Raw genomic sequence first — 115,343 nt, forward strand, 5'->3', positions numbered from 1 at the left:
ATCAAACGAGGGTGCCGGCATCCCGTAGCCCGCGATCGCGCTGTGATCAAGCCGACACACCAGCGCGTCCGATTCTCGTCGAATCACACTTTCGATCATCCGGGATCTGATCTCCGTGATCGTGTTGTTCGCACCGCTGCGCTCTGTTACGTTCAGCGTCGTGGTCGCCCACGGGTCGACCCCCAGAATCATCCCGCCAGGCACTTTTGCCAAGCTCGCCATCCCTTCTGTACACAGATGTGGATAACTGTGTGGACAACTCAGCTCGGTCAGCCGGTGGCGTCATCCGGCCCGCGGATCGCTGGTAGTTTTCCCGGGCAGGAGGCTTCCAAGTGACTTCAGACCGCGACACATTCGGTGAGGTGTGGCAACAGGTCGTCGCCGAACTCAACGACGACGAGGCCGCACGCGACCACGAACCCCTGACCAGGCAACAAAAGGCCTGGCTGTCGCTGGTCCGACCCCTCACGCTGGCCGAGGGCTTTGCGCTGCTCACCGTGCCGACGCCGCTGGTACAGGAACAGATCGAGCGCAATCTGCGCGACACCATCCGCTCGGCGCTCAGTAAACACCTCGGTCAGCCGGTGGACCTCGGTGTGCGCATCGCCACGCCGCCCGCGGAAGAACCGGTCGCCGAGCCCATCCCCGCAGTGCTTCCCGCCGACGACGGCCTGAGCGCGGCACTGACTACCGGCGTCCCCACACCGGCACCCGGCGCGCCGTTCCGCGGACCCGGCCCCGTCGATCCGGCGTCGGAGCGCCCACGACCGGACACCGGTGACTGGACCGCCTACTTCGCCGAGCGGCCCACCACCGCTCCCGCGGTGCCCAGCGCGAATCTCAATCCCAAGTACACCTTCGACACCTTCGTCATCGGTGCGTCGAACCGCTTCGCGCACGCGTCGGCAGTGGCGGTGTCCGAGGCGCCGGCGCGGGCCTACAACCCGTTGTTCATCTGGGGCGAGTCGGGGCTGGGCAAGACCCACCTACTGCACGCTGCCGGGCACTACGCGCAGCGCCTGTTCCCCGGGATGCGCGTCAAGTACGTCTCCACCGAAGAGTTCACCAACGACTTCATCAACTCGCTGCGCGACGACCGTCGTGTCGCCTTCAAGCGCCGCTACCGCGACGTCGACGTCCTGCTCGTCGACGACATCCAGTTCCTGATGGGCAAAGAGGGCATCCAGGAAGAGTTCTTCCACACCTTCAACACGCTGCACAACGCCAGCAAACAGATCGTCATCTCCTCCGATCGCCCGCCCAAACAGCTTGCGACACTTGAAGATCGGCTGCGGACCCGGTTCGAGTGGGGTCTGATCACCGACGTCCAGCCGCCCGATCTCGAGACGCGGATCGCGATCCTGCGCAAGAAGGCGCAGATGGACAACATCGCGGTTCCCGACGACGTGCTCGAGCTGATCGCGTCCAAGATCGAACGCAACATCCGTGAGCTCGAAGGTGCGCTGATCCGGGTGACCGCCTTCGCCTCGCTCAACAACGCCGAACTCGACAAGTCCCTCGCCGATGTGGTCCTGCAGGCGCTGCTGCCCAATTCCGGGACGCTGGAGATCAGCGCGGCGAGCATCCTGGCGATCACGGCCGAGTACTTCGACATCTCGGTGGAGGAGTTGCGCGGGCCCGGCAAGACCCGGTCGATCGCGCAGGCCCGGCAGATCTCGATGTACCTGTGCCGTGAGCTCACCGATCTGTCGCTGCCCAAGATCGGCGAGACCTTTGATCGTGACCACACCACCGTCATGTACGCCGAGCGCAAGATCCGCAAGGAGATGGCCGAGCGGCGCAAGGTCTACGACCACGTCCAGGAACTCACCGCGCGCATCAAGCAACGCGCCGTCCGCTGACGGCTGGGCGTCCACCGCCCGAACCTGGACATCCCGACGCCGCCACGTGGACGGTCCACCCGCCGGCGCCACCACGTACAGATCTCGACGCGGCCGCCTGGACCCCTAGAGAGCACAACTCTCAACCATCACCGCACGGTTGCGGACTCCCCATCGTGTCCCCGGCCGAATGTCAGAGCACCGAGATACCCTCGGAACTGTTCATCACCAGCTGTGGATGGTTCTTGGGATAACGGCCGGTAACTTGTGTACGCGAGGTGGACGGACCACCAACAATGTTGCGACTGCTCACAACCGGAGCTCGTCGTGCACCGTCGTTCCACCGGACATCCACACCGCCACACCCGCTTCGACTGCGTGAATAGGACGGTTGTCCACAGATTCCACAACTCCTACTACTGAGATGGATCCCTCTCTATAGAACTTCTCTTTAAGAAGCTCCTGTGCACAGTGCCTCCCGTCGGGGCCGATCATCGGCCACACCACCCTGATCGCAAAGCCCCGTGTCTTGGCCCCAACGCCCCACCGGCGAGCGGTGTCGTTCTACAGTGGGGATCCCCGAACGAGAGAAGGGCTGTTCCCCAGCATGAAGTTCCGTGTCGCGCGTGACGAGTTCGCAGATTCCGTTGCCTGGGTCGCCCGCAGCCTGCCTTCTCGACCGCCGGTTCCGGTGCTCGGTTGTGTGGTCCTGGGCGCCGACGACGGCCTGACGATCTCGGGTTTCGACTACGAGGTCTCCGCCCAGGAGTCCATCGCCGCCGAGATCGCCGAGCCCGGTCAGGTGCTGGTGTCCGGGCGGCTGCTGGCCGACATCACCAAAGCGCTCCCCAACAAACCCGTCGACGTGACCCTCGACGGCGCACGGGTCGCCATCGCCTGCGGTAGCGCGAAGTTCTCGCTCCCGACGATGCCGGTGGAGGATTACCCGCAGCTGCCCGATGTGCCGGCTATCAGCGGCACCATCCCCACCCAGCTCTTCGCCGAGGCCATCTCGCAGGTCGCGATCGCCGCCGGCCGCGATGACACGCTGCCGATGCTGACCGGTGTGCGGGTGGAGATCGAGGGCAGCACCGTGGTGCTCGCCGCGACCGACCGGTTCCGTCTCGCCGTTCGCGAATTGCAGTGGGAGCCCACGGATCCGGACACCAGCGGAGCTGTTCTGGTCCCCGCCAAGACCTTGTCGGAGAGCGCGAAGACCGCGGGTGCGGAGGGCACCGGTGTGGTGTCGCTCGCCTTCGGCAACGGTTCGGCGATCGGCAACGACGGGATCCTGGGCATTCTGGGGGAGACAAAGCGCACCACCACGCGGCTGCTCGACGCGGAGTTCCCGAAGTTCCGTCAGCTGTTGCCGGCCAGCCATACCGCGATCGCCACCATCGACAGTGCTCCGCTGATCGAGGCCATCAAGCGTGTCGCGCTGGTCGCTGAACGCGGTGCGCAGGTCCGTCTGGAATTCGGTGAGGGATCGGTGCTCCTGACCGCCGGCGGCGACGAGGCCGGTAAGGCCGAGGAAGAACTGCCGGTGCAGTTCGCCGGTGAGGCTCTCACCATCGCGTTCAACCCGGGCTATCTGCTCGACGGCTTGTCGGCGATCAACGCCGATACCGTCGACTTCGGATTCACCACCCCCAGCCGGCCCGCGGTCCTGCGGCCGTCGAGTGGTGAGCAGCCCGCGGCTGACGAGTCGGGTGCCTTCGCGGCCCCGGAGAGTGCGTTCACCTACCTGCTCATGCCCGTTCGTCTGCCGGGCTGATCCCCGCGGCGTCCGCGCTGATCTGCTGTGTTCGTACGTGAACTGCACCTTCGTGACTTCCGGTCGTGGCGGACTGCCGATCTCGAGCTCGCCGCGGAACCCACCGTCTTCACCGGTCGCAACGGATTCGGCAAGACCAACATCCTCGAGGCCCTGCAGTATCTCGCCACGCTGCGATCCCACCGCGTTTCCACCGACGCGCCTCTGGTCCATTCCGGTGCGACCTCGGCACTGGTCACCGCGACCGTGGAGAACAGCGGTCGCGAGCTGACCGCCCAGCTGCGGATCAACGCCGAAGGCGCCAACAAGGCGTCGATCAATAACGGACCGCCGCGTCGGGCACGCGAGGTAATCGGGATCCTGCGCACGGTGTTGTTTGCACCGGAGGACCTGTCGCTGGTGCGCGGGGATCCGACGGATCGGCGCCGCTTCATCGACGAGCTCGTCGCCCAGCGTGGCCCGCTGCATGTGGCCGCGCGCAGCGATTATGACCGTGTCCTGCGGCAACGAGCCGCGTTGCTGAAGACCGCGGGTGCGGCCATGCGACGCGGCGGTGGCGACGCGGCGTCGGTGATCAGCACGCTCGATGTGTGGGATGCCCAACTCGCCGAGCACGGCGCCGCGGTCACCGCGGCCCGCGTCGATGTGCTCAACGAGCTGCGCCCGCATGTCACCGAGGCCTACGCCTCGATCGCACCTCATTCGCGTCCGACCGATCTGGCGTATCTGCCGGCGGCTGGACCCGACGTACTGCCGCCCGCCGGTGCGAGGGCCGATGTCGCGGCGATCGGTGAGACGCTGCTGGCGCAACTGGCGCAGGTGCGCACCAAAGAGATCGAGCGCGGGGTCTGTCTGGTGGGTCCGCACCGCGACGACGTCGGCATCATCCTCGGCGACGACATCGCGAAAGGCTTTGCCTCCCATGGTGAATCGTGGTCGCTGGCGCTTGCGCTGCGGCTCGGTTCGGTGGCCCTGACCCGGGCCGAGGGGGTGGAGCCGGTGATCATGCTCGACGATGTCTTCGCCGAACTCGACGCCACGCGGCGTCGTAAACTGGCGACGTTCACCAGCGACGCCGAGCAGCTTCTCGTCACCGCTGCCGTCGCCGAGGACATTCCCGACGAGATCGGCGGCCGGCGGATCGGGGTGGAGGTGCTCGACGACGCCGACGGTCGTCGGTCGGTGCTCACCCCGGCTGCTGCGGACACCGAAGGGACCTAGATCCGATGAGTCAGCTCCGATGAGTACCGACCCGACCGGCACACCCGGCACACCGGACGAACTCGGCGGATACGAGCGGGCCCGGCGAGCCCTGGAAGAGGCTCGTGCCGCCGCGCGGGCGGCCGGGAAGTCGGTGGGGCACGGCCGGGCGTCACCGGTGCGTCGTCCAGCGAGCGGTAACAAGAAGCGTCGACGCTGGTCCGGTGCCGGTCCCGACTCGCGGGATCCGCAGCCGCTGGGACGTCTCGCCGGTGGCGTCGCCCGCGAACGCGGCTGGCAGGCCAAGATCGGCGAGGGCACCCTCTTCGGTATGTGGGATCAGATCGTGGGCGCCGACATCGCCGCGCATGCGCAGCCGATCTCGTTGCGCGACAAAGTCCTACACGTCCAGGCCGAGTCCACGGCGTGGGCGACCCAGTTGCGCTATGTGCAGGCTCAGATCATCGCGAAGATCGCCGCTGCCCTCGGGGACGGCATGGTGACGTCGTTGCGGATCACCGGACCCAAGGGCCCGTCCTGGCGCAAGGGCGAGCGTCATGTGCGCGGTCGGGGCCCGCGCGACACCTATGGCTGAGGGGCGCTAGCAGAAACCCACCCACAAAGCCAGACGGTAGCGGCGCAGAACGCGATTTCATCCCCAGCCCATCATCGGACCGGGTTCTGTCCGAAAAAATCCATCTGTGAGCGCGTCAGCGGCCCCGGATGACGGTTCCTGGTCAAGTAAGGCAGTACACTGGAGCTGTTGTCCCGACAGGGGTGGATTCACGACCCATCGCGCCTGACGCGTCCCGGAGCCCAACGGCTTGCGACGGAACGTCTGTGCTCTCGATCGATGGTAGTGGCCCACGCATGTCGACGTAGCGATGGCGCACGGTCCCCGCGCGCCTTGCCCGAGCAGAACAGGAGCGGACGCACCTCGTGGCCGACAGTAAAGACACCGCTGGTTCCAAGAGCAAGAGCAAGAAGTCCGGTGAGTACAGCGCCGATTCGATCAGCATCCTCGAGGGTCTCGAAGCCGTCCGCAAGCGGCCCGGTATGTACATCGGATCCACCGGCGAACGTGGCTTACACCATCTGATCTGGGAGGTCGTCGACAACTCGGTCGACGAGGCGATGGCCGGCTACGCCTCCAAGGTGGAGGTGACGCTGCTCGAGGACGGTGGTGTGGAGGTAGTCGACGACGGTCGTGGCATCCCCACCGACATGCACGCCACGGGCAGTCCCACCGTCGAGGTGGTCATGACCCAGCTGCACGCGGGCGGCAAATTCGATTCCGACGCCTACGCCGTCTCCGGCGGTCTGCACGGCGTGGGTATCTCCGTGGTCAACGCGCTGTCCACCAAGGTCGAGCTCGAGATCAACTACGGCGGCTTCCACTGGGAGCAGACCTACGATCACGCGAAGCCGCAGCCCCTGGAGAAGGGTGACGCGACTCGCAAGACCGGCACCCTGGTGCGTTTCTGGCCGGACCCGGAGATCTTCGAGACCACCGTCTTCAGCGCCGAGACGGTCGCGCGGCGTCTGCAGGAGATGGCCTTCCTCAACAAGGGCCTCACCATCACCCTCACCGACAAGCGGCCCCGCGCCGTCGAGGCCCCGCCCGGCGACGCCAACGGCGATGAGAGCGTCGCCGACGCTGCCGAGACGGTGAAGACCGAGGAAGAGAAGAAGGCCGACGCCAAGCCCAAGACCCGCACCTATCACTACCCCGACGGGCTGGTCGACTACATCAAGCACCTCAATCGCACCAAGCAGCCGATCCACAACTCCGTCATCGGTTTCACGGCCAAGGGCACCGGCCACGAGGTGGAGATCGCGATGCAGTGGAACGCCGGCTACTCGGAGTCGGTGCACACCTTTGCCAACACCATCAACACCCACGAGGGTGGCACCCACGAAGAGGGTTTCCGCGCCGCGCTCACCAGCACGGTCAACAAGTATGCGCTGGACAAGAAGCTGCTGAAGGAGAAGGACGGCAAGCTCACCGGCGACGACATCCGCGAGGGGCTGGCCGCGGTCATCTCGGTCAAGGTCGGCGATCCGCAGTTCGAGGGTCAGACCAAGACCAAGCTGGGCAACACCGAGGTCAAGGGCTTCGTCCAGAAGACCTGCAACGAGCACCTGGCGCACTGGTTCGAGTCCAACCCGGCCGAGGCCAAGATCATCATCAAGAAGGCCGTGGACTCTTCGCAGGCGCGCCTCGCCGCTCGTAAGGCACGAGAGTTGGTGCGGCGCAAGACCGCAACCGACATCGGCGGTCTGCCCGGCAAGCTAGCGGACTGCCGCAGCAACGACCCGTCCAAGTGCGAGGTCTACATCGTGGAGGGTGACTCCGCCGGCGGCAGTGCGAAATCCGGCCGCGACTCGATGTATCAGGCGATTCTTCCGTTGCGCGGCAAGATCATCAACGTCGAGAAGGCCCGCATCGACCGCGTCCTGAAGAACGCCGAGGTGCAGTCCATCATCACCGCCTTCGGCACCGGCATCCACGACGAGTTCGACATCGCCAAGCTCCGCTATCACAAGATCGTGCTGATGGCCGACGCCGACGTTGACGGACAACACATCTCGACGTTGCTGCTGACGCTGCTGTTCCGGTTCATGCGACCGCTCATCGAACATGGCCACGTCTATCTAGCGCAGCCGCCGCTGTACAAACTCAAGTGGCAGAAGCGCGAACCCGAGTTTGCCTACTCCGACCGGGAACGCGACGGCCTGCTCGAGGCGGGTCGCACGGCTGGCTGGAAGATCAACACCGACGACGGTATCCAGCGGTACAAGGGTCTCGGCGAGATGAACGCCAAGGAGCTGTGGGAGACCACCATGGATCCGGAGGTTCGCGTGCTGCGGCAGGTGACCCTCGACGACGCCGCTGCGGCCGACGAACTGTTCTCCATCCTGATGGGTGAGGACGTTGCCGCCCGCCGCAGCTTCATCGCCCGTAACGCGAAAGATGTTCGCTTCCTTGATGTCTGAGTTCGCGCATCGACCACAAACGTTGTCCCCGAAGGGTATTGACACCAAATGACTGACACCACACTCCCACCCGCTGGGGGAGAAGGAGACCGCGTCGAGCCGGTCGACCTCGGCCAGGAGATGCAGAAGTCCTACATCGACTACGCGATGAGCGTGATCGTGGGCCGCGCCCTGCCGGAGGTGCGCGACGGCCTCAAGCCGGTGCACCGCCGCCTGCTCTACGCGTCCTACGACGCCGGCTTCCGGCCCGACCGCAGCTACGTCAAATCGGCGAAACCCGTTGCGGAGACGATGGGTAACTATCACCCGCACGGCGACACCGCCATCTACGACGCCCTGGTGCGTCTGGCCCAGCCGTGGTCGATGCGCTATCCGCTGATCGACGGACAGGGCAACTTCGGCTCCCGGGGTAACGACGGCGCCGCCGCCATGCGCTACACCGAGGCCCGCCTCACCCCGCTCGCCATGGAGATGCTGCGCGATATCGACGAGGAGACAGTCGATTTCACGCCCAACTACGACGGTAAGACCAACGAGCCGACGGTATTGCCGGCGCGCATCCCCAACCTGCTGATCAACGGATCCGGCGGCATCGCCGTCGGCATGGCCACCAACATCCCGCCGCACAACCTGCGCGAGGTCGCCGACGCCGTAATCTGGGCGCTCGAGCACCCCGACGCCGACGACGAGACCACTCTCGCGGCGTGTATGGAAGCCATCAAGGGACCCGACTTTCCCACGGCTGCACTGATTGTCGGCAGCCAGGGCATCCGGGACGCCTACACGACCGGCCGCGGCAGCATCCGCATGCGCTCGGTGGTCGACATCGAGGAGAACAAGGGCACCACGACCCTCGTCGTCACCGAACTGCCGTACCAGGTGAACCCGGACAACCTGATCCAGTCGATCGCCGAACAGGTCAACGAGGGAAAACTCAAGGGCATCAGCCGAATCGAGGATCAGTCCTCGGATCGCGTCGGCATGCGCATCGTCGTTACCCTGCGTCGCGACGCGGTCGCCAAGGTGGTGCTGAACAACCTCTACAAGCACAGCCAGCTGCAGACCAGCTTCGGCGCCAACATGCTGTCCATCGTCGATGGTGTGCCGCGCACCCTGCGTCTCGATCAGATGATCCGGTACTACGTGGCGCACCAGATCGACGTCATCGTGCGCCGCACCCGCTACCGGTTGCGCAAGGCCGAGGAACGCGCGCACATCTTGCGCGGTCTGGTGAAAGCCCTTGACGCCCTTGACGAAGTGATCGCGTTGATCCGTGCGTCGGCCAACACCGAGGCCGCCCGCACCGGGTTGATGGATCTACTCGAGATCGACGAGATCCAGGCCGACGCGATCCTGGCCATGCAACTGCGGCGCCTGTCGGCATTGGAGCGGCAGAAGATCGTCGACGAACTCGCCGAGATCGAACGCGAGATCGCCGACCTGCAGGACATCCTCGCCAAGCCGGAGCGCCAGCGCGCCATCGTGCGGGACGAACTGAAGGTGGTCGTCGACAAGTACGGAGACGATCGTCGGACCAAGATCATCGCCGCCGACGGTGACGTCACCGACGAGGATCTCATCGCCCGCGAGGACGTGGTCGTCACCATCACCGAGACCGGATATGCCAAGCGCACCAAGACCGATCTGTATCGCAGCCAGCGGCGCGGCGGTAAGGGTGTGCAGGGCGCCGGTCTCAAGCAGGACGACATCGTCAAGCACTTCTTCGTCAGTTCCACCCACGACTGGATTCTGTTCTTCACCACCAAGGGACGCGTGTACCGCGCGAAGGCGTATGAACTGCCGGAGGCCAACCGCACGGCTCGCGGGCAGCACGTGGCCAACCTGCTGGCCTTCCAGCCGGAGGAGCGCATCGCGCAGGTCATCCAGCTGAAGTCGTATCAGGATGCGCCGTATCTCGTGCTCGCCACCCGCAACGGGTTGGTGAAGAAGTCCAAGCTCGAGGACTTCGACTCCAACCGGTCCGGCGGGATCGCCGCGATCAACCTGCGCGGTGAGGACGAGCTCGTCGGTGCCCAACTCTGCAGCGCCGACGACGATCTGCTGCTCGTGTCGCAGAAGGGACAGTCGATCCGCTTCCACGCCGACGACGAGGCGCTGCGCCCGATGGGCCGGCAGACCTCGGGTGTGCAGGGTATGCGGTTCAACGCCGACGACACCCTGCTCAGCCTCAACGTCGTCCGCGAGGGCACGTATCTGCTGGTCGCGACGTCGGGTGGCTACGCCAAGCGCACCGGGATGGACGACTACCCGGTCCAGGGACGCGGCGGCAAGGGCGTGCTCACCATCGCGCACGACCGTCGACGCGGCGAACTGATCGGCGCGCTCATCGTCGACGACGACTCCGAGCTGTACGCCATCACCTCCGGTGGCGGTGTCATCCGGACCGCCGCCAAGCAGGTGCGCAAGGCGGGACGCCAGACCAAGGGGGTGCGCCTGATGAACATCGATGAGGGCACCACCGTGATCGCCATCGCTCGCAATGCCGACGAACCGGACGACGCAGGCGAATAGGAACACAGCCCACAGGGGAGACGTCGCAGAATGATCTGCGGCGTCTCTTCTGCGCTGAACCCAAGTGGGAAACGCGACCGCGCCGCGGGGTGTCGGGGCTGTGACCCCGACTACCGTTAGGCTGAAATGAACGTGCTGCCGACAAGTCGGTGACGAGTAGTGGACGGCGAACGAGGGAATTGCCTGTGAGCACACCGAAGGACCGCGACAAGGATCAGGCCGGTTCGGCAACCGGAGGTCAGACGGGCGTCAACACGTCCGGAACCGGTCCCGGTACGGGTACCCCGGCCGGCGGGCTGGTCCCGCCGTGGCAGCGAGGTCAGACCGAGCAGATGACCACGCGTGATCAGTCGGATCCCGGTGCCACCGCGCCCATCGAGAAGACCGGACGGGACACCGTCCCCGGCACTCGTCCGGATCGTGGCGGCCCGCCGCAGTCGGATCGTGGCGGCCCGCCGCAGTCAGAACGTGGCGGCCCGCCGCCGCGGGGAATCGTGAGCAGCGGCACCGCCGCCGCCAGCATCAGCGGCCAGCAGGCGCCGGTCACCAACCTCGAGAACCCGCTGCGCGGCCGGACCGCGACCGCCACCGAGGAACCCGAGCGGTTCGTCGAATCACCCACGAGCACGATTGAGCGCGATCAGCTCGCCGGCCAGAAACTGCCCGACCTCGACGCGATCCACCACACCGAGGCCAAGCGGGCCGCGGCCGCCGAGGCGACCACCAAGCCGAGCGCGCGGTCGGCGCCCACCCAGGTTCGTGCCAACACCCCGCTGCGCGCAGCCATCCAGATCCGCCGCATCGACCCCTGGGCGACCTTCAAGATCACCGCGGTCCTTGCCGTCATCGGCTTCATCATCTGGATGATCGCCATCGCCGTCCTCTACCTCGTGCTCGACGGAATGGGCGTCAGGGAGCAGGTGAACACCTCCTTCGCCACCGTCGCCACCGCCGACGGATCCTCGGCCCAGAGCGACGACATCTTCTCGGCGACCACCGTCTTCGGGGCGGCGGCGCTTCTCGGTGCGATCAATGCGATTCTCATCACCGCGCTCGCGACGATCGGCTCCTACATCTACAACATCTGTGCCGATCTGATTGGTGGCGCAGAGGTCACACTCGCCGATCTCGACTGACCGTGTGACCAGTCGTTTTGCTTGTTGAGCGTCGAGTCGGGTAATCTCACACCTCGGTTCACGGGCCTATAGCTCAGGCGGTTAGAGCGCTTCGCTGATAACGAAGAGGTCGGAGGTTCAAGTCCTCCTAGGCCCACTGCGAGAGACCGAATCATCCTTGGTGATCGTCCGATTCGCACCCGCCAGCCACTCGGTCGGCACGGGGCCTTAGCTCAGTTGGTAGAGCGCCGCCTTTGCAAGGCGGATGTCAGGAGTTCGAATCTCCTAGGCTCCACCATTGCTTCGCATCATCGTCAGGCCGACGCATCGCCGCTGGCCTCGCACCACATCGCCGCTGTGTCCTGGCGCGTGAACCTCCGTTGCCTGTGGAGTGATCGAGATCACGAACCCGTTTGCCGATGTGAATCCGCCCTCTCCCCTGCGGTAGCGTGCCGTCTGAATAGGCGAACGACGGTTCGCGGATAGTTGCAGTAGTTGTCGGGGGACGTCACAAGTGTTCGGCGGGGGAATGTCGCGTGCGGGTGTGGACGGCGATCCACTCACCGTGCCGTTGGGCCCCGGCGGAATGGGTACTTACACAGCTGGTGCCGACCGATGAGCGACCGACAGCACTCGTCGTGGTTCGACGACATCGCCCCACTGCCGGCCGGAGATCGATCACCTGGTCATGCGCTGGCCGATCATCTGAAGAGGACACGGCTCGCGACCGAGGCCGGTTCCGACCTGACCGCCTTCGCGGACTCGGCCCGCCCGGCCCGCGCCGACAATCGGGCACTCCAGGAGTGGGAGACGCTCTTCGAGCCGCCGCCGCGCCCTCGGGGACCGTCGGGACGTTTCCATCAGGTCCGGCGGATCTGGGACCATCATCGCCTCGGCGTCCTTGGTTCCGCCGCGGCAGTCGTCGTGGTGGTGGTTTCGGTGCTGCTGGTCGCCGCACTGACCGGAGACGACAGCGACCCGGCGCCGGCCGTGGCAGCAGCCTCGTCGTCGACAACCCCGGGCGGAGACCAGGTGAGCGCCCACCCGCTCCGCGACTGTCCCTCGCGAACCAGGGGTTCGGTCACCACCGGTAACGATCCGGGCGATCAACGGTCCGGCCCGGGTGTCATCAATGTCAGCGGTCATGTAATTCCCCAGGTTGGTGGGGTTGTCCGTCACGTAATTCCTCACCTGTCCGTCACGTAATTCCCACGCTGGGGCGTGTCGGGCGGGGTTGGGGTGCTGCTACAGGTTCGCTCCTTGCAGGGCCCCCTTCCCGGGCCCCTGGAAGGGGCCTGAGGTGGCACGGAGGACGTTGACGATGACCCAGCTGTTGGAGTTGTTTCGGCATTGGTATGCCGGACGCTCGCAGGTGCAGATTTCCCAGGCGTTGGGCCTGGATCGCAAGACCATCCGCAAGTATCTCGCGTCGGCGCTGGCGGCGGGAATGAGCCCGGGCACCGGGGACAAGTTCGACGAGTCGGTGTGGCGGGAGTTGATCGGCGGCTGGTTCCCCGAAGTTGTCGATCCCTCGACGCGGGCGGTGACGTGGCCGCCGATCGCCAAGCATCATAAGTGGATCAGCGGCCAGCTCGATGCCACGGTGACGGTGGCCACGATCGCGCAACGTCTGCGCGACGACCACGGGGTTGATGTGTCGGAATCGTCGGTACGCCGTTATGTGACAGCACATTTCGCTGACAAGATCAACGAGAAACGCGCAACCCCACCACGACCCCCGGTACCTGCAGGCGAGGAAGCCCAAGTCGATTACGGCAAGCTCGGGATGTGGACCAACCCTGAGACCGGGAAGCGGGTGTCGGTGTGGGCGTTCGCGATCATCCTGTCGTGCTCGCGGTGGTTGTTTGTGCAGCCGGTCCTCAAGATGGACCAAACATCTTGGTGCGCTTCGCATGTGGATGCGTTCGAGTTTTTCGGCGGCGTGCCCGAGCGAATCGTTTGTGACAACCTCAAGACCGGGGTCAGCAAGCCTGATCTCTACGATCCGCAGATCAACCGGGCCTACGCCGAACTCGCCTCGTTCTACGAGGTGCTGATCGATCCGGCGCGCGCGTTCACTCCGAAAGACAAACCGCGCATCGAGCGCCCGATGCCCTACATTCGGGACTCGTTCTTCACGGGCCGCGAGTTCACCAGCCTGCCGCAGATGCAACAGGCCGCCCTCGACTGGTGTCTGAACGTGTACGGCCGCCACGCCCACCGCGGGATCGATGGGGTGCCGCCCGCCGAACTGTTCGCGCAGATCGAACGGGATGTGTTGACTCCGTTGCCGCCCAGACGATTTGAACGTGTCACCTACCACGTGGGCAAGGTCGCCCCCGACTGTCATGTCAAGGCGGGCACAGCGTTGTACTCGGTGCCGTGGCGGCTGATCGGCTCACACGTGCGGGTCCGCACGTGCGGGGATATGGTCCAGGTCTTCGCCGACGACCAGGTCGTGGCAACCCACGTACTGCACCTGAGCGGACGAGCAACCAACCTCGAGCACTATCCGCCGCACAAGGTCGCCTACCACTCCCGCCCGGTGGCGTGGTGCCGCAAGCAGGCCGAAGAGATCGGCGAGCACGCGGTCGCAGTCGTCGCTGAACTCTCCGAGGTCAATGCGATCCACCGCCTGCGCGCGATCCAGTCCATCGTCGGCTTGCGCACCAAGTATCCCGATGACCGCATCAACGCCGCCTGCGCCCGCGCGATCGCCGTCGGCGATGTCGGGCCACGCACCATCAAAGGCATCCTGATCGCCGGTACCGAATACGACGACACCATCACCACACCGCCGGTAGCGCCGACACCACCGGCATTTCTGGCTCTCCTGACCGATCCGTGGGTCATGACCGGCCGGGGAGGACTGGTCGGTGGCCGCCGAGGTTGAGCATGGCCAAGGCGATGAGAGCCTCGGGAGACCTGAATCCGAAGGCAACGCGGGTGATCAGCCGGATCTTGGTGTTGACCGACTCGATGCGACCGTTGGACAGACCGTGCTCGATCGCTGCGAGGATCGAGGCCTGGTGTTTGACGATGCGACGCTGCAGCTCCACGAAGGCGGGAATCCGGCAGCGCCGCGCCCACCGGATCCAGACCTCGAGCGCCTCCGCGGCCTCGGCGTGGGGCAGCTGGAAGACCAGTCGCAGGCCTTCTTTGAGCAGGTAGGCACGGTGCAGCCGCGGGTCGGTCTTGGCGACCCAGGCCAGCTTGGCCTGCTGCCTGACCGTGAGGTTCTCGGGGTTCTTCCACAGCGCGTAGCGGGCATGCTTCAACGCCTTCGCGTGTCCCGATGCGCGGCCGGCACGGCGCTGGGTGGCCGCTCCGCGGGCCTGGTTCCAGGCAGCTCGGCGGACCTCGTCGAGGGCGTCGGTGGCCCACCGGACGACGTGGAAGGGGTCGGCGCAGCGGACCGCGTGGGGGCAGTGGTCGGCGACCACAGTGCTGATCCAGTCCGCACCGTCGGCGGAGACGTGGGTGATCTGGCTGCACCGCTCCTCACCGAGGGCGTCGAAGAAGCCCTCGAGGGTGGCCTTGTCCCGGCCGGGGGCGGCCCAGACCAGCCGACCGGTGTCGTGGTCGACGACCACGGTCAGGTAGCGGTGGCCGCGCTTGTAGGAGATCTCATCGATCCCGATCCGGCGTAGGTCGGCGAACCGGTCATGCAGCTTCTCGACGTCGGCCCAGACCCGGGTGATGATCGCCCCCACGGTGCGCCAGGCGATCCGCATCAACTCGGTGACCGCGCTCTTGGAGCACTGGGTGGCCAGCCAGGCGACCTGCTCATCGAACCCGGTGGTGTGTCCGGCGCCATGCCGGGCCCAGGGCACCGCGCGGACCGTGGGCCCGTGCTCGCGGCAGTTGACCCGCGGTGCGTCGGCCTCGAGATGGACCTGGATGGTGCCCAGGTCCAGCGCCCGCCACCGACGACGTCCCTCGCCACGGTCGTACCAAGGAGACCGTCGCTGACATCGTCCGCAGCGAGCTCCCGCACGTCGCGTGTGCCGAACGCAGGCCACCAGAGTCTGCTCGTCCTCGTCGAACTCGATGTCCTCCACGACTGTCTTCTCGACCCCCAACAGGGCTCGCCATAAGGTGGCGTTCTGCACGCCGTTCTCCGCTCACTGGTTCCTGGTCCTAGACAGCTCAGAAACCTAGACAGGGAACGGCGTGCTCACGTTTCAGGCGCGCTCAACCACCCACGGATGCGTCAGGAGAGCCGCATTTCTGCGTGGCCCGCACGCCTTCGCCGACGACCTCGACACGGCAGCCGGCCAGTAGACCTCACACCCAATCCCATTAACTACCAGCTTATTCCACTAAGGACGTTCTGATGACCATTCATGATCCCAGCCTGCGAGCCGCGTTGAAAACGTTGAAGTTGACCGGCATGCTCGACACCCTCGACGCCCGGCTGGCCCAAACCCGCGCCGGCGAACTGGGTCACCTGGAGTTCCTGCAGGTGTTGTGCGAAGACGAGATCGCCCGCCGTGAGTCCGCAGCCCTGGCGCGGCGCGTGCGCCGGGCCCGCTTCGAACAATCAGCAACCTTGCAACCTTCGACGACTTCGACTTCACCGCCAACCCGAAACTGCCCGCCGCGATGCTGCGTGACCTCGCCGCCCTGCGCTGGCTCGACGCCGGCGAATCAGTCATCCTCTACGGACCCGTCGGAGTCGGCAAAACCCATGTGGCACAAGCACTCGGCCACCAAGTCGCGTTACGCGGACACGACATCCGATTCGTCAAATGCGCCCGCATGCCCGCCGACCTCGCCGGCGGCCACGCCGATCGCACCATCGGGCAACGCATGCGCGAATACACCCGCCCCGCCGTCCTGATCATCGACGACTTCGCCATGCGCGAACACACCACCACCGGCTCCGACGACCTCTACGACCTCGTCTCCGACCGCGCCATCGCAGCCAAACCCGTCATCCTCACCAGCAACCGCGCACCCAAAGACTGGTACCCCCTGTTCCCCAACCCCGTCGTCGCCGAATCACTACTCGACCGACTCATCAACACCAGCCACCAGATCCTCATGGACGGCCCGTCCTACCGACCACGCAAACGCCCCGGACGAACACCGAAAACCACCTAACCCACAACCCCAGCTACCCTCAACCCAGCACACCCGAACATGGGGAAATCCGTGACGGACACCCCTGGGGAATTACGTGACCGTCGACACGTCAAGGCGTTCAACAATGCCTACTACGTCACCCGATCCGCACATGCGGCGCGGGCGGTTGCGCTGTCGTCCGCTGTCCAGCCCGAGCCGGTGCTGCAGAGCTACATCGACTGCGTTCGCCCGGGTTCGTGGCACTGTCTCGAGATCATCGGCCTGGGTGCCGGAATCTACCGCGTCCGGCTGAGTGTCTATCCGCCCACCGGCAACGTTCCGATCGTCTATCCGCAGATCATCCGGATCGCGACCCTCGAGGGGAAGTCGTGGATCGCATCCATCTCGAAGGACGAGTGATGAGCTTGTCCGCCACCATTTGTCGTCCCTGCTCCACCACAGAGCGACGGGGAGGGGAGAAGAATGAATAACGACACCAGGCGGGGAAAGCACCGACGGAATATCGAGGCGCGACACCACCTCCGGTCGTCGGTCACCGCGGCCGCATTGGCCGCGACGATCGCAACAGGCGTGGGAGCCGGTGTGGCACAGGGTGTTCCCGAGCAAGGCGGCACCACCCCGAATAACGTCCCGGAACAAGGCGGGACCATGTCCGGCGACGCACCACAGCAGACGGTCCCGATCGTCGAGCCGGGACCGGGTTCGATTCCCGGTCCACCGCGTGAGGCGCCCTACCAGCCCTACACCGCTCCGGATTCGACGAACTATGAGGACGCGTACTCGCCGATGCCGCAAGAGCGTTTGACGGCTCCGCGTCCGGTGCGTCCGGTCCGTCCGATCGCGCCGCCGCCAAAGAAGATTCGTATCGGCAACTTCGTCAGTGACATTCCGCAGGGGATGAGCATCCGGGACGTCAACTCGATCAACGCGTGGTCGGCCTACGGCGAGTCGAAGATCGCCCAGGGGCTGATCTCGATGGGTGTGCCCGAGGACGAGGCGAGCCGGCAGGCTGCCGCGACGATCATCGGCGTCATGATGGGCGGGACAGCCGGTGCGGTGACCGCCGGTGTTCCGGCAGCGGTCGTCGGCGGTGTCGGCGGTGCCGTGGTCGGGGCAGGTGTGGGAGCTGTGATCGGTTACTCGCTCGGTGGCGTCAACGTCGGCCCTGGAGCTCTGATTGGTGCCGGAGTCGGTGCCGTTGCGGGCGCGGCCGTCTTGGGCATCCCCGCCGCGGTCGTCGGTGCTGTGACAGGCGGCACGATCGGTGGCCTCATCGCCTACACCCTCGGTGCCGGCGATCCCGGTGCGGACGCCCGCGAACCGTGGCAGCAGGACCGTCCCGGTGCGCCTCGAACGGCGCCACTTCCGAACCCCCAGGGCAACCAGTTCGAGTTGCGACTCTCACCCGACGAGGCCCGTCAGGTAGGGCTGCCCGCCGTCGACTATGTGGTCACCACACGCGGTGATGTCCGCGGGCAGGTGGCCGGTCTGCGCTTCGGGTGGTCGGCTGAACAGGCTCGCGCGCCCTATCGGGTACTCGGTGCCCAGGCCGAACGCGTGGCGCGGGATCTGACCAAACAGGGTGCAGCGCAACTCAAGTCAACTATTCCGGGTGTCGACATCGCCTGGCCCCAGGAGGAGGAGACCCGATGATTCGACGTTTCGGAATCGCAATCGTGATGGCGGTTGCGGCCACCATGCTCGTCGGGACGTCCGCAGCATCTGCGGAGCCGCAACTACTACGCGTCGCGCTCTACGGTGAGAACATCGCCACCGGTGGTGATCACGCGTATTGTCGTGGTGCCTACGGCGTCCGGATGGTCTCGCCCGTAGGTAAGCGCGGAGTCGTGCGGATGACCTTGCTGTCGCACGGATTTCGCGGTGATGGTGCGGCCTGGAAACGCGATCCCCATTGTCGTTTCCTGGCGATAGTCTCCTACACCAGTTCGCGAACTCTCTTCTCCGAGAATGTGATACCGGTGTCGTTCAGTTCCCGGCCAGGTGAGCGCGTGGTGCGGGATCTTGCGATCGGATCCGGTCCGGCGAAGATCGAGGTCGGAACCTACGCACGCAATAGCCGCGTCCGCCTCCTGCAGTCGTATCCGCTGGTCTTCTGGACCGTGATCCCGTGATCCAATGACGTCCGATGATAGCTGGGCCGCATCGCGAGTTCACCCTCCACGAAGAGACGAGCAGACCGTCGTGGTCTGCGGAACCGCCGGTGGCGTAGGCACTTCTGTCATCGCTGCTCTCCTCGCCGATCGTCGAGCGGCGACGACACTCGGTGAGTCGTCCTGGTGGATCGACGCCGCCGGCAACGACGGCGACCTCGAGCTCCGGACGCGGGCATCGGGTGATCCGGACCTGCTGCGAACCGAGTTCGGTACCGGTCTCTATCTGGCGCGCGAGGAGGACACCATCTCCGAAAGTGTCGCCTACGCGTGGAGTCGCGATGCGGTGCCGGTGGTCGATGTCGGGGCGCGGGCTATGTCGGTCCTTCCCGATCTCGCCGAAGGTCCGTTGGCGGAGTTGATGATTCCGGTCATGGTGATGAGTCCGCGCCCCGATCTGTTGAACCGCGCCAAGGTGTTCCTGGATCAGTGGCAACGAGCCGGCGTATTGCGGCGGACGATCATCGTGATCAATCCGCAGGTACCCGACGTCGACGATCACGCACTGCGCGAACCGCTCGTTACCGCTGTCAGCGGGCAGGTGGCCGGCGTCGTCGCCTTCGAGTACGACCCCGTCCTGGGGTCGGGCAGGGCTCTGGATCGATCTGCCCAACCGGTTCTCTCGCCTTCCACGGTGGCTGCGGTGACCGAGCTCATCGCAGCAACCTCAAGTAGTAACTGACAGGATGAGAAGCTGCTGCCACCCCGGGTGATCACTGGGGGTGAGCTCTACCAGAACGAACGGAGAAGGATCTCAATGTCGCGCCGATCGGACATCAAGGTGATGTCGAGTGTTGGTGTTGTGTGTGGTGAGCGCGGTCGCGCGGTTGTCTGCGGCGCCGGCGCACGCGGATCGTGGAGTGCCCTCGGTCCCGAACACGCCCTACGGGACGAGCTTCGGTACCTTCGGAAACCATGATTTTTGCCGTGGCGCCGTGCATTTCGGTCTCAGCGCGCCGGCAAACAAGCCTGGCTTCGTGCGGGTCACGCTCACGTCGTCCGGGTTCACCGGTCAAGGAGCGGGCTGGAAACGGAATTCCCTGTGCGGTGTCTTACTCCTCGAATCCTATATGGGCAGTGCAGGTTTCCGCGAAACCCCGATACGCGCGTCCTTCGGTCCGCGTCGCGGCGAGCGGGTGTCCCGTCTGATCTACACCGGATCGGGGCCTCTGAACATCGGTGTCGCACCGTACGCCCTGAACTCGGCTGTCCGCACCCCGCAGGGGCAGGGCGTGGGCAATTTCGCAATCGTTCCGTAGATCTCGGTGTTCGTCCGGTGAAACGCCCCGGTTGTCAACTGCCGCTACGGATCCACCAGAAAACACACAACCCGACGACGACGACGAACACGTAGAAGAAGCCGACCACCAATGCCGCCACGGCGTAGGGGTCGCCCTCTTCGCGATTGCGTGCAATGTCGGCCCGGGCCTTGAAGGCCAACCCGATGCCGATGATCGAGGTGATACCGAGGACAGACAGGACCAACGCCCAGATCGCCATCCGATTGACGCGTCGTCGAGGTTCGACGGTTGCCGACGGAGTAGCACTACGACGGTCCGGGGTGCGGCGTGCCGCAGCTTCGGTCGGGCGCACGGGTTCCTCCACAGCGTCATCGGTCCGGGAAGGGTCATCGCTTTGGGAACGGTCGTCGAGCGCAAAGGTCGAGTCGTCGGTGTCGACCGCCGAATAAGCCAGGGCCGGTTCGTCTCGTCGTGCCTCGCGGTTTTGGCCGGACTGCTTCGACGGTGACGGGACGATCGGCGCGAGTTCGTCGTCCTCGAAGTACGGATCGGGTCGGGCACCGGCGTCGCCGGCGACTGCCGGGCTACCGCCCGAGGCCGGACGTGGCCGCGTCGGAGCAGCACCCGCCGGCGGCGGGGGCCCGGACGGACGGGGGCCCGGCTGGGGTCCACCACGTCCCGGGGCCGGACGCTGCCCGGATGGTGGCGGCGGGGCACCCGGCGGGGGAGCACTGGGCCCGGGCGGAACCTGCCCCGACGGTCCCGGCGGGACTGGCCGGGGAGTCTGACCGGTCGTGCGCGGACCGATGGGACCAGGCGGACCGGGACGCGACCGCGGAGGCACCGGACCGCCGGACGGACCTGGACCGCCAGTAGGTGCGGGACGGGGCGTGGGTCCGGTGACCCGAGGGCCCGGGGGTGGCCCGGGTGGGACCGCACCGGGCGCCGGTGGTCGCGGCGTGACCGGATGGCCACCCGTGCTGCGACGGGGGTCGTTCACTGGTGCGCGGTCGGGCGCGGAGCCGGGGCCGTCGGACGGGCGCGACGGGGTGCTCAATGGCGCGCGTGGCGGCCGTTCCCACGGGGCTGGACCACTGCTGGGCGTCGGACCCGGTGCCGCCGCGGCGTCACGCAGATCGTCGACGTCACCCGGGGTCGGGGGCCGATGCGGGGGGCGCTCGTCGTCGGAGGTCACTGTTTCAAATTACCTGGGGTCTTGAGGTCGGCCGGTACGCAGTGACCAAGTCGCCCGCGTCGTGCGACCGGCGGCGGTCAGGAGCTCTGGGTTTCGGGGTCGGCGGCGGACAGCTGCTCGACGCGCGGCACCGTGGCCGAAACGGGCGGCGGTTCGCGGCGGGATCGCTGGACCAGCAGCGCGGCGATGCCCGTGGACAGACCGACCACGACGGCACCGACCACGGCGATCAGATACTTCTTGGGCATGCCGACAAGACTGCCAGCCGTCGCGATGTGACGCCAACGGGCCCCGGGCGTGCACTCCGACCACCGCTTTCGGATCGGATGGTTGGATGGAGGGATGACTACACAGAACACAACCGCGACCATCCACACCAACCGCGGCGACATCAAAGTGGATCTCTTTCCGAATCACGCACCGAAGACCGTCGCGAACTTCGTCGGCCTCGCCGACGGCAGCAAGGACTACAGCAAGCCCAACGCGTCCGGCGGCAACTCGGGCCCCTTCTTCGACGGCTCGGTGTTCCACCGCGTGATCGAGGGATTCATGATCCAGGGCGGCGACCCCACCGGCACCGGAACCGGCGGACCCGGTTACCAGTTCGAGGACGAGTTCCACCCGGAGCTGCAGTTCGACCGTCCGTACCTGCTGGCCATGGCCAACGCGGGACCCGGTACCAACGGTTCGCAGTTCTTCATCACCGTCGGCCCGACCCCGCACCTCAACCGCCGCCACACCATCTTCGGTGAGGTGACCGACCCGGCGTCGCAGCAGGTCGTCGACGCGATCGCCACCACCTCCACCGATCGCCGTGATCGTCCGCTCGATGAGGTCGTCATCGAGAAGATCGAAATCGCCTGACCAGGATCCCTCAGATAGATGACGATGCCTCCGTACACGCCGCCTCAGGCGGCTGTGTGCTACCGCCACCCCGACCGCCCGACCGGTCTGTCCTGCAGCCGGTGCGGGCGGTCGGCGTGTCCCGAATGCCTGCGTCCGGCCGCGGTCGGGCAGCACTGCGTGGACTGCCTGCGCAATGACGGCATCCAGCAGTCGACGGCCACCACTCCTCGACGCCGGTGGTCGTCGGCGGTCGCGGGCGACACCCCGTACGTCACCTACGCGCTGATCGTCATCAACCTCATCGTCTTCGGGCTGTGCGTCGCCGAGGCCGGCATCACCAACCCCGGCAACGCCGCGCTCATGTCCGATGGCTCGCTCGTGAAAGGCATTGTCGGAGAAGGGGAATACTGGCGCCTGCTGACCGCGGGCTTCCTCCACTTCTCGGTGATGCACGTCGCGGTCAACATGATCTCGCTCTACATCATCGGGCGCGATCTCGAACGCGCTCTCGGGACCTACCGCTACCTCGCGGTGTACCTCATTTCGCTGCTCGGTGGCAGCGCCGCGGTGATGTTGTTCGAAGCCGACAACGTCCAGACCGCCGGGGCATCCGGCGCGATCTACGGCCTGATTGGCGCCATGCTCGTCATCGTGCTCAAGGCGCGCGTGCCGGCCACACCGGTGCTGGTGATCATCGGCTTCAACGTGGTGCTGTCGGTGTCCCTGCCGGGGATCTCGCTGATGGCACACCTGGGCGGACTCGCCTTCGGCGTTGCGGCCACCGCCGCCATCGTCTACCTGCCCGGGCTCGTCCTACCGCGAGCCCGGCTCGACGCGGCGTCGGCGAACCGGGTCGCCTGGGCCGCCCTGGTGACCCTGCTGGTGGTGGCGCTCGGGCTCGGCGTCGGAGCGGGAATGCTCTACGACGGGCCGACGATCCTGCGCTGAGCGGTCGGCCGATCAGGCCAACGGTCGCGCGTCCTCGACGTCGAAGCCGGCCCGTCGCAGTTCGTCGGCGACGCCCAGCAGGTCCGCACCCAGATCCCAGCGACTGAAGACGACCAGCTTGGTGTCCTCGCGTGGGCCGGATCCGGCGTGCGCGACAGGTGCCTCCGGCAGGAGGTCGAACTCGAGTTGGCCCACGCGGCGACCCACCCGGCGCAGTGAGAGCAGCCGGATACGGTCGATCTCCTCCGGCGCGTAGGTGCGGGTGCCGCCGATCGTGCGGATGACCAGGCGCGGGGGAGTGGCGTCGTCGATCGCCAGGCGCGGGCGGATGATCAGCGCATACCCGCCGAAGGCGATCAACAGGACGCCGGCCACACCCATCATCAGCAGACCCACGGCGTCGGGCGCGGCCAGAACGGCGGCGCCGAGCAGGATCAGCCCGCCCGCACACAGCGCGAATGCGGCGGCCCGGGGCGTCGCCCAGGAGCGGTCAACAGAGTTATCCACAGGAGTTACTCACAGTGGGGATGACTTACACACATGTAATTTCCACAGTGTGGACAAGTCGGGACGCGTCGTTGGTGCAGGTCAGCGCCACTTCATCGTCATCAGCAGACCGGCGACCATCAGCGAGAAGCCGATCAGGAAGTTCCAGGCGTTGAGATTGGCCATCCAGTGCAGCGCCTGTCCTTCGTCGCCGAAGGTGCTGGGGGTGGCGGCCAGGTAATAGACGACGAGCCACGCGAGCCCGAGCAGCATGAGACCCAGCATGACGCCCACGTAGATCGTGCTGGACGGCCCGGCCTTGACCTTGACCGGAGTCCGGCTGGCCGGGTTGATGGTGTAGTCGGTCTTCTTCCGGACTTTTGACTTCGGCATGACTTCCTCTGTAGACGCACAAACACTCACCTCTACGGTATCTCACCTGGTCGCTGCCGCGAGATACCGCTCTGAGCTCACCGGAACCCGGGAATCAAGCCGGTCGATAATCGATGCGGAACCGCGCCGTGCTCGGCGGTAGCCTGTCGGGGTGCAGCGCATCCTCGTGATCGACAACTACGACAGCTTCGTCTACAACCTGGTCCAGTATCTGGGGCAGCTCGGCGTCGAGGCCGTGGTGTGGCGCAACGACGATCCGCACGTCACCGGTGATCAGCTCGCCACCGTGATCGACGACTTCGACGGGGTGCTGCTCAGCCCGGGACCCGGGACCCCGCAGCGCGCGGGTGTGACGATGCCGATGGTGGGTATCGCCGCCGAACGTGAGAAGCCGCTGCTCGGTGTGTGCCTGGGACACCAGGCGATCGGCGCCGCCTTCGGCGCCACCGTGGACCGTGCTCCGGAACTGCTGCACGGCAAGACCTCTCAGGTCATCCACTCCGACGTCGGCGTGTTGGCCGGTTTGCCGAGTCCGTTCACCGCGACGCGCTATCACTCGCTGACGGTGCTGCCGGAGACCATCCCCGACGAACTCGTGGTCACCGGCCGAACCGACAGCGGCATCGTGATGGCGATGGCGCACCGCGAGCTACCCATCCACGGCGTGCAGTTCCACCCGGAGAGCGTGCTCACCCAGGGCGGGCACCGCATGCTGGCCAACTGGCTCGCCGTCTGCGGCATCGACGTTCCCGAGGAGCGAGTCGCGGCCCTCGAGGCCGAGATGGCCTCGGCCGTCGGCTGAGGCGACAGCTCAGTTCGGCAGCAGGCTCGGCTGCCCGACGACGATCGAGATCGCGCCGTCCTTGCGGACCTTGCTCCCCGGCGCCGGGTCCTGATCGACGACCTTCCCGCCGTCCGGGCTGACGAGTGGGACGTTGCGCGGTGATTGGGTGAGGGTGGTGCCCTGCCATCCGCGGCGCGACAGAGCCGCCGACGCCTGTGCCGGCGTCTGACCGTCGAGGTTGGGCATCACGAACATGTTGCCCCGGGAGACGGACACCTGGACGACGCTGCCCTCGTCGACCTCCTGCCCGGCGTTCGGTGAGGAGCTGACGATCTGCCCGGCGGGCAGATCGGAATCGACCTGGACGACGGCCATCCGGAGCTGGATCTGTTCGAGGTAGATCCGCGCCTGCTCCTGCGTCTGGCCGACGAGGTTGGGCACGGTCACCACCTTGGGTCCGTTGCCGATGCGGAGTTCGACGACGCCGCTGACCGGGACCTCCATGCCGATCATCGGCGCGGTCTCGACGACCTTGTCCTTGAGCTCGGCCGTCGAATCCACGCGCACCGCTTTAACATTGGTGAAGCCGAGCCGGTTCAGCGACGCCACCGCCTCGTCTTGGGTCTGCCCGCGGACATCGGGGATCTTCTCGCGCGGCGGACCCGACGAGATGTAGAGCGTCACCTCCGACCCTTCGGCGGCCAGTACGTTGTCGCCGCCCGGTGCGGTGTGGGTGGCATGCCCGGCGTCGATCGTCGTACTCGGTTCGTCGAGGATCTTGACCTGGAAACCCGCCTTGGTCAGGGCCGCTTGGGCGTCCTGGGCGGACAAGCCGGCGACGTCGGGGACCGCGACCTGACGTGCCGAGTCCGAACTCCACGGCGCCCAGAACACGAACAGCACCGCCAACAGCAGCAGGACGGCGGCAACGGCCCCGAACATCAGCTTTCGGGAGCGACGACGAGGCGGCTCGGCGTCGCCGTCCTCGCGGCGATGCGTGCCGCCGGTGTCGGCGCGCATGGCCTTGCGGGGGCCGGTGTCGATGAACTCGGTGCGTTCCTCGTCGGACAGCAGCAGTGGCGCCGACGGTTTACCGCCGGCCAGCACCTTGATGAGATCGGCACGCAGATCGGCCGCCGACTGGTAGCGGTTGTCCTTGTTCTTGCTCATCGCCTTGAGCACCACCGAGTCCAGCTCCCGCGGGATCTCGGGTTTCACATGCGACGGCCACGGCGGATCCTCGTGGACATGCTGATGGGCCACGGCCACCGGCGAATCCCCGGTGAACGGCGGCTCGCCGGTGAGCAGCTCGAACAGCACGCAGCCCATCGAGTAGATGTCGCTGCGCGGATCGACCTTGATCCCACGGGCCTGTTCGGGCGACAGGTACTGCGCGGTGCCCATCACCGCCGACGTCTGGGTCATGGTCGCGCTGGTGTCACTCATCGCGCGGGCGATGCCGAAGTCCATCACCTTGACCGCACCGGACTTGTCGATCATCACGTTCGCCGGCTTCATGTCGCGATGCACGATGCCGTTGCGGTGTGAGAAGTCCATCGCCGCGGCCACATCGGCCATCCACGTCATGGCCTGACGCGGCGCGACCGGACCGTTGGCGCGCAGGATGTCGCGCAGCGTCTCGCCTTCGACGTACTCCATCACGATGAACGGCAGCGGACCCTCGTCGGTCTCGGCCTCGCCGGTGTCGAAGACCTGCACGATCGTCGGATGATTCAGCTTTGCCGCATTCTGTGCCTCACGGCGGAACCGCAGATAGAAGGAGGGATCGCGGGCGAGGTCGGCGCGCAGCACCTTGACCGCCACGTCCCGGTGCAGCAGCAGGTCACGCGCGTAGTGCACCTCGGACATGCCGCCGAAGCCCAGCGTTTCACCGAGCTCGTACCGATCGGAGAGGTGATGCGGCGTCGACATCATGGCAGTGAGGGGATCGTGAACCAGGGCGATGCGGTGGTCGCCCCGGTGTCGGTGGTCTCGGGTACCTCGCTGGTCGGCGGGGTGGTGGTCGTCGTGGTCGGCTCCTCGGACGTCGTCGTGGTCGTGGTCCGCGTCCGGGTGGGAGTCGGGGTGTCCTGGGTGTTCTCCTGGGTGGGCTCGACCGTGGTGGTCTGGGTCTCGGTGACCGTGGTCGGTGTCGACGGTGCCGGTGTCGACGGATCGTCGGTCCCGTTGGTGAGCAACCAGAATGCGACCAGCCCGATGGCACCGGCGAGCAGCGCGGCAGCGACGCCGGCCAGCACCTTCTGCCCCGTGGTCCAGCTGTTGTCGGGCTGGGCAGGTACCGGAGCCGAGGCGCGGGATGTGGGTGGGCGCCCGGTGGCCGCGGCAGTCGATGTGGTCCGGCCCAGCGCGGCACCGGCGGCCGCACCGGCAGCGACCCCGGCCGCCGCCGCGGTCCCCGGGCGCGGTGGCCGACGACCGGCCCGCACCGCGGCCACCGCGTCGGCGAACTCGCCGCCGTTGGCGTAGCGCTGCCGCGGATCCTTGGCCATGGTGATCTCGATGAGTTCCCGCACACCGGATGGCAGATTGCCGGGCAGCGGCGGCGGGGTCTCCCGGATGTGCTTCATCGCGACGGTGATCGCGCCGTCCCCGAGGAACGGGCGGCGCCCGGTCAGCGACTCGTAGCCGACGACGCCGAGCGAGTACACGTCGGACGCGGCGGTCGCCTCGTCGCCGGTGGCCTGCTCGGGCGAGATGTACTGGGCGGTGCCCATCACCATGCCGGTCTGGGTGACGGGGGCGGAGTCGACGGCCTTGGCGATACCGAAATCGGTGATCTTCACCTGCCCGGCGGGGGTGATGAGGATGTTGCCGGGCTTCACGTCGCGGTGCACCAGACCCTGGCTGTGCGCGGCCTGCAGGGCACGCCCGGTCTGTTCGAGCATGTCGAGGGTGTTGGTCAGCGACAACCGGCCCAGCCGGGAGATCACCGAGTTCAGCGGTTCGCCGTCGACGAGTTCCATCACCAGGTAGGCCAGCGGTTCGCCACCGAGACGATCGGGCGTCTCGCCGTAGTCGAAGACGTTCGCGATGCCTGGATTGTTCAGCTTCGCGGTGGTCTGCGCCTCCGCGCGGAACCGGGCGATGAACTCGGGATCGTTGGTGTACTCGGCCTTGAGGACCTTCACGGCCACCCGGCGGTTGAGCCGGGTGTCGAGGGCCTCCCACACCTGGCCCATGCCGCCCGTCGCGATCAGACGCATCAGGCGGTAGCGATCGGCGATGGTCATGCCGTTCTGCAACGTCATCGGCCGCCACCTCCCACTACCGCGTTGATCACTTCCCGCCCGATCGGTGCGAGATCCGCGCCCACCGACTTCACGCCATTCCTACCGTTCTCGACGACCACCGCAAGTGCCACCTGGGCGTTGGTCGACGGGCCGAACGCGATGTACCAGGTCACCGGCGTCGCATTCGGGTCGTCGAGTTCGGCGGTGCCCGTCTTCGACGCCACCGACACCGCACCTCCGCTGCCCCGGGTCTCCTGCTCGGACAACACCATCATCCGGGTCAGCGTCGACGCCTGGTCGGCACTGATCGGCTGGTTGACCGTGGTCGGCTGGGTGGTGTTGAGCGTGCGCAGATCTGCCGCCTGCAGTTTATCCACCAGGTACGGACGCATCCGCACCCCACCGTTGGCGACGGTCGCCGCGATCACGGCGTTCTGCAGCGGGGTCAGTCGCACGTCACGCTGCCCGATGGCCGACTGCGCCAGCACGTCCGCCGAGCGGATGGAGCCGACGGTGGACTCGGTGACGCTCATCGGGATGTCGGGGCCGGGCTGGTCGATCCCGAACTGTCGGGCGGTGTCGGTGAACACTGTGGTCGCATCTTTCATCTTCGTGGTCACCAGGTCGGCGAACGCGGTATTGCACGAGAACTTGAACGCGGTTTCCAGCGTCACGGTTCCCCCGGACGATCCCGGGCAGGTCTCCCCGTCGTAGTTCTCCAGCGTCTGGCTGGTGCCGGGCAGCACGATCGACGGCGCCGCGGTGAGCCGCACGTCGGTGGTGACGTCGTCGCGCAACGCCGATGCCGAGGTGATCACCTTGAAGGTCGAGCCGGGAGGGTACAGCTGGTTGATGGCGTGATTGAGCGTCGGCTGCCGGGGGTCCCCGGTGAGCCGGTTCCAACTCTGGATCTGTGCGTCGGAATCGTGGCTGGCGAGCAGGTTGGGGTCGTAGCTCGGGGTCGAGACCATCGCCAGGATCTTGCCGGTGTTGGGTTGCAGGGCCACCAGCGAACCGCGGCACGGACCGTCGCACGGTCCGTTGCGCAGCGCGTTGTAGGCGAGCTGCTGGATCCGGGGGTCGATGGTGGTGACCACGTTGCCGCCACGCGGGTCACGCCCGGACAGCATGTCCATGAACCGCTGGCCGAAGAGGCGGTCGTCGGAGCCGTTGAGGATGCCGTTCTCGGCGTCCTCGATCTGGCTGTTGCCGTAGATGAACGAGAAATAGCCGGTGATCGGCGCGAAGGCCAGTGCGGTCTCGCGCGGGTATTCGCGCTGGAACTTCAGCCGGCCGGTGGTGGGTACCGACCGCGCGATGACGGTGCCGCCGGCGGTGATGAGCCCGCGCTGACGGGAGAACTCGTCGATGAGGATGCGGTCGTTGCGGCTGTCGGTGCGCAGGGCGTCGGCCTTGAAGACCTGGACGTAGGTGGCGTTGGCCAGCAACGCGAGGATCATCACGATGACGGCCACCGACACTCGGCGGATGGGTTTGTTCATGGCTTCGACACCGCCTGTGTCGGAAGTGATTCCACCGGTTTGGGAGCCGGCCGGCGTTTGGCCGGGTCCGGTTCGCGCGCAGCGTCGGAGATGCGGACCAGCAGCGCCAGCAGGATGTAGTTCGCCAGCAGCGACGACCCGCCGTAGGACATGAACGGTGTCGTCAGGCCGGTCAGCGGGATCAGTTTGGTGACACCGCCGACGACGACGAAGACCTGCATCGCGATGGTGAACGCGAGGCCGGTGGCCAGCAGTTTCCCGAAGCTGTCGCGCACGGCCACACCCGTCCGCAGCCCACGCATGACGAGCACCAGGTACAGCAGCAGGATCGCGGTGAGGCCGGCCAGGCCCAGTTCTTCACCGATGGTCGCGATGATGAAGTCGGTGTTGGCGAACGGCACCGAGTTGGGTCGTCCCGACCCGAGGCCGGTACCGAGCAGTCCACCGGTCGCCAGGCCGAACAGGCTCTGCCCGATTTGATAGCCCGAACCGTAGAAGTCGGCGAACGGGTCCTGCCAGATGGCCACACGCACCTGCAGATGACTGAACAGCGAGTACGCCAGCACCGCGCCCAGCGCGAACAGTGTCAGACCCAGCACCAGCCAGCTCACCCGCTCGGTGGCGACGTAGACCATCGTCAGCATCGTCGAGAAGATCAGCAGTGAGGTACCGAGGTCGGATTCGAAGGCGAGGACACCGATCGCGATCACCCACGCCGCCAGCAGCGGGCCGAGGTCGCGGGCCCGCGGGAAATCCATACCCAGGAAGTGGCGGCCGGCGGTGGTGAACAGGTCGCGTTTGGACACCAGGAACGCCGCAGTGAAGATGATGATCGCGATCTTGGAGAACTCACCGGGCTGGATGTTGAAGAACGGGGTGCGAATCCAGATCTTGGAGCCGTTGATCGTGGACAGGCTCGCCGGCAGGATCGCCGGGATCGCGAGGAAGACCAGACCGCCGAGGCCCAGCGTGTAGGCGTAGCGCGACAACGTGCGGTGATCGCGCACCACGATCAGCACCGCCGAGAACGCGATGATCCCGAGGAACGCCCACAGCAGCTGCTGGTCGGCGTTGCTGGTCTGTTCGGTCGGATTGGGGGAGTCGTTGCTCGCGGTCCCCAGGTCGAGCCGGTGGATGAGCACCAGGCCGAGTCCGTTGAGGACCGCCACCACCGGCAGCAGGATCGGGTCGGCGTGTGGGGCATAGCGCCGGATGACGAAATGTGCGGCGCCGAACAGCAGCACGTAGGCGCCGACGTACTTCAGGATCGCCAGTGTGATCGGCTGATCCTGCGCGGCCTGCACCATCAGCAGTGCGACCGTCACCAGCCCGATGGCGAAGACGAGCAGCAGCAACTCGGTGTTGCGGCCGGTCTGCTCGTTCGGTTGCCGCGGGGGTGCGTGCGAAGCGGGCGTGGGCTGGCTCATTTCTGCCGGCAGTCCACGTCGGCCGGTAGGATGCTCGTCTCCGGAGCCCCGCTCGTCTCCGGAGCCCCGCTCGTCGGCGGTGCCGGGTACTCCGTGGTGCTGGTGTCACCGTTCTCCGGGGTGGCCGGGCCCGGTCGCGGACCGGGGGTGGGCGCCTGACGCGGGGTGAGCGTGCCCGTGGTGCCGGTGCTCGGGATGCCGTCGGTACGGGGTGAGGGACCCTGCGGCGGGGTCGGCTCGGTTGCGCGGCACGGCGGGAGCAGCTGGATGCGGTTGATGCTGTTCTGTACCTCTTGCAGGCTCAGGTTCTTGATGCTGTGGCCGTTGATCGACGCCACCCCGGCCTGCTGGAGGTCACCGATCCGCAGGGGACGCTGGCAGACGTTGTTCGACGAGGTGAACTCGATCTTTCCTTCCTGCCAGCTGGTGATGCACACCTTCTCGGCCGGACGGCTCATGGTGCGGAAGAGGAACTCGTCCGGTGAGCCCTGGTTGATCACGACGTTTCCCTCGTCGGCCGACGCGTAGTAGTTGCTGTAGACCACCGCGCGGAACACGAAGAATCCCACCACCAGTGCGATCACCACGAGCGCGGCAACCGCCAGCGAGAGCCAGCGTCGCAGATGGCTGCGTTTGCGTGCCGGTGCCGGCTCGTCGAGGACGCTGGGTCGCTGCGGGTCCGACGGCGGCGGACGCAGGGCCGCGGCACGACCGGCGGCCGTCGTCGGATTCGGGGTGTAGGCGTCCTCGTTGCCACCGGCGGCACCGCCGACGATGGGCCGCGACTCGCCGTACTCGGTGTCGATGACGTCACCGATGACGACGGTGACGTTGTCGGGGCCGCCGCCGCGCAGAGCGAGTTCGATGAGGCGGTCGGCGCATTCGCGCGGGTCGGGGAAGGAGCCGAGCGTCTCGGCGAGGGTCTCCTCGGTGACGACGTCGGACAGGCCGTCGCTGCACAGCAGGTAGCGGTCGCCCGCGCGGGCCTCGCGCACGGTCAGGGTGGGTTCCACCTCGGTGCCGGTGAGTGCGCGCATGATGAGGGATCGCTGCGGGTGGGTGTGCGCCTGCTCGGCCGTGATCCGGCCCTCGTCGACGAGGGTCTGCACAAAGGTGTCGTCGCGGGTGATCTGGCTGATCTGCCCGTCGCGGTACATGTAGCCGCGGGAATCGCCGATGTGACACAAGCCGATTCGGTTGCCCGCGAACAGGATTGCGGTCAGCGTGGTGCCCATGCCCTCGAGTTCGGGGGAGCGTTCCACCTGCGCGGCGATCGCCTCGTTGCCGGCGCGCGTGGCCCGCTCGAGGGCGCCGAGAAGGTCACCGCCGGGTTCGTCGGCGTCGAGAGAGCTGAGTGCTTCGATGACGAGCTGGCTGGCCACCTCGCCCGCGGCGTGACCACCCATACCGTCGGCGAGGGCGAGCAGACGCGCACCGGCGTACGCCGAATCCTCGTTGTTGGAGCGGACGAGGCCGCGGTCGCTTCGCGTGAAGTAGCGCAGGACAAGGGTCACGGGCGCAACTCGATCACGGTCTTGCCGATGCGGATCGGCGTGCTGATCGGGACTTTGACCGGGGTGGTGACCTTGGTCCGGTCCAGGTAGGTGCCGTTGGTGGAGCCGAGGTCCTCGACGTACCAGTCGTCGCCGCGTCGCGAGAGCCGGGCGTGACGTTCGGAGGCGTAGTCGTCGGTGAGGACGAGGGTGGAGTCGTCGGCGCGGCCGAGCAACACGGGTTGATTGCCGAGGCTGATGCGGGTGTTGGCCAGCGCGCCGTGGGTGACCACCAGATAGCGGGCCGATCCGCGGGCGGCGGGACTGCGTCGACGCTTCTCACCGCCGGAATAGCGCGGAATCCGCAGACCACCGGCGGCGGCGATGTCCGAACGCAGTGTGCGGATGACCGCGAATACGAAAAGCCACAGCAGCAGGAGGAACCCGATACGGGTCAGCTGCAGCACCAAGCCCTGCATCTCGCGTTCACCTCCAGCGCCGTCACGTCTGCACAGTCCATTCGCTCTCCCGCCCCAGGCGCCAGTCGAATCAGCGGACCCGACTGCATCTTATGGGCAGAAGCCTCGATCTCCGTCATTCGGATATGACAGTTCAGTATCAACCGTGACCGCAGCGCGATGTGGCACTTCGGTCACGGTTGCTGTGACGGGCGCTTACTGGAAGCGGACGGTGATGTCGGAGTGGCCGACGCGGATGCGGTCACCGTCGGCGAGTTCCCAGCTGTTGACCTGGACGTCGTTGACGGTGGTGCCGTTGGTGGAGTTGAGGTCGGTCAGCATGGCGGTGTTGCCGTCCCAGCGGATCTCCACGTGCCGGCGGGAGACGCCGGTATCGGGCAGACGGAACTGCGCGTCCTGGCCGCGACCGATGACGTTGGAGCCCTCGTGCAGCTGGAAGGTGCGGTTGCTGCCGTCTTCGAGGAGCAGGGTGATCGACGACGGGGCGTAGCCGGCCGGCGCGCGCCCGTAAGCGGGATCCTGCTGCTGGTAGTCGTAGCCGGGCTGCTGACCGTAGGCCGGCTGCTGTCCGTAGCCCTGGTCGTATCCCTGCTGGCCGTAGCCGGGCTGCTGGCCGTACTGGTCATAGCCGGGTTGCTGTCCGTAACCCTGGTCATAACCCTGTTGGCCGTAGCCCTGGTCGTATCCCTGTTGGCCGTAGCCCGGCTGCTGTCCGTAGCCCTGGTCGTAACCGCCCTGCTGGTAGTCGTAACCCTGCTGGCCGTAGCCGGCGGGCTGACCCTGGTCGTATCCCTGCTGTCCGTAGCCGGGCTGCTGTCCGTAACCCTGGTCGTAGCCGGGCTGCTGCTGGCCGTAGCCCTGCTGGTCATAGCCTTGCTGGTCGTAGCCCTGCTGGCCGTACTGGTCGTAGCCGCCCTGCTGGTACTCGCCCTGCTGGTAGTCCCCCTGTTGGTAGTCATAGCCACCCTGCTGGCCGTACGCGGGATCGGCGCCCCTGCGCTGGTCGTATCCGGGGTTCTGCGTCATGTCTGGGGCTCCTACTGGTAGTGGGGCATTCTCTTGTGGTCTGGGTCCGGGCCCGCGGGGGGCGCCGGGCGCGGCGGCCGCGACCGGACGCGGCTCTGCGTCCGGATTGACCGTGCCGCGCGCACGGAAGATTCCCGTGTGCAACGACGACGATTGATCGAACTCTACGACGACCTTGCCGTATGTCTGCCACCCATTGTCTTTGATGAAGTTTTCCAAATGCTTGGAGAACGTCTTGCGATTCAGCTCATATTCGGCCGCGATCTGGTCATGATCGGTCGGACTGAACAACAGGGAGTAGCTGTTGGCGGCGAGGATGGTCCCGTCGCCGAGGTCTCGAAGAGATTCCTCAGCTTCCCGTTGCAGCCCGTTCTCGATCTCCTGCGGGGCCACCTGACCACCGAAAACGCGCGCAAAACCGTCATCGACAGCGCCCTCTAGTTTGCGCTCGATCCGTTGCAGGATCCCCACCCTCGACCTCCTTTCGCGGCTATTGAGCGTGTCGCCGTGCATCTGGCCTTGATTGATGATAGCGACATACGCAAAAGATCGTGCCATCAAGACAACTGGTGCACCGTGTGTAACATTCGCAACACCATCTTCGCCAACTCACCATCTCAACGCACGACGTGCAGAGATGTGTTCCGGATGCGCGTTGTCCCTCATTGCTGGTTGAGCCGGGTCGGCGAGGAACGATCCGCCCCGCGTCCCACTGTTGGTTGAGCCGGGACGGCGAGGAACGAGCCGCCCCGCGTCCCACTGTTGGTTGAGCCGGGACGGCGAGGAACGAGCCGCCCCGCGTCGAAACCACACGCAACCACACACCCAACCCGCCCCCTCCGGCTCGGCGCGAACGAGCCGAATCAAACGAGTTTGGATCCCGACCAACCCGACTGTTATCGTTCTCGGGTCCGTTGGTCCACCCAGACCGACGAACATGCCCGCCGAGCAATCGGCGGCCACGGGCGAGTGGCGGAATGGCAGACGCGCTGGCTTCAGGTGCCAGTGTCCTTCGGGACGTGGGGGTTCAAGTCCCCCTTCGCCCACCACGGAGCAGTTCAGCTCAAAGTGGTACATCAGGTCAGGTTGCGGAATCGTAGCCTGACCTTTGGTTTTGTCGCGGGCGGCTCGATGGCTCGCCAAAACCTTTGATTGTGGGGACATTGGGTTGACGTGTCCCGTGCAGCGCGTATGCGGGCTATGACTATGTACCGACGTACTCCGGGGATCACGCCTTCCTATCCGGTTTCTCGATGTGGGTATCGATCAAGAACCCGGCAATTGCAAACCCCGCGTTGACCGCGAGCTTCGCATGCCGCGGTGCAGGGCCAACGGAGCGTTTGCCACGACCATGAGCATCGCTGAGGGCATTTCGCATTCCGGCGAGGCCGCTGACGACTGTTGCAGCGCCGCTGAGAATTTGCTTGATGATTTGTTCGGAGTGCTGGTCAGGCGAGACCTCCATCGCCGATGCCGCAACCTTGTAGAGCTTCGCGAGGTCCCAGGAGTTTTCGTAAGCAACTGACCGTTCGTCGCAGATGTGCTTGCAGACACTTTCCAACGTTGTGCGAGTAGCGGTGATCGCGCCGTCTGGGTCGGACGTCACCTTGCCCAGCGCCGCCGTCCACGACTTTGTGACTGCCTGCCAGTCCTCCAGCTTTTCCAAGCCTTGGCTGGCTGCTTTGGCACCTGGGGTCCCATCGGCTAATAGGAGCGAACGGAGCTTCTCGATCTCCTCGTCTGGAGGCATTCCGTACCTACTGCCACCGTCGTAGCTGCAGAGCTCGAGCAGAAAGGTCTTCTGCTGCTGCAACGGCATTGACTTGAGGCCAGCTTGGAAGATCTGCCACCGTGACATGGCTCCACCACCCCAGCCCTGGTACGGGCCAAGCGCATCGGTGTACTCGGCAAAGATCTCGTGGATCTCGGGGCCGCTGAATCCTGTCTCGCGCGCGAACATATCGGTGGCTAGCTTCATGACGCGGTAGGGCAGGTCGTTCGTCTTCGAGGACACGTACTCATTGTTGGCTATGAATCACTGGATCGCGTGAAGCTCCATCGAGTCAGTACCGCCGGCGGGTGCCAGGACTTCCCCCATTCCGTCGGCCGACGCCGATAAGGTTTCTGACCGGGCGGCACGATGGCAGCCCGTAGGTGAGCCGGAGGAGTACAGCTGTGCGTTTGAGCGCCGACAAGACCGTGAAGTGGACTGCAGCGTCCGCGCCCGACGGGGTTGCTCCTGAGAAGGTCTATTTCGGCCCGGACCCGCACCACCTCGGAGGCTTCCAGGTTGCTGTCGCGCGTGCTGCCTCGGCGCCGTCCCGCCAAGTGCTTCGAGAACTCTTTAACGCGCGCAAGGGCAAGACGCAGGTCCAGCTCATCATCGCAATACTCCACGACGAGACCGCTTACATGTTTGGCCCTGACCCTCAGGCGCAGGCCGTTGAACTCCCGATCGAACAGGCTCAGCGTCAGCTTCAGTCCGTGCTTGCCGAACCTGACGTGCTGGCCGCGACGGAGCGATACGCAGCCTTCCGGAAGGCGAACGACACTACGGGTGTCGTGGGCTTTACCAATAGCGGTCTGTTTGCGACGCACCACATTACGAGCAATGTCCCGAAGCGATCCGACTGGGAGGCTCTCGGCAAGAACGCCGCGCCACTGCTCAGCAAGCGGGGTAGGCAGCTTGTCGAGGCTCTTGGGTTCGGCACGTCACCAGGGCCAAACGGAACGATGCTGCTTTCGACGGGTGGCCACCCGCCTCGCGCGGTTGCAGTTCTACTTGACGACTCCGAGCACTTTGACACTAAGACCCAGCGCTTCCAGCTTTCGCCGGTGGCGTTTGGCCTGGCGGTCGCGTCGAGGCAGGAGGTTCCGTGGCTCGTCGTGCTTCGGAAGGATCAGATCAGGCTGTACCCGGGCCGCGACGGTGTCGGCGTTGGATCCAAGGGCCAGGCCGACACGTTCTTCGAGGTCGACTTGTCGACCATCGATTCCGAGTTCGCTGCCCTGCTTCCCCTGGTGTTTTCTGCGGATGCACTCGTCGCCGATGGCACAGCAGATGGACTGCTGCGCGACAGTGCCCGTTACGCGACAGAGTTGGGCGCGCGCCTTCGGGAGCGAATTTACGACGAGATTGTTCCTCCTCTGGCGGTCGAAGTCGCACACCGTCTTGCGAAGAACGCAGGTGTGAAACTCGATGCTGATGGACTCGCGCTCGCCTACCGTGTCACCCTTCATATTCTCTTTCGACTGATCTTCCAGGCATATGCCGAGGACCGTGGCCTTCTGCCGTCTGGCCGAAACGAGGGCTTCGACGCAAACAGCCTCAAGACAAACGCCCGACGATTACTCGACGCGGATACTAGCGACTTCGGAGATTCATCCACTATCTGGTTCGACCTCGTGCAGGTGTGGAACGCGATCGATCACGGTAACCCGCAGTGGCAGATTCCCGCATATAACGGAGGGCTTTTCTCCACGGACCCGGACCGATCGCCCGAAGGCGCACTTATAAAGCGAATCGAGCTGCCGGATAATGTGCTCGGCCCAGCGCTCAAGAGTCTTCTCATTGACATTAACGAGGACGGAGTACTCGGCGCTGTCGACTTCCGCTCGCTGAGCGTTCGCGAGTTCGGCACTATCTACGAGGGCCTCCTGGAGAGTTCGCTCTCTCTTGCCGAGGAGAACCTCACGGTTGACAAGAATGGAGCGTGGGTACCGGCGAAGCGTGGTGATGAGGTGTGGGCGCGCTCCGGGGAGGTCTACTTCCACACAGCGTCTGGAGAGCGAAAAGCGACCGGTTCCTACTTCACGCCAAAGATAGTCGTGGATCACCTCATAGAGCGGTCGATTGTCCCCGCACTCGGTGTCCATCTACAGAAGATTGCCGATCACCTAAACAACGGTGATGCATCCGCCGCTGCACGTGACTTCTTCGATTTCCGCGCGGCAGACCTCGCGATGGGCTCTGGGCACTTCCTAGTCGCGGCCGTCGACAAGATCGAAGCGCTCATGCGCACTTTCCTTACGGACCATGCAGTTCCAGGCGTTGTCGAGGAGCTGTTAAGGCTCGCGGAGGTCGCACGGAACGCTCTCGGCACCGACGATGTCGCCAAGAGCGAGGTCGACGAGGTGGGCCTTCTGCGTCGGCAAGTCGCGCGCCGCTGCGTCTATGGCCTCGACATCAATCCGATGGCGGTCGAATTGGCTCGCCTCGCCCTGTGGATTCACACGTTCGTGCCCGGCCTCCCTATGAGCAACCTCGACCATGGGTTGGTGAACGCCAATAGCCTTACTGGTATCGGCACAATCGACGAGGCACTCGATGCTCTGCAGCCCGGCCGTAAACCGGGTGAGATCAGCCTCTTCGATGAAATTCTCACCGATCAATTGGCGTCCTCGAAGACCCTGCTTATCGATGTTGCAAGCGCCAGCGAGGCGAACAAGGCAGAGGTGCAAGAGGGCGCGCGGATGCTTGCTAGAGCGCGTGCGTCTGCAGCTACCGCAAACAAGATCTTTGACGCTGCTGTTGCTGCACGGATCGGTTGGATCCAGCCTGGACTAATTGTGGACAAACCGTCCTTGCAATCAGTCCTTGAGCGCCCCGAGACAGCGAAAGCCGCGGAGCAACTCAACCCAGCTCACATGCCGTACCTCTTTCCAGAGGTCTTTCTGCGTGATCGGCCCGGGTTTGATGTAATCCTTGGCAACCCTCCCTGGGAGACCGTCAAGGTCGAGGAACAGAAGTGGTGGGGCCTCAGGATGCCGGGGCTGCGTTCACTGCCGCAGAAGCAGAAACGAGCCGGACTCGTTGCCTTCCAGAAGGCGCGACCGGACCTCGTTGACGAATATGAGGCTGAACGACAGACAGTTGACGCCTACGCCACCGTGCTGCGGACAGGCCCATTTGTTCTTGGGAGCGGGGACATCGACCTTTACCAGGCGTTCGCTTGGCGAAACTGGCAACTACTGCGGCACGCGGGACGAAGTGCGGTCGTGCTCCCAAGAACAGCGCTGTCGGGATCGCCCCTTGAACACTGGCGGCGACTCGTGTTGACCAAAGGCTCCTTCACCGACGTGTGCTTTATCTCGAATACTGGCCGCTGGGCCTTCGACATGGAGCCGCGCTACACGATTGGGCTGACCGTTGTGGAAAAAGGCGGCGACCGATTTGTGCGCTGGTCTGGCCCATTTTCGAGCGAGCAAGAGTTCCGGAACGGTGCGGATACTGTTGCGTCAGTTCCGTGCAATGAGTTTTCCTCTTGGTCGGACTCGGTTTCGTTCCCGTTAATACCCGATGCGAAGTCGGCCAGCATCTTCCGGCAGATGAAGCAGAGCCCGCGATTCGATGATGCCCGTCCGGGCTGGGAGTTTCGTCTCACCAACGAGTTACATTCGACCAACAACCGCGCACTCTATGATTTTGATCTGTCAAAGGGTGCGGGTAAGACACCCGTACTTGCTGGCTCGTCCTTCAATTTGTGGATGCCTGACGCTGGCGACCCGTATGCGTACAGTGTCACTTCGAAGCTGCGTGCGCACCTGAAAAAGAAGCTCGCGGCGCAACTTCGGCAACGCAGGTCCGCGTACTTCGGGATGACTTTCGGCGCGAAAGACCTTCCGATGGATCACGCCAGGATCGTCTTCAGAAAAATCGCGCGTCCAAGTGACAGCCGTACCTCAATCGCATGCCTCATTCCACCAAGGAACTCGATCACCGAGGCTGGGCAGATTGTTGTGACCGTTCAAGGTGATCCGAAGGCGGAGGCATACTTGCTCGGCGTTCTCAGCAGCATTCCATTCGACTGGGCGGCCAGACGGTGGGTCGAGCTTAATTTCAACTTCTACCTGATGAATCCGATGCCCGTGCCCAGATACTCACCCGGTACTCCGCTGACGAAGCGCATGGTAGAGGTCGCTGGAAAGCTCGCCGCCGCTGACGAGCGTTACGCCGACTGGGCGGCCGCGGTTGGCGTTCGGGTCAGCTCAGTGAAATCGGCCGCGGAGAAAGAAAGCTTGATTGCCGAACTCGATGCGCTGGTGAGTCTGCTGTACGGCCTTGAGGAGGATCAGGTCGAGCACATGTTTGCAACTTTCCACCGTGGTTGGAACTACGAGGCCCGGCTCGACGCGGTCATTACTCACTATCGAGAGTGGAAAGGTAAGGCATGACGCAACTGCCCGACTTTGCGACCAATCACGCATCGACCGAAGCGGGACTCACGGTTGCTGACAAAGTCAATGAACTGTTCTGTCTGCTGCGTGAGAACAAGGTGACTGCTCCACCGATTGCTATCGCGACGGCCTACGTCAACCCAGCTGGTTTCGCGCTTCTTGCTGACGAGTTGGAACTAGCACCGCGAGTTCGGTTGTTGCTCGGTGCTGAACCCGAGGAGGAATCGGTCCGAGCGATCACCTCGGGTGACTCCGATCAGGACGCACGACGAGACGCGGCAATCGAACACCACCAGGCCTGGCTGGAAGCGGAGCGGGACACAATGGGCTTTGCTCGTATTCCTACGGCCGAGGCGAAGCGGATGGTCGAGTGGCTGAAAAGCATGGACGTCGAACAAAATCCAAGAGTCGAGGTCCGTCGCTACTCGGGTGGCTTCCTCCACGGGAAGACCTACCTCGTCGAGGACAACGCAACGCAGGCGGCGATCGCGGGGTCGTCGAACATGACCTACGCCGGCCTCGCCCGAAATGCCGAGTTGAATCTCGGCACGGGTGGTGGGACGGGCGCGGCGGGAAAGGTGCGTGAGTGGTTCGAGCACTACTGGTCACAGAGCGACTCGTATGACCTTGCAGAGCTGTATGGCCGTCTGTGGGATCCTCATACGCCGTGGGCGATCTATCTTCGCATGCTTTGGGAACTGTACGGCGAGCATCTCGATTCCGACGAGAACCCTGAACCTCACACGCGCCTTGAGCTGACGCGCTTTCAGGCGGATGGGGTGGTGCGTATGGAGCGCCTTCTCGACGAGCACGGCGGTGTCCTGGTCGCCGATGAGGTGGGATTGGGCAAGACCTACCTTGCCGGCGAGGTCATCTACCGAACGGCAAACATCAATCGGCAACGGGTGCTCATCGTCGCGCCGGCCGCGCTGAAATCGTCGATGTGGGAACCATTCTTGGAATCCTACGACTTCAGCCGCTGGGTGAAGGTTTACTCCTACGAGGAGGTACGCAACCGCCTCGACCCCGACAGGGGACCAGTTGATGCGTTCCTCCAAGAGGTCGCAGACTATTCACTCGTCGTCATCGACGAGGCACACAACCTGCGCAACTCCGGAGCACAGCGTTCAGGTGCCGTGGATCGAGTCATCACGGCCGGCGGGTCCAAACGCGTTGTGCTGCTTACTGCTACGCCGGTCAATAACTCGCTCACCGATCTTGAAACTCTGGTGAAGTACTTCATCCGCGACGACGCCCGCTTTGCGGCGCTGGGAATACCGAGCATCCGCGAGTACATCAAGCAGGCGCAGGCCATGGACCCCGCCAATCTGACACCCGAGCATCTGTTTGACCTGATGGATCAGGTTGCCGTGCGGCGCACCCGAAAGTTCGTCAAGGAGCACTACGCCAACGAGCTGATCCGGGGCGCGGATGGGAAGCTGACAACTCTGAAGTTCCCGCAGCCCAAGGTTCGCCGTATCGACTACGACCTCAACGATGACGGCCTGGCGCTCATTGACGCGATGGTCTACGCGCTCGACGACCCGACCGATCCACACGCCTCACGCGCGTGGGAAGAACGCAGTCGCGATCCGCAGCGGCTGATGCTCGCGCGCTATCTCTCCAGCATGTACACGGTCGACCACGACTTGCAGGAATACCAGATCACAAACGCAGGCCTGCTTCGGTCTGGTCTCCTCAAGCGACTGGAGTCCAGTCCACAGGCGCTCCACGCCTCTCTGGAAAACATGATCGCCTCCCACGAGAGCTTCCTGGAGGCGCTCGGAAAGGGCTTCGTTCTCAAAGGCGAAGCGCTGAGTGAATGGGTCTCCTCCGACTCTGACGACCTCGACGCCTTCGTGGCCGAATTCGACAACGACGAACAGATCGAATCGGTCGACGGCTACCACCTCACCGAACTTCAGGGTGACGTCGAGTCCGACATCGCTCTGCTGTGTGAACTGCGAGATCTCGCCCACCTTGTGATCGAAGGTGTCGAGCCCAAGGTTGAGCAACTCGTCGAGGAACTGACGACGATTGCGGCCGACGCGCAGCGCGTCGACCCGCGCGGTCTCTCGCATGCCGACCGCAGGAAAGTCATCGTCTTCTCGGCCTTCACCGACACGATCATCCCCATCCACGACGCCGTCGTGGAAGCAATCCAATCAGCGCCCGCAGGATCTCCGCTGGCCGACTACCGGGCTCGCATCGCCCCGCCAATCATGGGCTCCTACGCCAAAACCCACGAACGCGGAGCAACCGGCGGCGTCGACCAAGGAGGCCGAGCGTCAACCATCGCCGGCTTCGCACCCGCGACGGCTGGACCTCGAAACGCGAAGGGCGAGCCAGCGGCGAAGGACGAGTTCGACATCCTCTTCACCACCGATGTGCTCTCCGAGGGCGTGAACCTCCAACAAGCCGGGCAGATGATCAACTACGACCTGCCATGGAACCCCATGCGCATCGTGCAGCGACACGGCCGTGTCGACCGCATCGGCTCCAAACACGACTACGTCCACCTCGGGCTCTTCTTCCCGGCCGAACGCCTCGACGCCCTGCTGGACCTAGAGGCACGTCTGGAAGCAAAGCTAGCGCTAGCCGATGCGGCAGTCGGGGCAGGGAACGTACTGCCGGGCCGCGGACCAGGACACGAAGTGAATCTCACCGACGACCAAGTCACCGACGAGTTCGAGAAGCTGCTCGACGCCGGTGGATCGAGTGCCTCACTCTCCGGCGAGGAGTACCGTCGGCGACTGTCCAGTGCGTTCAACATGGACCCGCTGCTGAAAGCCGACATCCTCGGTCTCCCTTACGGTTCGGGAAGCGGATTCGTGAACCCAGTGGTGAACGGCAACGGCTACGTCTTCTGTATCAAGATCGGAAAGAGCCCGAAGCCCTGGTTCAGATACGTGCCGGTCGACGACGACTGGTCGCTCCGCCACAACGAAGACGGCCACCCACTGATCTCTTCGGACACCCTGCTGTCCCTCCGCGTCGCCGATCCACAGAACGCCAGCGCTGATCGATGGCTCCCTGACGAGGTCTACGACCACGCCTTCGACGCGTGGGAGGTCGCCCGCGACAGCGTCTACAACGTCTGGCAGGAGCTAACCGACCCGAACGCGTTCCAACCCGACCTGCCACTGTCCTTCCGGGACGCATACGCACTCGTGTTCAAGAGAGGTGGATACCTGGGCAGGGACGCTCAAATCGCGCTCGCCAATCGCCTACGCAGCGTCCCCTCCGCCAAAGTGTCGCGTCAGGTCCGCGGGGCAATCAACCAAGGTCGCACTGACGAGGAACGCATCAAGCTCATCACCGAGGTGCTCGACGAGGCCGGAATCAGCGCACCACCGCCACGCGAACCCCTCCCCGATGTCGAGAAGCACGAAGTCCGCCTCGTGACCTGGCTCGCCGTGAAAGGCACGCGGGCACTTGAGGAGACAGCACAGTGACCTTCGATCCACGCCACTCCGTCGATCAAAGTCTGCACCACCTCGCGCAGCGACTCGACCCGATCATCGGCACCAAGTTGGCGCCCAGCCTCGGCGGCCTTCCATGGCCGACAGTCCTGAGTGAGCTCGACAAGATGAAGGGCAAACCACCCAAGTCTTACTCTGCAGCCGACCTGCAATCGCAACTCAGAATGATCACAGAACGCCTCGGCAAACTCGGGTTCCCGTTCGATGACTACACACGCGTGGTCACCACTCTCGGCAACGAACTGCGGATTGTCCGAAACCGGTGGGCACACCATGATGACCTGACGACATTGGATGCCTGGCGCGCAAGTGATTTCGCGGTACGACTCCTCGAGCACTTCGGCGACGACCAGGGTGCCGCTGATGCGCGAAAGCTGCGTGACGAAGCCTTCGACGCCTTGGTGGAGGCGAAAGTCATCGCTGAGCACGTCGCACCGACGCTAACGCAACCGTACACCGAGGCGGCGGAGCCCGGTGCCGAAGCTGAGCCGGACTCGGACGTCGTTCGCCCAGACCCTTTCGTGTTGAAGCGCTCCGACTCTGCGAACACCCCAACCATCGGCTCCGGACGGTCGGAGTTCGAACCGTGGACAGTCGTCGTGGTCGGTGATGTCGATGTCCTCGACGCCTTGCCGAAAAAGGTCGCCAAGGAACAGGTCCGTGCTGTCGCAACCGAGATCGCGGAGTTCGAAGGCCCGATACACATCAATCGGCTCGCCCAGCTCACAGCTGCATCCTTTGGAGTCCAACGGCTTTGGCCGGCGCGCGAGAAGAAGCTGGTCTACCAGATCAAGCAGACCGAGCTGGTCATCGATGGCGACAAGTGTGTCTGGCCAACCGATCTCGATCCAGCAACATGGACAGAGTTCCGGCCCAACGACAGCACTGTCGACCGCCCCTTCACTGAGATCAGCCCAGCTGAGATTGCCAACGCAATGCGCTTGCTTCGAGCCGACAACCCGGGGATCAGCGACGCCGACCTCGACGCTGCGACCCTCCGAACCTTTGGACGTAAGCGCAAGACGAAGCAGTTCGCTGCACAACTTGAACGGGCGCGACATCTCGTTGATCAGTACCTGACTTTTATCAATTAGTGCGTAGGTTCTCGGATGGCCTGGAGTGCTTCGTTGAGGTCGTCGGGGATGGGGTCGGCGGCGGTGATGGTGTGCTCGCCGGCTTGGACGGTGATGGTGCGGTAGCGGCGGGCTGTGGTGACGAACTTCTTGATCGACCAGCCGGTGCGGGCTTCGATGATGCGGGTGACGGCGAGGGCGGCGAACACGACTGCGAGGTGTGCGCGGATCGAGTCCTCTTTGCGATGGAAGATCGGGCGCGCGGCCAGGTCGGATTTCGACATCCGGAAGCTCTTTTCGATCCGCCACAGCTCATGGTAGGTGCCGATCACGAAATCGCTTGTGGGCGAGTCGATATTGGTGGCATACGCCTTCCATCCGGCCAGAGTTCGGGCTTTGGTCTCCAAGTCGCGGTTCACGCTCTTGGCCGCGCCCTTGAGTGTGACGAACCGGTTGCGTTTGATTTGACCGGGACCTTGCCCTCGACTGCCTTCTGCGCCTTGGCGATCTGCTCGTCGATACCGCGCAGTGACCGGCGCGCCCGGTCGGCCTTGTACTGGTAGTAGACCACCTGGTTACGGCGGTGGCGCGTCTTGGATGTCGCCGGCCACGGCTGGGTCAACACCGCCCGTCGGGTATCTCACGACCGGGATTGTCGTTGTGCCACTTACTGATCACGTACGGCACGGTCGGGATCTTCTCACCGAGGATGAACGACGGGCCGGCTTCTTCGATCGCTGCTTTATTGTCCGCGGAGATCATGCCGGCATCCGCGACGACAGTCACGTTGGTGAGCCGGTGGGCGGTCATGAACGCCCGCAACGTCGGCATCAGCGTCAACGTTTCTGCTTTATTGCCCTCGAAAGCCTCCACCATCAGCGGAAACCCGGACGCATCGGTCAACAACCCGACAGTGATCTGTGGTTCAAGGCGGCGTTCTTTGGAGAATCCGGGCTCGCGGAAGCCGTCGGCCTTGTCGGTCTCGAAGTAGAGCGTTGTCACGTCGTACAACACGAGGGTGGCCGAGTCCAGGCCGGCATACGCCGCGCACGCCGCAGCCAGTTTCTGCCGCCACACCGGCTCAGCAAACATCGGCAGCCGCCGGTTGAGCGTGGGATACGACATCGGCGTCAGCCCGGCCTCGGTGAGCACGCGTAGCGAGTCGAGCTTGCTGGTCGGCTCCAGGATTCGGGCGATCACCAACTCCTCAAACACCTGGTCAGAGCCGGTAGCGCGGGCGAAACCGAGTTCGCGATACACCCCCGACAGCGCCTCGCACAGGTGCGCCATCTTCGACGACGTGATCGGCAACGGCCCACCCGACACCCCGGCCGACCCGAATCCCAGATCCAGCTCACCCTGATCGCCAAGGATGCGCTGAGCCGCAACAGCTTTCAATGCCTCGATCGCAGCCTTGTCGTGCGCCGAACCCAGATGCTCAATCGAGCGTGACCCACGTCGCGAGGAATGCACGATCTGGACCGCCGTCGCTCCCGACGCCGTCTTCACCGTCCGCACATACGCCACACCCGTAGCCTACGAACGCCGAATTAGTGCGCAAATCCCAGCCCACACCAACCCATCAACCCAGGTCAGCGCGATCCCGACCACTAATGTCCGATTCGGTGATAAAAGTCAGGACGACACGGAAGACGAATTGGGGCCGCCGCAACACCCACGGTCGGGCAGTTCATCGCAGCATCACTCAGACGGCAGGCCACGCGGGCGACACCGCGAACATCTACCGCCAACTCCGCTGGAACTGCCATACGCCATGTCAGATCGTTGGGCTGACATGCCCATCTTTTTCGCTGCGGCCGTCGGGATCTCCAACGCGAACGGCGGCGTGACACAGGGCCGCAAGAACTGAAACGATGCGATGAATCGGAAAATCATCCGGTCCGGCTTGATGCCCGGGATACCGCGAGCATCAGCATGTAGTGCCACACGGTCCCGGAACGTTGCCTTTTGACCGCGCACCGTGCCTCCCGTTCTTACTCCAGATCGAGTCCGAGGTACGAAGAGGTACGTACCCGGAACGTACCTCGTAACCGGATGAACGGTTTAGTGTCGTCTGACGGTAAGCGGCGGAGAGATATCGGCTGGACAACAAGGCAGGACCCGGCGATGACCGCCGGGCCCCGCCTTTCTGGGACGCACGTCTACCGTGTCGGGCCAACTACAAGGCGAGGTCGGCGTCAAGAACACCGAATGAAACCTCCGCCGCGTGTGCTATCGATCGATGACTGTGGTCCAGTCTGGGTCCTCGGTGTTTACACCGGGTTGTTCGATTCCGCCCAGTGACCAGCAAGCGATGTCCGGGTGGTGAGGGTTCTTCAGCTTGTTCGGAATGTAGACGTAGAAGTACGGGTCATCCCCAGGCGCTAGACGCAATTTGAAGCCCTCGGCGGTACCACTGTTCAGAGCCTCACGGGCTTCTTCGGCGTTGATCGCCCGTGCTTTGGGGTGGTGGACAGCGATGGTGCCCAGAGGAAGCTCCCGTTCACCGAGTTCGAGGTGAAAGTCTTTGACGAAGTACGTGACGGGGCCGCCGGCGTCGAGGATTCGCTCGAGTTCAGGTGATGTTGTGCCGGTGAGAATTACGGTTCCGGTCGCGACAAGTGGCGAGGCAATTAGATACCCATCGATCATGCAGCGCGCCACGCGAAGGTTGACACGATCCCAAGTCGATACCTCGGCAGGTAGCGCGAAGTAGCTGGAGCAGTATGGTTGGACGGCCTCCAGGTCGACTGCGATACCGACGATCGCGCCAAGCTCGTCGATGTTGTTGAACTCGAGTCGATCCAGGCCGAGTATGCCAGCGCGCTGTCCCTCCAGGTAGAACTCGCACGTGGACGTGGAGTGAAGGTTGACGAGCAGATCGACTAGCTGAATTACCTGGCGTGGCTGGATGTTTCGCATGTTATAAGTCATGTGAAGCGCTCCGGTGTCGCCGGCTTTGTCTGGTTGGTCGATCTCGATGACGGCGTGATCGTAGAACTCGATCGTGATCGCCCAGCCCTGTGTTCCGTGGTTGACGTAGGTCACTGTGCCCTCGTGGGCTGATTGCAGCGCGCCGTTCTCATCCACGAAGCGCAACTCGGCTGCCCTCCCTTCAGCGTTCGGCAGCGATTCGGTAGTGATACGTAGTTCGCCGGTGGCGTCGTGAGTCGCGAAAGCCGCTGGGCCAGTGATGGACACGTTTGACAGCGCTTCGGGTGGGAGCACAATCGTTCCACCAGAACCGTACTGGATTGACCGCTCGAACTGCCGACGCAGTTCGGCATGTTCGGGACCGAACCGTGTCGCGAAACTCAGCGAGATCGGACTGTCCCGCCAAGCGTTTGGCGTCTTGGGGTAGGCCGACAGCTCGACCATGCCGCCGACCCGTGCAAAGTTCACGCCCCAATGCAAGTCCATGGCATCGCCGCGACCTCCCAGAGCCGCGATTCGCTCTGTGAGAGAGCGTGTCCCGCCGGCAAGTGACTCGGTCTCTTTGCCATACAAGAGGATGTCGTTCTTGAGTTGATCGGTGGCTAGGTACTGGTGCACATCGGGGTACTGAGCGATCAGATCGTCGAGTTCCAGGCGGTCGGCAATTCTTACGCGAGGAGTGTCGTCGCGTTCGAGTGACTGGACGTACTTGCGTTCTCCTGGTGTGAGTTTGGTCGGAACGACGAGGATCCACTCGAACGGCAACGGACTGAGCTTGCACGCGCGGTCAAACGACTTCTTGATCTGCTTCTGTCTAGATGTCTTTCTATCCCCGCTGAAGCCATCGGCGAAGTACTTGATCTGATAGACACGGCGGCGATCACCTTGTGCAACATCGATGTCCACTCCTTGATCGCCGCCTCGACCGTCGGGACTAACGACTTCAGCGATTCCTGACCACTGACGCCTGACGAGCGCTTCTACAATCCGTTCGAACTCGTCCTTGCCAAGTCCGGGCCAATCGACAGGTGTCAACGGACGGCCCCTCCTGCTTGCTCGCCAGCCGGTCGGTTTGGCTCACCGCCATACCTGGTGAGATGCCAACTCGCATGCGCGCGTTGTTGACGTAGCTCGGTAGCGGCAGTGCTCCATGTCGAGACCTCCAACAGAGCCGCTTCGATGAACTCAAGTTCCCGGATCAGGGCGACGCGATTCGCGGAATATGCTGTGGCACAGGCTTTTGAACAGAAGAGCGGCCGTCTTCCCTTGTTCTTGATGGGATACGAACACGGATTTGTGCATCCCGGATTCAGGCAGATGGCAACCGGTGGATAGAGAGTCCGGTGAGACAGGAGATCGTCGACCGATTTCGGGGTCGTCAGCGAGCGGATACTCATGGTGCGTTGGTCTACCAGGACGCACCGACAGGACGGCACGCCAAAGGCGGACCATCCTCCTCAAACAATGTGGGCTTCGACGTATGCACCAATCTTAGGCGGTGATTAGGGCATGCACTGAGCGGTTGACCTGCGACACGCCGACAGATGGCAGCGGTGCAAATGAGGGAGTCTCTCGTACTGTTCGTGGTGTGCCCGCTCATCGAGGGCGGAGGCAAGCGCTGCTACGAACAGCGCCCGCCCCCTTACGGGCACCCGAACGGCTAGGGAAGGGGCCCGTCGTGGCTCATGGTAGTGCCTGTTGGTTGCGCTCCCGTCGTGTGACGGTGTTGCAGCAGGCCGACGTGTGGTGCCGCCCCCACTCGGGTCTACCACCACCAATGTGAGTGCTGTGCTGCGGTGGAAACGCTGCGGGACAGCGTTGCAAAATCTCGGCGTGCGTCGCCGGGAGTGCCGTGGGAGGGCCGGAATAGGCCCCGACCCCCCACGGGCGGCAGATGCCGCGTCCAAAACTCACAAGTTCTCAGCTAGCTAGGAGATTCTGGCATGTTCATTTCACCGTGCCCGCGGCACGAAATCAAGCGCACCCGCCTCATGTTTTGGGGGTGTTGGTGATGGCACGCGGCAAGGGTGGCCCGACGCCGCAACCCCAGCCGAACGATCGCGGCGGCAAGCGCGCCACAGATCGTAGAGTTCGCCACGACAAATCCGAAGTTGTTGTCGGAACAATCTCCACCGATGGTCTCGATGTAGATCGTCTGAATCGGTTGCGCGGCATGGGTATTAAGGTGCGACAAGCTACTGTCGGGGAGTCGGTGCGGGAGGCCGCGGCGCGCGTGCAGGCATCAGTCCCGTTTCGCTCGGAGATCGTCGACCGGGACGCGTTCGGCGCAATCGTGCACCTGTTGGTCGCCTACTACCACGACACTGGCCGGGTCGATCCGCTGCGGGCACTGCGCCGCAGCAACGTCGACGCGTACTTGATGTCACGCAACCGACCTGCCCGCCGGACCCTGCGATACCTGCTCTACACCGCTGGCCGCGTCTGGTACCCGCATGAGTACCCACCGGCATTCACTTTGGACGCTCCGCGCCAGATACGCACCGCGCCGGCCACCGACGAGGAGATCGACGCGCTGTACCGCGTCGCATTGACCCTCGGTGAGAAGTGGGAGCCGGCGCTGACGGTGCTCGTGGACCTCATGTACGGGGTTGGTGCCCGCCCAGAGGAGCTCAAGCATCTGCGGCGCGAGCACATTCGGGTAGAGCGGCATCACGGGGAGCGGTGGGTGGTGGTCACCTTGCAAACCGGCTCTTCCTGATTGACGGTGCGTGGAACAGGTTCTTGCGACCACAAGATGTAGGGGTGAGCAAGATCGCGGGGTGATGGGCGGTGTCGCTGGAGGTGTAGGCGGGTCCTGCGGTGTGAGGATGAAAGCTCTCACACCATCAGCCCGACACCGACAGGACCCATGTTGCAGCGTAGCGCTATTGCCGACACCATTTGCCGCACCATCGAGCTCGGGGTGACGATCACCGGTGCCGCCCTCGACGGCGAGGACCGCACCCACGTGTTCTGCGAGGTCCTGGAACCGAAGAACACATGTCCCGGATGCGGGCTGCCGGGTCGGCTGCGTGACCACATCGATCGTGAGGTCGCTGATCTGCCGATCGTGGGGCATCCGACTCGGCTGCATATCTCGGTGCCGCGCTATCTGTGCGACAACCCGGACTGTCCCACCACGATCTTTCGTGCCGACATCTCGACGATCGTGGCGCCGCGGGCACAGGTCACCCGGCGCACCACGACCTGGATTCTGCGGGCGATGATCGTCGACAAGATGTCGGTGACAGCGGTCGCCGCTGCGATCGGGATGAGTTGGAACACCGTGAACAACCTTGCGTTGGACGCGGCCCGCTCGTTGGCGTCCGCACCGGCCCGCCTGGACGGTGTGCGAGTCCTTGGGGTGGATGAGCACAAGTGGAAACACGTTCGCGGCAAGGGGGATTCGAGTTTCGTGACCGTGCTCGTCGACCTGACACCGATCGTCGATGGTACCGGGCCGGCACGTTTGTTGGACATGGTCGCCGGCCGTTCCAAGGCGGCGTTGAAGGATTGGCTGACCGCGCGCGATCCTGCGTTTCGTGACCGAATCAAGGTGGTGACGATGGACGGCTTCTCCGGGTATCGCACCGCGACCGCTGAAACCCTGGACAAGGCGCGTGCGGTGATGGATCCGTTTCATGTCGTGCACTTGGCCGCCGACAAGCTCACGGTGTGTCGTCAACGCGTACAACAGGATACGTGCGGACACCGCGGCCGTAGCGGGGACCCGCTCTACGGCATCCGCCGCCCTCTGCTCACCCGAATCGGCTTGTTGACCGACAAGCAGAAGACCCGCATCACCAACGGCCTCCAAGCGCGTGAGGAACATCTGGCGGTCGCGGTCACCTACGCCGTCTATCAGGACCTGATCGACGCCTACGACCAGCCGCACAAGCGAGACGGGAAGATCGCGATGTACAAGCTGCTCAAACGCATCCACACCGGCGTGCCAAAAGAACTCGCCGAACTCGCCCAACTCGGCCGCTCGCTGTGGGCTCGACGGACCGAGATCCTGGCCTACTTCGACACCGGCGCCTCCAACGGGCCCGTCGAAGCGATCAACGGCCGCCTGGAACACCTACGCGGGATCGCGCTCGGCTTCCGCAACCTCAACCACTACATCTTGCGGTCACTCATCCACTCCGGCGGCCTGGCAGAACACCTACACGCACTCTGAATCAGGAAGAGCCTGCAAACCCCGAAGACAGCGCCACGAGACGTGCCGGTCCTTGACGAGCAGATCGGGAGAGAATTGGAGTACTACGCCGCGAATGCACGCCACGACCTCCTCCTGGCATTCGGCTCGGCCCCTACCGTCGAAAGGAACGGCATCAACCGGGTCAACGATCGGCTTGCTGAACGTGGCCAGCCCGAACGACTCAACGCGCAGGCGCTGCGCCATGCGTGGATACAAGAAATCGTGCAGTTGGTGCCCGTCAGCGAGTTCTGCTACCTCGCCGGGGTCACAAGCCTGCACCACATGAGCGACCTGGATGTGGTTGCCGACGCGACGGGCGACATCAACGAGATCACCGCTCACTTCCTGGAGGACGGGCAATGAGTATTCATCCCAGCATCAACCACTCTGAAGTCCACACCAGCGACAGGATCTTCACTCAAGCAGTGGTCGTCGTGAACCGCTCCGGTGCCGCAGCGATGATCGAGGCGTGGCGAGCCGAGAGCGTGGCCGCACCCCGCGGACCGTTCCGAGGGGCCCTGTCCTACACAGTCGAAAGCGTCCTCGTCGCCCTTGCCTGCGTGCTGCTCAGACGAGCCGAACCTACGGTCCGCACGATTTTCCGCACCCTGCTCGACTTCACCCCTGACCAGCTTGCCCAGCTCGACATCGCCGACGCCGATCTCACCGCCATCAGGTCCGATGCTGACCGAGCCTTGAAAAGCTTCAGGAACCGGCTTGATCGAACACTGGCCTGCCTGGACTCGGCACGCGATCAGCCCGCAGTACGAATTCCCGTCGCCCAGCACAAGGCGATCATCCGAGCCCGAACCCCTGAGCAACAAGAAGCATACGCGATAGCGGCGCAACGACTCTCGACTGTCGTCAATCGCATTCTGGCCGGCTCGATTCCCACCGAATACCAACAAAGCGGCCGCGGCGATGTCGTCGTCGACGAGACCATCATCGACACGTCAGATGGGACCTACGACCTTGGCGTCACCGACGACCGCAACCGGTCGGCCATCTACTTCGGTGGCTACTACCGAAGGGACTATCGCAATCGCGTCGACGCCGAGGGGAATCCGCTGACGAAGAAACGGGCGTGGGGAATCGGTGTCACGGCGGTCAGCAGTGTCGGGCCGCCCGATGCCTTGCATAACCGGCCGATCCTGTTCACCGGCATAGCTATTCACCCACCGACGTCGGGATCACTCGAAGGGCTCGACGAAGCCATCGAGCATCATCAACGCAACGGGTTCGACAGTCGATCCGCAAGCCGAACCGCCAGATGGCCGCTGATCACCTTCGACATGGGCTATTTGAAAGACGGCCTCGATCGATGGCAATTTGATCGCAAATATGCTGGCGTCTTCCGCTATCCCGACCACTGGCGACGCGACTTCGAGAGCGTTCCCGCCCAGCCCGGCGGCGCCAAACCGGGACCCGTCCAACTTTCGGGTGCTTGGTACTGCCCGACAGCTGCCGGCATCTCCCTGGGCAAGAACTACGTCAAGCCCTTGCGCGACGTGCTCAATAAGGACGAATGGGAAGCTCGCGAACGCCGACTTCGTCAGCTCCTGCCACGGCTGATGGGGGTCGACAGACGACTGCTTGAACGCAATACTCGACCAGGCCGCCCCGCCGAAGGTACTCAGCCTGCTAAATCCGTCAAGCTGGTGCTGACCTGCCCGGCAAGCATCGGCAACGTGAGATGCGCGAGGTGGCACAACGCCGAGACCGAGGACCGGCTCGACCTGCCCTACATCGAACCCGAGCCCGACATGCCGTACTTCCCGTGTTGCACACAGCGCAGCGTCACAATCACGCTGACCGACGACCAACGAAAGCGTCAACAGCTCAGTCAGTGGGCACCCGGATCCAACGACCACGCGATCTACCACGAGGCTGCCCGCGCGCTCACCGAGCAACGCTTCAATCTGATCAAATCGCGGACAGTCGCCGGCCTGGTCCATCTCAAGTACGGGCCGCGCCGCGAACCGCTGGTCAAGCTCATCATCGCGATGGCGTTCGCCGTCGTGAACGTTCGCGAGATCGAGCGATTCGAATCGTCAAACCGTGACCTCCCCGAATCAATCGCCGCGAAATGGCGCCGACTCGAAGCGGACCTCGGACAGCCGCCGATCCGAATGCCCAACCGCACATGACCCCTTAACTCAACAACTGCAAACCTGACGAGGGCGGCCCCGAAGCCTGGGCCGCCCTCAGTCGCGCTTCGGCTCGGAAACCAATCGAAGATTAACCGCCCATCCAGACGCCGGAACTCTGTGAGCGGCTCTGCGCTGGGCAAGCCGCAGTGCAGATTCCATGACCCCACCCCGGGCCATCTACGCGACGACCAATCCAGGGCCCGCGGCCAGCACGCAAGGATCGAGTGGCCAACGGCCGAAACTCGTCGGAGATTCGGCATAAACTAGTCGGATATCAGTCCACGAAACATCACGGCTGCAGGCAAGATAAACCGCTCACCACGAGTGGTTCAGCTCAGGTCGCAGATATGCTGCCTGAGCTTTGTTCTTTTCCTCACGTTTCCGCCCGCGGTTCGCCCGCTCAAGCGTTGAACGTTGTAGCTACCGCGCGCTCCGGCGCGCAGCAATCACTCTGTCGCGCACCTCATTCGGCCAGATGTTGCGTGTCGGCACCACTGTGTCGAGCGCCGACAGCCGGGCTGCGTAGCGATGCAGAGAGCGCCGATCGTCCTCCGACACGCTGATGCCCAGATGCTCGGCGGCCACCGGATGCTGGATCGCGCGAACGGCTGCGGTGGGGAGCTTCTTGAAGAGCCAGTAGTCGGGTCGGAGGAGTTGATCGCGATACCAGGCCAGACCAGGGTCGGGATCGAGTTCGGTGGCCAGTGCGTGCGCGAAGTACTCATCGAATTCGACGACGGTCGTTGGCATCACGCGCGATGAGATGCCGAAGCGGCGATACCACTCACAGGTCTCGGCGTAGAGCTGTTCGCGCATCGGCTCGGTGAGGCCACCGAAGAAGACGTCCACGCACATGAACAATGCATCGACGTAGGTGGCGTGCTCGAAGAAGAACACGTCGGGATTGAGCGCGTGGTAGCGCCGACCGTCGGGCCGGTGGCCGTGAAACTCGTCGTGGCTGTAGCGGATCATCCGCACCTCGTCGAAGTCCGCGTCGTACGCCGAACGCACGATGCATGGCGCCGTGCGTTGCTTGTGCACAAAGACGCGACGCTTGACCAACGAGAACTCGTGGGTCGCGGCGGCGATCGACGGATGCAGCATCTGCAGCGTGACGGCCCGGCAGATCGACATGATGAACCGGCGATCGCCCAGATAGCGCCATAGCAGCGAGTTCTCGTCGAGCGTCACTCCGGCGTTGTTGATGGCCATCGTTGGCACCCCCGCCCGTCCAGTATCTGATCACAAGTGTAGTCAGACGTGGCACGTCCCGCGATCGGGTACGGGTGCTCACCGTACGTCGAGTGCCCGCTGCATCACGACGCCGAATCGGCGACCTCTTCTTTGGCATGACCCCGGCGTTTCGGGATGAAGTGCATGACCACCACGATGATCGCGCCGATCACCAATCCGACGAGCGCCGACACGACCGTCCCGGACGTCCATGCCAACACGCCGCCGAACCCGTGGGCGAGCTCCTCGAACCAGTGCTCGACGTCGTGCAGACGATCGGCCGGCCAATGGAATCCGGCCTCACCGACGTTGACGATCAGAATGTGACCGCCGACCCACAACATCGCGGCGATACCGACGACGGTGAGCGTGGACATCACCTTGGGCATCGCCCGGACCAGGCCACGTCCGATGCGCTGACTGGCCGTCGACTCGCGCTGCGCCAGCGACAGCCCGACGTCGTCCATCTTCACGATCACCCCGACCACGCCGTAGACGAGGACCGTGATGAGGACGGCCACGACGATGAGCACTGCCAGCCGCGTGAAGAACGGCTCGGACTCGACCGACGACAACGAGATCACCATGATCTCCGCCGACAGGATCAGGTCGGTGCGAATCGCGCCGTTGACCATCGACTTCTCGAACTCCGGACCCTTCTCTGCGGCCGGCACGTCGTCGACGTGGTCGCCGGAGTGCCCACCACCGAAGGCCTCGTACACCTTCTCGGCGCCCTCGTAGCACAGGAACAGGCCCCCGGCGATCAGGAGATACGGCAGCGCTTGCGGAAGGAACTGACTCAGGATCATCGCGACCGGCAGAATGATCAGCAGCTTGTTGCGGATCGAACCGACGGCGATCTTGCGGACGATCGGCAGTTCCCGATCAGGGGTGAAGCCATGAACGTATCGGGGTGTCACGGCGGTGTCATCGACAACGACGCCCGCGGCTTTGACACTGGCCTTTCCGGCTGCCGCGCCGATGTCGTCGATCGACGCCGCGGCCACCTTGGTCAGAGCCGCGATGTCGTCGAGCAGGGCGACGAGGCCACCAGCCACAGGAACCTCCAGAAGACGAAGCACAGGTCAGCAACAGTATGCCGACTGGGCTCCTGCGTGGCTGACCTCACCTCCACCCGGCCACGGTGGATCTGCATGCGAGTGGTGGTCGGGCGGGTCAGGACGGTGCCGCGGAGCTACTCCGGTCGATCTCGATGTCGCCTTCCTTCTGCGCTGTGGATGGCCCGGAGAGCACTGGCTGATCGGCGTAGACGAGCTTCACGAACTCGACCCGATTGCGGACCCGGGTGATGGTGAAGATCCGGCTCACATACTTCTTCACCGTGTCGAGTTCGAGACTCAGCGTCGCGGCTATCTCGTCGGTGGCGAGTCCCAGATGTACGGCGGCGCTGCGTAGTCGCCGACGGTAGAGGAACACTTCAAGGTATTCGATTGCGGTGGAGGGCAATTGGCGCAGCAAGGTGTGGGAGATCGCCGGTGCAGCGCGTCGAAGGATTGCGGTGACGCGAACATGTCGGTGGGTACCGGCCGGTCTGGTACTCGTCGATGATCGGGGTGATGCGTCCGGTGGTGACCGGGTCGGGGTCGGCGAAGGCCCCACAGAACGTGGGTCCGGTCAGGAATGTGGTGTTCGCAAACCTGTAGTGCTCGTGCAGCGCGTCCATCAGCGTGTGCTTGAACTCGCTCAGCGTCGGCGCCGCCGCACACGACACCACCGTCGATCGCTCTCAGTGGTGTCTCGCCGGCCCCTTCCACGTCGCCGAGACGGAGGAGCAGGCCCGTAAGCAGGTCGAATACGGCATTGAGGAGTGGTTCGACTACTTCCAGTACGTGGCCGGCGCAACTCGACCGGCGTTTGGGTCATCATGCCGTGTGGATCGTCATGGAGGTCCCACCCCTGTCGAGCGACGGGTTGCACTGGTGATGAGGGTACCGCCGCGGGAATGCAAGCACTGGGTGCTGCGCGAACTCGTCGCGCGTCTTGCCCAATCGGTGCCGATGGAGTATCAAAATGAGAACACGTTCTAGTTCCTCGGAGCTCGTGAAGGAGCCCCCATGCACACACCGATCTGCGACGACCTCGGCATCGAGTTCCCCATCTTCGCCTTCACCCACTGCCGCGACGTGGTGGTGGCCGTCAGCAAGGCCGGCGGCTTCGGGGTACTCGGTGCGGTGGGCTTCACGCCCGAGCAACTCGAGATCGAGCTCAACTGGATCGACGAGCACATCGGCGATCACCCGTACGGCGTCGACATCGTCATCCCCAACAAGTACGAGGGCATGGACGCCGACATGTCGGCGGAAGACCTCACCAAGATGCTGCAGTCGATGGTGCCGGCCGAGACCCTCGACTTCGGCCGCAAGTTGCTGCTCGACCATGGCGTGCCGCTCAACGAGGACGACGACAACTCGCTGCAGCTGCTCGGCTGGACCGAGGCCACGGCCACCCCGCAGGTGGAGATCGCGTTGCAGCATCCCAAGGTCAGTCTGATCGCCAACGCGTTGGGTACGCCGCCGGCGGACATGATCGAGCATATCCACGCTGCGGGCCGAAAAGTGGCTGCGCTCTGCGGATCTCCCAAGCAAGCCCGCAAGCACGCGGATGCCGGTGTGGACATCATCATCGCCCAAGGTGGCGAAGGCGGCGGGCACTGTGGTGAGGTCGGTTCGATCGTACTGTGGCCGCAGGTCGTGAAAGAGGTTGCGCCGGTGCCGGTTCTCGCGGCCGGTGGTATCGGCAGCGGCCAGCAGATCGCTGCCGCCCTGGCGCTCGGCGCGCAGGGTGCCTGGAGCGGATCTCAGTGGCTGATGGTCGAAGAGGCCGAGAACACGCCCGTCCAGCAGGCCACCTACATCAAGGCCGGCAGCCGCGACACCGTGCGCAGCCGCTCCTTCACCGGCAAGCCGTGCCGCATGCTCCGCAACGACTGGACCGAGGCGTGGGAAGATCCCAACAACCCCGATCCGTTGGGAATGCCGTTGCAGTACATGGTGTCCGGCATGGCGGTGGCGGCCACCCACAAGCATCCCGACGAGAGCATCGACGTGGCGTTCAACCCCGTCGGCCAGGTGGTGGGGCAGTTCGAGAAGGTGGAGAAGACGGCCGCGGTCATCGAGCGGTGGGTCGGCGAATACATCGAGGCGACGGGGACTCTGGAGAATCTGGCCAAAGAATCGGTGTAGCCGGACGCGGCCGGTAGCGGCCTTTCCCCTCGTTGGTGAGATGGCGGTGTCGGCGCGCACGGGGGCGGCGGGTCGGCCAGCAGAAGGGGAGACGGTTCATCCAGTGCCGGGTGGGCTGTTGGCGGTCTCACAGCAGCAACACCCACACGAACCGCAGCACGATGATCGTGAAACCCAGCACGGCGGTGACCGCGAGCCAGCGTCGGGCGAGCCGTTCTCGGGTGTCGCGATCGCGGTCGGGGTGTTCGCGAAGGTAGAGGTAGGCGGCGGTGAGCGCACAGGCCGACGCGGCCACGCCGAGCGCGATCATGACGATCAGCAGGACCAGATTCGTTGTGCCGCCAAACACTTCAGTCGGTGAGGGCCGCGAGGATCGCGCCGATGTAGGCGTCGGACCGGTCCGATCCGATGATGCCGGATCCCATCCTGTTCATCACGTAGGAGATCGTGAGCCGCTTGTCGGGGAACATGGCGGTGACCGATCCGCCCCAGCCACCCCAGAAGCAGATCCGCTCGTCGGGCAGCGACGGCACGGTCTGTGGTTCGGGCAGTCCGAAGCCGATTCCGAAGCGCAGTGGCACACCCAGCACGAGGTCGACCCCGCGGGCCTGCTCGTCGAAGATGTGCTCGATCGTTTTCTCCGACAACAGCTTCACGCCACCCACGGTGCCGCCGAGGGAGATCGCCGACAGCGTGCGCGCCAGGGCGCGGGCATTGGTGTGGCCGTTGAGGGCGCCCATGTCGGCGCGACGCCACTCGATGGTGTTGGCGGCCTTGGCGTCGGTGACCGGTCCGGTGAAGGTGCGGACGGCCAGCGGAGCCGGGGAGGTTGACGAGCGGTCGATCTCGGGCGGCGGTGGCGGCGGGACGATCTCGGCGACCCGGTCGTCGTCGTCGGGTGTGGCGCCGATCTGTAGGTCGACGCCCAGCGGTGCGGCGATCTCCTCGGCGACGAACTGCTTGAGATGCTTGCCGGTCACCCGGCGCACGATCTCGCCGAGCAGATGGCCCTGACTGGCCGCGTGATAGCCCGACGCCGTGCCCGGTTCCCACCAGGGTGCCTGCCCGGCCAGCCGCTCCACCGCGAAGTCCCAGTTGTAGAGATCGGTCGGGGCGAACGGCTTGTCCCAGCCGGACACCCCGGAGGTGTGCGCCATGATGTGGCGAACCTCGATGGACTCCTTGCCGTTCTGCGCGAACTCCGGCCAGTACGTCGCGACCGGTGCGTAGAGATCCACCAGCCCCCGATCGACCAGCATCAGTACGGCGAGCGCGGTGACCTCCTTGGTGGTCGACCAGACGTTGACGATGGTGTCGCGTTCCCACGGCAGGGTGCGCGCGGCGTCGCGGTGTCCACCCCACAGGTCGAGCACCGATTCACCGTCGAGGTCGACGGCGATGGCCGCACCGAGTTCCGTTCCGGATGCGAGCTGTTCGGCGAACACCTCCCGGACCGCAGAGAACCGGGGATCGGCCTCACCCTGTACAGCGTCGTCGCTCATCGTCCAACTCCTCATCGTGCAGCTGCTCACCGTCGCCACCCCTCCCGCCGATCGTATGCGGCGACGACACCCGATCCGGCCGCTATCGCGTGGTACAAACGCAACTGATGAATCGACGCCATCTGCTCCGCTCGGTCATGACACTGCTCGTGATCGGACTGATGGCTGTCGGATGCGGCACAGACACCCCGTCATCCGGTGCGCCGTCCGTCTCGCCCTCGGTGTCGCCCAAGCTGTCACCTCCGGGTGATGTCGCACCGAGCAGGCCCACGCCGGTATCCGTCCCGCCGGTGTCGGCGGCGGCGCGCGCCGTCGGATTCATCGACGTTCGTACCGTGGTGCCGGACGCGATCGTCGACCTGCGGTACGCGACGCCGCACAACTTCACCGGTGTCACGCTGTACCCGCGCGGTGCGCGCTGCCTCGTCCACTCGTCGATGGGTGCCGGGCTGAAGACGGCCGCTCAGGTGTTGCGCCGCGGCGGCGAGGTTCTGGTGTTCTGGGATTGCTACCGGCCGCATTCGGTGCAGCAGACGATGTATGAGAAGGTCTCCAACCCGGCGTGGGTCGCCGCCCCCGGCCCGTACTCGCGCAGCCACGAATCGGGCCGCTCGGTGGACGTCACCATCGCGTCGCATCGCGCGAACTGCCGGGCGGCCCGTCGAATCGCCGAGGACTGTCTTGCCGAGATGGGCACCGGCTTCGACTCCTTCACCCCGGCCGCCATGGCGTACGCCACCGACGGTGTTTCCGCAGCGGCACAACGCAATCGCGCACGGCTGCGCAATGCGATGTCGGCGGGCGGCCTCGCGGTCTACTCCGGTGAGTGGTGGCACTTCGACGGCGCGGGCGCCGACGTCCGGCGCCCCATCATCGACGTCGCCCCGTACTGAATCTGCCCCGTACTGAATCGGGTTGGCCGACCTCACTGCCGCCGCAGCGTCGACGTGATCACCAGGGTGCGGCTCTGGGACTGCGAGTAGTAGCTCGAGTAGAAGGACAGTTCGTCGTCGGAGACCGGGGTGAGGGTGATCTGCGAGGTCACGCAGGTGCCGCTGGTGATGGTCTCGGTGAGGAGCAGCGTCTGGCCCTGCCGGGAATCCTCCGACCAGTCTCCGGCACAACCGATTTGCGGATACTCGACGGTCGCGGCCAATGGGTACTCCGAGGAGATGGTGGCGACGACGTCGAATCCGGTCTGATCGCCGGCGGCCGGCCCGCGCCAGGTGCCGGTCAGTTGGGTGACCGGTTCGGTCGTCGTCTCCGCGGTGGTCTCTTGCGTCGTGTCTGTGGCACTGGATTCGGTGGCGTTCGTCTCGGTCGTCGATGCCCCGGCGGTGGTCGTCGAGTCAGAACCCGACCTCAGTACCACCGCGACCACGGCGACCACCGCGATGAGCACCACGGCGGTGACACCGGCGATGATCCACGGCACCGGTGAGCGTCGACGAGGCACCGGGCCCGGACCAGATGGACTGGGCGGAAAGCGATTCGGGCCGGAGGCGCCCGGCGGCGGCCCAACCGCGGTGACCGGACGGGACACCGGCTGTTGATGCGGCGGCTGATGTGGCGGCGGTAGGTGCGGCGGCGGTGCGATCACGGTGGAGCCGGCCCGCGTCTGATCGAAGTCGGTTGGTGTGATCCGGGTCGGTGTCTCGTCGATGCCGTCCGAGCTCGCCGCACGACGCGAACCGGTCCTCGGGGTGCTTGGCCAGCGCTCGCGCGATCACACCGTCGAGGGCGGCGGGCAGATCGGGGCGGGTGTCGGTGATCCGCGGAACCGGTGCATGCGCATGCGCACTCATCATCGCGAGCTGATCAGTCTTTGGGAACACCTGTGTGCCACAGAGTAATTCGTACATCGTGCAGCCAACGCGTACACGTCGACGGCGGGTGTCAGGGGGGCGCCGGAGAACATCTCGGGTGCGGCGTAGGCCAGCGTCCCGATCATGTTGCCGGTCCCGGTGAGATCGGTTGTCTCACTGAGCAACCGGGCCACCCCGAAGTCGCCGATCAAAGCGCGTGGTACGGGGAGCGCGCCTACTGGCCCGCGGACGTCAGAGGCGGGCGCGACGACGAGAATGTTCGCCGGCTTCACGTCTCGGTGCAGAGTGCCCTTGGCATGGGCGTAATCCAGCGCGGCGGCCACCTGGGCGATGATCTCGACGACGGTCCCGGCCGGCAGCGGACCGTCGGCGTCGCGCAGCATGGCCGCGGTGTCGGTGCCGTCGACGTACTGCATCGCGATCCACATGACGTCACCGTCCACGCCGGCGTCCTGCACGGAGACGATGTTGGGATGGTCGAGCCGGGCGGCGAGGTCGGCCTCACGCCGAAACCGTTCGCGGAAGGACGGATCGCCGCCGAGCGCCGAGGAGAGCACCTTGAGGGCCTGATGCCTGGGCAACCGCGGATGCGCCACCAGGTAGACGGTGCCCATGCCGCCGGCACCGAGCGTGCGGATCACGGTGTAGCCGCCGATCACCTGGCCGGCCGCCAACGATCCGCGTTCACCCACGAATGCTCCTCACCTTCGGCGATCGTCAGCAGCGTACCGCCGGAATCGGGCACGCGTCCCCCCTCCGCAGCGAAATCCTCCGGTCACCCGACGCCGCGGGGTGACCGTGCCCTGCGGATCGGTCTCACCGATCCGTCGGGACGAGTTCGACGATGGCCAGCGGGCGCGACGTCTTCTGCTGATAGTCGGCGTAACGGCCCTTGTTCACCTTGTCGACGAGGGCGAATCGCGGGCATAGTCCGCGTCCTCGGGGTAGGTGGGCCGGGCGGTCACCTGCAGCTTCGTACGGCCGACCTGGATCTCGCAATCGGGTTGCGCCTTCACATTCGCCAGCCACCCCGGCGGGCGCGGCGAACCACGGTTCGACGCGACCACCAGGTACGCGTCGCCGTCGCGCGCGTAGGTGAGCGCACTACACCGAGGTTGTCCCGTCTTGGCGCCGACGGTCCGCAGCAGCAGCGTCGGATTACCCATGAGCAATCGATGGCCGATGAGACCGCCGGAATGCTCGTAGAGCCATTGATGGGCTTGCAGGGTTCGGATGAACAGCGAACTCACGATGGGCCTCCGTGGGTCGGAACTCGAAGCGGCGGGCGGGGAAATCGGCCATTCCCGAGACAGTGAAGGCCACTGTATGCCGTGATCGGATATGGAGACCTCGCACGCCGCAACTTGATCGACCATAGGAGTGATGACCGATGCTGGTGCCGTTCACCGTGACTGACTTCCTGAATCGGGCCGCGACCGTCTACCCCGACCGGGTGGGCGCAGTCGACGAACCCGCGCAGCCCGCGGACAGTCAAGGGGAACTGATCTACGCCGAGATCGCCGACCTGGCGCAGCGGCAGGCGGCCAAGCTCGACGAACTCGGCATCGGAGTCGGCGAACGCGTGGCCGTGGTCAGCCACAACTCGTCGCGTCTGCTCACCTCGTTCTACGGAGTCGCCGGCTGGGGTCGCGTGCTGGTGCCGATCAACTTCCGGCTGCGCCCCGACGAGATCAGCTTCATCGTCGAACACTCCGGTGCCCGCGTGCTCCACGTCGATCCCGAACTCGCCGACGCACTCGCCGACGTCGCGTGTGAACACAAGTTCGTCCTCGGCGACGACGAGAACCTGTACGCCCCACCGGGGAGTGCGCCGCAACCGTGGGACCCCGACGAGAACGCGCTGGCGACCATCAACTACACGTCCGGCACGACGGCCCGGCCCAAGGGAGTCGAGATCACCCACCGCAACATCTGGGTCAACGCGGTCACCTTCGGTCTGCACACCACGATCAGCGATCGCGACGTCTACCTGCACACCCTGCCGCTGTTCCACGCCAACGGGTGGGGCATGCCATTCGCGATGACCGGCGTCGGCGGCCGGCACATCCTGCTCCGCAAGGTCGACGGCGCCGAGATCCTCCGCCGCGTGCGAGATCACGGAGTCACCATCATGTGCGCCGCACCCGCTGTCGCGGCGGCCGTCCTCGAGGCGGCCGAGTCGTGGGACGGAGAGATCCCCGGCCGTGACCGGGTGCGCATCATCATGGCCGGGGCGCCGCCGCCGTCGAAGACCGTCGCGCGGGTCGAGGAGGAGCTCGGTTGGGAGTTCATCCAGATCTACGGGCTGACCGAAACCTCCCCACTGCTCACCATCAACCGGAGCCGCGCCGAGTGGGACGACCTGAGCACCCACGACCGCGCCACCAAGCTCGTACGGGCCGGTGCGCCTGCCCTCGGCGTGCAACTACGTACCGAGGACGCCGACGAGGGTGCCGGGGAGGTACTCGCCCGATCCAACGTCGTCATGAACGGCTATTGGCAGCAACCCGAGGAAACCGAGGCGGCTCTTGACGGCGGCTGGTTTCACACCGGCGACGGCGGGGACTTCACCGACGGCTATCTGACGATCGCCGATCGCAAGAAGGACGTGATCATCACCGGCGGCGAGAACGTCTCCTCCATCGAGGTCGAGGACTGCCTGTTCTCCCACCCAGGTGTCGCCGAGGTGGCCGTGATCGCCGTGCCGAGCGAGAAGTGGGGCGAAACCATCAAGGCGCTCGTCGTCCGGACTCCCACGGACGACCCAGACAATGCGGTCACCGAGGCCGAACTCATCGCCTGGTGCAAGACCCACATGGCCGGCTACAAGGCGCCCACCTCGGTCGAGTTCCGCGACGAACTCGCCCGCACCGCCACCGGCAAACTGCAGAAATTCAAACTCCGCAGCCCCTACTGGGAGAACCAGGAGCGAGGAGTGAACTGACCCGCCTGTTGTCCTGTCAGCACAACTCAGCCGGCCAACTCTGGCTCAGCAGGCCGTTTCACCTCACAACTCCGCGCCATAGTGTTCTGGATCACAGCACCGCGATCCGGAGGGAACACACCTGTGACCACCAGCTACTTCGCCTGGGACCTCGCATACCGCGCCGACACACCCTGCGTGCGCGACGACACGATGTCGCTCGACTACGCGACCTTCGCCGAACGCGTCGAAGCGGTCGCCGAGCAGCTTGCGGCACAAGGCATCTCACGTGGCGACGTGGTGGCCACCTTCTTGCCCAACCGCGTCGAGCTGCTGCTGACGCTGATGGCGGCGTGGCGCCTGGGTGCGATCGCGACACCGGTCAACCCCGCCTTCACGCCGGCCGAGGCCGCCTATCAGCTCGACGACGCGCGCGCCCGGCTCGTCGTCGGCGACCCCGGCTGCCCGTCACCGGACCGCGTCGTCGTGTCCCCGGATGCACTCGCCGAACGTCCCTCCGCGTCTTGGCGTCCAGCAGCCGCATCGGCCATGTCCGACGACGCCCTGCTCATCTACACATCGGGTTCGACGGGACGCCCCAAGGGGGTCCGGCTGGCACACGAGAATCTGCACTACATGGGATCGGCCATGGTGGCGCACTTCTCGCTCACCGCTGCCGACCACGCCCTGCTCGTTCTGCCGCTGTTCCACGTCAACGCCATCTGTGTCAGCTTCCTCGCTCCCATCCTCGCCGGTGGCCGACTCAGCATCACCGGCAAGTTCTCGCCGGCACGGTTCTTCGACGACGTCGCCCGCCTGCGGCCCACCTACTTCTCGGCCGTGCCGACCATCTACGCCATGCTCATCTCCCAAGCGGGTCTGACTGCCGAAGCCGTTGCCTCCCTGCGCTTCGCGATCTGCGGCGCCGCACCGATCTCACCCGATCTGCTCGACGCGGCCGAGCGTGCCCTCGGCATTCCCATCGTCGAGGGTTACGGCCTCACCGAGGGAACCTGCGCGTCGGCGTGCAACCCGGTCGACGGCGTCCGCAAACCCGGCACCGTGGGCCCGGCGCTGCCCGGCCAGCACATCGACATCGTCGGACCCGACGGCCGAACCCTGCCGCCCGGCGAATCGGGAGAAGTGGTCATCAGTGGTCCGAATGTCATGCGCGGCTATCTGAATCGGCCCGACGCCACGGCGTCGACGGTGGTCGACGGTCGCCTGCACACCGGTGACGTCGGACGTCTCGACGACGACGGATACCTGACGATCGTCGACCGGATCAAGGACATGATCATCCGGGGTGGAGAGAACATCTACCCCAAGGAGATCGAGAACGCGCTGGCCACTCACCCCGACGTGCTCGAAGTCGCCGTGGTGGGTGCACCCGACGACCTCTACGGCGAGGTCCCGGTGGCGTTCGTGGTGAGCTATCCCGACCGGCAGCTCGCCGCAGGTCAACTGATTGCGCACGTCGCCGATCGGCTGGCAAAGATCAAGTTGCCCAGCGCCATTCACATCGTCGAGCAACTCCCACGCAACCCCGTGGGCAAGATCGACAAGCCGTCGCTGCGCAGCGGTCTGCGAGATCCACAGCCGGTGTAACCGCCGGAATGCATCGAACCCCACGCGACACCGCCGATCGGTGCCGCGGCGATCAACCACACCCACAGACAGGAGAACAGTCATGGGATTCACCCAACCCGACTTCCCACAGGTCGATCCGGACACGTTCGGAGACCGACCGTTCACCGAGCGGCTACGCGTCCTCGGTGCGCACTGGGCCGAATACGGTTTCGGCACACCGAAAATGGTGCTTGTCATCTACCTTCTCAAGGTCTTCGTCTTCTACGCCGGTGTCGGGATCACGATCGCAACCCTCACCTCGGGCCTCAATCCGCTGCACGTCACCGAATGGTGGAACGAGCCGATCGTGTACCAGAAGGCGGTGCTGTGGACGGTCCTGGTGGAGATCCTGGGCATCGGCGGATCGTGGGGTCCGCTCGCCGGTCACTTCAAACCGATGACCGGCGGCATCCTGTACTGGTTGCGGCCGGACACGATCCGGCTGCCACCCTGGCCGGGCAAGGTGCCGTTCACCGCGGGCGACAGCCGTACCCCGTTCGACATCGCCGTCTACGCTCTGATCCTGGTGAATCTCGTTGTCGCACTGGCACTACCCGACGGTGTTGCGGTGCAGATTCAGCTGCTCGGCGGTATGGAGATGACTCTCCTTGGTGGACAAGAACACTGACAGTGTGTGGCGCAGCATGGCCGCGTTGGGGGTGTCGTCGGCGAGTCCGCCGAGCACCTCGCACACCCACGCCCGCGTCGACTCCAGATCCTGTGCGAGCAACGACACCACGGCCACCCCGCGGTCGCCGAAGCCGACGATCTGCGACGACGCCCCGGGCAGCGTCGCCATCGCGTATTCGGACCGCGCCTGCTGGTGGCTGCGCCGGAACCCGTGCACACCCGATGCGGGCAGGCCCATCACCATCCGAATCCGCGGCGGCAGATCGACCCGCGCCGCGATATCCGACGACTCGACACCACCTGAGCGTTCTCCCAACAGGTTTCCGAGCACGACCGTCCCGGCGGAGACGACGAAGAGCAGGATCGGCCACGGCGAGTTGAGATCGTCGAGGCCGATCCCTGGATGGCCGAGGAAGATGGTGACGATACCGAACATCATGAAGACGTTCCACTCCAGCGGCACCCCCATCGGGATCGACGACAAGATGCCGAAATGGAAGATCAGCATGATGACGGCGGCCGCGGCGGTGACCCACCCGCCGGTGGAGAAGAACAGGACGATGGGAACCAAACCCTCAACCGCGGTGGAGAAGTGGGCGATCCAACGCGATCGGATGCCCGGGCGCAGGTCGTCGGGGAAGTTCTCGAAGAATTTGCGCTTGATCTTCGGCGATCGCCAGATCGGGTTGCTGGACATCATCGTCGCGATGACGAACGGAAAGTGCTTGTTGAGCCTCGACGTCGCCACACCCACCCAGATCACGAGGAACACGAGCTTGACGCCGATGATCATGTCGACGCCGGTGAACAGAAACGTCACACACAGCGCCCCATACACCTCGCCGCGCGCGGCCAAGAAGATCGTCTTGTCCCGCAGCCCGATTGCCGCGAGCAGCCCGAGAATCGTCCAGATCTGCCACGCCGGTAGAACACCCACCGTGGAGTTCAGCGCGGGGATGGGGCCGCTGCCCGAGGTGAACAATGCGACCACGATGGCCACCAGCAGCGCGCCATACAGCACGACGTCCACGAGACGGCGCTCGTCACCGCCGGTGAGCGGGATGCGCGGCCACGGTGGTTGTCGAATCGTCCTGGGCCGCAGCCAATAAAGGATCGAGCCCATCGGCGGGAAGAAGCGGTTGTTGAGCGGCCCGAAGCCGCAGCCGAGTCCGACGACCTCGAACAGCATCGTGTAGAGGACGATCTTCTGGAAGACGATGGCTCGTCGAACCAGGCCGTGACGTCGAAGACGCCGTCGATACCGGGTGTTGCGACGACGATGGCCCACCCCACGACGATGAACGCCAGGATCTTGCCGACATAGAACAGATGAAGCGCCACCGGGGTCCCGAACCCGACCTCGGCCCAGTGGCGGGCCATCTTCTTCGGCGGCGAGGAGATCGTGAAAGGCATTTCCTTCTCCGTCGAGGCCGGTGAGTGCCTGGCGATCGTCGGCGAGTCCGGCTCGGGCAAATCGGTGACGGCCCGAACGCTGATCGGTCTGACCGGTGACGGCGCCCGGATCGACGCTGCCGAACTGGGTTTCGACGGTCAGGACCTTCAGGATCTGACCGATCGGCAGTGGCGCGCAATCCGCGGTGGACAGATCGGTTTCGTCCTGCAGGACGCGTTGGTGTCGCTGGATCAGCTACGCACCGTCGGTGCCGAGATCGACGAGGCCCTGGGGGATTACGGCCGGGGTGGCGGGGGTCGGCTGAATCGTGCGTTGCGTGAGGAGCGGGTGATCGAATTGCTCGACCTCGTCGGCGTTCCCGAACCACGGCTCCGCGCCCGGCAGCGACCACACCAACTGTCCGGCGGACTCCGGCAGCGTGCCCTCATCGCATCGGCGATCGCGCGAAATCCCAAACTGCTCATCGCCGACGAGCCCACCACCGCCCTCGACGCGACGGTCCAGGCGCGGATCCTCGACGTGCTGGCCCAGGCCAAAGCCCGTGGCAACGGCATCATCCTTATCTCCCACGATCTCGCAGTGGTCGCTCGCATCGCTGATCGGGTCGCTGTTCTGCGTGACGGCGAGATCGTCGAACAGGGGACCACCGAGGAGGTCCTGCGCCGGCCAGCGCACGAGTACACGCGGGGGCTACTGGCGGCCATCCCGTCCCGGGTGTCCAAGGGAACGTTGCTGGTGAGCGGGGACAGCCTGGCGCCGGCACCACCCACTCCCGTCGGCGACAGCCCGCCGGCGCTGCGTGTCCGTGACGTTCGCAAGACCTTTGCCACCGGCACCCGACGAGCCGCCGTCGACGGTGTCGGTTTCGATCTGCTGCCCGGCCGCACGCTGGGGATCGTCGGCGAATCCGGTTCCGGCAAAACCACAACCGCGCGCATCGTCCTCGGGCTGACCGAACCCGACGAGGGCAGCGTGGAACTCAACGGCCGCCCGTGGAGTGCGTTGCGCCCCGAGCAGCGCCGAGGATCCCGGCACCTGATCTCGCTGATCCACCAGGACCCGTTGAGTTCGTTCGATCCGCGCTGGACGGTGGAACGCATCATCCGGGACAGCCTGCGCGCCAACGGTTCAGCCGCCGGAAATCTCGATGCGCGGATCAGTCGCCTCCTCGATCAGGTGGGACTCGACGACACCTTTCGCCATCGCCGCCCGCTGCGGCTCTCCGGTGGGCAACGGCAGCGGGTGGCGATCGCCCGGGCGCTGGCGCCCGAACCATCGATCATCGTCTGCGACGAGCCGGTCTCGGCGCTCGACGTCTCCATCCAGGCACGCATTCTGGACCTGCTGGCAACCCTGCAGGACGAGACCGGGGTCGCACTGGTCTTCATCTCGCACGATCTCGGTGTCATCCATCACGTCAGTGACGACATCCTGGTCATGCGGGGCGGCGAAGTCGTCGAGTACGGCACGGCTGACGCAGTCTTCGAGACCCCGCAGCACCCCTACACGCGCCAACTGCTCGCTGCGGTGCCGCGCATCGACTCGGGCCGCGAGCAGCGGTCCGCGGATGCGGGACTACCCTCGCCGGTATGAGTGTGAGTCCCACGGTCCCCGTTGTCGCTGCCGGTCTGATCGGCGGGTTCGCCGCCGCACGTTTCAGCGGGCGACGCGAGCTCGGCGGTGCGGTCCTCGCGGCCGCCGGTGGATGGTGCACCCGGGAATGGGCCCGACAGAACCCCGCCGTCGCGGGTGGACTGCTCGCCACCTACCTCACCGCGTTCGGGGCGTCGCATCCGCTGGCCAAGAAGATCGGCGCGTGGCCGTCGGTGTTCGCGGTGACGGGTGTGACCGCCGGCGCGACCTATCTGGCGACCTCCCACAATTCCTGAGAAAGCCGCCTGTGGACAACGGGGCAGCCAGGGCGTGACTGTCCTGGCGATCACCGTCCCCGGAATGTTCTTCTCGCCCAAGGCCTTCGAGACCTGCTTCCGCAAGCCCATCGAGTCGGGTACCACACCGGATCGCCGAACTGCCGCCCAAACCGGAGCAGGTGCCGTCGCCGGCATTGGGCCCCCGCCACGACAAGATCTGCCAGACGTGGCTCACCCGCGACGGGAGAAGGTGCTCGGGCATCACCACAGCCGACGTCCGTGAACTCCTCGGTGGCGGATGATGCAGAGTTCCTATGAGGTGGTCCCACCGTTGACCGAGTTTCTCGAGGCGCCCACCGAGAGCCCCGAAGCCCCGGCGTGACGGCCAGAGTCTTGTCGGTGGCCCGCGTTAGTGTGTGGGTAGTTCAGATGATGAGGGTGTGAACCGGCCCGGTTCACAGGAGTTTTCGACGACGAGTACGTGACGACAGCGTCCCTGGTTACTTCGTACCCGGAAGCGTGCCTCTCGTGATGTTCACTCTGACCGATCCGGTCGCCGACGACACCGGTGTGTCGTCGATGGTTTCGGATGCGGTGGTGGACGCGGCGCGGGAGATGCAGCAGTTGGCGCGGCGTGCTGAGGCCCGTACGGTGCTGCTGGCCTACCGGATCGGGCATGCGGTGTATCAGGACATGATCGCCGACCCGTCCTGGAACCGGACACTGGGCCGTCGGGTCCGCGATATGCCCGACAAAGCCGCCATCGGGCAGGTGTCGGTCCGGCTGGGGATCTCCCGCTCCACCGCAAGCCGGTGGATCACGCTGGGCACCCACCTGCAGCAGCTGCCCGCGGTGCGGATCGCGTTCCTCGACGGCCGGCATTCGTTGGCGCGTACCGCGTTGATGGCCAACGCCCTGTTGTTGCTCGATGAGGACACCCGGGTGGGTGCCGAACAGCTGGCGTTGACGCTCTCGGCGCGGCCGTCGGCGGATCGGGTGTTGCGTGAACAGCTCGAGGAACTCGTCATCGCGTTGGACCCTGACGCGGCGATCCTCGCGCGCAAAGACTTCGCCGAGCGTCACCAGAACGTCGTCATCGGCGATGACGCTCACGGGCATGCGAGCATCGATGCCACCGTGCCCGCCGAACACGGCGTGTATCTGACCCGCCGAATCGCCGACCTCATCGCCCGCCATCTCTGCGCCGACGATCCCCGCCGGATCGGTGTCCAACGCGTGGCTGCGCTGGCCCACCTCATCGGACTACCCGGCGGCCACCTGGCATGCACCTGCGGCAACACCACCTGCCCCGCCACCCCCGCCCCCGACCCCACCGCCGATGACGACGACTGCGCCGACCACTGCGACGACGACACGCCTACCGACACCGACGAGGCAGACACCGCCAGCAGCACACCAGCAGACGCCGACTCTGACGCGGGCCTCGACCCGACCGCCACGAACACCACAACCGACGTGGACACCTCGGTGGACCCGGCCGAGGCCGGCGTGCACACAGACACCTGCTCGTACCCGGGTAGCGACGCACCTGAGGCACCCGAGGGCCCCGCGGTGGAGGTGGCCGACACCCCCACCGCGTGCGATCTCGGTGAACAAACCGCACTGATCGTCGTCACCGACCCCGCCGGCATCGAGGTGCCCTACCTGCGTGGCCATGGGCCCATCGACCCCGACCACGCCGAGGACCTCATCTCCAACTCGATCGCCGGCCAACTGCTCCTCCCGTCGGGCTACTCCGGGCTCATCGTCACCGGACGAGACGGTCCCGCCCCACCCATCGACCCCACCGGGCACGGCGGCTACGACCTGCCACCACCGGGCGCCGGGAGCCAAGCGAGCGGGCCCATTCCACCGGGCGCCGGGAGCGAAGCGAGCGGGCCCATTCCACCGGGCGCCGGGAGCGAAGCGAGCGGGCCCATTCCACCGGGTGCGCTGACCTATCGTCCGAGTAGGGCGGTGCGGGAACGGGTGATCAGCCATGACCGCACCTGCCGCTACCCGCAGTGCGGGCGGCCGTCTGACGAATGCGAACTCGATCACCTGGTGAAGTTCGATCCCCGAGATCCGCTCACCGGGGGCTGGAGCATATTCGAGAACCTCATCCCGCTGTGCACCCCGGATCACCACCGCAAGCACCTCGGCCTCTGGATACCCACCATGCACACCGACCGCACCATCACCTGGCGAGACCCGATCACCGGGGAGATCGTCATCACCTACCCGCGATGAAGAGCTGAGGTCGGGACGCTCGGCCACACACCGAGTTCAGCGTCTACCGTCGGCGATCCGATTGGCCTCCCGCAGGCTCACGATCCGCTTGAGCGGGATGCGGTCGATCTGCGCGAACTCCAGGACGGCTTCCGGGCGGGTGATGCGACGCAGATCGTCGGCCGACGGCAGGGGCGCCTCGATCGCGGCGTCGCAGAAATCCCAACCGGTGATGGAGTCGTGCTCCCAGTGCCGCTCCTCGACATCGAGTTGATGATCCTGTGACACAAACCAATTCGCGACAAAGACGGCCTTGTCCGGCAGGAGGGTCCAGACCTTGATCCGGTCGATCCGCGGCCAGGCATCGGGTCGCGAGATACCCACCCACTCCCGTGCGCCGGTATCGCGGTGCAGGAACTGCCAGTAACGCCAGTTGGTGTCGACCATTCCAGAACCTCCACTTCTCAGGCAGCATGATGCCCGATGGCACCCACAGACCGCGAGATCGAGAGCATCTTCCGGCGTGTCCACCAGGGGCTCCCTCGAGAGGCACCCGGTTCCGCGGAGACCACCGCGTTGCTCGTGCGAATGGCAGGTGAGCTGCCTTCCGACCCCACGGTGTTCGACGTGGGCTGCGGAACCGGATCGGCGACGATCCTTCTCGCCGAGCTGACGGGCGGGCGGGTGACAGCGGTCGACGTGCACGAGCCGTACCTCGCCGAGGTGTCCCGGCGCGCCGCCGAAGCCGGGGTCGGCGACCGGGTGAGCGTGATGCGTGAGTCCATGGACGCGTTACCCGTCCCGAACGGTTCCATCGACCTGCTGTGGGCAGAGGGCTCGGCCTACGTTCTCGGGTTCGCCGCCGCACTGGCCGCCTGGCGCCCGCTGTTGTCCGACACCGGCGTGCTGGTTCTGACCGAAGCCGAGTTCATCACGCCGGATCCCGGGGAGGAGGCCGCTGCGTTCTGGTCTGCGGGCTATCCCGCGATGAGGTCGACGGCCCAGAACGTGGCCGCTGCACAGAAGAGGGGCTGGGAGGTCCGAGCCGTCTATGTGCTGCCGGACTCGGATTGGGACAACTACTACGCACCGCTGCGTGCCCGAATCGCCGAGCTCGAACGTGAAGGCGTCGATTCTGAGGTGCTCGCGATGGCCGGCGCGGAGATCGGTGTGCGCGAACGGTGTGGAGGCGACTACGCCTACACCGGCTACGTGTTGCGGCCCCGGTCGTAGTCCGACGCTTCCCCTCCCGACGACACCCACGTTGACTTGGTACAGGCCGGCGATCAGCCCCAGAATGGTGCTCTCATCCGGCCCGGCACCGATGATCGCGGTGGTGGAGCCGCGTTCGAGGATCAGATCGAGGTCATCGATGACCGGTCGCTCGGATCCCACCCGGGTGATCGTCGCACACCGCCGCGCCGGTATTCGCCGCGCCGACCGGGTGGTGGCAGCATCAGGGGGCCACCGCGTCGTGGAAGCTCACCGACGCGCCCACCCCTAACCCCGTAACCGGGCCGGGGACGCCGATCCGAGGGAGAAGAACATGGACCCAGCAGGCAAGGTCGCCATCGTCACCGGCGGAGGCGGCGGGATCGGCGGGGCGATCGCGCGGGAGCTGGTGGCGCGCGGTGCCCGGGTGGTGATCACCGACCTCGACGCGACGACCGCCGCGGCCGTGGCCGACGCACTGGGCGACGCTGCGACGTGGACCGCCGGGGACGCGTCGGACGCCGCGCACATCGACGATGCCGTCGCCCTGGCCGAGTCGACGTTCGGGCCGGTGTCGATGTACTTCGCGAACGCCGGTGTCGGAATCGGCGGCGGACTCGACACGCCCGACGACGTATGGGATCTCGCCTTCGGCGTCAACCTCATGGGGCATGTACGTGCGGCGCGGCGGTTGGTGCCGGACTGGGTTGAACGCGGCGAGGGCTACTTCGTCAGCACCGCATCGGCCGCCGGGCTCCTCACCCAACTGGGCAATGCGCCCTATTCGGTCACCAAGCATGCCGCCGTCGGCTTCGCCGAGTGGCTGTCCATCACTCACGGCGACGACGGCGTCCGGGTCAGTTGCCTGTGCCCGATGGGCGTCGACACCGCCCTGCTGCGCCCGAAAGGTGGTGTGGCAGAAGAGGGTCAACAGATGATGCAGCGCGCCGTCGAGACCGCCGGTGCGGTGCTGACCCCCGAACAGGTCGCGCGTGACGTCCTCGACGCGGTGGCTGCCGAGGATTTCCTCATCCTCCCGCACCCCGAGGTCCTCGAGATGTACCGGCACAAGGGTGCCGATTACCCCCGCTGGCTGCGTGGCATGCGTCGCTTTCAGCGTTCGCTGCGAACGTAATTCGCATATCGGACGCCGCCCGCGGCCACCGCCGTCATCGACAGCAAGTTGCCAGGAACCGCGGAAGTTGTCCCAAGCTTCGGTCTGCACAGTCGTCGCTGTCAGGAGAGCCGGGCCCACCGGATCTCGACCAGTGATGAAAGGGCGTTCAATGCCGCACTTCCCGAATCGTAATCCCCACGAAGGCCCCGAGCGCCACCCGCATCCGCACCCGCGGCGTCGCCGTCGCGTGCGCCGCTGGGATCCCCGCGGACGTCGCTGGTTCTGGGCCTGGCAGTAAAAGGTAAAGGGAAGTAAAGTCTTCCACTTCCCGATGGCCCCGTCGCGTTGCGTTCGCGACGGGGCCATCGCCGTCTGTGTCGATCGATTGATGTTCTCTGCAACCGCAACCCCGTCGCCGACGTGGATTCGCGTTAGAGTGCTTCGACACGACGTGTCACCGGGCGGCGTCAGAGATGGGCCGGCGTCGCAGCAAGCGCACCGCACGCACGGTGCATCGACGAGCCAATTTCGGGGAACAGCAGAGGTCAGCAATCGTGAACGCACCGCAACCGCCGGACGGACAGCCGCAGTACCCGCCACCGGGGCAGGGGCGGGGTGGGGGACAACCCGGTTACGGACCGGGTCCCGGCACGCCGCCGGGGTACGGGCCCGGTCCGGGAACACCGCCCGGGTACCGGCCGCAGGGGCCCGGCGGACAGCCGGGACACGGTCCGGTGCCGGGCGCGCCGCAGGGGTACGGGCAACCGCCGCGACCGGCGTATCAGCCCGGTCCCGCGCCGCAGGCTCCGCAGCAGGCCGCCTATCAGCAGCCACCCCAGCAGCAGGGCGCGCCGGGTGGGGCACAGGGATTGTCGCTGAACACGATGTTCTTCCCGCTCGCCTGGATCTTCTTCCTGATCAAGCCCAAGGTCGAGATCGACGGTCACCAGTATCCGAATGCCGTGTGGGGCGTCAACAACATTCCGTTGCCGCCGGGACAACACCACGTGCACGTGCACGCGCCGTACCTGATTCCGACCAAGGTGGGCCCCGTGGACACGACCATCAATGTGGCCCCGAATCAGGTGGTACAGCTCGAATACAAGCTGCCGGTGTTCATCTTCAGCCAGGGCGCGATAGGTCCGTCGCCCCAGCCCTACAACGGTGTCGGCGCGGCGGTTGCGCTCTTCGTCATCCCGTTCGTTCTGGTCTTCCTCCTGATCCTGCTGCCGCTGCTGTTCATCTAGGGCCGCGCGATCGGGCGGCGATGAGTGTCCGGCACGAACTCGGTCCGACCGGATGACCGTCCACCGCGCAGAGGAGACCACACCATGGGCAAGATCCACGTACACGAGTTCGTCAGTCTCGACGGGTCTACGAAGACCCGAGTTTCACCATGGCGTACGGGTTCCCGGAGGCTCAGGGTGCGGTCCTCGCGTCGTTCATCTCCGAGTGCACCGGGATACTGCTGGGGCGCAGAACGTTCGAGATGTTCGCTCCGGCATGGTCGACGCGTGACGCGACCTACGATCCGGGTGCGCCGTTCTTCAACGACACGACCAAACACGTGGTGACCTCCGCGTCGAGTGTTGACGGATGGCAGAACTCCGAGGTACTCGGCCCGTATGATGCCGACGCCATCCGGGGGCTCAAGAGCGCCGAGAATCTGTACGTGAGTGGGAGCGGAACCCTGGTGCGGGCTCAGCTGGTGGACAAGCTCGTCGATGAACTCCATCTGCTGGTGTATCCGGTCGTGCTCGGCCGCGGAGCACGGCTGTTCGAGAACAGCAACGAGATCGGATTACGTCTCGTCAGCCACGACGTCTTCGACAACGGGGTCATCCACTTGTCGTACGGTCCGGCGGAGTAACCGGTTCCCCGCAGCGGTTCCCGGCCGTACCATGGGGTACGTGTCGGGTAAGTGGCCGTTGGTCGAGCGTCGGGTCGAATTCGACGCCGCCCGTGGCGCTCTGACCACGCGAACACCCGAGCGCTGCGGTGTGGTGCTCACCGGCTCGGCCGGCGTCGGGAAGACGACGCTGGCGCGTCAGGTGACGCAATCACTGCCGAACGTGCGGTGGGTCGTGGGAAGTGAATCGGCACGGGCCATCCCACTCGGTGCCTTCGCGCCGATCGTCCCGCCGTCGACGGCCACGGATGCCGTCGGATACCTGTCGGCGGCCCGGGAATCGCTCCTCGACGCGGGCGCGGTGATCCTCGGCGTCGACGACGCCCACCTGCTCGATCCGCTGTCGGCAACCTTGCTGCACCAGTTGGCGATCGACGGCGATGCCCGCATCATCGCCACCGTTCGCAGCGGCGAGACGGTACCCGATGCCGTGCTGTCACTGTGGAAGGACCACTATCTGGAGCGGATCGAGCTCGACGCGTTCACGCGGGAACAGAGCATCGATCTGCTGGAGCAGATGCTGGGCGGTCCGGTGGAGGGTCTCTCGGTGGATCTGATGTGGGAGGCCTCCGGCGGCAATGCGCTCTTTCTGCATCACCTCGTCGACGGCGCCCGCGAGGCCGGGACTCTCCGCCGGGACGCCGGAATCTGGCAGCTACGCGGAAATGCGTCCATCACAACAGAATTCGCCACACTGCTGGAGAGCCGCATCACATCGCTGCCCGATGGCGTGAATAACGCACTCAACCTGCTGAGCCTGTGTGAACCCATCGAGGTGGACATGCTCGTGGACCTCGCCGGTGAGGACGAGGTGGAGGAGGCCGAACGCCGCGGACTGCTCCGCATCACCGAGGACGGCCGTCAGCTGGTGGCCCGCTTCGCCCACCCGCTCCTCGGTGAGGTGGTACGCCGCCGCATCGGCCGCCTGCGTGGCCGGCGGTTGCGCGGGCAACTCGCGAACGCGATCGCCGCACGCGGCCGACCGAGATCAGGCCCCGGTCGAATCCGTTTGGCGGACTTGGCGATCGACGGCGACAGCGATGCTGACAGTCGAATCATGCTGGACGCTGCGCGCAGCGCGCTGGCCTTGTCGGATGTGGCGGCGGCCGAGCGGTTCGCCCGCGCCGCCGTCGAGCACGGTGCCGGGATCGACGGACTCGACCTCCTCTCGCGGTCGTTACTGTGGCAGGGTCGCCCCGACGAGGTCGAGGCGACCATGGCCGCGATCGACCCGGAGACGCTCGACGAGGTCGGGGTGCTGCGGTGGGCGCTCACCCGGCTCGCGAACTTCGACTTCGCCCAGGGGGACGGGCACGGTGGCGACGACATGCTGGCGCTGCTGCGCGCGCGGATCCATACGCCGTCATTGGTCCTGCTCGTCGACGCGGTGGCGTCGGTGCGCGCGATGATGGCCGGTGAGCTCGAAGCCGCCGCCGAACAGGCGAGGAGAGTGCTGCGTGACGACGCGGTGATCCCTGCCGCGGCCTATTGGGCGGCGTTCGCGGCGCAACGCTCGATGGCGCTCACCGGTGAGTTCGACGAGGTTGCCGAGATCGCTCGCCACGTGGACATCCCGCCGAGTATGGACGGCCTGGTCCGGTACTCGGCCGACTTCGGCGAGTTGCAGGCGTTGATCTACGCCGGTCGCCTCACCGACGCGCGAACTCTCGCCGAAGGATGCGCGCAGTTCTCCAGCCCCGGACAGTACCTGGCCTGGGGAATGGTGCAGACCTTCGTCGGAGTCCTGGAGGTGGCCGAGGGGCGATATGAACATGCCGTCCGAAGTCTGCGGCAGGCGACCGCCGCGCTGACGTCGGATGTCATGTCCGCGTGGAGTTTTCCGGCACGTATCGCGCTCTGCACGATCCTGGCGCAACTCGGCCGATGCGACGAGGCCAAGCAACTCGCGGCCAGTGTCCGCAGCGATCTGCGGCCGCACGTGGCCGTCTTCGAGCCGTTCCAGCGTGTGGCCGAGGCGTGGATAGCCGCGGGTGAGGGACAGCTCTCCGAAGCCATCACCATCGCCCGGGCGGCGGCGGCCGTCGCGGCGTCGAGCTGTGGCCGCGCCATCGCTGCCGAGGCCCTGCACGCGAGCGCCCGCCTCGGCGACCCCGACGCCGCCGATATGCTGGCCGAGCTGAGTACGCACGTCGACGGCGAGCTCATCGGGATCTACACCCGCCATGCAGCCGCGGTGGCATCGAAAGGTGCTGCGGCACTGGAGGACTGTTCGCGCGAGTTCGAAGAGCTGGGTGCGCGCGCGTCCGCGGCGGACGCCGCCGCCCAGGCCTCAACGGCCTTGGCCGACGGTGGCGAGCGGACCGCCGCCGTCCGCGCCGCCGGCACCGCACATCGTCTGGCAGCCGAGTGTGGGGGGCTGGTCACGCCGGCGATGATCACCATGGAGGACCCGCTACCGCTGACGGTGCGTGAGCGGGAGATTGCGAACCTCGTTGCCGCCGGGTTGTCCAATCGGGAGATCGGAGAACGACTTTCGTTGTCGACGCGAACCGTCGAGGGGCACGTCTACCGGGCGTGCATGAAGGTCGACGTGGAGGATCGCGCGGGATTGGCAGCGCGGATTCGGGCGCGCTGACGGTGCGGTGGTTCACACCGTCGCAACCGGCGTCGGGTCACCGACGATCCAGGTGGCGACGGCATCAGAGATGTAGAGATGGATCAGGTAGCGAGCTTGCGCGCCGATGCCCTGCCCGAACTCGATGCCGATGATGTCGCCGGCCAGGTCACCGATCTCGTCGCTCACCTCGGCGTGGTCGCCCGCGCCGATCGCGGCGGCGAGCTGGTAGGTATCGATGACCACGCTGATGGTTGCCAGGGTGTTGCCGACGCCCGGGACCCACGCGACCACCGAGCTGTTGAACGCTTCCCATTCCGCTTCCCATACCGGGTCGTTCAGATTCCACGGTGTCGACGGGATCACCACCACGGGGAGGCCGAACAGGGTTGAGGACCGCGGGGTGGCGCCGACGCCGAGCGTCGATGACTGGACGACAGCGAGAGACGACACGGGCAGGGGATCACTGCCGAGGTCCATCGCAAAAGCGCTGGGCGCCCAGATGTCCGACGCCACGACCGCCGCCGGAGCGAGGGGGGTCATCACCGGCACGGCCTCCGGGTCGGGTACGCCGGCGGTCGGCGAATCCACGATGTCACCGATGACCGGGACCTCGACCTCGGGGTCCGGGGCGGGGGCGACCGTCTCGGTCCTCGGTGTCTGGGTTGCCGGCGAGTCGGTTGTCGAGTCGGTGTCGGTGTCGGTGTTCGTGTCGATGTTCGTGGTCGCGGGTGGTGGTGTGATGCCCGGCGTCGTGGGAACTACCTCGTGATCGCCGTTCGACCCGTGTGGTCGGGTCGTCGACGGCGTGGCCGCCTCGGTCGTCGAGCCATCTCCGGTGGTCTCGGTGGCGGAGCCGTCCCTGGCGCCCGCGTCGTCGCTGTCGGTTCCGGACTCTCCCGCACTGTCGGCTGTGTCGCTCTCGGCTGTGTCGCTCTCGGATGCGTTGCTGTCGGATGTGTCGCTGTCGGACGCGTTGCCGTCGGATCCGTTGCCGCCGGACGAGGTGTCGCCCCTCGACCCGGTACTGCCGGAGTTGCCGTCGCCGGAGTCGGTGGTGGATGAGTCGGAGCCAGCCGAATCCCCGGAACTCGAGTTGCCGGAACTCGAGTCGCTGGAGGTCGAATCACCGCCGCCGGGCGAGCCGTCCTCGGCGAGTGCGACACCGGCACCGAATACGATCAGTGGCACTGCCGCGGCCGCAACTGCGGTGCCGGCCAGTGTGCTGAATCTCAGGGTCCCCCGACTCCATGACATACGGTGATTGTGGATGCGCGCCCGACGGCTGTAAAGAGCTCTGTGACGAGAAGCGCGCCAACGGATCTGTGAGCTTCGTGACCGCCGCTCGTCGCGCGACCGGGGGCTTCTGGCGCTACCATCTCGCAGGGCTCGCACGATCGGCGGGCGTGACGGGATACCATCCGCTCAGCGGCCGGGCGCCGATCGTCCGGCAGATCGAGGGCTGCGACGGCGGCCTGCACAGAGTGCGATGGGGGATAGGCGATGTCCGGTCCGTACGGCGTCGATCCGAACCAGCAGGATCACCAACCACGCCGGTATCCGCCTCTGCCACCCGCCGGGTGGGCAGCAGCCGCGCCCAAGCCCCCGCGCGATCCGAATCGCACCGTGGGGATCATCTTCGGTGCTCTGGCCGTCGTCGTCCTGCTATCGGTCGGGCTGGCTCTGCTTCTCGTGAATGTGCTCGGCCACAACGAATCCGACGACAAATCCGAGATCCGGCAGCAGATCCAGGGCTATGCGCGCGACCTGCGCGGAGGGCCGCGTCGTCGGTGAGCTCGAAGCACAGTTCCATCCAGAGCCGCCACGCGACGCTCTGGGCGGTGCGGAACGAGTCGAGCGCCGACGCGTCGAGTCCGCGCCTCACCAGGTCGCGGACGGAGTCGAGGATTTCCGGCGTCACGTTGGCCGTGACGCGCTCACCCGGGCGCGACACGTTGGAGGCCGCCCAGTGCATGATGTTGGCCAGATTCGTGCGGCGGGTACCGTCGGCGAGGACCGGGTCCTCGGCGATCGCGGTCATCCGCACCCCGCCGAGAGCGGCGTCGTGCATCTCCTTGATCCAGGCCTCCGGAGGGCTCAGCACCTGTTCGGCAGCGCGCCGGATCAGCGCCCTGACCGGGGCGGACACCTGTGGCCACTCATCATCCATGGGTGCATTGTGCACCACTGAAGGTCGACTGCGGTGCAGTCTGGCCGTGGCGGTCGAGGCGTCCGAGGGGCATCGTTGGGGAAAGCCCACACCAGCAGGAGGCAGCGTGCCAGCGACAGGAACCCCGACAGGAACCCCGACCGAAACCGTGGACGTGCTCGTGATCGGGGCCGGGATCTCCGGTATCGGCGCGGGTCACTATCTGACGACGCGACTCCCGTCGAAGACGTTCGCGATCATCGAGGCGCGGTCGGCGGCCGGCGGGACGTGGGATCTGTTCCGCTATCCGGGTATTCGCTCCGACAGCGATCTGCACACCTTTGGCTACGAGTTCAAGCCGTGGCGCGACAAGCAGTCCATCGCCGATGCCCCGCGGATCCTGTCCTACCTGCAGCAGACGATCGAGGAGAACGGGCTCGCCGAGCACATCCGGTACAACCATCGCGTCGTGTCGGCGTCGTGGTCGTCGCAGGAGTCGCTCTGGACGGTGCAGATCGACCGGGCCGACACCGGTGAGCACATCGCGATCAAGGCCAACTGGATCTTCGCCGGGTCCGGCTATTACCGGTATGACGAGGGCTACACTCCGTACTTCGAAGGGCGCGAACGCTTTTCCGGTCAGATCATCCACCCGCAGCATTGGCCGGAGGACCTCGATCACACCGGCAAACGAGTGGTCGTGATCGGTAGCGGCGCCACCGCGGTCACCCTTCTGCCGGCGATGGCGCAGACCGCGGAGCACGTGACGATGCTCCAGCGGACACCGTCCTACATCATGCCGATCCCCCGAGAAGACGCCATCGCCAACACCTTCCGTCGCATCCTCGGCGACGAACGTGGCTACAAATGGGCCCGCCGCAAGAACATCGCCCAGCAACGGCTGGTCTACACGTTCTGCCAGCGCTTCCCCAAGACTGCGCGACGCGCGATCCGGGCGGTCAACCAGAAGTTCCTGCCCGCCGGTTTCCCCGTCGACGAACACTTCAATCCGCCGTACGACCCGTGGGATCAGCGACTGTGCGCGGTGCCCAACGGCGATCTATTCAAGACCATCCGCGAGGGTAAGACGTCGATCGTCACCGATCGCATCGCCACGTTCACCGAGAACGGCATTCTGCTCGAGAGCGGGCGTGAACTCGAGGCGGACATCATCATCACCGCGACCGGTCTCAACCTGCAGCTACTCGGCGGCATGGAACTGAGCGTCGACGGCGAGCCGGTGAACCTGCCCGACCACGTCATCTACCGCGGCCTCATGCTCGAAGGAGTCCCCAACGCCGCCATGGCGATCGGCTACACCAACTCGTCGTGGACCCTCAAGATCGGGTTGCTGTGCGAGTACCTCTGTGACCTGATCTCCTACATGGACGCCCACGGCTACTCCGCGGTCCGCGCGGTGGCCGACCCGGGCATGGAAACCAAACCGGCACTGGACTTTCAGGCCGGGTACGTCAAACGTGCGCTCGCCGACCTGCCGCGCCAGGGCACCGACGGCCCGTGGACGATGTCGATGAACTACTACGACGATCAGCGCAACCTCCGCAAGAAGGACTTCGCCGACGAGAACCTCCGGTTCTCCACCGAACCCGCCCGAAGCGCTCTGGCGGCCCGCGCGGGTGCGGTGGCGGCCGGCCGCTGAACCAGATCCTGACCTTTCTGGATCAGGACACCGGGGCGGTGGTGGGAACTTCCTCGGTGGTGGTCGTCGTGGTCTCTTCGGTCGTCGTCTCGGTGGTTGTGGTGGTGGTCGTTTCTTCCGTGGTGGTCTCGGTCGTCGTCGGAGTCTCCGTGGTCGTGGTCGTGCTGGTGGCGACCTCCAGCCACGTTGCGGAGGTGACGGCGACGACGCCGGAGCCCAGACTCAGCCGCCACACCCCCTGCGCGTCGGTCGCGGCCGACACGGCCGAACGCGACAGGATCGAGGCGGGCACGGTGCGCGCACCGTCGGAACACCTGAGGGAGAGCAGCGATCCGGTGTCGGTGGCCGGAGCCGAGCAGTTCACCGACGTGGCGCCCTGCTGGAAGCTGAAGCTGCCGATGCGATCACCCGATCCGCCGAACGACGTCGCGGTGGGTGCGGCCTCGGTCGACGGCGGCACGACGGTGGACGCCTCGGTCGACGGCACCGCCTCGGTCGAACCGGAGACCTGTGGAGCCGATTGCACCGCGGAACTCGTCTCCGACGCGGGCGCGCCCTCCGGTACCCCGTTGTTGTCCGCGGCCCGCTCGGTGACCTCGGCCGCGACCTGTGGGCTGCCCGCGCGGGCGAGGCCGTTGGCGTCGGCCTGCTGTTGATCGCGCGGGACGAACGGGATGTTGGTGGTCACCGGATTCGGCAGCGGTTCACCCAGTGGCGGCAGCCCGGAGAGGTTGACGTCGCCGCCGAGGGGAGCCGGCGCGATCGCTCCGGTGATCGCGTTGAGCAACTGCAGAATCGGGTTTCGGGGATCACCCGCGACGGGGGTACTGGGCCCCGGTACGACGGTGGTGGTGTTGTTGACCGTCGTGACGTGCTTGTCCTGGTAGCTGACCCGGGTCACCTTGTTGGTCTGGTAGCCGGGCCACTGCCGGCCCTCGAGGCGGTATCCGCCAACCGGTGCGGCCGCGGGCGGGGTCAGCGGGCTGCCACCGGCGCAGCGCACCCGCGGGACCCCGGCGGCGTCGACCATCACGCACGTACCTGCCTGCAGCACAGCCTGATACGGCTGCGCCTTGCCGTTGGTGTAACTGTGGTCGGTCACCCAGGTGTCGCGCGTCAGGACCACCGGTGTGAGGGTGTTGAGGTAGTACGGGATCGAGGCACTGCTGATCCCGAAGACACTCGCCCACGCGCTGGCCGCGCCCGGGTCGGAGGTGAGTTGCCGGGAGAGCCGGTTGGCGTCGCAGGACGCGCTGCCGGTGGTGGCGTACAGGCCGGGATCGGAGCCGTTGACCAGGACCGTGCCCTGCTGCGGGTAGCCGACCTGCGCGGACAGGCGGACGTTCTCCAGCGCCGACGGTTCGGCGAGCGCCACCGAATCGGTGAACGGATCAATGCCGCGGTCGTCGGCGGCGGTCAGGGTGAGACCGGGGATCTTGATGTCGCCGTTGCGGGCCTTGACCACCAGGACCACCCCGGCGGCGAGGACCAGCGCCAGCACGACGACGATGGCCGCGAGGACGAAGGTCAGCGCTCGTCGGTTCCGTGGCGTACCGCCGGTGGTGGTGAATGCTCCCGACGGCGCGGTCGGTGGACCGGGCGGGTAATACGACATCGAGAAGCTCCTAGGTGTCCGGATCGCCCACCAGTATCGGGGCCCGGATCGACCCTGGGCAAGCGGTCGGCAGCCTCCCGACGGCCGCCGGAGTGAAACTCAACCGAACGGACGACAGGTCGGTAACATCGCAGCTCGGCGAACCGATCTAACCCTGTTGAACAGACCGGACGGCGCGTCAGGTCCGGCCGGCGACCGCCATGGTCACACGCGCCCGAACACCATCTCTTCGGTGACATCGCCGAGCCGGTGATCGATCGCGTCGCGGTAGTAGTTGTGCCGCACCTGCCAGTGCCCGCGGGTGCCCGACTTGGGCAGCGCGTCCGGGGAGCGTTCCACATAGCCGGCCTTGAGGTCCCACACCGGGCGCGCGGGCATCGACTCATCGCCCAGATGTGGGTAGGCGTGGGTGTAGCCGTTGGCCCGCATGTGCTTGACGAGGCCGGCCACTGAGCGTGCTGTCATGTCGGCGCGCAGGGTCCACGAGGCGTTGGTGTAGCCCACCGACCACGCCAGATTGGGGACGTCCTCGAGCAGGTGGCTCTTGAAGACGAACCGGTCGTGCGGTTTGACCTCGGCGCCGTCGACGCGGATGGTGGTGCCGCCGAAACCGAGCAGCTGCAGTCCGGTCGCGGTGACGATGACGTCGGCATCGAGGTGACGCCCGGACGCCAGCGCGATCCCGTCGGCGTCGAAGCGGTCGATCCGATCGGTGACCATCTCCACCGATCCGGAGTTGATCGCCTCGAACAGGTCGGCGTCGGGGACCATGCACATCCGCTGATCCCACGGGTTGTACGGCGGGTTGAAATGCACATCGATCGGATAGTCCTCGGGCAGGTGCTGCGCGACGTTGGACCGGATCATCTTGCGGCCGAGCGAGGGGAAACGATGGGTCAGGTGCACGATCGCGGCGGTCTGCAGTGCGTAGCGGGCCCGGACCACCCGATGAGCGGCCTTGGCGGGCAGCACTTTTCGGACCGCCGGGGCCAGGTACTGCTTCTGTTTGGAGGAGAAGATGTACGACGGGGTGCGCTGCAGCATCGTCACGTGGTCGGCCGAACGGGCCAGCGGCGGGATGAGGCTGACCGCGGTGGCGCCGCTACCGATCACCACGACGTTCTTGCCGGCGTAATCGAGATCGGCCGGCCAGTGCTGCGGGTGCACGATCTCACCCGTGAAGTCGTCGGCGCCGGCGAAGACCGGGGTGTAGGGATGGTCGTAGTCGTAGTAGCCGGTGGCAAAGACGACGAAGCGGCAGGTATAGGTCTCGCGGCTGGGCGGGCCGCCGGACTCGTCGTCGACCTCGACGGTCAGCGTCCAGGTGTCGGCGGCCGAGTCCCAGTCGGCGGCCACCACGCGACGAACGAACCGGATGTGGGGCTCGATGCCGAACTTGCGTGCGGTGTGCTCGATGTAATGCCGGATGTCGTCGCCCTGGGCGAGCGCCTGCGGTTTGCGCCACGGCTCGAACGGATAGCTGAGCGTGTAGATGTCACTGTCGGAGCGAACCCCCGGATACCGGAAGAGATCCCAGGTGCCGCCCATCCCGGCCCGACGTTCCAGGATCGTGTAGCGCAGATCGGGATTCTGCTCACGCAGACGATAGGCACAGTCGATACCCGACAACCCGGCCCCGATGATGATGACGTCGTCCACGCGGGACCTCCTCAGAACTGCACTCGACCACGCCCTGCCATCATGCAACACTTGTGGTCAGATGTGAACGGAATCACAAACACCCTGGCCGCGCGGCCCCGTGACCAGGACATCACCGAGTCGGGAGAGCGTCATGCGGGAGGACAAGCCCACCTACTGCCGGATCTGCGAGCCGCTGTGCGGAATGATCGCCACGGTCGAGGACAACCGGCTGATCGCGCTGCGCGCGGACAAGGAGCATCCGCTCTCCAAGGGATTCGCCTGTCCCAAGGGGATCGCGTTCACCGAGATCGTCAACGATCCCGACCGAGTACGGTATCCACTGCGCCGGCGAGCCGACGGCGGGTTCGACGAGGTCACCTGGGACACCGCGCTGGCCGATATCACCGAACGGCTGCAGGGGGTGGCGCGGCGTCATGGCACGTCGTCTATCGGGTGGTACTTCGGCAACCCGGCGACCTTCTCCACCGGTCACACCCTGTGGACCGGCGTGTTCATGTCGCTGCTCGGCACCCAGCACGTGTACTCCGCCGGGTCACAGGATGTGAACAACCGCTTCGTGGCCAGCCACTTCCTCTACGGCAACCCGGTGGCGGCCCCCATCCCGGACATCAACCGCGTCGAGTATCTGCTGATGATCGGCGCCAACCCGATCGTCTCGCACGGCAGTGTGATGAGTTCGCCGCGCATCCGCGACGGTCTGCGCGCCATCACCAAACGTGGCGGCACGGTGACGGTGGTGGACCCGCGACGGACCGAGACCGCGCGCGAATTCGATTGGCTCCCGATCACTCCCACCGACGCCCTGTTCTTGCTCTCGCTGCTGCACGTGATGTTCGACGACGGGCTCGCCGACGTGGAGCGCCTGTCGAGGCGCACCCGCGGCCTGGATCGCTGGCGCAGCGTCGTCGAGCAGTATCCGCCGGAAGCGACCGCCCGCCACACCGGCATCCCGGCCGAGCGGGTCCGTGAGATCGCGCACGCGCTCGCGAAAACCGAGCGGGCCGCGGTGTACGGCCGCATCGGTACCTCCCTCGGGCGGACCGGCACCCTCACCACCGCGCTGCTGGATATGGTCAACCTGGTGGCGGGCAATCTCGACGTCGTCGGCGGATCGATGTTCGGCGATCTCGGCATTCCGGGGCAACGGCTGGGAGTGGCTGCGCTGCAACGTGTGTCGGGGTTCGCCTACGGACGGCGGCGCAGCCGCGTCGGCAACCTGCCGCAGGTGCTCGGCACCGCCCCGGCGTCGGTGATGGCCAAGGAGATCACCACCGGTGGCAAGGGGCAGCTGCGGGCGCTGTTCGTCAGCGCGGGCAATCCCGTGCTGTCGGTACCCAATCGGCGACGAATTGCGTTCCGCGCTCGACGAACTCGACCTGATGGTGTCGCTGGACATCTACCGCAACGAGACCAACGCGCACGCCGACTACATCCTGCCCGCCACCACGATGTACGAGCGTGCCGACTTCCTGCTGCCGTTCCAGGCACTGTTCACCACACCGTTCAAGCAGGCCACCGATGCGGTCATCGGCCCGCAGGGGCAGGCGCGGGAGGACTGGACCGTCATCAACGAACTGATCGCGGGCCTGGCGCGCCATCACCCGTTGGTCGGGCTGATGCACATCGGCAATGTGGTCTCGCGCCGTCTGGGGGTACCGGCGACGCCGCGTCGCATCTCCGATCTCGTCATCCGGATGGGTCTGGGCGGCAACAGGTTCGGTCTTCGACGAGGTGGCCTCACGTACCGTCCGCTGGTGGCGGACCATCCGCACGGCGTCGTCGTCGCCGACGATCTGGCACCCGGTCAGTTGGCCAAGACGATCACCTATCGGGACCGCCGGATCCGGCTCGACGCACCGGAGCTGCTCGCCGAGCTGGATCGGGTGTGGCCCGTCGAATCGGACGATTATCCGTTGCGGCTCATCGGGATGCGGGAGATCCGCTCGGAGAACAGCTGGCAGCACAATGCGCCGCTGCTGTTGCGAGGTGGGCGAACCCACGCGGCGCGGATGCACCCCGAGGATGCCGCCGCGCGTGGGATCGACGACGGTGGATTGGTGACCGTCGCCTCAAGGCATGGACGGATCTCGTTGCCCGCCATGCTGACCGAGGACATCACCCCGGGTGTGGTCGCCATCCCCCACGGCTGGGGACACAACGGTTCCGGCGGATGGACGCAGGCCAACGATGCGGCCCGCACTGAACTCGGGTCCGGTGGCGCCAATGTCAACGCGTTGATCTCGTCGGACCCCGCCGACCTCGAGCGGCTGGCCGGCATGGCGAACATGACCGGCGTGCCGATCGAGGTGATGGCGGTCGGGATCGGTGGTGTCGGCAGTTCAGCCGAAGGAAGCGGTGGGCGCACCCATGCCGGGGTCGATCTGGACCGGACCGTCGGCTGACGGAGCCACCGGAAAGTCGAAGATCGCGGTCGGGATGTACACCGTTGCACAGGAATTGGGGATATCGACGACGCCGGACAGCCGTCCCTCGATGGGGGCCGAACCCAGCAGAAGGTAGGCCTGTTCGGGGCTGTAGCCGAACTTCGTCAGGTAGTCGATCGCGTGCAGACAGGCTCGCTGGTAGCTCAGATCGGAGTCGAGGTAGCGCTGCTCACCGTCGAGCGTCACCGACGTTCCGCTGAACGCGATCCACTCCGAGTACTGCGGATCGGTGTTGCCGGGCATGAAGATCGCGTTCTCGCTGACGCCGTAGGTTTCCATGCCGCCCTTGATGAGGTCGACGTGCAGGTCCATGAACCCGCCCATCTCGATGGCGCCGCAGAAGGTGATCTCACCGTCGCCCTGCGAGAAGTGCAGATCGCCGAAGGACAGGTTGGCACCCGGCACGAACACCGGATAGAAGACGCGGGTGCCCTTGGTGAGGTTCTTGATGTCCTGGTTGCCGCCGTTCTCCCGGGGCGGGGCGGTGCGTGCACCCTCGGCGGCGGCGCGGGTGAAGGCGTCGCCGCTGAGCGAACCGAGGATCGCGTCTTCGGGTTCCGGTGGCAGTGCCAGCGGCGGCACGCGGCCGGGATCGGTGGCGATCAGGGCGCCCTCGCGGGCGTTCCACTTCGCGAGCAGCTCCGCCGACGGGGCTGTCCCCATCAGGCCGGGGTGCACGATGCCGGTGTAGCGCACATGCGGCACATGGCGCGACGTCGCAGTCTGGCCGCGAAAATCCCAGATGGCCTTGTAGGCGTCGGGGAACTGGTCGGTGAGGAATCCGCCGCCGTTGGCCTTGGCGAAGATCCCGGTGTATCCCCAGCCCTGACCGGCGAGCGGTCCCGAATCCTCCTGCGGGATGGGCCCGACGTCGAGGATGTCGACGATGAGCAGGTCGCCCGGCTCGGCGCCCTCGATGGCGAACGGTCCGGACAGGACGTGGACGCCCTTGAGCGGCGAGTTGAGGATGTCCTCGGCGGAGTCGTCGTTGTGGATGGCGCCGTCGAACCACTCGCGGCAATGCGCGCGGAAGGTGTCGCCGGGTTTGACGGTCACCGCGGGCGGGATGTCCGGGTGCCAGCGGTTGTGGCCGATGATGGCCTGATCGGTGAAACTCTTCGACGAATCCAGGGGGAACAACAACTCAGGCATGCGAACCACGTTATGGGTCCGGGGACGATCCGGCAGCGCAACCGGAAATCCGACCCCGCGACGGTGAGCGCATTTCGACGCACGGTCAACGGGGGACGACGGTACGCTGACGCCGTGCCCACCTACGTCTTCCGCTGCGCCGAGGGGTGTGTCGACTTCACCGAACGCCATCCGATGTCGGCGATCCCGGATGCCGCCCGGTGTCCGTCATGTGCGGCATCCGCGCGCCGGATCGTCGGGGCGCCGGCGCTCGGCGTCGGGGACAGCGCGGCCATGCGACTGCAGGATGCGACGCGTGCGACCGCCGACCGGCCCAGTGTGGTGACCGGCCTGCCGGCCTCGTCGCGTCGCACCCCCACATCGTCAAATCCCTTGCACCGCAAGCTCCCCCGACCCTGAGGTCGGATCAGGCAGGCGGCATCAGCACCGCGTCGATCATGTAGACCTGCGCGTTCGCGGTTTTGACGCCACCGCACACCACACCGGCGGTGTTGACCTTCAGCGCTTCCGGGGTACCGCTGACCGTGACGTTCTGCCCCTCGAGGGTCTTGTGCGTACCGACCACCGCATCCGGCGCCGCCTGGCCCGAAACCACATGGTAGGTCAGGATTTTGGTGAGCAGAGCGGAGTCGGTCTTCAGCTTGTCGAGGGTTCCGGCCGGTAGCGCGGCAAAGGCCTCGTTGGTCGGCGCGAACACCGTGTACTGCCCGTTGTTGAGTGTGTCGACGAGGTTGACCTGCGGGTTCAGCTTGCCGGACAGTGCCTCGGTGAGGGTGGACAGTTCCGGGTTGGCCGCTGCTGCGGTGGCGACCGGCGCCATTGCCATTCCCTCCACCGATCCCGGCCCGGTCGGATTGGCCGCGGCATAGGCGGCGCAGCCCGAGCCCACGGGGGCGGCGGCCATCGCGGAACTGCTCATCCCGGTCATCGTCGACGTGGAACTCGAACTGTTGTCGCTGGCAGAGTCACTGGAACAGCCGGCGACGGCGCCGACGGCGAGCGCGAGACCGGAAAGCGCAACGGCGAGTCGGGGGATTCGGGTGGTGGCCATGATCGGTCCAATCTGTGTGCGATAGGTCGACCGTGTGGCCGTCCTCACAGGGCATTCGCGGCGCGGACCGTGCCGGATGGGTCCGATCCGTGATCGCAGTCATCCGCGCGGGTCCGGCACGCGAATCACACTGTGACGAGACAGCCTTGTGCGGGGGTCGTCACGAGGAGAGGACCACAGGATGGCGATCCGCGAAAGATATGTCCGTGCAGCGATTTCCGGGCCGCTGGCGGTGGCGGCGGGCCTGGCTGCCGGTGAGCTCAGCGCGGTGCGCGTCTCGGCGTTCGCCTCCCCGTACCGTGCCGTCGGAGCCATGCTCGTCGACCATTCGCCCGCGGCCGCACGGGAATTCGCGATCCAGAGGTTCGGTACCGCGGACAAGACCGCGCTGCTCGCCGGGATGGCCATCGTCATCCTGCTCATCGCGATCGTGGCCGGGCTCCTGCAGGTGCGCCGCCCACCGCTCGGTGCGCTCGTCGTCGTGGGATTCACGGGCGTGGGGGTGTTCGCGGCGATGACTCGTCCGACGGCGACTCGGGTGTACGCGATCCCGGCGGTGATCGCCGGGATCGTGGCGGTGATCGTCCTGGTGGTCCTGTGCCGGACGAGCACCGCTGCCGCGTCGGACACCGGAGCCGACGCGGCGCCGATCTGGTCGAGACGACAGTTCGTCGGTGCCGTCGCGGTGCTGGCCGCTGCCGGTGCCGGGGTTACGACCCTGGCCCGCAGCCTCGCGGAGACCGGTGGGGCGCTGGCTGAACGCGCCGGGCTCAGGCTGCCCGCCCCGGTGTCGCCGAGTCGGCCGATACCGGCGGGCACCGACCTCCGGGTCGCCGGCGTCACACCCTTCACCACCACCAACAGCGCGTTCTACCGGATCGACACCGCACTTGCGGTGCCGCAACTCGAAGTCAGCGACTGGCGACTGCGCGTCCACGGCATGGTCGACAACGAGTTCACCCTCACCTGGGACGACCTCATGGCGATGCCCGCCGTGGAACGGATCATCACGCTGACATGCGTGTCCAATGAGGTCGGCGGCGATCTCGCCGGCAATGCCCGTTGGCTCGGATTCCCGATGCGCGACATCCTGTCCCGCGCCGGCATCGCCGCCGACGCCGACATGTTGCTGTCCACCAGCGTCGACGGCTGGACGTCGGGAACACCGATCTCGGCGATCACCGACGGCCGCGACGCGCTGCTGGCCATCGGGATGAACGGCGAGCCACTGCCGATCGAACACGGATACCCGGTCCGGCAGGTGGTACCCGGTCTGTACGGGTTCGTCTCCGCCTGTAAGTGGGTGATCGACTGGGAGATCACCAGATTCAGTGAGGCCCAGGCCTACTGGACCCAGCGCGGCTGGGGTGAGCGCGCACCGATCAAGACCGCATCGCGCATCGACCGCCCGGCCCCGTTCTCTACGTCTCCGGCCGGCACCGTCGTGGTGGCGGGTACCTGCTGGGCACAACACCGGGGCATCCGGTCCGTCGAGGTCCGCGTCGACGACGGGCCGTGGCAGCAGGCGACTTTGGCGACCGAGTACTCCAGCGACACGTGGCGCCAGTGGAGGTGGGACTGGGATGCGACGCCCGGACAGCACACCCTGTACTGCCGCGCGACCGATCGCACCGGGGCGACGCAACCGGAGCAACGGGTGGCCCCGATCCCCGACGGTGCCACCGGATGGCACAGCCGCGTCCTGCGAATCGAGTAGGGCCGGCTCGGTGGTGCCGACTCAGTAGCGCCGGACTGGGCCGCCTACCCGCCGATCATCGTGAGATCGTCGACCACGGCATCGGGACGCATCCCGTCATGATCCAGATCGGGTTCCGGCAGAACAGTATCCGGGTCGACGAGAACCACGCGTCGGCCGTCGAGGCGCAGTCGCCGCAGCCCTTCGAGCAGCATCCGGCGACCCACATCGCTGAGATGATCGATCCGGGTGGCGTCCACGACCGCGGCCGGCGTCGCGGTGTCGTCGGATTCGAAGGCGTGCAGGATGGATTCGGCGCCACCGAACTGGATGGTGCCCTGGATCACGAACACGGTCGCGTCGTCGACGACGTAGACGTCGCGGACCACGGTGGCGTCGTAGGGTTCGGCGTCGACGAGATGCATCCCCATGTCCGCCGACATGCGGCGGAACGCCTCGACGCCCCGCACCGAGTTGCCGTGGTCGTCGAGTCGCGGGGAGAGCACGGCGATGCCGCACTGGCCGGGCAGCGCGCCCAGCAGCCCACCGGCGACACCACTTTTCGCCGGGATGCCGACCGTGGTGAGCCACCGACCGGCGGCGTCGTACATGCCGCACCCGGCCATCACCGACATCGTCTGCCGGGCAACGGCCCGGCTCAGGACGCGTCGGCCCGAGCATGGGTGGACGCCGCCGTTGGCCAGCGTGGCACCCATCAGCGACAAGTCGCGAACGGTCACCTCGATCGAACACTGCCGGGTGTACCCCTCGACCACGTCATGCGCGGGGGCATCGATGATGCCGTAATTGCGCAGCATGTGGGCGATCGACAGGTTCCGGTCGGCGGTGTCGAGTTCGGATGAGAACACCGACTCGTCGATGCCGAGGTCGCGGCCGGCGAGTTCGGAGAAGAAGCTGCGGGCCCGTTCCACCCGCTCCTCGGGCCGGGCAGCTGCGCCGACGAGCAGGTGATGAGCGGTGATCGCACCCGCGTTGATCATCGGATTCTTGGGCCGTCGGGTCTCGCCCTCGAGCGACAGCTCGTTGAACGCCTCGCCGGACGGTTCGACGCCAACCTTGGCCTCCACCGCCTCGAGCCCGCGGTCGATGATGGCGGCCGCGTAGGCGAACGGTTTGGAGATCGACTGGATCGAGAAGGCGAGGTCGGCGTCGCCGGCGACGTGGGTGCGACCGTCCACCGTGGTCAGCGCGATACCGAAGACATCCGGGTCGGCGGCGGCCAGTTCGGGGATGTAATCGGCGACGACGCCGTCGCGATTGTGGGCGAGGTCGTCGAGAACCTCCTGCAGGTAATCCGGGACCGGTGAGCGCACCGGCAATCACCTCCGAGGTCGTCGTCCCTGTGTGGGACGTCGCCCGCCAGGGTAGGTGATGGCCGGGCGCCCCACTGCGTCAGGAGGTCGGCGTCCAGGAGTCGAAATCCTCGGCCCAGCTCTGTCCTTCGGAGATCGCGGCCATGGTGGACTGCCCGTCGAGAGCTTCCCGGATGATGTCGGCGTGGCCGCAGTGATGCGCGGTCTCGCGAAGCTTGTTCAGAGCCATGGTGCGCACCGAGTTCCACTCCCGCTCGGGCGCCCACGGCGCGGTCGGCTGCGGGATCAGCTCGTCGAGATCATCGGCTGACGCGATCAGCCTATCGAATTCGTCTGCACCGAAGTCGTATTCGCTGAGCCATCCGTCCAGTGTCTCCTCGGGCAGCAACTCGTAGGCATGCGCGAGGGAGGCGGGATCGAGGGAGGCGTTCTCGTCACGTTCGCGCAGGATCTGCGCGCCCCATCGCTCACCCCAGGCCAGGTGCTTGAGCAGTCCGCCGAGAGTCAGTTCGCTCACCGTCGTGCGCGTGCGGGCCTGCTCCTCGGTGATATTGCGCAGGGCGACTCGGAACAGGGCGCTCTGATCGGCGAGCAGTGTCAGCAGGTCAGCCTTCTCGCCGGTGACATCGAATGGCAGCGTGACCTCGGTGTAGGTGGACATCTGGGGTTCCTTTCGTCGTTGGTGATCACCACGTTACGAAGGATCGAGGACAATTTTGGTCCTCAATGACCCCGGACGCCGGTAATCGTGTTGCGGCGCCGCGGAGCCGACAACGACGATGGTGGGCGTGAGCGCATGTGATGACCCGTCGATCCTCGAGGCCCTGACCCGCAAGCCGGACCGGGCCGGTGACCGCGCACTGCTCGATGACGTCCTCGACGAGGCGCGGGTGGGCGTCCTGAGCACCGTCGTCGACGGGCAGCCGTGGTCGGTGCCGCTGCTCTTCGCCCGCGACGGCGACGCGATCCTGCTGCACGGCTCGAGCGGGGCGGGCATGCTGAGGCACGTGGGAGCCGGTGCGCCCGTGGCGTTCACCGTGTTCGTGATGGACGCCCTGGTCATCGCCGACACGCTCTTCGATCATTCGGCGAACTATCGCTCGGCAGTCATCCGCGGCACGACCGAGATTGTCGACGACGCGCTCCACGTACTGGAGATGTTGTCGGACAAGCTGATTCCCGGCCGCGTCGCCGAGGTCCGGGAGGCGACGCGCAAGGAACTCGCGGCCACCGTCGCGCTGCGGCTACCCATCGTCGACGGCCAATGGATCGCCAAGGCGCGCTCCGGTGGTCCCGGTGCCGACGCGGCGGGCTGGACGGGCGTGGTGCCGATGCGGACCGTCTTCGATGACCCGATCACCTACACCGGCACCGAACCGCCGGCGTCGGTGCGGGCGTTGTCCGCCGGCTGAGTCGGCCTATCCCTCGCCCTTGCGCAGGATGAACCGCTGGATCTTGCCGCTCGGCGTCTTGGGCAGTGCGTCGACAAAGTGGACCGCGCGTGGGTAGGCGTGCGCGGCGAACTGGGTCTTCACCAGTTGCTGCAGTTCGGTTTCGAGTTCGTCGGTGCCGGCGACGCCGTCGGCGAGGACCACGAACGCCTCGATCACCTCGCCGCGCAGTTCGTCGGGACGGCCGACGACGGCGACGTCGAGGACTGCCGGATGGGTGATGAGCACGCTCTCCACGTCGAACGGGCCGATCCGGTAGCCGGCCATGATGATCACGTCGTCATCGCGGGCGGTGAAGAAGTAGCGACCCTCGTCGTCGACGCGGCCGGTGTCGCCGGTGAGATACCAGCGGCCGTCCTCGGTGTAGCGCGACGCGGTCTTCTCGGGCGCATCGAGGTAGCCGGTGAACCAGTAGAGCGGGCTGGCGGGCACGTCGATTGCGATCTGTCCGTCCACGATCCCGGCGGCGAAGCCGGGCATCGGCTTGCCCATCGAACCGGGTATCAATGGTTCGCGGATGGCGTCGTTCCAGTGGTTGTTGATGAACATGCCGTGTTCGGTCTGCCCGTAGTGGTCGCGGACTTCGGTGCCCAGAGCGGTTGTAGCCCAGTCGATCACGTCGGGCGTCAACGGTTCGCCGGCCGACGACGCCCGCCGCAGACGGAAGCCCGCGATGCGCGGGTCCTTGCTCAGCGAGCGGTAGACGGTGGGCGCGGCGGCGAAGTTGGTGACCTCGAGTTCATCGAGGATCCGGGCGGTGAGTTCGGGGGAGAAGCCGGCATGCAGCAGCAGGTTCGCCCGGCCGATGGCGAGCGGGCCGACGATGCCGTAGTAGAGGCCGTACGCCCAGCCCGGATCGGCAGCGTTCCAGAAGACGTCGTCGGCCGCGACGTCGAGCCCGAATCGCATGTAGGCGACAAACGACGCGAGCGCTTTCACCGGAACCGGGACACCCTTGGGTGCGCCGGTGGTACCGCTGGTGAACAGCAGGATCAGGGTGCCGTCACCGCCGACGGCGACCGACTCGGCGATCGGCGCACTGTCGCGCACGAGCGTGTCGAACTCGTCGCCGGCGACGATGGTGGCGACGTCGTCGAAGCCGTCGAGCTTGGCGGCCTGGCTGGGTTCGGTGACCACCAGCGTGGCGCCCGCGGCACGTAGCCGCATCTCGATGGCGGGTGGGGCAAAAGCGGTGAACAGCGGGATGTAGACGGCACCGAGACGCGCGATGGCCAGCAGCGCGACGACGAGTTCGGTGCGTTTGCCCATCAGCACGCCGACGGTGTCACCCCGGTTGATGCCTCGCGCGGCGAGTGCGGTCGCGAACCGCTTCGACTGGTCGGCGAGTTCGCCGTACGTGATGGTGCTGGTCACCGGATTGCCGTCGCCGTCGACATCGATGCTGGTGAAGGCGATGCCCGCGGGATCGTGACCGTCCACGAGCAGGTGCGCGGCGTTGGCGTCCGGCGCACCGTATGTCTCGAGCAGGCCCGCGACGGTTTCGGCGGGGGTGGTGGCGGCTTGGGTCCCACCTGTTGTTGTCACTTCGACCTCCAAAACGACCTGGGTAAGCTGGGTCACAGTGTGAACCGATCGGCGCGCGCTGACCACCCCCCGAAGAGGGGTCGAACGACCAGATGATGACGAAGCTGCGGAGGTGACGATGAGCGACACCGTCCGTGGGCCGGTCACTGCCGCATTGCGCCGGATCCGCAGAGACAGCGGGGTACCGCTCGCCTTCGGTGGCGTGGTGTGGGGCCCGCGCAGCCTACGTCTCGAACACTTCGTCGGACGGACCGTCGGCGCGCTCAACGGGGTGTCGGTGGACGCGGGGCACGGTCTTGGCGGCAAGGTCGTCGCGGTACATCGGCCGATGGTGGTCGACGACTACCTGAAGACCCCGCGCATCACCCATCGCTACAACACGGTCATCGAACGTGAGGGTCTGCGTGCAATGGCTGCCGCGCCGGTCATCGTCGATCGCAAGCCGGTCGCCGTGCTTTATGGCGCTCTGCGGACCACCGATCCCATCGGCGGGCGCACCCTCGATGTGCTGGCGATGGAGGCGCGGGCCGTCGAGCAGGAGATCGTCGCGGCCCGGGTGCGTCTGGAGGCCCGCTCGGAATCCGCGGGCGTCGACGGTGATCGCCTGGCGCAGGCCTATGCCCGTCTGAGATTGTTCGTGGCGCACAGCGACGACGCCGGACTCGCCGCTGAACTGGACCGGCTGACCGCCGAATTCACTTCGGAAGCAACATCATCGGTGGATCTGCCGGCGCTGACCGGACGCGAGCATGATGTGCTGGCGCTGGCCGCGCTCGGACATTCCAACGCGCGCATCGCCGATCAGCTGGGGATCACCGTGCACACCACCAAGGGTTATCTGAAGTCGGCGATGCGCAAACTCGGTGCCACGACTCGGCTCGAAGCGGTGATCACCGCTCGCCGGGCGGGGCTCATGCCGTGAGGCGGGTCAGTGTTCCCGCAGCTTGTCGATGAGTTGCTCCTTCTTCAGGTCGGAGTAGCCGCTTAGGCCGAGGTCCTTTGCACGAGAACGGAGTTCGTCGACCGTCCAGTCCTCGTAGGAGCCGGAACGGCCACCTTTGCTGCCGACGTCGGATCGTGACGTGTTGGATGCGGCGTTGGCGATGCGAGCGGACTTCTCCTTGGAATTGCCCTCGTCACGCAACTTCTCGTACAGTTCGTCGTCCTTGACGGACGGGCCCGGATCGCGTTGTGGCATCGGATGACCTCCTCGTGGCGAACAGACTCAAGGATCGAGATGTGGCCCGTGGCTTCAGCCGTACGTTTCACCCTACGCCGTGCGTCAACCGTCGCACGTCGACGAATCCACCGTGATCACGTCGGAATTCGATACGGTTGAGGGAATCCGACAACCGGTGACACCGACGACGATGGGAACCGCCATGGGTAAGAAGCGTAAACTGATCGCGCGGCTCGAAGCCGAGATCGACAATCTCAAAGGCGAATTGGCCCGCGTGGAGAAGCACGCCCGCAAACAGCTCAAGAAGGCCGAACGTGACGCGGCGGCACTGCGTGGTGAGGTGCTCAAGCTGATCGGGCAGAACAAGTCCGAACGTTCCGATGCCGAGAAGAATCGGACCGAGAACTCTCCGGCCAAGGCGGTCACCCCGCCCGCGGTGAAATCGACCGTCGCCGACTCCGCGACCAAGGCACCGAAATCGGTCTACGGAGAGCAGGCTCGAGCCGACCAGAGCAGGACCGCACCGCCGGCCGCCCCGTCGGTGACCGCGCCGGTCGAGCCGCCGGCCAAAAAAGCCGCAGCCGCCAAGAAGACGGCCACCAAGACACCGGCCGACAAGACACCGGCCGACAAGACAACAACTGCCAAGAAGACGCCGGCCAAGAAGACACCCGCCAAGAAGGCCGCGGCCACACCGACGGTGGCCGAGTTGCGTCAGCAGGCGAAGGCCAAGGGCGTCAAGGGCTACTCGACAATGACCAAGGCGAAGCTGCTCGACGCGCTGAGCTGAGCGGTACTAACCCCGGAAGTCGCTCACACGCTGAGGATTCCATAGACCCGGAGCTTGCGATACAGCGTGCTGCGCGACATCCCCAACGCGGCGGCAGCGTGTAACCGGTTGCCCCCGTGACTCTCCAGGGCAGCGATGATCGCGTCGCGTTCGGCACTCTCCAGCGGCGTCAACGCCCGATGCGCGGTGCTGCGGCAGAAGCCCGGCAGATCCTCGGGCTGGATCTCGCCCACCGGTCGTCGTCGCAACGCGAACTCGAGTGCCTCGCGCAGCTGCACGATGTTGCCCGGCCAGTGGAACCCGGTGATCATCCGCATCGCCTTGGGACTGAGGCGGTGCGACCGCTGCGGCGAGATCGTCTTGACCACGCGATCGACCACCGCGGGCAGATCTGCCGTGCGCAACCGAAGCGGTGGCACCGCGACGGATCGGTCAAAGCGAAAGAGTAAGCGGGAGTGGGGAATCGGGTCCCGCGGCGAGTCCGGAACCGGCTCCATGGTGGCCGCGACGTCGTGGCCGGCCCGGATCGCCGCGCGGATCACGCCGTCGATGGCATCGAGCGACTCGGCGGGCATCCGGTCGAGATTGCGCAGCACCACCAATGCCGGACCCGGGCCGAGATCGGGCAACGGCTCAGGGTCGTCGGCCGTGGCGTCGACGACGATCACGGGTGCATCCTCGTGCAGCGACCCGAAGACGTCGCCGACCAGCGTGCAGCGACCGGTACCCGACTCACCCAGGACCAGCACGGCCTCGTGTGCGGTCAAGGCCGTCAGTACCTCGGTGCGTGCCGATCGCCAGGCCGGGCTCACGCCGATGTCCGGCGACGGCAGGGCGGGCAGCGTCCGGGGTCCGTCGTCGGCCACCACCGGGTCCGGCGCCTGTTCCTCGTCGAGCAGGATGACCATGCCGACGGTGTCGCCATTGCAGCTGATCGAGTTGGTACGCAACCGGATTCGACGGCCGCCCGGCAGCGTGAGGGACTGGGTGGACCGGTCGTGGCGCGACATCAGGAACTCGGCGAACTGCGCGATACTCGCCTGCTCATCCGGCGTCAGCAGATCCCGCGCGAACTCGTTGGCCATCACGGTGTCGCCGACGGCCATCACCGCCTGGCGCGGCCGCGTGTCAGCCCGTAGGAAGGTCTCGAACAGCGCGCGTTTGGCGGGACTGCGATCCAGGAGCAGATTGCGTCCGATGTCGGAGGCCGCGGCCCGGATGAGCGGTTCGATGAGCGGATTCCAGCTGTCGGAGAGCATGCTGACGTCCAGCACCCCGGCCATCCGACGCGTCAACGGATCCCAGATGGGCGTGCCGGCACAGGCGAACGGGGTCAGCGCCTGATTGAAGTGTTCGGAGCCGACGACGCTGACCGGGGCACCGACCTCGAAGACCGTGCCGACGCCGTTGGTGCCGATCGAGCCCTCGTCGAAGGAGAAGCCGAGCGCGAAGTCGACGCGGTCGAGGACGCGACCGACCGCCGTCGAACAGTCCCGGCGGTCGACGATCCGGGCGGCGGCGTCGGTGAAGGCGATGGTGACGGGGATGTCGGACATGTCGTCGGCGAGGCGGTCGATGACCGGGCGTGCGCAGCGGGCCAGCCGGGAGTCGAAGTCGACGTCGGAGTGGAACGCGACCTCGTAGCGGTCGGCGTCGACTCCTGCCGAACGGCTGCGCGACCACGACGCCGCGACCACGTCATCGACTCCCGCCGCGCCCTGCGGACCGAACTCGAGAAAGTCGGCCCGGGCCGCCGCGATGCGAAGCTGCTGGTCACGCTGCTGGCTCACCTCTCGATGACCTCCTGCGCTCATGCCGATGTGATCCGGGACACAGCGATTATCCCGCTCCACGGGCCGGGTGACCAGCACAGAACCGGCGTTGGGACTGTCCCATTTTGGGACACCGCGACCTCGTGAGACGGCACCAACAATGTCTGCCACGTGATCTCCGACACAGATGAGAGGACCAGAACATGGCAGACACCACACTCGACGCCGTCGTCATCGGAGCCGGCGTAGCCGGTCTGTACGAGCTCCACATGCTGCGGGAGCAGGGGCTCGACGTCCGCGCCTACGATGCGGCCACCGGCGTCGGCGGTACCTGGTACTGGAATCGCTACCCGGGCGCCCGCTTCGACTCCGAGGCCTACATCTACCAGTACCTCTTCGACGAGGAGCTCTACAAAGGCTGGAGCTGGAGCCAGCGCTTCCCCGGGCAGGCCGAGATCGAACAGTGGCTCAACTACGTCGCCGACGCGCTCGACCTGCGCCGCGACATCCAGCTTTCCACCGTCATCGAGAGTGCCGTCTGGGATCCCGACCGGCAGCGCTGGCTGGTGACCACCGGCGACGGCGAGACGATCGACACGCAGTTCCTCATCACCTGCTGCGGGATGCTGTCGGCGCCGATGACCGACCTGTTCCCCGGGCAGGCGGACTTCGCCGGCCAACTCGTGCACACCTCGCGCTGGCCGAAGGAGGGGATCGAGCTGACCGGCAAGCGGGTCGGTGTCATCGGCAACGGAGCGACCGGCATCCAGGTGATCCAGACGATCGCCGACGAGGTGGACGAGCTGACCGTCTTCATCCGCACCCCGCAGTACGCACTGCCCATGAAGAACCCGAGCTACGGTCCCGACGAGGTGGCCGCCTACAAGTCCCGGTTCGACGAACTGCGCGCGACGCTGCCGCACACCTTCACCGGTTTCGAGTACGACTTCACCGACGCGTGGGAGGACCTCACCCCCGACGAGCGGCGCGCGAAACTCGAGGACATCTACGACAACGGGTCCCTGAAACTGTGGCTCGCGTCGTTCGCCGAGATCTTCTCCGACGAGCAGGTCAGTGAGGAGGTGTCGGAGTTCGTCCGGGAGAAGATGCGTGCGCGTCTGCAGGACCCGGACCTGTGCGATCTGCTCATCCCGAGCGACTACGGCTTCGGCACGCACCGGGTCCCGCTGGAGACCGACTACCTCGAGGTGTACCACCGCGACAATGTGAAAGCGGTTGCGGTCAAGGACAATCCGATCGCGAAGATCGTGCCGGAGGGCATCGAGCTGACCGACGGGACGCGCTACGAGCTGGACGTGATCATCATGGCCACCGGATTCGACGCCGGGACCGGCGCGCTGACCCGCATCGACATCCGGGGTCGTGACGGGCACGTCCTCAAGGAGGACTGGGGTCGTGACATCCGCACCACGATGGGGCTGATGGTGCACGGCTATCCCAACATGCTGACCACCGCGGTGCCGCTGGCCCCGTCGGCCGCGCTGTGCAACATGACCACCTGCCTGCAACAGCAGACGGAGTGGATCAGCGAGGCCATCCGGCACATGCGGACGCACGGCAAGTCCGTCATCGAACCCACCGCCGAGGGGGAGGCCGCCTGGGTGGCCCATCATGACGAACTCGCCGACGCGAACCTCATCTCCAAGACCAACTCCTGGTACGTCGGCTCAAACGTGCCCGGCAAGCCGCGTCGAGTGCTGTCCTATGTAGGCGGCGTCGGCGCCTACCGAGAGGCGACGCTCGAGGCCGCGGCGGCCGGATACAAGGGCTTCGCGCTCAACTGAGCGCGGACTCACCTCTGACCACCCGTCCGACCCGAAAGGAATCCCCACCATGACCAGCTCAGTCCATTCCCTCGACGTCGCCGCCTTTCGCGACAACGCCGACGCCATCCTCACCGCCGCCACACAGGGAGACGCGCGCGTACCCGGCGTCGTCGCGATGGTGACCGACCGCGACGGCAACGTCTACGAGGGCGCCGCGGGTGTGCGCAACATCGCCGAACCCGCCGAGATGACCACCGACGACGTGTTCGCGATCTTCTCCACCACCAAGGCGATCACCGCGACCGCGGTGTTGCAACTCGTCGAGGAAGGTGCCCTCGACCTCGACGCGCCGGCCGCCGACTACGCCCCGGAGATCGGCACCCTGCAGGTACTCGAGGGGTTCGACGGCGACGGTCAGCCGAAACTCCGGCCGCCGAAGACGCAGGCCACGACGCGTCAACTGCTCACGCACACAGGTGGTTTCGGCTACGACTTCTTCGACGAGAACTACAATCGGCTCGCCCAGGAACACGGGCAGCCGAGCGTCACCACCGCGACCAAGGCGGCGCTGACGACGCCGCTGCTCTTCGATCCGGGCGAACGCTGGCAGTACGGCACCAACATCGACTGGGCCGGACAGGTGGTCGAGCAGATCCGTGGCAAACGCCTCGGCGAGGTCTTCGCCGACCACATCTTCGCCCCGCTCGGCATCACCGATCTCAGCTTCATCCTGGCCGACGAGTTCCGGCCGCGCCTCACCGAGATCCACGCCCGCGGCGCCGACGGTTCGCTCACCCCGATGGGACTGCAACTGCCGTCGCCACCGGAGGTGGACTTCGGCGGACACGGCCTCTACGGCACGGTCGGGGAGTACATGAAGTTCATCCGCATGTGGCTCAACGACGGTGCGGGCAGCAACGGTCGGGTACTGAAGCCGGAGACGGTGGAGATGGCCGTGCGCAATCACCTCGGCGATCTCCCGGTCACCATGCTGCCCGGCGTCATCCCCGCCTTGTCCAACGACGCGGAGTTCTTCCCGGGGCAGTCCAAGTCGTGGTCGCTGCCGTTCATGATCAACAACGAGAAGGCGCCGACCGGGCGGCCTGCCGGAGCGCAGGGCTGGGCCGGACTGGCGAATCTCTTCTACTGGATCGACCGCGAGAACGGTTACGGCGGCTATTGGGCGACGCAGATCCTCCCCTTCGGCGACCCGACGTCGTTCACGAAGTACATGGAACTCGAGACGGCGTTCTACGACGCTCTCGACGCGTGAGGGGTGAACGGTCATGACTGAACACATGAAGACCTTCACCATGCTCGACATCGGCAAGACCGACATCGTCGAGAAGCCGATTCCGGCACCCGGCCCCAATGAGGCGCTGGTCAAGACCACCGCATCGCTCATCTGCACCTCCGACGTGCACACCTCAAAGGTGCGTTGCCGGTGGAGAACGGCCGGACCCTGGGCCACGAGTCCGTCGGGGTGATCGCCGCACTCGGATCGGAGGTCACCGGCTTCACCGAAGGACAGCGGGTGGCGGTGAACGCGGTCACGCCGTGCTTCGAGTGCAGCTACTGCCAGCGCGGTTTCACCAGCCAATGCGGTGGACTGCTCGGCGGCTACAAGTACACCGCGCAGGTCGACGGCAACATGGCCGAGTACTTCCTGGTCCCCACGGCCCGGGCGAACCTCGCGCCGATCCCCGACGACCTGGCCGACGACGCGGCGGTCTACGCCTGCGACATGCTGAGTACCGGACTGATGGGCGCCGAACACGCCCAGATCGAGATCGGCGACACCGTGGTCGTCTTCGCCCAGGGGGCGGTGGGATTGTGCGCGACGATCGGTGCGCGGCTGCGCGGCGCGGGCCGCATCATCACCGTCGAATCCCTGCCGGACGCGTGGAACTGTCCAAGCGGTTCGGTGCCGACGACGTCGTCGATTCACCAAGGGCGACCCGGTGGAGCAGATCATGGATCTCACCGGCGGTCAGGGTGCCGACGCCTCGATCGAGGCCCTCGGTTTCCCGCAGACCTTCGAAGCCGCGCTCGCCTGCCTCAAGGCCGGCGGGACCCTGTCCAACATCGGCTACCACGGCGAAAACCCGGCACCGCTGCAGCTCGACCTCCCCGCCTTCGGATTGGGCATGGGAGACAAGACGATTCGCACCGGATTGTGTCCCGGCGGCAGTGATCGGATGCGCCGGTTGTTCAGTCTGATGACGACGGGCAAGGTCGACCCGACGCCGATGACCACTCACCGGTTCGCCTTCGACGACGTCGAGCACGCCTTCGAGATAATGGCGACCAAACAGGACGGGATCGTCAAACCGCTGATCACCTATTGAGCGCCCGTCGGTGTCGTCGGTGTCGTCGGGGACAATGGCTCTGTGACGACAGCTGACGGGACCGACTTCAGGCAGTGGCGCGCGATGCACCTCGTGCTCGAAGGGCCGCTGCCGGAGATCGCGAACCGGTTCTCGCGATTCCTGGCAGCGGCCTGCCCGCATGATGCGCTGGTCATCTACACGCGGGAGTGCACCGGCCGGCCACGCAAGGTGGCCGGGCCCGCCGAGCTGGTGGACCGGGTCAGCATCGACGAACTCGACGCCGCCAAGGAATCGGTGTCGCCCGGCGATGTGGTGATCGGTGACGTCGTCCTCGCCGGCGAACGCCGACCGGTCCTGATGGTCCGCGACGAGACGGACACCCTGTTGGTGCTGGTGGCCAAACGGGGTGCCCGGGCCATCCGGCCGACGGTGCCCACCGAGGTCATCCGCTGGTGGTTTGCGCTCGTCGCCGTGTCGATCCGGCAGCAGGTGTCCCAGGCCAGTCCCGACTACCTGGCCGAATCGCGAGCCGCGTCGAGCGAGCGTGCCCGCACCATCGCCCAGCTTACCGAGGCCCACGAGGACACCCTGGCCTCGATCCTGTCCGTTCTGCGCTCGCGCGACATCGATGATCGTGCCGCACGGTCCACCGCAGCCGAGACGGCGTCGGCCGCGCTGATCTCGTTGCGCGGGGTCGGCGACACCGACCGCAAGCTGGCCACCGAGGCCCTCGCCGCCGCCTTCGACCGACTGCGCGATGAGTTGGAACCCGTTGTGCGGCAATGGGAAATCGACGTCGAGTATGTGGGGCCGGATGGGGGCGGACGGACGATCCCGGGTGAGATCGCGCACGCCGCACGGGCGATCGTGCGGACGGTGACCGTCGCCTTCGGGGTTGCGCAGCAGCACAGCCGGGTACGGGTCGCCTGGGAGTGTGTCGACGGCGATCTGGTCATCGACGTCCGGGATCAGGGCAATGGAGACCTCGACGGCAGCGGTCTGCGCAGTCAGCTCGGCGGTCGCCTCGGTGCCCTCGGCGGCCGGCTCGAGGTGGAGACCCTCGCCGGCTGGGGAAGCCGGGTGACGGTGCGGATCCAGCTCGAGGAGGCACAGCGGCGGCCCGACGAGGAGCGGTTGTCGGCCCTCAATCCGCGTGAGCGGGAGGTCCTGGGGCACCTGGCTCTGGGCAGGCGCAACAAATCGATCGCCGCCGAGCTCGGCGTCAGTGAGAACACCATCAAGTTCCACGTGACCTCGATCCTGCAGAAGTTGCACGTCTCCAATCGCGGCGAGGCGGGCCTGCTCGCCGCCCGCGCCGGAATCACCGCCGGTTGAACCGCGCCCCCTGTACGTTCGGATAGGCAGAACCATCCATTCGGGTAAATGCATGTGTTGTCGGCCGCCACAAGACTGGGACGCGTAGCGGACTGCCCGCGGGCTGTCCACAGTTGTCAGCGGTTCAGAGTTGTCATCGAGAGGATTGAAAGCGGAATGTCGGAACAGACGGTCAAGGGAGTCATCTCGCGCAGCAAGGGCGCGCCGACGGAGGTCGTCGACGTGGTGATTCCCGATCCGGGTCCCCGCGACGTCATCGTGAAGATCCAGGCCTGCGGGGTCTGCCACACCGACCTCGCCTACAAGCAGGGCGGCATCAACGACGAGTACCCCTTCCTCCTCGGACATGAGGCCGCCGGCATCGTCGAGACCGTCGGCTCCGATGTCAGCCACGTCGAGGTCGGCGACTTCGTGGTGCTCAACTGGCGCGCGGTGTGCGGTGAGTGCCGGGCCTGCAAGCGCGGTCGGCCCTGGTACTGCTTCAACACCTTCAACGCGTCGAAGGCGATGACGCTGACCGACGGCACCGAGCTGACCCCGGCGCTGGGTATCGGGGCGTTCATCGACAAGACGCTGATCCACGAATTGCAGTGCACCAAGGTCAATCCCGAGACCGATCCGGCAGTGGCCGGACTGCTCGGCTGCGGTGTGATGGCCGGGTTGGGTGCGGCGATGAACACCGGCAACGTGGGCCGGGGTGACTCGGTGGCGGTGATCGGCTGCGGCGGCGTGGGTGATGCGGCCATCGCGGGCGCGCGCCTGGCCGGTGCGACCACGATCATCGCGATCGACCGCGACCCGGCGAAACTGGCGTGGGCCACCGATCTCGGTGCCACCCACACCATCAACGGCGCCGAGGTCGACGACGTGGTGACCGCGGTGCAGGAACTGACCGGCGGCAACGGCGCGGATGTGGTGATCGACGCCGTCGGCCGTCCGGAGACCTACAAGCAGGCGTTCTATGCGCGTGATCTCGCGGGCGTCGTGGTGCTCGTCGGGGTGCCCACCCCGGAGATGACGCTGGAACTGCCGCTGGTGGACTTCTTCTCCCGTGGCGGTGCGCTCAAGTCGTCGTGGTACGGCGACTGCCTCCCCGAGCGGGACTTCCCGATGCTCGTCGATCTCTACGAGCAGGGTCGGTTGCCGCTGGACAAGTTCGTCACCGAGCGAGTGGGTCTGAACGACGTCGAGGCCGCGTTCTCCGCGATGGAGGCCGGCAAGGTGCTGCGCTCGGTGGTGGAGCTGTGAGCGGCGCACTGCGCATCGACAACGTCGTCACCTCCGGCACCTTCTCACTCGACGGCGGCACGTGGGATGTCGACAACAACATCTGGCTGATCGGCGACGACGACGAGGTGATCATCATCGACGCCGCGCATTCGGCGCAGCCGATCCTCGCCGGCGTCGGCGACCGCACGGTGAAGGCGATCGTGCTGACCCACGGCCACAACGATCACATCACCGTCGCCCCGGAACTGTCGAGGGAAACCGGTGCGCCGATCCTGCTGCACCCCGGCGACGACATGCTGTGGAATGACACGCATCCCGACGTCGAGCATGCCGATCTCGAAGACGGACAGGAGATCTCGGTTGCGGGCACGGGGCTCAAGATCATCAACACGCCCGGCCACTCGCCGGGCTCGTCGGTGATCCACGTCCCCGAGGCGGGTGTCCTGTTCTCCGGCGACACCCTGTTCTCCGGCGGTCCCGGCGCGACCGGCCGCAGCTACTCCAGCTTCCCGACGATCATCGCCTCGATCCAGGAGAAGATCTTCACCCTCGACCCGGAGACCAAGGTCTACACCGGCCACGGCGACGGCACGACGGTCGGCACCGAGTCGCCGCATCTCGAGGAGTGGATAAAGCGGGGGAGCTGAACCCACGCCCGAGTAGCGCAGATCGGGGCGATAGTGCATTCATAGGTAATGCTTACCTGACTAGATAAGGCATCGCCATGGGCCATCTCGGTCTTTCGCGTGGTCGTCGGCTTTCTGTTCTTCTGCCATGGCACCTCCACGTTGTTCGCCTGGCCGGTGGCGCCGTACAGCGGGCAGACCGCCGACTTCGGCGCGTGGCCGTCCTGGTGGGCCGGGGCGATCCAGTTCGTCGGCGGGCTGCTGATCATGCTCGGGGTCGGGACGCGCATCGCCGCGTTCATCGGGTCCGGCTCGATGGCGGTGGCGTACTTCTGGAAGCACCAGGGCGATGGGCTCCTGCCCATCCAGAACGACGGCGATTCCGCGGCACTGTTCTGCTGGGCGTTGCTGCTCCTGGTCTTCATCGGACCGGGGAGGCTGGCGCTCGACAGGTACCTGGGCCGCGAACGGTCGGCGGAGACGGCCGATGAGCGGGTGGGTGTGGGTGCCTGACCCTTCCTCTCGTTGAGCCGCCCGACGCTCGCTGATGGAGACGAAAGTAGGGGAGGATTGCGCCTACCGTTGACCGGTGACCACTCCGTCGGAGTCGCCCGCGCGACACCTTCCCGTCGTCGGCACGCTGCTGCCGCCCTGGATGGTCGGCTACCGCATGGCGTGGTTGCGAACCGACATCCTGGCCGGCGTCACCCTGGCGGCCGTCGCGATACCGGAATGCATGGGCTACAGCTCGATTGCGCACGTCCCGCTGGTGGCCGGTCTGTACACGATCATCCTGCCGACCCTGGCCTTCGCGCTGATCGGGGCATCGCGGCAGCTCGTCGTCGGGGCCGACTCCGCGACCGCGGCATTGCTCGCGTCGGGCATCGCCGGGCTCGGGGTGGCCGGCCTGACCCCGGACAGCGAACAGTGGCTGGCGTGGGCGGGCATCATCGCGATCGTCACCGGGGTGCTGCTCGCCCTGGCGCGCATCCTGCGTCTGGGGTTTCTCGGTGACTTCCTCTCCACCGCAGTACTTGTCGGCTTCCTCGCCGGAACCGGCATCAGTGTGCTCACCGGGCAGCTGCCCGGGATGCTCGGCGTCCACGGCGCCGACGGCCGGGTCTGGTACCGCTGGTACGTGGTGCTGTCCGAACTCGGCACCATCGACTGGGCGGCAGTCGGTTTCGCCGTGGCCACCCTGGCGGTGCTGATCGCGGGACGACGCTGGGCACCGCGGGCACCGGCGGCGATCGTGGTGGTGGTGGTCTCCATCGTGGTCGTCTCCGTGTTCGGGTGGAGCGACGACGTCGAGGTGGTCGGGTCGGTCCCGAGCGGCCTGCCGGCACTCGGGCTCCCGGACGGCTTCGCCTGGCACGATCTGCCCAAGGCGGCCACCGTCGCGATCGGCTGCGCGATCGTCATCCTCGCCCAGAGTGCCGCCACCGCACGCAGTTTCGCACAGAAGTACGGTGCGACCGCCGACGTGAACCGCGACATCGTCGGGTTGTCGGCGGCCAATATCGTCGCCGGACTGAGCTCGGCCTTCGTGGTGAACGGCAGCCCCACCAAGACGCAGTTGCTCGACGATCAGCGCGGCCGGACCCAGGTCGCGAACCTGACGATGGTAGCCGTGACCCTGCTGGTGGTGCTGTTTGCGACCAGTGCGCTGGCGAATCTGCCCGACGCGGTGCTGGCGGCGATCGTCGCCGTCGTCGCCGTCAATCTCATCGACGTGCACGCCTTCCGACGGATGTGGCAGGTGCGGCGGATCGAGTTCGGCATCGCCGTGGTCAGTGCCGTGGTGGTGGTGATCGTCGGCGTGCAGAACGGCATCCTCACCGCGATGGCCGTCTCGCTGCTGGAGATCGTCCGCCGGCAGTACCGTCCGGAACGTTTCGTCGTCGGCGTCGCCGATCACGGCCGTACCCGCCGCTACCAGCCGGCTCACCCGGGCCAGCAGTCGCTGCCCGGTCTCATCGTGTTCCGCTATGACGCAGATCTGTTCTACGCCAACGCAAGCCGATTCGCCGACGACGTGATGGGCCTGGTGCGTGCGGCGCCGGATCCGCTGCGCTGGTTGGTGCTGGACTGCACCGTGATCGGCGATGTCGACTACTCGGCGTCGTCGGTGTTGAGTGATCTCATCACCTTCGTCCACTCGCGCGGGGCGCATTTCGTCCTCGCCGGCGTCGACCCGGAACTACAGAACGCGCTTCTCGAGGAGGGCATTCTCGCCGACCTCGACCCCGACCACGTATATCCGACCGTCGGGGCCGCGGTGCGCGCCTACGAGCAGCAGTTTCCCGGCGCCGAGCCGGGCTGAGCGGGCCGTCGGCACCACGCCGAGCGGTAGGGTGCGCAGTAGCGGTAGGGAGACGGGAGCGACGTGCAACTGAACGAGGTCGTCGAGGCGTCGGCGAGTGTCGCCGGCGACCGCTCACGGTTGCGCAAGACCGCGGTGCTCGCCGGTCTGCTGGGTTCCGCGTCGCCGGCGGAGTTGCCCGTCGTGGTGGCGTGGCTGTCCGGCGAGATCCCCCAGGGCAGGCTCGGCGTCGGCTGGCGATCCCTCGCGAAGCTTCAAGCCGCACCGGCTGATACGCCATCACTGACCGTCGGCGACGTGGACGATGCGTTGAGCGCGCTGGCCGCTGCGACAGGCACCGGGTCGGCGGCCCGGCGCGCGGAGATCATCGCGACCATGTTCGCTGCGGCCACCGAACCCGAACAGCGGTTCCTCGTCGCGCTGTTGACCGGAGAACTCCGGCAGGGTGCCCTGGCCGGGGTCATGACCGACGCCATCGCGAAGGCCTCCGGGCAGGACCTGGCACTCGTGCGGCGCGCCCACATGCTGACCGGATCGCTGCCGGTGACCGCCGGCCTGGCGGTGTCCGGCGGGGCCGAGGCACTGGCCGGAGTCGGTCTGGAGGTCGGCCGCGGTGTCTCACCGATGTTGGCGACGCCCGCCGAGAACCTCGACGACGCACTGACCCTGCTCGGGACCGACGTGGTGGTCGACTACAAGCTCGACGGGGCCCGCATCCAGGTGCATCGGCGCGGCGAGGACATCACCGTCTACACCCGCACCCTCAACGACGTCACCACGCGAGTGCCCGACATTGTCGAGGTGGTCGCCGGACTTCCCTGTGAGACAGTGATTCTGGACGGTGAGACGCTCACCCTCACCGACGACGGCCGGCCGCGGCCGTTCCAGGAGACGATGAGCAGATTCGGGTCCGGCGGCGCGGGCGAACGGGGCGCCGAACGCGTGTTGCGCCCCTTCTTCTTCGACTGTCTGCATCTCGACGGCGTCGACCTCATCGACCGGCCGCTGGCGCAGCGGCTCGCGGCGATCGACCGCATCGCGCCGGATCTGCGGATCCCGTCGGTGATCCGTCCGACGCCCGCGGAGGCCGCGGCGCATTTCGACGCCGCGATCGCCGACGGCCATGAAGGTGTGATGGTGAAATCGCTGGCCGGCACCTACACCGCGGGCCGACGCGGCAAGGCGTGGCAGAAGGTGAAACCCGTCCACACCTTCGACCTGGTGGTGCTCGGCGCCGAGTGGGGATCGGGACGCCGCACCGGCTTCCTGTCGAATCTGCATCTGGGCGCGCGGGATTCGGGCGGCGGAGCGCCGATCATGGTCGGCAAGACCTTCAAGGGACTCACCGACGACCTCCTGCGCTGGCAGACCGAGGAGTTCCCGCGTCACGAGACCCACCGCGACGCCCACACCGTCTACCTGCGTCCGGAGATCGTCGTCGAGATCGAACTCGATGGGGTACAACGCAGTTCACGCTATCCCGGCGGAGTGGCGCTGCGTTTCGCGCGGGTGATGCGCTACCGCCCGGACAAGACGCCCGAGCAGGCCGACACGCTCGACACCCTGCGCGAGCTTCTCAAGTGAGCCGCGTCAGCGCAGATCGATCTGCGCGACCATCGGCGACGTCGGCGTCGACGACCCGCCCGGCGGTTCGACGCTGAATCCGAGCGTCTGCGCCGAGCTGATGCCGGGCAACAGTGCGGTGGTCACCTCGTGGACATCCTTGTCGGTCATGGTGCCCGCCGAGCGCGGACCGTCGGGGCCCACGAGCCACATCTGATACACCGTGCCCGGTTTCGGCGGGGGAACCGAGGTCATCACGAGCACCCCGGCCCCGACGTCGGGGGAGTAGTAGACGGTCGCGGTGCCGCCGGCCACATCGGCCGACGTGGACTTCAGGTCGGGAGCGGAGAACACCTGCTCCGGGGTGTTCGTCGTCGGGCTGTCCGACGACGTCATCGAGTGACCGATCGCCCACCCGATCGCCCCGACCGCGACGGTCACGACGGCTGCGGCGGCCAGATAGACGATTCGGCGTCGTCGATCCGGCAACTGCGTCACGGCAGCACCGTTCTCGTCGGACTGTGGTTCGGGCGGGGATTCGACGGGTTGTTCGCGTTGCCGATCGTCGCCCGACCGGGCGGCGGCGAGGATGGCGTCGCGCAACTGCGCCGGCGGTGGGGTGGCGGTGGCGGCGCTGACGGTGGTCATGGCCTCGCGGGTGGCCAGGACCTGCCGGCGGAACTCCGCGCGGATGTCATCGGGCGCGGTGGCGAGTCGCTGTTCGAGCTCGTCGAGCTCAGCTGCGGCGAGCGCGTCGAGACCGACGAGCGGTGCGAACTCGAGCAGTTCGGCATACGTGTCGTCGCCGGGACGATTGTCGTCAGACATCGGCACCCCCCAGGCAACGACGCAACCGGATCATTCCGTCACGGATCCGGCTCTTGACCGTGGGCAACGCCACCGAGAGACGCTCGGCGACCTCCCGGTAGGTCAGGCCCTCGTAATAGGCGAGCACCACCGACTGGCGCTGCACGTCGGTCAGCGACCCCAGGCAGCCGACCACGGTCTCGGCGGTCTCCGACGACCCGACCGCATCGCTCACCAGGTCGAACGGCGACTCCTGCGCCTGAGCGGCGTAGCGGATGTCGCGGCGTGAAGACGCCGACTCACTGCGCACCCGGTCCACGGCCCGCCGGTGAGCCATCGTGATCAACCACGACAACGGCGACCCGGCATCGGCGGAATAGGAGCCCGCCGACCGCCACACCTGCAGAAAGACCTCCTGAGTGGTCTCCTCGCTGTAACCGGGATCGCGCAGGACGCGCAACACCATGCCGTACACCCGCGCTGCGGTGGCGTCATAGAACTCGGCGAACGCGCCGTCGTCGCCGTCGGCGATCCGCGACAACAGTTCGGCGAGCCTCGGCAGGTCGGTTGCCTGCGATGGCGTCATCGGCGCTCCGAGGAGGCGGAGGCCGGGTCGACGGAGATTGGGGCTGCGGTCATCGGCTATCAGGTTAATGTCCGCGGGTGGGGCCCTCAAGGCGGATGCGGTCATCAGGCCTCCGATGTCCGCCGCGGCGGGCGCGGCAGGAAGTAGGAGGTGCGTTGCTGATACTCCGGATACCCGGGTCGCTTCGACATCGACTGTTCGAGGAGGCGGGCTCCGGTCGCATAGACGAGGAAGTAGGTCATCGCGATCGGGGACAGTAACGTCAGCGTCGCCGGCCACACCCCCGCGGCACACAGATAGATACCCCACCACACACAGCTGTCACCGAAGTAGTTCGGGTGGCGCGTCCAGGCCCACAGGCCCCGATCCATGATCGCCCCCTTGTTGGCGGGGTCGGCCTTGAAGCGGCGGAGCTGGGCGTCGCCGACCGCTTCGAAGGCGAAGCCGGTCAGCCACAACGGAATTCCGAGGCAGAGCAGGATGGTCGCGACACCGTCGCCGGGGCCGAGGATCGCCGAGACCTGGATCGGCAACGACACGAACCACTGGGAGATTCCCTGTGTGGCAAAGACCTTGCGGATCACGGTGCCGGTGCCACCGCCGGCTCGTTCCAGCATCGCCGTGTAACGGGGGTCTTCACCTTTGCCCCGGGACTTGACGTGCATGTGCCAGGACAATCGCAGGCCCCACACGGCGGCGAGGATCGCGAACAGCCAGCGCCGGAACGGATCACCGTCGCCGAGCAGAAGGGCGAGCCACGCGACTCCGACGAATCCCAGACCCCACACGACGTCGACCACGTTGTAGCGGCCGATCCGATGCCCGATGGCAAAGGCGACGGCTTGGATGGCCGCCAGCAGGATCAGGGCGGCGACGGTGAGGACGGCGAATCCGGCCCACCCGGTCATCATGACTCCTCGCGCGCGAAGACGAACTGGTAGACGTCGAGATAGCCGGCGCGGAACCCGGCTTCGGAGTAGGCCAGGTAGAACTGCCACATCCGGGCGAAGGTGTGGTCGAAGCCGAGGGCGGCGACCTCGTCGTCGGCGGCGAGGAAACGTTCCCGCCACAACCGCAGCGTCTCCGCATAGTGGACGCCCAGGGCGGTTCCGCCGGTCATCCGCAGCGAGGTGTGCCGACGCACCGCTGCCCGCAGACCCGGCACCGAGGTGAGCTGCCCGCCGGGGAAGATGTACTTGTGGATCCATGTGTAGGTGTTGCGGGAGGCCACCATTCGCTCATGCGGCATCGTGATCGCCTGGATGGCCACCCGCCCGCCCGGAGCCAGCAATCGGTCGATGGTGGAAAAGTAGGCGGGCCAGTACTTGTCACCGACCGCCTCGATCATCTCCACCGACACGACGGCGTCGAAGGTGCCCTCAATCGCTCGATAGTCGAGCAGGTCGATGCGGACGGCGTCGGCGTATCCGGCACGCGCGACGCGGTCGCGGGCGAGGTCGCGCTGTTCGGTGGAGAGTGTCACCGAATACACGTCGGCGCCGCGGGCGGCCGCGCGGATACACAATTCGCCCCAGCCCGTGCCGATCTCGAGGAGACGGGTGCCGGGTCCGACCCCGGCGAGGTCGAGCAACCGGTCGATCTTCCGGCGCTGTGCGTCGGCGAGATCCGCCCAGCGCGCCGGCGCGGAGACATCGTCGAACACGGCGCTGGAGTAGGTCATCGTCTCGTCGAGGAAGGTCGCGAACATCGCGTTGGACAGATCGTAGTGGCGTGCGATGTTGGTGCGCGTACCCGTCGGTGTGTTCTCCTCGGCCGCAGGCTGTTTGGGGAGGACCAGGGACCGCAATGGCTGGAACGTCGCGGGAACGAGCCGGGCGGCGCGGGTCGCGAACGGGGTGAGGACACCGACCAGGTCGTCGGTGGTCCAGTCGCCGGCCATGAAGGCCTCACCGAATCCGATGAGTCCGCCGCTGCCGAGTCGCCGCCAGAAGTCGTCGGGCCGCCGCACGATCATCCGGGGAAGGACCCCGTCGGTGTCGGCGCCACCGAGGGTGCCGTCCGGGTACTCGACGCGAATACCGAGATCGCGTGTGGCGCGCCGGAACAACGCGGCTGCAGCGGCCGACCGCACCCGGGCGGTGGGTCCGGCGGGGACGGATGCGACGTCGGGCCAGCGCTGCGCGTCCACCGGGTGGCCGACGGCGGAGCCGGGGTG

At 66.1% G+C, this 115,343-nt stretch carries 88 protein-coding genes, 3 tRNA genes and 9 pseudogenes (1 of these 100 running past the window's edge); 60 read left to right on the forward strand and 40 right to left on the reverse strand.

Annotated features, from left to right (window positions below; all coding sequences use genetic code 11):
* The first annotated feature begins 332 nt into the window (after nt 1-332).
* The 11 genes from dnaA (at nt 333) to istA (ending at nt 14,352) form a co-directional block, all read left to right on the forward strand.
* Nucleotides 333-1,862, forward strand: a complete 1,530-nt coding sequence (gene dnaA / locus GBRO_RS00010; RefSeq protein ID WP_012831954.1) for a chromosomal replication initiator protein DnaA — start codon at nt 333-335, stop codon at nt 1,860-1,862.
* 586 nt (nt 1,863-2,448) lie between these two features.
* Entirely contained in the window at nt 2,449-3,615 is a 1,167-nt protein-coding gene (gene dnaN, locus GBRO_RS00015; protein WP_012831955.1) for a DNA polymerase III subunit beta, read from the forward strand.
* 27 nt (nt 3,616-3,642) lie between these two features.
* A complete protein-coding gene (gene recF, locus GBRO_RS00020) occupies nt 3,643-4,836 on the forward strand; it encodes a DNA replication/repair protein RecF (RefSeq protein WP_012831956.1) in 1,194 nt (397 codons plus the stop codon).
* A 19-nt stretch (nt 4,837-4,855) separates the two neighbouring features.
* Nucleotides 4,856-5,410, forward strand: a complete 555-nt coding sequence (locus GBRO_RS00025) for a DUF721 family protein (RefSeq protein WP_012831957.1) — start codon at nt 4,856-4,858, stop codon at nt 5,408-5,410.
* 344 nt (nt 5,411-5,754) lie between these two features.
* A complete protein-coding gene (gene gyrB / locus GBRO_RS00030; protein WP_012831958.1) occupies nt 5,755-7,812 on the forward strand; it encodes a DNA topoisomerase (ATP-hydrolyzing) subunit B in 2,058 nt (685 codons plus the stop codon).
* Nucleotides 7,813-7,860: 48 nt separating this feature from the next.
* Nucleotides 7,861-10,344 (forward strand): DNA gyrase subunit A, encoded by a 2,484-nt coding sequence (gyrA, locus tag GBRO_RS00035; RefSeq protein ID WP_012831959.1) that lies wholly within the window; start codon nt 7,861-7,863, stop codon nt 10,342-10,344.
* A gap of 185 nt (nt 10,345-10,529) precedes the next feature.
* On the forward strand, nt 10,530-11,480 hold the full coding sequence (locus GBRO_RS00040) for a DUF3566 domain-containing protein (protein ID WP_012831960.1): 951 nt from the start codon (nt 10,530-10,532) through the stop codon (nt 11,478-11,480).
* Between the two features lie 62 nt (nt 11,481-11,542).
* Nucleotides 11,543-11,616: transfer RNA gene (locus GBRO_RS00045), tRNA-Ile, on the forward strand.
* Between the two features lie 65 nt (nt 11,617-11,681).
* Nucleotides 11,682-11,757: transfer RNA gene (locus GBRO_RS00050), tRNA-Ala, on the forward strand.
* Between the two features lie 317 nt (nt 11,758-12,074).
* Nucleotides 12,075-12,665, forward strand: a complete 591-nt coding sequence (locus GBRO_RS00055; RefSeq protein WP_012831961.1) for a hypothetical protein — start codon at nt 12,075-12,077, stop codon at nt 12,663-12,665.
* A 115-nt stretch (nt 12,666-12,780) separates the two neighbouring features.
* Nucleotides 12,781-14,352, forward strand: a complete 1,572-nt coding sequence (gene istA / locus GBRO_RS00060; RefSeq protein ID WP_012831962.1) for an IS21 family transposase — start codon at nt 12,781-12,783, stop codon at nt 14,350-14,352.
* Here the strand turns inward: istA and GBRO_RS00065 are convergent.
* A complete protein-coding gene (locus GBRO_RS00065; protein ID WP_012831963.1) occupies nt 14,309-15,571 on the reverse strand; it encodes an ISL3 family transposase in 1,263 nt (420 codons plus the stop codon). The genes istA and GBRO_RS00065 overlap by 44 nt on opposite strands.
* Nucleotides 15,572-15,795: 224 nt before the next feature.
* Here GBRO_RS00065 and istB point away from each other — a divergent pair.
* The 5 genes and pseudogenes from istB (at nt 15,796) to GBRO_RS00090 (ending at nt 19,400) form a co-directional block, all read left to right on the forward strand.
* Nucleotides 15,796-16,565 (forward strand): annotated as a pseudogene (gene istB, locus GBRO_RS00070) (IS21-like element helper ATPase IstB).
* Between the two features lie 51 nt (nt 16,566-16,616).
* Nucleotides 16,617-16,946 (forward strand): hypothetical protein, encoded by a 330-nt coding sequence (locus GBRO_RS00075; RefSeq protein WP_147290601.1) that lies wholly within the window; start codon nt 16,617-16,619, stop codon nt 16,944-16,946.
* 63 nt (nt 16,947-17,009) lie between these two features.
* Nucleotides 17,010-18,200, forward strand: coding sequence for a hypothetical protein (locus tag GBRO_RS00080; protein ID WP_012831964.1), 1,191 nt, complete (start codon nt 17,010-17,012; stop codon nt 18,198-18,200).
* Nucleotides 18,197-18,679, forward strand: a complete 483-nt coding sequence (locus GBRO_RS00085) for a hypothetical protein (protein WP_012831965.1) — start codon at nt 18,197-18,199, stop codon at nt 18,677-18,679. The genes GBRO_RS00080 and GBRO_RS00085 overlap by 4 nt, the downstream gene beginning before the upstream one ends.
* Nucleotides 18,680-18,749: 70 nt before the next feature.
* Complete coding sequence (locus GBRO_RS00090) at nt 18,750-19,400, forward strand: hypothetical protein (protein ID WP_012831966.1); 651 nt, start codon at nt 18,750-18,752, stop codon at nt 19,398-19,400.
* A gap of 611 nt (nt 19,401-20,011) precedes the next feature.
* Here GBRO_RS00090 and GBRO_RS00100 read toward each other — a convergent pair.
* Entirely contained in the window at nt 20,012-20,311 is a 300-nt protein-coding gene (locus tag GBRO_RS00100) for a DUF4190 domain-containing protein (RefSeq protein ID WP_147290602.1), read from the reverse strand.
* A 920-nt stretch (nt 20,312-21,231) separates the two neighbouring features.
* Nucleotides 21,232-21,402: a hypothetical protein gene (locus GBRO_RS26150; RefSeq protein WP_012831970.1), complete on the reverse strand. Its 171-nt coding sequence runs from the start codon at nt 21,400-21,402 to the stop codon at nt 21,232-21,234.
* 94 nt (nt 21,403-21,496) lie between these two features.
* Here GBRO_RS26150 and GBRO_RS00110 point away from each other — a divergent pair, with 94 nt between their 5' ends.
* Entirely contained in the window at nt 21,497-22,018 is a 522-nt protein-coding gene (locus GBRO_RS00110; protein WP_012831971.1) for a peptidylprolyl isomerase, read from the forward strand.
* Nucleotides 22,019-22,036: 18 nt separating this feature from the next.
* The gene (locus GBRO_RS00115; protein WP_012831972.1) at nt 22,037-22,948 is read left to right on the forward strand and encodes a rhomboid family intramembrane serine protease; all 912 of its coding nucleotides are present in this window, start codon (nt 22,037-22,039) and stop codon (nt 22,946-22,948) included.
* Nucleotides 22,949-22,960: 12 nt separating this feature from the next.
* Here the strand turns inward: GBRO_RS00115 and GBRO_RS00120 are convergent, their stop codons facing one another.
* Nucleotides 22,961-23,455, reverse strand: a complete 495-nt coding sequence (locus tag GBRO_RS00120; RefSeq protein WP_012831973.1) for a PH domain-containing protein — start codon at nt 23,453-23,455, stop codon at nt 22,961-22,963.
* 81 nt (nt 23,456-23,536) lie between these two features.
* Entirely contained in the window at nt 23,537-23,827 is a 291-nt protein-coding gene (crgA, locus tag GBRO_RS00125) for a cell division protein CrgA (RefSeq protein WP_012831974.1), read from the reverse strand.
* A gap of 151 nt (nt 23,828-23,978) precedes the next feature.
* Here crgA and GBRO_RS00130 point away from each other — a divergent pair, with 151 nt between their 5' ends.
* Nucleotides 23,979-24,629, forward strand: coding sequence for an aminodeoxychorismate/anthranilate synthase component II (locus GBRO_RS00130; protein ID WP_012831975.1), 651 nt, complete (start codon nt 23,979-23,981; stop codon nt 24,627-24,629).
* A gap of 9 nt (nt 24,630-24,638) precedes the next feature.
* Here GBRO_RS00130 and pknB read toward each other — a convergent pair whose 3' ends face one another.
* From pknB to GBRO_RS00165, 7 genes are all read right to left on the reverse strand, one after another.
* The gene (gene pknB / locus GBRO_RS00135; protein WP_041920088.1) at nt 24,639-26,543 is read right to left on the reverse strand and encodes a Stk1 family PASTA domain-containing Ser/Thr kinase; all 1,905 of its coding nucleotides are present in this window, start codon (nt 26,541-26,543) and stop codon (nt 24,639-24,641) included.
* Nucleotides 26,543-27,880, reverse strand: a complete 1,338-nt coding sequence (locus GBRO_RS00140) for a protein kinase domain-containing protein (protein WP_012831977.1) — start codon at nt 27,878-27,880, stop codon at nt 26,543-26,545. The genes pknB and GBRO_RS00140 overlap by 1 nt, the downstream gene beginning before the upstream one ends.
* Nucleotides 27,877-29,364, reverse strand: coding sequence for a penicillin-binding transpeptidase domain-containing protein (locus tag GBRO_RS00145; protein WP_012831978.1), 1,488 nt, complete (start codon nt 29,362-29,364; stop codon nt 27,877-27,879). Before GBRO_RS00145 ends, GBRO_RS00140 begins: the two co-directional genes overlap by 4 nt.
* The gene (locus GBRO_RS00150; protein WP_012831979.1) at nt 29,361-30,791 is read right to left on the reverse strand and encodes an FtsW/RodA/SpoVE family cell cycle protein; all 1,431 of its coding nucleotides are present in this window, start codon (nt 30,789-30,791) and stop codon (nt 29,361-29,363) included. The genes GBRO_RS00145 and GBRO_RS00150 overlap by 4 nt, the downstream gene beginning before the upstream one ends.
* A complete protein-coding gene (locus GBRO_RS00155; RefSeq protein WP_012831980.1) occupies nt 30,788-32,305 on the reverse strand; it encodes a PP2C family protein-serine/threonine phosphatase in 1,518 nt (505 codons plus the stop codon). Before GBRO_RS00155 ends, GBRO_RS00150 begins: the two co-directional genes overlap by 4 nt.
* The gene (locus tag GBRO_RS00160; RefSeq protein WP_012831981.1) at nt 32,302-32,763 is read right to left on the reverse strand and encodes an FHA domain-containing protein FhaB/FipA; all 462 of its coding nucleotides are present in this window, start codon (nt 32,761-32,763) and stop codon (nt 32,302-32,304) included. Before GBRO_RS00160 ends, GBRO_RS00155 begins: the two co-directional genes overlap by 4 nt.
* 195 nt (nt 32,764-32,958) lie before the next feature.
* Nucleotides 32,959-34,260 (reverse strand): DUF3662 and FHA domain-containing protein, encoded by a 1,302-nt coding sequence (locus GBRO_RS00165; protein ID WP_012831982.1) that lies wholly within the window; start codon nt 34,258-34,260, stop codon nt 32,959-32,961.
* A 492-nt stretch (nt 34,261-34,752) separates the two neighbouring features.
* Between GBRO_RS00165 and GBRO_RS00170 the strand changes: the two genes are divergently transcribed.
* Nucleotides 34,753-34,838, forward strand: a tRNA-Leu gene (locus tag GBRO_RS00170).
* A 179-nt stretch (nt 34,839-35,017) separates the two neighbouring features.
* Here the strand turns inward: GBRO_RS00170 and GBRO_RS00175 are convergent.
* Entirely contained in the window at nt 35,018-35,803 is a 786-nt protein-coding gene (locus GBRO_RS00175) for an abortive infection family protein (protein WP_012831983.1), read from the reverse strand.
* Nucleotides 35,804-35,964: 161 nt separating this feature from the next.
* Here GBRO_RS00175 and GBRO_RS00180 point away from each other — a divergent pair, with 161 nt between their 5' ends.
* The 3 genes from GBRO_RS00180 to GBRO_RS00190 are packed head-to-tail and all read left to right on the forward strand — an operon-like array spanning nt 35,965 to nt 44,542.
* Nucleotides 35,965-39,963: an Eco57I restriction-modification methylase domain-containing protein gene (locus GBRO_RS00180; protein ID WP_012831984.1), complete on the forward strand. Its 3,999-nt coding sequence runs from the start codon at nt 35,965-35,967 to the stop codon at nt 39,961-39,963.
* Nucleotides 39,960-43,421, forward strand: coding sequence for an SNF2-related protein (locus GBRO_RS00185; RefSeq protein ID WP_012831985.1), 3,462 nt, complete (start codon nt 39,960-39,962; stop codon nt 43,419-43,421). The genes GBRO_RS00180 and GBRO_RS00185 overlap by 4 nt, the downstream gene beginning before the upstream one ends.
* Nucleotides 43,418-44,542, forward strand: a complete 1,125-nt coding sequence (locus tag GBRO_RS00190) for a DUF3320 domain-containing protein (protein WP_012831986.1) — start codon at nt 43,418-43,420, stop codon at nt 44,540-44,542. The genes GBRO_RS00185 and GBRO_RS00190 overlap by 4 nt, the downstream gene beginning before the upstream one ends.
* Here the strand turns inward: GBRO_RS00190 and GBRO_RS00195 are convergent.
* Together GBRO_RS00195 and GBRO_RS00200 are read right to left on the reverse strand one after the other, a co-directional pair.
* Nucleotides 44,539-46,048, reverse strand: a pseudogene (locus GBRO_RS00195) (IS1634 family transposase). The gene GBRO_RS00190 and the pseudogene GBRO_RS00195 sit on opposite strands and share 4 nt — an antisense overlap.
* A 705-nt stretch (nt 46,049-46,753) precedes the next feature.
* Complete coding sequence (locus GBRO_RS00200) at nt 46,754-48,490, reverse strand: hypothetical protein (protein ID WP_147290603.1); 1,737 nt, start codon at nt 48,488-48,490, stop codon at nt 46,754-46,756.
* 976 nt (nt 48,491-49,466) lie between these two features.
* On the opposite strand from GBRO_RS00200, the gene GBRO_RS00205 reads away from it, so the two are divergent.
* The 4 genes from GBRO_RS00205 (at nt 49,467) to GBRO_RS00220 (ending at nt 53,803) form a co-directional block, all read left to right on the forward strand.
* Entirely contained in the window at nt 49,467-50,174 is a 708-nt protein-coding gene (locus tag GBRO_RS00205; protein WP_147290604.1) for a hypothetical protein, read from the forward strand.
* Between the two features lie 150 nt (nt 50,175-50,324).
* Nucleotides 50,325-51,635 (forward strand): ISL3 family transposase, encoded by a 1,311-nt coding sequence (locus GBRO_RS00210; RefSeq protein ID WP_012831990.1) that lies wholly within the window; start codon nt 50,325-50,327, stop codon nt 51,633-51,635.
* Nucleotides 51,636-51,677: 42 nt separating this feature from the next.
* A complete protein-coding gene (locus GBRO_RS00215) occupies nt 51,678-52,019 on the forward strand; it encodes a hypothetical protein (RefSeq protein WP_012831991.1) in 342 nt (113 codons plus the stop codon).
* Nucleotides 52,016-53,803, forward strand: a complete 1,788-nt coding sequence (locus tag GBRO_RS00220; protein WP_012831992.1) for a hypothetical protein — start codon at nt 52,016-52,018, stop codon at nt 53,801-53,803. Before GBRO_RS00215 ends, GBRO_RS00220 begins: the two co-directional genes overlap by 4 nt.
* 423 nt (nt 53,804-54,226) lie before the next feature.
* Here GBRO_RS00220 and GBRO_RS00225 read toward each other — a convergent pair whose 3' ends face one another.
* The 3 genes from GBRO_RS00225 to GBRO_RS25680 form a co-directional block, all read right to left on the reverse strand.
* Entirely contained in the window at nt 54,227-55,018 is a 792-nt protein-coding gene (locus tag GBRO_RS00225) for an oxygenase MpaB family protein (protein ID WP_012831993.1), read from the reverse strand.
* A 104-nt stretch (nt 55,019-55,122) separates the two neighbouring features.
* A complete protein-coding gene (locus GBRO_RS00230; protein WP_012831994.1) occupies nt 55,123-56,097 on the reverse strand; it encodes a DUF808 domain-containing protein in 975 nt (324 codons plus the stop codon).
* 118 nt (nt 56,098-56,215) lie between these two features.
* Nucleotides 56,216-56,506, reverse strand: a complete 291-nt coding sequence (locus GBRO_RS25680) for a helix-turn-helix domain-containing protein (RefSeq protein ID WP_147290606.1) — start codon at nt 56,504-56,506, stop codon at nt 56,216-56,218.
* A 245-nt stretch (nt 56,507-56,751) separates the two neighbouring features.
* Between GBRO_RS25680 and GBRO_RS25830 the strand changes: the two are divergent.
* Both GBRO_RS25830 and GBRO_RS00240 read left to right on the forward strand, forming a co-directional pair.
* Nucleotides 56,752-56,895 (forward strand): annotated as a pseudogene (locus GBRO_RS25830) (LLM class flavin-dependent oxidoreductase); the annotation flags it as partial.
* Between the two features lie 219 nt (nt 56,896-57,114).
* Complete coding sequence (locus GBRO_RS00240) at nt 57,115-58,242, forward strand: nitronate monooxygenase (RefSeq protein ID WP_012831996.1); 1,128 nt, start codon at nt 57,115-57,117, stop codon at nt 58,240-58,242.
* A 127-nt stretch (nt 58,243-58,369) separates the two neighbouring features.
* Here the strand turns inward: GBRO_RS00240 and GBRO_RS00245 are convergent, their stop codons facing one another.
* Together GBRO_RS00245 and GBRO_RS00250 are read right to left on the reverse strand one after the other, a co-directional pair.
* Nucleotides 58,370-58,591 (reverse strand): hypothetical protein, encoded by a 222-nt coding sequence (locus GBRO_RS00245; RefSeq protein WP_012831997.1) that lies wholly within the window; start codon nt 58,589-58,591, stop codon nt 58,370-58,372.
* A gap of 1 nt (nt 58,592) precedes the next feature.
* A complete protein-coding gene (locus GBRO_RS00250; protein WP_012831998.1) occupies nt 58,593-59,744 on the reverse strand; it encodes an EstA family serine hydrolase in 1,152 nt (383 codons plus the stop codon).
* 107 nt (nt 59,745-59,851) lie between these two features.
* On the opposite strand from GBRO_RS00250, the gene GBRO_RS00255 reads away from it, so the two are divergent.
* Nucleotides 59,852-60,637, forward strand: a complete 786-nt coding sequence (locus GBRO_RS00255; RefSeq protein ID WP_012831999.1) for a M15 family metallopeptidase — start codon at nt 59,852-59,854, stop codon at nt 60,635-60,637.
* A 32-nt stretch (nt 60,638-60,669) separates the two neighbouring features.
* Here the strand turns inward: GBRO_RS00255 and GBRO_RS26650 are convergent, their stop codons facing one another.
* The 3 genes and pseudogenes from GBRO_RS26650 to GBRO_RS00270 all read right to left on the reverse strand — a co-directional run bounded on the left by GBRO_RS26650 (nt 60,670) and on the right by GBRO_RS00270 (nt 62,820).
* Nucleotides 60,670-61,179, reverse strand: a complete 510-nt coding sequence (locus GBRO_RS26650; protein ID WP_012832000.1) for a hypothetical protein — start codon at nt 61,177-61,179, stop codon at nt 60,670-60,672.
* 369 nt (nt 61,180-61,548) lie between these two features.
* Entirely contained in the window at nt 61,549-62,262 is a 714-nt protein-coding gene (locus GBRO_RS26655; RefSeq protein ID WP_227892823.1) for a serine/threonine-protein kinase, read from the reverse strand.
* Between the two features lie 124 nt (nt 62,263-62,386).
* A pseudogene (locus tag GBRO_RS00270) lies at nt 62,387-62,820 on the reverse strand (nitroreductase family deazaflavin-dependent oxidoreductase).
* A gap of 140 nt (nt 62,821-62,960) precedes the next feature.
* On the opposite strand from GBRO_RS00270, the gene GBRO_RS00275 reads away from it, so the two are divergent.
* The 3 genes and pseudogenes from GBRO_RS00275 to GBRO_RS00285 all read left to right on the forward strand — a co-directional run.
* Nucleotides 62,961-64,514, forward strand: a complete 1,554-nt coding sequence (locus tag GBRO_RS00275; RefSeq protein ID WP_012832003.1) for an AMP-binding protein — start codon at nt 62,961-62,963, stop codon at nt 64,512-64,514.
* A gap of 123 nt (nt 64,515-64,637) precedes the next feature.
* Nucleotides 64,638-66,101, forward strand: coding sequence for a class I adenylate-forming enzyme family protein (locus tag GBRO_RS00280; protein ID WP_012832004.1), 1,464 nt, complete (start codon nt 64,638-64,640; stop codon nt 66,099-66,101).
* Nucleotides 66,102-66,183: 82 nt separating this feature from the next.
* Nucleotides 66,184-66,678 (forward strand): annotated as a pseudogene (locus GBRO_RS00285) (DUF3556 domain-containing protein); the annotation flags it as partial.
* Nucleotides 66,679-67,068: 390 nt separating this feature from the next.
* On the opposite strand, the pseudogene GBRO_RS00290 reads toward GBRO_RS00285, so the two are convergent.
* Nucleotides 67,069-68,165 (reverse strand): annotated as a pseudogene (locus tag GBRO_RS00290) (DUF3556 domain-containing protein); the annotation flags it as partial.
* Here GBRO_RS00290 and GBRO_RS00295 point away from each other — a divergent pair.
* From GBRO_RS00295 to GBRO_RS00305, 3 genes are all read left to right on the forward strand, one after another.
* The gene (locus GBRO_RS00295; RefSeq protein ID WP_115311631.1) at nt 68,131-69,759 is read left to right on the forward strand and encodes a dipeptide ABC transporter ATP-binding protein; all 1,629 of its coding nucleotides are present in this window, start codon (nt 68,131-68,133) and stop codon (nt 69,757-69,759) included. The pseudogene GBRO_RS00290 and the gene GBRO_RS00295 sit on opposite strands and share 35 nt — an antisense overlap.
* Complete coding sequence (locus tag GBRO_RS00300) at nt 69,756-70,055, forward strand: hypothetical protein (RefSeq protein WP_012832007.1); 300 nt, start codon at nt 69,756-69,758, stop codon at nt 70,053-70,055. Before GBRO_RS00295 ends, GBRO_RS00300 begins: the two co-directional genes overlap by 4 nt.
* A 513-nt stretch (nt 70,056-70,568) precedes the next feature.
* Nucleotides 70,569-72,287 carry an HNH endonuclease signature motif containing protein gene (locus tag GBRO_RS00305; RefSeq protein ID WP_012832008.1) on the forward strand — a complete coding sequence of 573 codons (1,719 nt, stop codon included), beginning with the start codon at nt 70,569-70,571 and terminating at the stop codon, nt 72,285-72,287.
* A 36-nt stretch (nt 72,288-72,323) separates the two neighbouring features.
* Here GBRO_RS00305 and GBRO_RS00310 read toward each other — a convergent pair whose 3' ends face one another.
* Complete coding sequence (locus GBRO_RS00310) at nt 72,324-72,713, reverse strand: hypothetical protein (RefSeq protein ID WP_012832009.1); 390 nt, start codon at nt 72,711-72,713, stop codon at nt 72,324-72,326.
* A 36-nt stretch (nt 72,714-72,749) separates the two neighbouring features.
* Here GBRO_RS00310 and GBRO_RS00315 point away from each other — a divergent pair, with 36 nt between their 5' ends.
* The 5 genes and pseudogenes from GBRO_RS00315 to GBRO_RS00335 all read left to right on the forward strand — a co-directional run bounded on the left by GBRO_RS00315 (nt 72,750) and on the right by GBRO_RS00335 (nt 79,100).
* Nucleotides 72,750-73,499 carry an SAM-dependent methyltransferase gene (locus GBRO_RS00315; RefSeq protein ID WP_012832010.1) on the forward strand — a complete coding sequence of 250 codons (750 nt, stop codon included), beginning with the start codon at nt 72,750-72,752 and terminating at the stop codon, nt 73,497-73,499.
* 313 nt (nt 73,500-73,812) lie between these two features.
* Nucleotides 73,813-74,613 (forward strand): SDR family oxidoreductase, encoded by an 801-nt coding sequence (locus GBRO_RS00320; protein ID WP_012832011.1) that lies wholly within the window; start codon nt 73,813-73,815, stop codon nt 74,611-74,613.
* Between the two features lie 536 nt (nt 74,614-75,149).
* Nucleotides 75,150-75,842 carry a hypothetical protein gene (locus GBRO_RS26660; protein WP_012832012.1) on the forward strand — a complete coding sequence of 231 codons (693 nt, stop codon included), beginning with the start codon at nt 75,150-75,152 and terminating at the stop codon, nt 75,840-75,842.
* Nucleotides 75,843-75,926: 84 nt separating this feature from the next.
* Nucleotides 75,927-76,465, forward strand: a pseudogene (locus GBRO_RS00330) (dihydrofolate reductase family protein).
* A 40-nt stretch (nt 76,466-76,505) separates the two neighbouring features.
* Nucleotides 76,506-79,100: a helix-turn-helix transcriptional regulator gene (locus GBRO_RS00335; protein ID WP_052298341.1), complete on the forward strand. Its 2,595-nt coding sequence runs from the start codon at nt 76,506-76,508 to the stop codon at nt 79,098-79,100.
* Nucleotides 79,101-79,112: 12 nt separating this feature from the next.
* On the opposite strand, the gene GBRO_RS00340 is transcribed toward GBRO_RS00335, so the two are convergent.
* Entirely contained in the window at nt 79,113-80,336 is a 1,224-nt protein-coding gene (locus tag GBRO_RS00340) for a hypothetical protein (RefSeq protein WP_012832015.1), read from the reverse strand.
* A gap of 246 nt (nt 80,337-80,582) precedes the next feature.
* Here GBRO_RS00340 and GBRO_RS26160 point away from each other — a divergent pair, with 246 nt between their 5' ends.
* Together GBRO_RS26160 and GBRO_RS00355 are read left to right on the forward strand one after the other, a co-directional pair.
* Nucleotides 80,583-80,873, forward strand: coding sequence for a hypothetical protein (locus tag GBRO_RS26160; RefSeq protein WP_012832016.1), 291 nt, complete (start codon nt 80,583-80,585; stop codon nt 80,871-80,873).
* A gap of 482 nt (nt 80,874-81,355) precedes the next feature.
* Complete coding sequence (locus GBRO_RS00355; RefSeq protein WP_012832017.1) at nt 81,356-82,888, forward strand: flavin-containing monooxygenase; 1,533 nt, start codon at nt 81,356-81,358, stop codon at nt 82,886-82,888.
* A gap of 22 nt (nt 82,889-82,910) precedes the next feature.
* On the opposite strand, the gene GBRO_RS00360 is transcribed toward GBRO_RS00355, so the two are convergent.
* Nucleotides 82,911-84,503, reverse strand: coding sequence for a DUF6777 domain-containing protein (locus GBRO_RS00360; RefSeq protein WP_012832018.1), 1,593 nt, complete (start codon nt 84,501-84,503; stop codon nt 82,911-82,913).
* Between the two features lie 204 nt (nt 84,504-84,707).
* The gene (locus GBRO_RS00365; RefSeq protein WP_052298191.1) at nt 84,708-86,213 is read right to left on the reverse strand and encodes a flavin-containing monooxygenase; all 1,506 of its coding nucleotides are present in this window, start codon (nt 86,211-86,213) and stop codon (nt 84,708-84,710) included.
* Between the two features lie 82 nt (nt 86,214-86,295).
* Here GBRO_RS00365 and GBRO_RS00370 point away from each other — a divergent pair.
* Nucleotides 86,296-88,567 (forward strand): annotated as a pseudogene (locus GBRO_RS00370) (molybdopterin-containing oxidoreductase family protein).
* Here GBRO_RS00370 and fmdA read toward each other — a convergent pair.
* Nucleotides 88,505-89,761: a formamidase gene (gene fmdA / locus GBRO_RS00375; protein ID WP_012832020.1), complete on the reverse strand. Its 1,257-nt coding sequence runs from the start codon at nt 89,759-89,761 to the stop codon at nt 88,505-88,507. The pseudogene GBRO_RS00370 and the gene fmdA sit on opposite strands and share 63 nt — an antisense overlap.
* Nucleotides 89,762-89,875: 114 nt before the next feature.
* On the opposite strand from fmdA, the gene GBRO_RS26165 reads away from it, so the two are divergent.
* Nucleotides 89,876-90,160 carry an FmdB family zinc ribbon protein gene (locus GBRO_RS26165; protein ID WP_012832021.1) on the forward strand — a complete coding sequence of 95 codons (285 nt, stop codon included), beginning with the start codon at nt 89,876-89,878 and terminating at the stop codon, nt 90,158-90,160.
* 7 nt (nt 90,161-90,167) lie between these two features.
* Here the strand turns inward: GBRO_RS26165 and GBRO_RS00385 are convergent, their stop codons facing one another.
* A complete protein-coding gene (locus GBRO_RS00385) occupies nt 90,168-90,812 on the reverse strand; it encodes a fasciclin domain-containing protein (protein ID WP_012832022.1) in 645 nt (214 codons plus the stop codon).
* 181 nt (nt 90,813-90,993) lie between these two features.
* Here GBRO_RS00385 and GBRO_RS00390 point away from each other — a divergent pair, with 181 nt between their 5' ends.
* Complete coding sequence (locus GBRO_RS00390; protein WP_012832023.1) at nt 90,994-92,529, forward strand: molybdopterin-dependent oxidoreductase; 1,536 nt, start codon at nt 90,994-90,996, stop codon at nt 92,527-92,529.
* Nucleotides 92,530-92,573: 44 nt separating this feature from the next.
* Here the strand turns inward: GBRO_RS00390 and GBRO_RS00395 are convergent, their stop codons facing one another.
* Entirely contained in the window at nt 92,574-93,842 is a 1,269-nt protein-coding gene (locus GBRO_RS00395) for a glutaminase (protein ID WP_012832024.1), read from the reverse strand.
* A gap of 79 nt (nt 93,843-93,921) precedes the next feature.
* Nucleotides 93,922-94,503, reverse strand: coding sequence for a mycothiol transferase (locus GBRO_RS00400; protein ID WP_012832025.1), 582 nt, complete (start codon nt 94,501-94,503; stop codon nt 93,922-93,924).
* A gap of 118 nt (nt 94,504-94,621) precedes the next feature.
* Between GBRO_RS00400 and GBRO_RS00405 the strand changes: the two genes are divergently transcribed.
* Nucleotides 94,622-95,254 carry a pyridoxamine 5'-phosphate oxidase family protein gene (locus GBRO_RS00405; protein WP_012832026.1) on the forward strand — a complete coding sequence of 211 codons (633 nt, stop codon included), beginning with the start codon at nt 94,622-94,624 and terminating at the stop codon, nt 95,252-95,254.
* Nucleotides 95,255-95,260: 6 nt separating this feature from the next.
* Here the strand turns inward: GBRO_RS00405 and GBRO_RS00410 are convergent, their stop codons facing one another.
* On the reverse strand, nt 95,261-96,838 hold the full coding sequence (locus tag GBRO_RS00410) for an AMP-binding protein (protein WP_012832027.1): 1,578 nt from the start codon (nt 96,836-96,838) through the stop codon (nt 95,261-95,263).
* 118 nt (nt 96,839-96,956) lie between these two features.
* Here GBRO_RS00410 and GBRO_RS00415 point away from each other — a divergent pair, with 118 nt between their 5' ends.
* Nucleotides 96,957-97,760 (forward strand): helix-turn-helix transcriptional regulator, encoded by an 804-nt coding sequence (locus GBRO_RS00415; protein WP_012832028.1) that lies wholly within the window; start codon nt 96,957-96,959, stop codon nt 97,758-97,760.
* Nucleotides 97,761-97,766: 6 nt separating this feature from the next.
* Here GBRO_RS00415 and GBRO_RS00420 read toward each other — a convergent pair whose 3' ends face one another.
* On the reverse strand, nt 97,767-98,036 hold the full coding sequence (locus tag GBRO_RS00420; RefSeq protein ID WP_012832029.1) for a DUF7218 family protein: 270 nt from the start codon (nt 98,034-98,036) through the stop codon (nt 97,767-97,769).
* A gap of 172 nt (nt 98,037-98,208) precedes the next feature.
* Between GBRO_RS00420 and GBRO_RS00425 the strand changes: the two genes are divergently transcribed.
* Nucleotides 98,209-98,808, forward strand: coding sequence for a hypothetical protein (locus GBRO_RS00425; RefSeq protein ID WP_041920094.1), 600 nt, complete (start codon nt 98,209-98,211; stop codon nt 98,806-98,808).
* Nucleotides 98,809-98,831: 23 nt separating this feature from the next.
* Here the strand turns inward: GBRO_RS00425 and GBRO_RS00430 are convergent, their stop codons facing one another.
* Complete coding sequence (locus GBRO_RS00430) at nt 98,832-100,598, reverse strand: sigma-54-dependent Fis family transcriptional regulator (protein ID WP_012832031.1); 1,767 nt, start codon at nt 100,596-100,598, stop codon at nt 98,832-98,834.
* 185 nt (nt 100,599-100,783) lie between these two features.
* Here GBRO_RS00430 and GBRO_RS00435 point away from each other — a divergent pair, with 185 nt between their 5' ends.
* The 4 genes and pseudogenes from GBRO_RS00435 to GBRO_RS26670 all read left to right on the forward strand — a co-directional run.
* Nucleotides 100,784-102,385 (forward strand): flavin-containing monooxygenase, encoded by a 1,602-nt coding sequence (locus GBRO_RS00435; protein WP_012832032.1) that lies wholly within the window; start codon nt 100,784-100,786, stop codon nt 102,383-102,385.
* A gap of 49 nt (nt 102,386-102,434) precedes the next feature.
* The gene (locus GBRO_RS00440; protein WP_012832033.1) at nt 102,435-103,640 is read left to right on the forward strand and encodes a serine hydrolase domain-containing protein; all 1,206 of its coding nucleotides are present in this window, start codon (nt 102,435-102,437) and stop codon (nt 103,638-103,640) included.
* Nucleotides 103,641-103,653: 13 nt separating this feature from the next.
* Nucleotides 103,654-103,854 (forward strand): hypothetical protein, encoded by a 201-nt coding sequence (locus GBRO_RS26665; protein WP_223372972.1) that lies wholly within the window; start codon nt 103,654-103,656, stop codon nt 103,852-103,854.
* Nucleotides 103,851-104,015: pseudogene (locus tag GBRO_RS26670) on the forward strand (alcohol dehydrogenase catalytic domain-containing protein); the annotation flags it as partial. The gene GBRO_RS26665 and the pseudogene GBRO_RS26670, both read left to right, overlap by 4 nt.
* Nucleotides 104,016-104,098: 83 nt before the next feature.
* Here GBRO_RS26670 and GBRO_RS26675 read toward each other — a convergent pair.
* Nucleotides 104,099-104,248 (reverse strand): hypothetical protein, encoded by a 150-nt coding sequence (locus GBRO_RS26675; protein ID WP_223372973.1) that lies wholly within the window; start codon nt 104,246-104,248, stop codon nt 104,099-104,101.
* 80 nt (nt 104,249-104,328) lie between these two features.
* On the opposite strand from GBRO_RS26675, the gene GBRO_RS26680 reads away from it, so the two are divergent.
* The 7 genes from GBRO_RS26680 to GBRO_RS00475 all read left to right on the forward strand — a co-directional run bounded on the left by GBRO_RS26680 (nt 104,329) and on the right by GBRO_RS00475 (nt 111,795).
* Nucleotides 104,329-104,715 (forward strand): zinc-binding dehydrogenase, encoded by a 387-nt coding sequence (locus GBRO_RS26680; protein ID WP_227892826.1) that lies wholly within the window; start codon nt 104,329-104,331, stop codon nt 104,713-104,715.
* A gap of 84 nt (nt 104,716-104,799) precedes the next feature.
* Nucleotides 104,800-106,032 (forward strand): helix-turn-helix transcriptional regulator, encoded by a 1,233-nt coding sequence (locus GBRO_RS00450; protein ID WP_012832034.1) that lies wholly within the window; start codon nt 104,800-104,802, stop codon nt 106,030-106,032.
* Between the two features lie 156 nt (nt 106,033-106,188).
* The gene (locus GBRO_RS00455; protein ID WP_012832035.1) at nt 106,189-107,280 is read left to right on the forward strand and encodes an S-(hydroxymethyl)mycothiol dehydrogenase; all 1,092 of its coding nucleotides are present in this window, start codon (nt 106,189-106,191) and stop codon (nt 107,278-107,280) included.
* A complete protein-coding gene (locus tag GBRO_RS00460; RefSeq protein WP_012832036.1) occupies nt 107,277-107,909 on the forward strand; it encodes an MBL fold metallo-hydrolase in 633 nt (210 codons plus the stop codon). Before GBRO_RS00455 ends, GBRO_RS00460 begins: the two co-directional genes overlap by 4 nt.
* Nucleotides 107,910-108,008: 99 nt before the next feature.
* Nucleotides 108,009-108,401 (forward strand): DoxX family protein, encoded by a 393-nt coding sequence (locus GBRO_RS00465; RefSeq protein ID WP_012832037.1) that lies wholly within the window; start codon nt 108,009-108,011, stop codon nt 108,399-108,401.
* 157 nt (nt 108,402-108,558) lie between these two features.
* A complete protein-coding gene (locus GBRO_RS00470) occupies nt 108,559-110,211 on the forward strand; it encodes a SulP family inorganic anion transporter (protein ID WP_012832038.1) in 1,653 nt (550 codons plus the stop codon).
* Between the two features lie 63 nt (nt 110,212-110,274).
* Complete coding sequence (locus tag GBRO_RS00475) at nt 110,275-111,795, forward strand: ATP-dependent DNA ligase (protein ID WP_012832039.1); 1,521 nt, start codon at nt 110,275-110,277, stop codon at nt 111,793-111,795.
* Nucleotides 111,796-111,801: 6 nt separating this feature from the next.
* Here the strand turns inward: GBRO_RS00475 and GBRO_RS00480 are convergent, their stop codons facing one another.
* From GBRO_RS00480 to GBRO_RS00495, 4 genes are all read right to left on the reverse strand, one after another.
* Complete coding sequence (locus tag GBRO_RS00480) at nt 111,802-112,602, reverse strand: anti-sigma factor (RefSeq protein ID WP_012832040.1); 801 nt, start codon at nt 112,600-112,602, stop codon at nt 111,802-111,804.
* Nucleotides 112,595-113,167, reverse strand: coding sequence for a sigma-70 family RNA polymerase sigma factor (locus GBRO_RS00485; protein WP_041919645.1), 573 nt, complete (start codon nt 113,165-113,167; stop codon nt 112,595-112,597). The genes GBRO_RS00480 and GBRO_RS00485 overlap by 8 nt, the downstream gene beginning before the upstream one ends.
* A 104-nt stretch (nt 113,168-113,271) precedes the next feature.
* Nucleotides 113,272-114,075: a DUF1295 domain-containing protein gene (locus GBRO_RS00490; RefSeq protein ID WP_012832042.1), complete on the reverse strand. Its 804-nt coding sequence runs from the start codon at nt 114,073-114,075 to the stop codon at nt 113,272-113,274.
* On the reverse strand, nt 114,075-115,343 hold the 3' portion of the coding sequence (locus tag GBRO_RS00495) for an SAM-dependent methyltransferase (protein WP_012832043.1). Its footprint extends 18 nt past the window's final position; 1,269 of the gene's 1,287 nt are visible here — the last part of the coding sequence; the start codon falls outside the window, past its right edge; it ends in the stop codon at nt 114,075-114,077. Before GBRO_RS00495 ends, GBRO_RS00490 begins: the two co-directional genes overlap by 1 nt.

The sequence above is a fragment of the Gordonia bronchialis DSM 43247 genome, assembly GCF_000024785.1.
GTDB lineage: Bacteria > Actinomycetota > Actinomycetes > Mycobacteriales > Mycobacteriaceae > Gordonia > Gordonia bronchialis.

What these genes read in the sequence shown, in the direction of transcription:
- GBRO_RS00310 (WP_012832009.1), bottom strand. Translation starts at nt 72,713, where the DNA reads ATGGTCGACACCAACTGGCGTTACTGGCAGTTCCTGCACCGCGATACC.
- dnaN (WP_012831955.1), top strand. Translation starts at nt 2,449, where the DNA reads ATGAAGTTCCGTGTCGCGCGTGACGAGTTCGCAGATTCCGTTGCCTGG.
- GBRO_RS00385 (WP_012832022.1), bottom strand. Translation starts at nt 90,812, where the DNA reads ATGGCCACCACCCGAATCCCCCGACTCGCCGTTGCGCTTTCCGGTCTC.
- GBRO_RS00440 (WP_012832033.1), top strand. Translation starts at nt 102,435, where the DNA reads ATGACCAGCTCAGTCCATTCCCTCGACGTCGCCGCCTTTCGCGACAAC.
- GBRO_RS00415 (WP_012832028.1), top strand. Translation starts at nt 96,957, where the DNA reads ATGAGCGACACCGTCCGTGGGCCGGTCACTGCCGCATTGCGCCGGATC.
- fmdA (WP_012832020.1), bottom strand. Translation starts at nt 89,761, where the DNA reads ATGCCTGAGTTGTTGTTCCCCCTGGATTCGTCGAAGAGTTTCACCGAT.
- pknB (WP_041920088.1), bottom strand. Translation starts at nt 26,543, where the DNA reads ATGTCGACGCCGCATCACCTCTCCGATCGGTACGAGCTCGGTGAAACG.
- istA (WP_012831962.1), top strand. Translation starts at nt 12,781, where the DNA reads ATGACCCAGCTGTTGGAGTTGTTTCGGCATTGGTATGCCGGACGCTCG.
- GBRO_RS00085 (WP_012831965.1), top strand. Translation starts at nt 18,197, where the DNA reads ATGATTCGACGTTTCGGAATCGCAATCGTGATGGCGGTTGCGGCCACC.
- GBRO_RS26665 (WP_223372972.1), top strand. Translation starts at nt 103,654, where the DNA reads ATGACTGAACACATGAAGACCTTCACCATGCTCGACATCGGCAAGACC.
- crgA (WP_012831974.1), bottom strand. Translation starts at nt 23,827, where the DNA reads ATGCCGAAGTCAAAAGTCCGGAAGAAGACCGACTACACCATCAACCCG.
- GBRO_RS00205 (WP_147290604.1), top strand. Translation starts at nt 49,467, where the DNA reads ATGGCACGCGGCAAGGGTGGCCCGACGCCGCAACCCCAGCCGAACGAT.
- GBRO_RS00080 (WP_012831964.1), top strand. Translation starts at nt 17,010, where the DNA reads ATGAATAACGACACCAGGCGGGGAAAGCACCGACGGAATATCGAGGCG.
- GBRO_RS00110 (WP_012831971.1), top strand. Translation starts at nt 21,497, where the DNA reads ATGACTACACAGAACACAACCGCGACCATCCACACCAACCGCGGCGAC.
- GBRO_RS00115 (WP_012831972.1), top strand. Translation starts at nt 22,037, where the DNA reads ATGACGATGCCTCCGTACACGCCGCCTCAGGCGGCTGTGTGCTACCGC.
- GBRO_RS00450 (WP_012832034.1), top strand. Translation starts at nt 104,800, where the DNA reads ATGCACCTCGTGCTCGAAGGGCCGCTGCCGGAGATCGCGAACCGGTTC.
- GBRO_RS00340 (WP_012832015.1), bottom strand. Translation starts at nt 80,336, where the DNA reads ATGTCATGGAGTCGGGGGACCCTGAGATTCAGCACACTGGCCGGCACC.
- GBRO_RS00160 (WP_012831981.1), bottom strand. Translation starts at nt 32,763, where the DNA reads ATGCAGGGCTTGGTGCTGCAGCTGACCCGTATCGGGTTCCTCCTGCTG.
- GBRO_RS26150 (WP_012831970.1), bottom strand. Translation starts at nt 21,402, where the DNA reads ATGCCCAAGAAGTATCTGATCGCCGTGGTCGGTGCCGTCGTGGTCGGT.
- GBRO_RS00305 (WP_012832008.1), top strand. Translation starts at nt 70,569, where the DNA reads ATGTTCACTCTGACCGATCCGGTCGCCGACGACACCGGTGTGTCGTCG.
- GBRO_RS00250 (WP_012831998.1), bottom strand. Translation starts at nt 59,744, where the DNA reads ATGAGCGACGACGCTGTACAGGGTGAGGCCGATCCCCGGTTCTCTGCG.
- GBRO_RS00055 (WP_012831961.1), top strand. Translation starts at nt 12,075, where the DNA reads ATGAGCGACCGACAGCACTCGTCGTGGTTCGACGACATCGCCCCACTG.
- GBRO_RS00420 (WP_012832029.1), bottom strand. Translation starts at nt 98,036, where the DNA reads ATGCCACAACGCGATCCGGGCCCGTCCGTCAAGGACGACGAACTGTAC.
- GBRO_RS00145 (WP_012831978.1), bottom strand. Translation starts at nt 29,364, where the DNA reads ATGAACAAACCCATCCGCCGAGTGTCGGTGGCCGTCATCGTGATGATC.
- GBRO_RS00300 (WP_012832007.1), top strand. Translation starts at nt 69,756, where the DNA reads ATGAGTGTGAGTCCCACGGTCCCCGTTGTCGCTGCCGGTCTGATCGGC.
- GBRO_RS00220 (WP_012831992.1), top strand. Translation starts at nt 52,016, where the DNA reads ATGAGTATTCATCCCAGCATCAACCACTCTGAAGTCCACACCAGCGAC.
- GBRO_RS00275 (WP_012832003.1), top strand. Translation starts at nt 62,961, where the DNA reads ATGCTGGTGCCGTTCACCGTGACTGACTTCCTGAATCGGGCCGCGACC.
- GBRO_RS00185 (WP_012831985.1), top strand. Translation starts at nt 39,960, where the DNA reads ATGACGCAACTGCCCGACTTTGCGACCAATCACGCATCGACCGAAGCG.
- GBRO_RS00485 (WP_041919645.1), bottom strand. Translation starts at nt 113,167, where the DNA reads ATGACGCCATCGCAGGCAACCGACCTGCCGAGGCTCGCCGAACTGTTG.
- GBRO_RS26160 (WP_012832016.1), top strand. Translation starts at nt 80,583, where the DNA reads ATGTCCGGTCCGTACGGCGTCGATCCGAACCAGCAGGATCACCAACCA.
- GBRO_RS00455 (WP_012832035.1), top strand. Translation starts at nt 106,189, where the DNA reads ATGTCGGAACAGACGGTCAAGGGAGTCATCTCGCGCAGCAAGGGCGCG.
- GBRO_RS00435 (WP_012832032.1), top strand. Translation starts at nt 100,784, where the DNA reads ATGGCAGACACCACACTCGACGCCGTCGTCATCGGAGCCGGCGTAGCC.
- GBRO_RS00240 (WP_012831996.1), top strand. Translation starts at nt 57,115, where the DNA reads ATGCACACACCGATCTGCGACGACCTCGGCATCGAGTTCCCCATCTTC.
- GBRO_RS00315 (WP_012832010.1), top strand. Translation starts at nt 72,750, where the DNA reads ATGGCACCCACAGACCGCGAGATCGAGAGCATCTTCCGGCGTGTCCAC.
- GBRO_RS00405 (WP_012832026.1), top strand. Translation starts at nt 94,622, where the DNA reads ATGGTGGGCGTGAGCGCATGTGATGACCCGTCGATCCTCGAGGCCCTG.
- GBRO_RS00025 (WP_012831957.1), top strand. Translation starts at nt 4,856, where the DNA reads ATGAGTACCGACCCGACCGGCACACCCGGCACACCGGACGAACTCGGC.
- GBRO_RS00255 (WP_012831999.1), top strand. Translation starts at nt 59,852, where the DNA reads ATGAATCGACGCCATCTGCTCCGCTCGGTCATGACACTGCTCGTGATC.
- GBRO_RS00425 (WP_041920094.1), top strand. Translation starts at nt 98,209, where the DNA reads ATGGGAACCGCCATGGGTAAGAAGCGTAAACTGATCGCGCGGCTCGAA.
- gyrA (WP_012831959.1), top strand. Translation starts at nt 7,861, where the DNA reads ATGACTGACACCACACTCCCACCCGCTGGGGGAGAAGGAGACCGCGTC.
- GBRO_RS00390 (WP_012832023.1), top strand. Translation starts at nt 90,994, where the DNA reads ATGGCGATCCGCGAAAGATATGTCCGTGCAGCGATTTCCGGGCCGCTG.
- GBRO_RS00320 (WP_012832011.1), top strand. Translation starts at nt 73,813, where the DNA reads ATGGACCCAGCAGGCAAGGTCGCCATCGTCACCGGCGGAGGCGGCGGG.
- GBRO_RS00490 (WP_012832042.1), bottom strand. Translation starts at nt 114,075, where the DNA reads ATGACCGGGTGGGCCGGATTCGCCGTCCTCACCGTCGCCGCCCTGATC.
- GBRO_RS00400 (WP_012832025.1), bottom strand. Translation starts at nt 94,503, where the DNA reads ATGTCCACCTACACCGAGGTCACGCTGCCATTCGATGTCACCGGCGAG.
- GBRO_RS00210 (WP_012831990.1), top strand. Translation starts at nt 50,325, where the DNA reads ATGTTGCAGCGTAGCGCTATTGCCGACACCATTTGCCGCACCATCGAG.
- GBRO_RS00225 (WP_012831993.1), bottom strand. Translation starts at nt 55,018, where the DNA reads ATGGCCATCAACAACGCCGGAGTGACGCTCGACGAGAACTCGCTGCTA.
- GBRO_RS00480 (WP_012832040.1), bottom strand. Translation starts at nt 112,602, where the DNA reads ATGTCTGACGACAATCGTCCCGGCGACGACACGTATGCCGAACTGCTC.
- GBRO_RS00150 (WP_012831979.1), bottom strand. Translation starts at nt 30,791, where the DNA reads ATGAGCCAGCCCACGCCCGCTTCGCACGCACCCCCGCGGCAACCGAAC.
- GBRO_RS00470 (WP_012832038.1), top strand. Translation starts at nt 108,559, where the DNA reads ATGGCGTGGTTGCGAACCGACATCCTGGCCGGCGTCACCCTGGCGGCC.
- GBRO_RS00360 (WP_012832018.1), bottom strand. Translation starts at nt 84,503, where the DNA reads ATGTCGTATTACCCGCCCGGTCCACCGACCGCGCCGTCGGGAGCATTC.
- GBRO_RS00140 (WP_012831977.1), bottom strand. Translation starts at nt 27,880, where the DNA reads ATGACGTTGCAGAACGGCATGACCATCGCCGATCGCTACCGCCTGATG.